Origin of the sequence: Stenotrophomonas sp. 1337 (genome assembly GCF_031455455.1) — a bacterium.
In the GTDB taxonomy this organism is placed as follows: Bacteria; Pseudomonadota; Gammaproteobacteria; order Xanthomonadales; family Xanthomonadaceae; genus Stenotrophomonas; species Stenotrophomonas indicatrix.
This window is the reverse complement of sequence record NZ_JAVDSR010000004.1, coordinates 170,651-282,109: the sequence shown is the minus strand read 5'-3', so window position 1 is coordinate 282,109 and position 111,459 is coordinate 170,651. Positions and strand designations below refer to the sequence as shown.

Here is a 111,459-nt window from a genome sequence, read left to right as displayed (position 1 = left end):
TGCTGCTGTACCGCATCGCCCGCAACCGCCTGGCAGACCGCGGGCGCTCGCCACAATCGCGCAACCACCTGTCGCTGACCGAACGCGACGGCAACGAAGAAGCCGCCAGTGCTTCTCCTGATCCGCTGCGTCAGGCAGAATCCGGGCAGATGCTCGCCCTGCTGCGCCAGGCACTGTTCAAGCTGCCCGAACGTGCCCGCGAGGTGTATCTGCTCAACCGCATCACCGGGATGAGCTATACACAGATCGCCCGGCATTGCGGCATCACCGCCAAGACCGTGGAAAAACACATTGCCCGTGCATTGCAGGGCCTGCGCAAGGAGCTGGGCCCCGATCCTCTCCACAATGATGGAGATGCCGAATGATCCGCAACGACAACAGGGATGACACGTTGCTTTTTGAACACGCAAGCGCCTGGGTGGCCCGGCTGGACGCCCCCGACTGCAGCGCCGAAGAACGGCAGTCCTTCGAGGACTGGTTGGCCGAGGATCCGGCACATGTCAGCGCGTGGGTACAGGCCGAGAAGCTGCACCAGCGCAGCGCCGGCCTGGCCAGCGACCCGTGGCTGCGCACCGCCGCCGCGCGTGCGGCACGCCGGCCGCAGCGGCGTTGGCTGCCCGGTGTCGCCGCCGCTGCAGGCGTGTGCCTGGCCGTTGGCCTGGGCTGGATGCTGTACACCGATGGCAACCCCACACCGCTGACCTACGCCAACGCCAGCCTGCTGCCGCAGCAGCGCACCCTGGCCGATGGCAGCATCGCCACCCTCGACGCCGGCACCACGCTGACCGCACGCTTCGGCTGGCGCAAGCGCGAACTGGCGCTGGAACACGGTCGCATCCAGCTGCAGGTCGAACCGTCATCGCGCTCGCTGCGGGTGCAGGCCGGCGGCAGTTCGATCCGCGATATCGGCACCACCTTCCAGGTTGAACGCCTGGCTGACGGTCGGGTCGAGGTCGCGCTGCTGGAAGGCGTGGTGGAAGTCACCAGTGGCAGCGCGCAGCACACGCTCTCGCCGGGCCAGCAGCTGCAGGTCCTGGCCTCCGGCAAGATCCAACCCGGCCCGCAGCTGTCCTCGACTGCCGCCGCCGAGGCTTGGCCGCAGGGCAAGCTGGTGTTCGACGGTACCCCCCTGGCCACCGTGGTCGAGCGCATGAACCGCTATGGCAGCACGCCACTGGTGGTCGCCGACCCGGATATCGCCGACCTCGCGGTCAGCGGCACCTTCCGTGCAGGCGACGCGCATGAACTGCTTTCCGCCCTGGAACTGGGGTGGTCCATTGCTGGCCAGCCGCGCTCGGATGGCGCGCTGGAACTGCGCCGCACCTACTGAGGCGGCGGCCGATGCCGGCGCCTGGTGTGCTTCGTTGGGACGTGCTTCGGTGGGACGTGCTGCGCTGGGGTCTGCTGCAGGCCCTGTTGTGCGTTGTGCTGGTGCCCGGTGTGGCGACAACGGCGGCGGCGGCGGAAGCGATCTCGCAGGTCGACTACCGGATCGCTCCCGGCGCCCTGCCGCCGGCCCTGCAGCAATGGGCACGCCAGAGTGGCATTGCTCTGGTGTTCGACGCACGTGAACTGACCGGCCTGCGCACCGGCGGCGTCGCCGGTTCGCTGGCGCCGGCCGCCGCGCTCAAGCAGCTGGTCGCCGGCATGCCGGTGAATATCCTGCAGACCCCCAGCGGCGGATTCGTGGTGCGCCGGCACGCTGCCCCTCCCGCAGTGGTCGCGCAGCCGGTACGGCGGCCACCGCCGCCCGCGCCAGCGAAGCCGGTGCAGGTGGAACTGGCGCCGATCCATGTCACCGGCAGCCGCTTGCCGCGCACCTCCGTGCAGACCACGCTGCCGGTAACGGTGATCGATCGCGAGGACATCCTGCGCAGCGGCTACGGCACGCTGTTCGACCTGTTGCGCCACCTGCCCGGCATGAACGGCCATCCGCCATTGAGCACCTCGCGCAGCGGCGACTCGCTGTACCTGCCGGTCGGCGCGGCCGCCACCACCAGCCTGGACGGCATGGGCCCACGCGCCACCCTGTTCCTGGTCAACGGCCGGCGCCTGCCGCGCTATCCGATGGTGTCGCTGGAGGAAGGCGGGCTGACCGATCTGGGAGGCATTCCGCTCAGCTTCGTCGAGCGCATCGAGCTGGTGCGTGGCGGTGCTTCGGCCATCTACGGCGCCGATGCGATGTCCGGCGTGGTCAACATCATTCTGCGTGACCAGGCCGAGGGACCGGAAGCCACGCTGCAATCGGGTGCCAGCAGCCGTGGCGATGGCGATCAGTACCGGCTGCAGGCGGCCACGGGCGGCGTGCGCGAAGGCGGCGACCGCTGGTTCGCCGGCATCGATCTGCATCGTCTGCAGCATGTGGCCGGTGACCAGCGCGACTGGCATGCGGAAACCTCGCTGTACCCGATCGGGCTGATCATGCCCAACGGTGATTACTACCCGGCCACGCAGTGCCATCCGCCATTGCAGAGCGAAGACGACGGCTGCTGGTTCGACAACGCACGCCCGCGCTCGCTGCAACCGGCGTCGGAAACGCTGTCCGGCTACCTGCGTTATCGCCACGAGCGCGGTGACGGACGCTACGCCTACGTGGAAGCACGCGCCAGCCACAACCGCCAGCGTTTCGAGCTGGGCCCGACCGCCGTTGCCCTCAATTTCAGCCGTGGCGCGATCCTCAACGTGGTCCTGCAGGAAGGCGGCGAAGTACGCCCACGCGTGCATGCCACCGAAGGCGACATCAGTTTCGGCATGGGCCGTGAGCGCGCCGGCCGCAGTTGGGATGCTGGCTTCAGCGCGCAGCGCAGCCAGGTGGACCTGCGCACCGAAGGCACCGTGCGCAGCGAACGCCTGCTGGAAGCAGCACGCACGCTGGACTTCCTGCCCGGGTTTTCCACCCTGCCGGCGGGGCTGGCAGAGGAGCTGTTCCCGGCCATCCACAACCGCGGACGTACCGAGCAGTGGCAGGGCTGGTGGGGCATGCAGCGCACCCTGATGACACTGCCCGGCGGAGCAGCACAACTGGCCACCGGTATCGATCTGCGCCGCGAGCGCTGGACCTCGCTGCCCGATCCGCTGCTGGGCAAGGGCGAGCTGGCGCTGGGACTGCCGATGGAGCAACGCCGGCTGTCGCGGCAGAGCAACGCCGCTTACGCCGAAGTGGGCCTGCCGTTGGCGCCGACACTGCGCCTGGACGTGGCCGCGCGACTGGACCGCGATGGCGGTGACACTGCGTTTTCGCCGCGTGCCGGCCTGCGCTGGAGCCCCAGCCCGCACTGGTCGTTCCTGCTGGCCAGTGGCCGCGGCTACCGCGCTCCCAGCATCTTCGAGCGCCGGCGGCCACCGGGCTACTTCGGCCTGTATGGCCTGCCCGCCTCGGAGTCCCTGCCGCCGTGCGCGCGCCCGCTGCGCGATGGCGGCTGCGCGGTGGAAGTGGAGGTGGCGGAGAACGATGGGCTGAAAGCCGAGACCTCGCGCAGCCACTCGCTGGCCGCCAGCTGGACACCCAACGATGCGTTCTCGCTGTCACTGACCCACAACATCGTCGAACTGCGCAACGAGATCCTCGCCCTGCAACCCAGCGATGCCCTGTGGAATCCCGGCACCTGGGAACTGGATGAGCAGGGTCGCCTGCGTGATCTTCGCTTGTCATTCGACAACATCGGCCGCACCACCTCGCGCAACTGGGTACTGCGCGGCGAGTACCGGGTGGATACCGGCCGCAACGGGCAGTGGCTGTTCTCGCTGGATGCGTTGAAACAGCAGGAGCTGCGTCGTGATCGCGGCCATGGCGAATCGGTGGACCTGCGCGGGCATGCCACGCCGGCGAACGCGGGCATCCTCAACGTACAGTGGCAGAACCCGTCCTGGGACATCGCCCTGCGAGGCAACCGCGTCGGCCGCACCCGCGCATGGCTGGCCGGTGAAGCGTGCGCGCAGGAGCAGCATGACCAGGGCCGTTGCATGAACCCGGCGCAGCTGCGCTGGAACCTGCATCTGGCGCGGCGGCTGAGCCCGCGCGTGATTGCCGCACTGGACGTGCACAACCTGCTTGATACGCGGCCGGTGAACCACCTGGTCGGCAGCGGCGGGCAGATGCCCGGGCTGGACGATCCACTCGGGCGCTACTTCCTGCTGACCCTGCAATTCCGCTGAGCGTAGTACCCTACGCCGCCTGTTCCACGGCGTCGAAGGCGAGTCATGAAAGCCTACCTCTGGTTCCTGGGAGCGCTCATGCTGTTCTTCGCGCTGCCCTTCCCCTGCCTGCTCTACTTCGGCACCAGCTGGCCGCTGGAAGCGGGCGACCGCAGCGCGCCCTGGCTGGCACTGACCCTGCTGGCGACGTCGCTGACGCTGTGGCTGGTGCTGCTGTACGCCTTCCTGCATTACCTGCTGCTGGCGCCACCCCGTGCGTTGCAACGTGTGCGCGGCATCCTGGCCGACGGCACACCACGCAACGCACGCATCGAGCAGGCCGAACAGACCGGCGTGCAGGTGCGCGGCTTCGCGCAGTGGCGGCTGCAGCTGGCCTTCGACAATCTGTCCGGCACCCCGATCACCGAAACGCTGGTCGTGGTCGACAGCAAGCCACAGCTGCAGCGCTTCGCCGTGGGCAACCAGCTGGAGGTGCTGCTCAGCCCCACACCCGGCCCCGCGCCCAACCTGATGCTGGCAGGATCGCAACCGGAACTGGACCGGGCCAGCCTGTGGCGCCGCGGCATCGGCGGCCTGATCGGCATTGTCGTGGTCGCTGCCGCGTACGTCATGGCCTATCGCCTGCAGAGCGGTGGACTTGGCTGGACGTTCCTGGGCTTCGGCCATCCGCTGCTGGTCTGCCCGCTGGTGCTGTGCGGCTACCTGATCGGCCTGCGTCTGCTGGCGCGCCTGCTGGCCGGCACACTGCAGATCGACGCGCGCGGCGAAGCGCTCAAGTACCGTGGTATCGGCGCCGAAGCGCAGGTGCTCGACGTGCGCCAGACCGGCACCTACGTCAACGAACAACCGCAGGTCGAGTTCAAGCTGGAATATCTCGACCGCGAGGGCAACGTGCAGCAGGCCAGCGTGCGCCGCTTCGTTGCGCTGCTCGAACTGGCCAACATCCCGCGCGGGCAGGTCGACATCCTCTACGACCCGGATGATCGCCGCAGCGTGCGCATGGAGCACGCGTGAAGCGGCCCGTGTCCACGCCGCTGGTGTTCGCCGGGGTGGTGCTGGCCCTGGCCGGTGCCGCCACGGCGGGCGGCGCATTGCAGACCGTCAACGCGACCCTGCGTGGTGCCGCATCGACCGTGCCTGCGGATGCGATGCAACAAGACCCATGGGAACAACCGTTGCGAACGGCGGCCATCGCAACGCCACGGGCGGCGCCCGAACCGATGCCGCTGTCAAGGCGCGCGCGTCCGAACCTGCTGCTCGACAGCGAGCGCCTGCAGGTGGCACGGCAGGCGCTGGAGGCGATGCCCGGACTGGCCGGCGAACGCCTGGTTGTTTTCCACAGCATCCACTTCCATGACGACGGCCGCATCGACATCGACCTGGTCGATCCACAGCAGCCGGGCCACGTGGATAGTTACCACTACCAACATGGACAATGGCGCAAGGGCGATGCGGTGAATCCGCAGCGGTTCGCGCCGACCATCACCCTGCGCCGCAGCAGCACTGCACTGGCCAACATCGATTTCGATGCCGTACCACGGGTGACGCAGGCCCTGCAGCAACAGCGCAATGCACTGATGCGCACGCCCGCCGACGTCGGCCATGTGTATGTGGTCATCCGCAAGGGCGGCAAGCTGGTGTGGTTGCCGGATGAAGTAGCCGGCGACCGCCAGACCGTGCGCCTGCGCTACGACGCCAAGGGCAACCTGCAGTAGAAAAAGGGCTATCTCACCGAGCGGGCGATGGCGTACTGCGCAGCGTAGTAGGTGGACAGCACCAGCAGGCTGGCCATCGGCAGGCCACCGCCGAAGCGATCCCACGCCAGCAATGAATCACTGGCCACGAACAGCAGTGCGCCAGCGGCAGCCCAACGCGCGCTGCCCGCTTCCAGTGCGTCGACGTGTGGCCGCTTCCAGTAGCGGGCCAGTGCCAGCACTGCCATCAGCGCCAGCACCACGACATAGGCCAGCACCGGAACGCGCATCGGCAGCGGTAGATGCGGCCACAGGCCGGTGACGTTGATCGAAGCGAATGCGGCAAGCAGCACGAAGGCAGCGAGCAATCCGCGGCCCGCGCGCAGGCCGGCACGGAACGCGGCGATGTAGCACAGGTGCGCCAGCAGGAAGGCCACCAGGCCTGGCACGAACGCGTCAATCGGCAGCATCAGCGCGATATCACCTGCACAGGACAACAGCATGCCGGCCAGCACCGCACGCCGGTAGAACGCATCGCCCGCCGGCCTCGCCTGCCAGGCGATGGCGGCGATCAGCAGCGTGGTCGCCGGCTTGGCCAACCAGTGCAGCCAGCGCCCGTCGCCGTCCAGGTAGGCGCCGATGATGGCCAGCACGGCCACCACCACGATCAACCCATCGCGCGTGCGCAGCTTCATCGTGCCTTCCACAGCTCTGCAAGGCGATCCGGGCGGCCGGCGATGCGCTCCAGCACCGGATACTGCAGGCCACCGTGGTAGCCGATCTTCATCGTGTCGATGCGGTCGAACTGCTTGACCAGCAGCGTGACCGGCGCCTTGTCAGTGGCGGCCGCAGCCACCGCATCCTTCAAGCGCTGGCTGCTGTATTCGCGGCCACCAACGGCGATCACCTTCATGCCCGGTGCCAGGCCGGCATTGAACGCAGGGCTGTCCCAGATCACGTCGCCGACCACGCCGCTGTCGAGCACGGTCGCGCCCAGCGAATAGGCGAGCAGCGCCGCCTTGGCGCGCTTTTCCTGCGCCTTGTAGGCGTCGTTCGGAGTATCGCGGTAGGCCAGCTTCCAGCCCGCCAGCTCCAGGCCACCGGTCAACGAACCATGGCCGTCCAGGCGACCGCGCAGGAACGTCGCCCAGTCGTACGGCGCGATGCCGTTCAAGGTCGCGACCACGTCATTGAAGGTGTACGGATTGACGTCCCAGTCGCCGTTGCCGACGCCGAAGAAGGCACGCGCGAAATCATCCAGGCTGCGCCGGTTACCACTCAGTTCGCGCAGCTTGCCCTCCACTTCCAGCCACAGCATCTGGCCGCCGGAGTAGTAGTCCTCGCTCATCTGGTAGTTGCGATAAGGCAGCGTGCGGCGCTGCGCGATGGTCGGGTCGTTGGTGGTGTCCTGCAGCGGCCGCCAGGCCAGGCCCGGGCGACCACGATCATAGGTGGCCGCCACGTTGGCCAGCATGTCGCGCGCCTGCTCGCTGGACCACAGCCCCGAACGTGCGGCCAGCACCTGGCCCCAGAACTGGGTCTGCCCTTCGTACACCCACAACAGGCTGTCGCCCATCGGCGTATTGAAGTTGGCCGTGGCCAGGTCGGCACCACGACGGTACTTGCCGTTCCACGAGTGGGTGTACTCATGCGGCAGCAGGTCGCGCATCCACGCGTTGCTGTCCCACTCGGTGAAGTAGCCCGGGTCGGCGCTGTTCTCGCTGGAACGATGGTGCTCCAGGCCGATGCCGCCGAGGCGATCGGTCAGCGCAAGCAGGAATTCGTAGTGGTCGTAGTGGCGCGCGCCGTACAGCTTGTCCGCCTGCTGCACCAGCGCACGGTGCGCCTTCAGCTGCGCGTCGGTCGGCTTCAGCGATTTGGCATCGTCGGCGAACACGTTCAGATGTACCGGCGCCTTCGCGCCCGGGTCGAGGTCGATGCGCTGGTGATGCTCACCGGCAAACAGCGGCGAATCGACCAGGTGGTCATAGGAAATCGGCTTGAACACCACGGTGTCGCCATCGCGGCGTGCGGTTTCCAGTGCAGTCGCGTAGGCCCAGCCCTTGGGCAGGGTCACGCTGGCCTGCGCCTGCAGGTTGCGCGCGTCCACGCCGGCCGGATACAGCGAGTTGGCGTTCCACTGCAGGTTGAGCATTTCCGGGGTCATCACCACCCGGCCCTGGCTGCCGCCCTGCGAGGACAGGAAGTCGAAGTGGGCGACGATCTCACTCACGCCCGCCGGCACATCCACCTTGAACGCGTACACGTTGTACTGGTCGCGCTGCCAGGCCAGCGGCTTGCCGTTGGCAGTGACGCGCAGGCCGGCCAGCTTGTCGATCGGGCCGGTGGGCGAATGGTTGCCGGGAATCCACTGCGGGTACAGCAGGGTCATCGGGCCAGGCTTGGCCGGTACGGTGGCAGTCACCTTGAAGATGCGCCGGGCCAGGTCGCGTGCATCGACGTCGATGCGCAGCAGGCCGGGGGCGGCGGTATCACCCGGTGGCGGAGTCTGCGCCAGCGCGGGCGTAGCCGCCAGCGCGAACAGCACGGACATCACCAGGGCACGGGTTTTCATCGGCAACTTCCAGCAGCGAAGGATTCCCCGATGCTAGGCCTGTGAGGTGCCGAGCCCCATGGCCGAAGGTCATGGTCAGTGGCGCATCGACCAGATGCGGCAAAGCCTCATCGGAGCGTCGGCGAAGACTGGCAGCATCCACGCATGGCGTGGATCTACTGGAAAGCAGAGCAGTACCGGGTAGATCCACGCCATGCGTGGATGACGTACAGCCGACAATGCGAACCAGGGTTCGCACCCACCGGCAGCGCTGCCGGTCAGTCGACCAGGCGCAGGCGCAGTTCCTTCGGCAGCGCGAACACCATCGATTCCGGCTCGCCGTCCAGCTCACCGATACCGGAAGCCCCCAGCTCGGCCAGACGCGCCAGCACGCCATCGACCAGCACCTGCGGTGCCGAGGCACCAGCGGTCACGCCGATATGCTGCTTGCCCACCACCCAGGCCGGGTCGATCTCGTGTGCACCGTCGATCAGGTAGCTCTCCACGCCTTCACGGCGGGCCAGCTCGCTCAGGCGGTTGGAATTGGAGCTGTTCGGCGAACCGACCACCAGCACCAGGTCACAGCGCTTGGCCAGGTCGCGCACGGCGTCCTGGCGGTTCTGCGTGGCGTAGCAGATGTCGTCGTTCTTCGGCCCCTGCATCGCCGGGTAGCGCTCGCGCAGCGCATCGATGATGCCGCGCGTGTCATCCACCGACAGCGTGGTCTGGGTGGTGTAGGCGAAGTTTTCCGGCTGGTTGATGTGCAAGGTGGCCACCTGCTCCACGTCCTCGACCAGGTAGATCTGGCCGGTACCCGCTTCGCGGTTCCACTGGCCCATGGTGCCTTCCACTTCCGGATGACCGGCGTGGCCGATCAGCACCACGTCACGGCCGGCACGGCAGTGGCGGGCGACTTCGAAGTGGACCTTGGTCACCAGCGGACAGGTGGCGTCGAACACTTTCAGGCCACGCCGCTCGGCTTCCTGGCGCACGGCCTGGGAAACGCCATGGGCGCTGAAGATGACGGTGTTGTTGTCCGGCACTTCGTCGAGCTCCTCGACGAAGATCGCGCCGCGCTGCTTCAGGTCGTCGACCACGAAGCGGTTGTGCACCACTTCATGGCGGACATAGATGGGCGCGCCCAGCGTTTCGATCGCGCGCTTGACGATCTCGATCGCACGATCGACACCGGCACAGAAACCACGCGGGTTGGCGAGCAGCACATCCATCAGTTCAGTCTCCCGGCAGCGGCCGGCTTACGGTTTCGGATTGGCATTATCCGCCTTTTTGGCGGACTTGCCGTCGAACAGGCCGAACAGGGCGATGCCGACGGCACCCACCACGATGGCCGAATCGGCGATGTTGAACGACGGCCAGACATGCTCGCCGACGTACCACTGGATGAAATCGACCACGTGGCCATGCACCTGGCGGTCGATGACGTTGCCGATCGCACCGCCGATGATCAGCGCGTACGGCACGGCGGCCTTCCAGTTGCCACGGGCGGTCGCGCGCAGCCACCAGGCCATCAGGCCGCTGATGGCGATCGCCAGCACTGTGAAGAAGTGCTTCTGCCAGCCACCGGCATCGCTCAGGAAGCTGAACGCTGCCCCGGTGTTGTAGGTGCGGTACCAGTTCCAGAAGCCGTCGATGACCACCACCGGCTGGAACTCCGGCAGGCTCGACAGCACCCAGGCCTTCGACCACTGGTCCAGGCCGATGATGACTGCCGACAGCAGCAGCCAGATCAGCGCATTGGGATGCGGGCGCGCGGCGGCCATCAGAACCAGCTCCGCACTTCGCCGGCACCGGCGACGTTGGTCACGCAGCGGCCGCACAGTTCCGGGTGGTCGGCATTGCTGCCGACGTCGGCACGGTGGTGCCAGCAGCGCACGCACTTGGCTTTCTGCGTCGGCTGCGCGCTGACGAACACCTCGTCGGTGGTCGCCGGACGCACCTGCACGTCACCGCTGATGAACAGGAAGCGCAGTTCATCGGCCAGCGGCTGCCAGCGGGTCGCCTGCTCTTCGCTGGCGGCGATGGTGATCTCCGCTTCCAGCGCGGCGCCGATCGCACCATTGGCGCGCATCGGCTCCAGCACCTTGGCCACCTGCTCGCGCAGGGCCAGCAGCTGGTCGAAGTCGGCCGCGTTGAGCTGTGCGTCGGCCGGCAGCGGAGCCAGGCCCTCGTACCAGGTGGTGAACAGCACGTGGCCGGCACGGTCGCCCGGCAGATACCCCCACAGCTCATCGGCGGTGAAGGTCAGGATCGGCGCCACCCAGCGGGTGAACGCTTCGGCGATGTGGTACATCGCGCTCTGCGCCGAACGACGACCATCCGAATCGGTCGGCATCGTGTACAGGCGGTCCTTGGTCACGTCCAGGTACAGCGAGCCCAGGTCCACGCTGCAGAAGTTCAGCAGCAGCTGCACGATCTCGGCCATGTCGTAGTTGTCATACGCGGCCTTGATCTTCTCCTGCAGTTCCCAGGCGCGATGCACGATCCAGCGGTCCAGCGCGACCATCTCGTCGAGCGGGCGCAGGTGCTGGGCCGGATCGAAACCGTCCAGGTTGCCCAGCAGGAAGCGTGCGGTGTTGCGCAGGCGACGGTAGGCGTCGGCGGTGCGCTTGAGGATTTCCTGCGACAGCGACATCTCGTTGCTGTAGTCGGCCGAGGCGATCCACAGGCGCAGGATGTCCGCGCCCAGCTTGTTCATGATTTCCTGCGGCTCGATGCCGTTGCCCAGCGACTTGGACATCTTGCGGCCGTGCTCGTCCACGGTGAAACCGTGGGTGAGGCACTGCTTGTACGGCGCGCGCTTGTCGATGGCCACGCCGGTCAGCAGCGAGGACTGGAACCAGCCGCGATGCTGGTCCGAACCCTCCAGGTACAGGTCGGCCGGCTTGCCGAAGCCACGGGCAGCCAGCACGGCCTCATGGGTCACGCCCGAGTCGAACCAGACATCAAGGATGTCGGTGACCTTCTCGTAGTCGGCCGCTTCAGCGCCCAGCAGTTCGGCCGCGTCCAGCGAGTACCACACGTCGATGCCCTCGGCCTGGACGCGGTCGGCCACCTGCTGCATCAGCTCCACCGAACGCGGGTGGATCTCGCCGGTCTGGCGATGGGTGAACAGTGCGATCGGCACGCCCCACGTGCGCTGGCGCGAGATGGTCCAGTCCGGGCGGCCGTCGACCATGCTCTGGATGCGCGCCTTGCCCCACGTCGGGAACCAGCCGACGGTGTCGATGGCGGCCAGCGCATCGCTGCGCAGGTTGGCCTTGTCCATCGAGATGAACCACTGCGGGGTGGCGCGGAACACCACCGGCGTCTTGTGCCGCCAGCAGTGCGGGTAGCTGTGGCGGATCTCGACGAAGGCCAGCAGCGCGCCGCTGTCGCGCAGCACCTGCACGATCGCCTCCTGCGCCTTCCACAGGTGCTGGCCCGCCAGCACCACCTCGCCTGCCGGCGGGGTCGATTCCAGGTATACGCCACGGCCGTCAACCGGGGTCACCTGGCCGGCGTTGTACTTGTCCAGCAGGCCGTACTTCTGGCTGACCACGTAGTCTTCCTGGCCGTGGCCAGGGGCGGTATGCACCGCACCGGTACCGTCCTCGTCGGACACGTGTTCGCCGTTGAGCACGAGGATCTCGCGCTCCGGGTAGAACGGATGGATCAGCAGCTGGTTTTCCAGCGCCGAACCTTCGGCCTCACCGTGCAGCACCACCGCGTCCACGCCGTAGCGCTGCAGCGAGCGCTCGGCCAGTGCAGCGGCCAGCACCAGCCAACGGCGCTTGCCGTTGTGCGCCGGGCCTTCGGCCAGCACGTAGCGGATGTCCGCGCCCAGCGATACCGCCAGCGAGGCCGGCAGCGTCCACGGGGTGGTGGTCCAGATTGGCACGGCCACTTCCACGTCGGCCGGCACGCTTACGCCGAACGCCTGCGCCACGGCCTGCGCATCGCGCGCGGTGTAGGCCACGTCGATCGCCGGCGAGGTCTTTTCCTGGTATTCGATCTCGGCTTCGGCCAGCGCCGAGCCGCAGTCGAAGCACCAGTACACCGGCTTGGCGCCGCGCAGCAGGTGGCCGTTGGCGATGACCTTGGACAGCGCGCGGATCTCGTTGGCCTCGAAATCGAAGCTCAGGGTCTTGTACGGGTTGTCCCAGTCGCCGGTGACGCCCAGGCGCTTGAAGTCGGCGCGCTGGATGTCGATCTGCTCCTCGGCGAACTCGCGGCACTTCTGCCGGAACGCGACCGCATCGAGCTTCACCCCGACCTTGCCCCACTTCTTTTCCACCGCGATTTCGATCGGCAGGCCATGGCAGTCCCAGCCCGGTACATAGGGCGCATCGAAGCCGGCCAGGTAGCGCGACTTGACGATGATGTCCTTGAGGATCTTGTTGACCGCATGGCCCAGGTGGATGCGCGCATTGGCGTACGGCGGGCCGTCATGCAGCACGAACAGCGGGCGGCCGGCGGCGTTGTCGCGCAGCTGCTGGTAGAGCCCCTGCTCTTCCCAGCGCGCCAGAATGCCCGGCTCGCGCTTGGGCAGGTCGCCGCGCATCGGGAATTCGGTGGCCGGCAGGTTGAGGGTGGTCTTGTAGTCCTGGCTCACGCAGTGGCTCGCAATCTATGTTCGGAAAGGATGGCACGCGCCTGTTCGGCGTCGCGGTGCATCTGGTCGGTCAGCGCCGCCAGATCGTTGAATTTCTCTTCGTCACGCAGTTTGGCAACGAATTCGACTTCGATGTGGCGCCCGTACAGGTCGCCCTGGAAATCAAACAGGTGCGCTTCCAGCAGCGGCTCCACGCCGTCCACGGTCGGCCGGGTGCCGAAACTGGACACCGACGGCCACGGCTGGTCGAACACCCCGTGCACCCAGGTCGCGTAGATGCCCGACAGTGCCGGGGTCTTCGGGAAACGCAGGTTGGCGGTGGGGAAGCCCAGCGTACGGCCGAGCTGGCGCCCGCGCACGACCCGCCCGCTGATCGAGTACGGGCGACCGAGCAGGTCGCCGACGCGGGCGAAGTCGCCTTCCTGCAGCAGCTGGCGGATACGGGTGCTGGAGATGCGGTCACCATGCAGGTCGACCGCTTCGATCTCGCCGGCGCTGAAACCGAGCTCGGCGCCCAGCGCCTGCAGCAGGGCCAGATCGCCACGGCGACGGTTGCCGAAACAGAACTCCGGCCCGATCCAGACCTCGCGGGCGTTCAGGCGCTGCGCCAGCAGCTGGCGCACGAAGGTTTCGGCGGGCATCGCCGCCATCGCCGCGTCGAAGCGCAGCAGGCCGATCGCATCAACGCCCAGTTCGTGCAGGATCTCGACCTTGCTGCGTGCCAGGGTCAACCGCGGCGGCGGCGTACCCTGGGCGAAGAACTCACGCGGCAAGGGCTCGAAGGCCACCGCCACCGCAGCCACACCCAAGGCGCGCGCACGCGCGACCGCGTGCCGCACCAGCGCACGATGGCCCAGGTGGAGGCCGTCGAATGCACCGATGCAGACCACGCTTCCGTTGGGGAACAGCTCCCCGCCCTCGACGCTTCTGAACAGCCTGCTCATCAACTCTCGTTCCGGCCGGCCGAAGCCCGCCCCTTCAATGGTGTAACCCTGAAGTATAGCCGCCGGGAGCCACGATCAATGCCCACGCAGGTCGCGCGGACGGAAGCCCATCGCCACCATCGCCAGCAGATAGGTCAGCCCGCCACCGCCGACCAGCAGGCCGAGCGCGCCGATCCGTTCCCACACGCCCATCGACGAGAAGCCCGGCAGCCAGTACAGCAGGGCCAGCAGCACGCCGACCATCGCCGTGCACGCCAGCAACAGGCGCAGCAGGTAGCCGCCCCAGCCCGGACGCCGCTGGTAGACATCGGTCTTGCCCAGCCAGTACCAGAGCAGCCCCAGGTTCAGGTAACTGGACAGCGCGCTGGCGATGCCCAGCGCCAGGTGCAGGCCGGGCTGCTTGCCCAGCGCCGCCATCACCCCCTGCGCCTTCAGCTCGTCGGGCACCATCACCTGGTACAGCACCGCCAGCAGGGCGAAGTTGAACACCATGTTGGCCACCAGCGCGGCGACGCCGGCGCGCACCGGCGTCCTGGTGTCCTGGCGCGCGTAGAACGCCGGCAGCACCACCTTCAGCAGCGCGAACGCCGGCAGGCCGAAGCTCAGGCCGTACACCGACAGCGCCGTCATGCGGGTGTCGAAGGCGGTGAACTGGCCGTGCTGGAAGATCGTGGAGATCAGCGGTTCGGCCAGCAGCAGCAGGCCGAGCATGGCCGGCACCGAGATCAGCAGGGTCATGCGCAGGCCCCAGTCCAGCGAGCGCGAGAAGCCTTCGCGGTCGGTGCTGACGTGGTGCCGGGCCAGCGCCGGCAGGATCACCGTGCCCAGGGCCACGCCGAACACGCCCAGCGGCAGTTCCAGGAAGCGATCGGCCAGCGACAGCCAGGACTGCGAACCGTCGGTCAGCTTGGCGGCGATGACGGTGTCCAGCAGCAGGTTGATCTGCGCCACCGACGAGCCGAACAGGGTCGGCACCATCAGCGTCATCACCTTGCGCACGCCCGGATGGTTCCAGCCCCAGCGCGGCAGGGTCAGCAGGTCGATGCCCTTCAACGAAGGCAGCTGGAACAGCAGCTGCAGCAGGCCGGCGGCCAGCACCGCCCAGCCGAGGGCGAGGATCTGCTTTTCCGGTGTGCCACCCAGCCGCGGCGCCAGCCACAGCGCGCCGGCGATCATGCACAGGTTGAGGATGACCGGGGTCAGCGCCGGCATCGCGAAGCGCTGGAAACTGTTCAGCGCACCGCCGGCCAGGGCCGTCAGCGAGACGAACAGCAGGAACGGAAAGGTCAGGCGGAACAGGTCGACCAGCAGGCCCTGCTTGGCCGGGTCGGTGTCCACCCCACTGGAGAAGACCGAGGCCAGCTGCGGGGCGAAGATCAGCGCCAGCGCGGTGACCAGCATCAGCACGCCGCCCAGGGTGCCGGCGGTGCGGGCCATCAGTTCACGCAGCTCGGCGTGGCTGCGGGTTTCCTTCACCTCGGTGAACACCGGCACGAATGCGGTGGCAAAGGAACCCTCGGCGAACAGCCGGCGCAGGAAATTGGGTATCCTGAAGGCGACCCAGAAAGCATCGGTGATGGCGTTGGTGCCGAAGGTCGAGGTCACTACCTGGTCCCGGACCAGGCCGAGAACCCGCGAGACCATGGTCATGCTGCTGAACGACAGCAGGCCCCGCAACATCTTGGGTGAACTCACTCAACGTCCCTCTTGACAATCGACTTGACGTACATTTCTTACGCCATCATACTAGCTAGCCTGCTGTTCCCATAACACCGATTTTTCAGGAAACCACCACCGTGGCCAATATCAAGTCCGCCAAGAAGCGCGCCAAGCAGACCGTCGTGCGCAACGCGCGCAACGTGGCTCAGCGCTCGATGCTGCGCACCGCTGTCAAGAAAGTGATCAAGGCGCTGGACGCCAACGATGCCGCCGGCGCTCAAGCCGCCTTCGCCGTTGCCCAGCCGATCCTGGATCGTTTCAGCGCGCGTGGCCTGATCCACAAGAACAAGGCTGCTCGCCACAAGAGCCGCCTGAACGACCGCATCAAGGCCCTCCAGGCCGCCTGATCCGGTTGGTTGCTGGAGCCCCGGCTCCGGCAGCACGCAAAAGCCCGGCCTCGGCCGGGTTTTTTGTTGCCTGCAATCCGGTAGTGCCGGCCGCCGGCCGGCAACCTCGGTGGATTGCCGGCCAGCGGCCGGCACTACCCACGTAAAAAAAACCCGGCCGAAGCCGGGTTTTTCGCGGGACCCACAACGGCATTACTGCGCGTTGCGTGCCGCCTCGAGCTCGTCTTCCTTCTGGCGATCGAAGAACGCCATGATCCGGCTCATGATCGGGAAGGTGCCTTCGCGACCCAGTGCGGACACCAGGAACCACGGCTCCTTCCAGCCCAGCTCGGCGACGATCTTCTCGGCAGCGGCCTTGGCCTCGTCCTCGAACATCAGGTCGGCCTTGTTCAGCACCAGCCAGCGCGGCTTGGCCAGCAGCTCCGGATCGTGCTTTTCCAGTTCGCGCTCGATGGCACGCACCTGCTCGACCGGCGACACACCTTCCACACCACCCTCCATCGGCGAAATGTCGACGAGATGCAGCAGCAGGCGGGTGCGCTGCAGGTGGCGCAGGAACTGCGCGCCCAGGCCGGCACCGTCGGCAGCACCTTCGATCAGGCCCGGAATATCGGCGATCACGAAGCTGCGGTAGTTTTCCACCTTCACCACACCCAGGTTCGGGTACAGCGTGGTGAACGGGTAATCGGCCACCTTCGGCGTTGCCGCAGAGACGGCGCGGATCAGGGTGCTCTTGCCGGCGTTGGGGAAGCCCAGCAGGCCGACATCGGCCAGCAGCTTCAGCTCCAGCTTCAGCGTGCGCTCCTCACCCGGCTCACCCGGCAGCGCCTGGCGCGGCGAGCGGTTGGTGGAGCTCTTGAAATGCATGTTGCCCAGGCCGCCGCGGCCGCCCTTGGCCACCAGCAGGCGATCACCATGCTGGGTCAGGTCGCCGATGATTTCATCGGTGGCCACGTTGATGATCACGGTGCCGACCGGCACGGTGATGACCATGTCTTCGCCACCCTTGCCATAAGCCTGGCGGCCCATGCCGTTCTCGCCGCGCTGCGCCTTGAAGATGCGGTCATGGCGGAAGTCGACCAGGGTGTTGAGGTTTTCGTCGGCGCGGATCCACACGCTGCCGCCCGCACCGCCGTCGCCGCCGTCCGGGCCGCCGAGCGGAATGAACTTCTCGCGACGGAAGCCAATGCAGCCGTTGCCGCCGTTGCCGGCGAACACTTCGATTTCTGCTTCGTCTACCAGTTTCATTGTTTCGATGCCTGCGATGGGCGCGGCATGCACGCCGCCACCTTGATGTAGTGCCGGCCGCTGGCCGACAACCGGGCGATGCCCGTTTTACCATTGATTCCAACGAAAAGCCCCGCCGAAGCGGGGCTCTTCATGCAGCGAGCTCTTCATCCAGCACGGCCATGCCGAGGCATGGGCGCCGGACGCAGCCTTATCAGGCTTCGACCGAGACGACGCTGACGGTGCGACGCTTCTTCGGGCCCTTCACGGTGAACTCCACCTTGCCGTCCGTCAGGGCGAACAGGGTGTGGTCACGGCCGAGGCCGACGCCGGTACCCGGGTGGAACTGAGTGCCGCGCTGACGCACGATGATGTTGCCTGCTTCGATGGCCTGGCCACCGAAGATCTTGACGCCGAGGTACTTCGGGTTGGAGTCGCGACCGTTGCGCGAAGAGCCTACGCCTTTTTTATGTGCCATGACCTATCTCCTTACTTGCTGCCACCGGCAATGCCGGTGATCTCGATTTCGGTGTAGTACTGACGGTGACCCTGGCGCTTCATGTGGTGCTTACGGCGACGGAACTTGATGATCCGGACCTTGTCGGCACGACCCTGGGACAGGACGGTGGCGGTGACCGCAGCGCCGCTCAGGGCGTCGCCGATCTTGATGCCATCGCTGTCGCCGAGCAGCAGGATGTTGTCGAACTTGATCTCGCTGCCGACTTCGACTTCGAGCTTTTCAATGCGGAGCTTTTCGCCCTGCGCCACGCGGTATTGCTTACCGCCGGTGACCAGTACTGCGTACATGACCAGACTTCCTCTGTAGTTATTGTGGTCTATGGACTGCCGCCGTCGAGGGCGGACAGGAGCGGGATTGTACGTGGACCACCGTGGACGGGTCAAGTCAACCCCTGAACGGCTCTGGAGGCCGGGCCGGAACGGGGTCAGATCCCTTTTCACACGGTGAAAAGGGATCTGACCCCTGCCTGACAGGCGGTCTCACCGGGTGAGACACCGGGCTGGCATTGTCGCCCATTGCCCCCATCTGGTCACCTCGGTAGGCTGACCGATTGCCGCCCTATCGCTGGCCCGGCGGCCCAGCCACGCCCCCACAACCGGATTCCCCATGGCGATGGATTTCATCCGCATCCGCGGCGCGCGGACGCACAACCTCAAGAACATCGACCTCGACCTGCCCCGCGACAAACTGATCGTGATCACCGGCCTGTCCGGCTCGGGCAAGTCGTCGCTGGCGTTCGACACCATCTATGCCGAGGGGCAGCGGCGTTACGTCGAGTCCCTGTCGGCGTACGCGCGGCAGTTCCTGAGCGTGATGGAAAAGCCGGACCTGGACCATATCGAAGGCCTGTCGCCGGCGATCTCTATCGAGCAGAAGTCGACCTCGCACAACCCGCGCTCGACGGTCGGCACCATCACCGAGATCTACGACTACCTGCGCCTGCTGTATGCACGCGTCGGCACGCCGCGTTGCCCCGACCACGGCTATCCGCTGGAAGCGCAGACGGTCAGCCAGATGGTCGACCATATGCTGACGCTGGACCCGGAACAGCGCTACATGCTGCTGGCGCCGGTGATCCGCGACCGCAAGGGCGAGCACGCGCAGGTGTTCGACCAGCTGCGTGCGCAGGGTTTCGTGCGTGTGCGCGTCGATGGCGAACTGTACGAAATCGACGCGGTGCCGCCGCTGGCGCTGCGCCAGAAGCACACCATCGAAGCGGTGATCGATCGCTTCCGCCCGCGCGAAGACATCAAGCAGCGCCTGGCCGAGAGCTTCGAAACCGCCCTGAAGCTGGGTGATGGCATGGCGTCGGTGCAGTCGCTGGACGATGCCGCTGCGACCCCTACCCTGTTCTCGTCCAAGTATTCCTGCCCGGTCTGCGACTACTCGCTGCCGGAACTGGAGCCGCGCCTGTTCTCGTTCAACGCACCGATGGGCGCCTGCCCCGGCTGCGACGGGCTGGGAATGGCCGAGTTCTTCGATCCCTCGCGCGTGGTGGTGCATCCGGAGCTGTCGCTGGCGGCCGGTGCCGTGCGTGGCTGGGATCGCCGCAACGCCTATTACTTCCAGCTGATCGCCTCGCTGGCCAAGCACTACAAGTTCGACACCGACGCGGCGTGGAACTCGCTGCCGGCAAAGGTGCAGCAGGCCGTGCTGTACGGCAGCGGCGAGGACGCGATCACCTTCACCTACTTCACCGAGGCCGGTGGCCGCACCCAGCGCAAGCACCGCTTCGAAGGCATCATTCCCAACCTCGAACGCCGCTACAAGGAAACCGAATCGGCGGCGGTGCAGGAAGAGCTGGGCAAGTACATCAGCGAACATGCCTGCCCCGAGTGCAACGGCGCGCGCCTGAACAAGGCCGCACGCAACGTGTTCGTGGCCGACCGCCCGCTGCCGGAACTGGTGGTGCTGCCGATCGATGAAGCCCTGAAGTTCTTCAGCGAACTCAGCCTGCCGGGCTGGCGTGGCGAGATCGCTGCGAAGATCGTCAAGGAGATCGGCGAACGCCTAGGCTTCCTGGTCGACGTCGGCCTGGATTACCTGACCCTGGAGCGCAAGGCCGACACCCTGTCCGGTGGCGAGGCACAGCGCATCCGTCTGGCCAGCCAGATCGGTGCTGGTCTGGTGGGCGTGATGTACGTGCTCGATGAGCCGTCCATCGGCCTGCACCAGCGCGATAACGAGCGCCTGCTGGGCACCCTCACCCGCCTGCGCGACCTTGGCAACACGGTGATCGTGGTCGAGCACGACGAAGATGCGATCCGCCTGGCCGACTACGTGCTGGACATCGGTCCGGGTGCGGGCGTGCACGGCGGTGAGATCGTCGGCCAGGGCAGCCTGCAGGACCTCCTCGATGCACCGCGTTCGCTGACCGGCCAGTACCTGTCGGGCAAGCGCGCGATCAAGATCCCGGCGCGCCGGCACAAGCCGAACCCGAAGATGACGCTGCATCTGCGTGGCGCCACCGGCAACAACCTGAAAGGCGTGGACCTGGCCATCCCGGCGGGGCTGCTGACCTGCGTGACCGGCGTGTCCGGCTCGGGCAAGTCAACCCTGATCAACGACACCCTGTTCTCGCTGGCTGCCAACGAGATCAACGGCGCCTCGCACCCGATCGCGCCGTACAAGGAGATCGATGGCCTGGACCTGTTCGACAAGGTGGTGGACATCGACCAGTCGCCGATCGGCCGTACCCCGCGCTCGAACCCGGCCACCTACACCGGCTTGTTCACTCCGCTGCGCGAGCTGTTCGCACAGGTGCCCGAATCGCGTGCGCGCGGCTATTCGCCGGGGCGCTTCAGTTTCAACGTGCGTGGCGGCCGCTGCGAGGCCTGCCAGGGCGATGGCCTGATCAAGGTCGAGATGCACTTCCTGCCCGACGTGTACGTGCCCTGCGACGTCTGCCATGGCAAGCGCTACAACCGCGAAACGCTGGAGATCCTGTACAAGGGCTTCAACATCAACGACGTGCTGGAAATGACCGTCGAGGATGCACTGAAGCTGTTCGAACCGGTCCCGTCCATCGCCCGCAAGCTGGAGACCCTGGTCGATGTCGGCCTGAGCTACATCAAGCTGGGGCAGAGCGCGACCACGCTGTCCGGTGGTGAAGCGCAGCGCGTGAAGCTGTCCAAGGAACTGTCGCGCCGCGATACCGGCCGCACCCTGTACATCCTCGACGAGCCGACCACCGGCCTGCACTTCCACGACATCGAGGCGCTGCTCGGCGTGCTGCACAAGCTGCGCGACGAGGGCAACACGGTGGTGGTGATCGAGCACAACCTGGACGTCATCAAGACCGCGGACTGGATCGTTGACCTGGGTCCGGAAGGCGGTCATCGCGGCGGCACCATCCTGGTGACCGGTACGCCGGAAGACGTGGCCGCATGCCCGGATTCGTATACCGGGCAGTTCCTCGCCCGGATGCTGCCGTCCACTACTGCGCGACCGGACCAGCCCGCCGCCGTGGCCAACAAGCCCGATGCGCGCCCGCCGCGCAAGGTGAAGCCCGAGAAGCCGGCGAAGAAGGCAGCTGCCGCCAAGAGCACCGGCAAGGCCAGCAAGACCGCCACGGCCGGCACCAAGAAGAAGAAGGACGCCTGATGAGCAGCGAACACAAGATCCTGGCCCGCATTCCGATCAGCGTGCGCTGGCGTGACATGGACAGCATGGGCCACGTCAACAACGCCAAGTACATCTCCTACCTGGAAGAGGCGCGCGTGCGCTGGATGCTGGGCGTGGAAGGCGTGTCGATGACCGACCGCATCGCACCGGTGGTGGCTGCCACCAACGTCAACTACCGGTTGCCGATCGTGTGGCCCAACGACATCCTGGTCGAGCTGTTCGTCGAACGCCTGGGCAACAGCAGCGTGACCATCGGTCATCGCATCGTCGACCAGCAGGACGAGTCGAAGCTGTATTCGGACGGCAACGTGGTGGTGGTGTGGATGGACACGCAGACCGGCAAGAGCGCGCCGCTGCCGGACGCGATCCGCAGCGCGTCCACCTGAAGGTAGTGCCGGCCGCTGGCCGGCACTCTCCCCGCCGGGCATGGCCCGGCGCTACCGTTCCACATCAAAGGACTGACATGATCCACCAGACCGAACTGCGCGACCTGCTGCCCAGCATGGTCCCCTTCCCCGCCGACGTGTTCCCGGATGACCAGGCCTGGCTTGGCCAGCACCTGTTGCCGCTGCTGAAGATCGACCTGGGCGTGCTGCGCCCGGAACTGGCCGGCAGCGTGGCCACGATGCTGTGCCCGATCGAGCCCTACGACGGCTGCATCGGTGAAACCACCGAAGAACACCACAACGCGTTCACCGGCACCAACTGGATCGCTTTTGAATTGACCGCCGACAACCGTATGCGTTTCCTCGGTGAGGAGGGCTACTTCATCGGCGACCAGGTGCAGGACAAAGACGCGCTGGAGCACATCGCTGAGATGCGTGAGAGCTACAGCAAGGCACGTGCGTACTTCCAGCAGCATGGACGCCTGGCCAGCTATTCGCGCTATGGCGACGGCGAGCCCGGCGAGCAGGCGTACCTCGATGTGCTGGGCGGGCAGATCTCGACCGGCAACTGGATCGAAACCGCGGAGATTCCGGCCGCCTTCGCACTGGCGTTCACCGAGGCTGCCGACGACCGGCATGCGCCGGACGATGCCGAGCGCGCGATCATCACCCGCGATGGCCACAAGTTCTTCGCCGTGGCCGAAGTGGCCGGCTACAACTGGTGTGCAACCGGTGCCGATGCGATCGTGATGCTGTACGAGCCGGAAAGCCGCACGGTGCTGTTCTCTTACGACTGGTCGTAAGCCCCACCGCGCTGCGCGCTCGCCGGGCATGGCCCGGCGCTACCGATGTGGATTCGGCGGTGATGCCTGGGTAGCGCCGGGCCATGCCCGGCGGAACGAGCGCCGCGTTACGGCGCGGCCTTGCGCACTATCAGGGCCGTGCTGACTTCGGTGCCCCCCTCCAGTTGCACCTGCAGCCACACAGGCTGCCCCTCCTCCAATGCGCGCCTGCCGTCCATCAACATCAGGTGCAGGCCGCCGGGCTTGAGCACGGCGCGTTCGCCCGGCGCCAATGGCAAGCGCTCGACGGCACGCATGCGGCTGACCCCGTCGACGATCCGGGTCTCGTGCAACGACACATCACCGAAACTCGCACTGCGCGCACCGATGATGGTCACCGCGGTGGAGCAGCCGTTACGGATCACGCCATAGCCGGCAGTCATGGGCGTCGCCGTCGGGCTGGGCGGCAGACGTACCCAGCCCTGCGAGACGGTGACGCACTCCGGCACCGCGGCCGCCGCCGATGCTGCGCCCCCACACATCATCAACAGTACGCCAACGAATGGTTTGGTTATCATCGGCCAGGTTCCTTCTTCGCAACGAGACCCGCAGCATGACGACGCTCATCGAGGTGATCAACCATGGCCCCATCCGCGAACTGCGGCTGGCGCGGCCGCCGGTCAATGCACTGGACACCGAGCTGTGCCGGCAGTTGATCCATGCCATCGAACTGGCGATGGCCGAGGACGCGCACGGCATCGTGCTGTCCGGCAGCGAGCGCATCTTCACCGGCGGCATGGACGTGCCGCACCTGCTCTCGCATGGCGATGACAAGCACAAGCTGCTGGACACCTGGAACGCGTTCTTCGGCGCGGTACGCACGCTGGCCGAGAGCCGCATCCCGGTGGTTGCGGCGATCACCGGCCATGCACCGGCGGGCGGCTGCGTGCTGGCCCTGTGCTGCGACTACCGGGTGATGGCACGCAGTGCCGATCCGGCGCGCCCGTATGCCATCGGCCTGAACGAAGTGCAGGTCGGCCTGATCGCACCGGAAGGCATCCAGCGCCTGTTGCGCCGTGCGGTGGGCGCGCACCGCTCCAGCGTGCTGCTGGCCACCGGCGCGCTGGTACCGGCCGAACAGGCGCTGCAGATCGGCCTGGTCGACGAACTGGTGGATGGCGAACTGGTGGCGGCCCGTGCGGTGGCCTGGCTGCAGGATCTGCTGAAGCAGCCGCGGCAGCCGATGCTGCTGACCCGTGCCATCGCCCGCGCCGAGCTGCACGACGCCCTGCATCCGGACCTGATCCAGCTCGACCGCTTCGTCGAGGCCTGGTTCGCCCCGGATGCGCAGAACGCACTGCAGGCACTGGCGGCGCGTCTCGGCAAGTAAACGGTAGTGCCGGCCACTGCCGGCAGCCTGGCGATCCTTCCGGGACGCCTGCGGATGCCGGCCAGCGGCCGGCACTACCGAAGATGGGGCATCCGGCCTACACCGGTATAATCGACCCCTCTTTCATCGCTGTGGCCGCCCCCTTGAACGACATGCCCGAACCCGTCGTCTCCGAGCTGATCGATCTGCTCACCCTGGAGCGGCTGGAGGACAACCTGTTCCGCGGCCAGAGCCGCGACATCGGTACCAAGTACGTGTTCGGCGGGCAGGTGCTGGGCCAGGCCCTGGCGGCCGCGCAGGCCACGGTCGACAATGGTCGCCATGTGCACTCGCTGCACGCCTATTTCCTCCGCGCCGGCAACATCGACCATCCGATCGTCTACGACGTCGACCGTACCCGCGACGGCGGCAGCTTCTCGGTGCGCCGGGTGACCGCCATCCAGCATGGCAAGGTGATCTTCTTCTGCGCGGCCTCGTTCCAGCAGGCCGAATCCGGTGCCGAGCACCAGCACAAGATGCCCGAAGTGCCGCAACCGGAAGACATCGAACCGAACCGGCCGTTGCCGGCGGAGGTGCTTGAGCGCCTGCCGATCAAGGTGCAGCGCTGGCTCTCGCGCGGCGGTCCGTTCGAGTTCCGCCATGTGTATCCCCGCGATGAACTGAACCCGCCCAAGCGCCCGCCCTACCACCAGGTCTGGCTGCGCCTGAGCGAGCGCGTGGGCGATGCTCACGAGCTGCACCAGGCACTGCTGGCCTACGCGTCGGACTTCCACCTGCTGGGCACGGCGACCTTCCCGCACGGCATCAGCTACTATCATCCGCACGTGCAGATGGCCTCGCTGGACCACGCGATCTGGTTCCACCGCCCGTTCCGCGCCGACGATTGGCTGCTGTACTCGCTGGACAGCCCCAGTGCGCAGGATTCGCGCGGCCTGGCCCGCGGCCAGTTCTTCACCCGTGATGGCGTGCTGGTTGCCAGCACCGCCCAGGAAGGCTTGATCCGCGTGGTTCCGGACCAGGCAGCAGCGGCCGCCGTGCCGGCCAAGGATTGACCGATGCGTCAGATTTTCAGCAGCCAGCGCGTGGAAACCGTGGAAGGCGTGGCCGAGCTCCTGCGCAGCCACGACATCCAGGTGAAGGTCACCAACGGACGCTCGTACAAGACCCGTCGCCGGGGTCAGTTCAGCTATACCGACCTGGGCAATGCAGGCGCCTACCCGGCGGTGTGGGTCGTGCGCGCCGACGACCAGCCGCGTGCGCGCGAAATCCTGCGCGACGCCCGCCTGCTCGACACCACCCGTCGTGACCACCCGACCGCCGAATTCGCCTTCCGCGATGATGTGCAGGAAAGTGCCGGTGGTCGTGGCTGGGCCTGGCGCATCCGCATTGCCCTGCTGGTGGTGATCGCCGGGGTGGCGCTGGTGATCGGCCTGCGCCATCGCGGTGCCCCTGCCCCAACCGCGCCGGTGCCCGCCCCGCAGGCACAGCCGCAGCAAGCACAGCCGACCGCGCCGGCACCGCCGGAAGAAGAGGAAGTGCGGGTCCGCATCCAGCCGTCCACGTAACGCGCAGGTAGCGCCGGGCCATGCCCGGCGAACGCAGCGGCCTGACAGAAACGCCGCCGGGCATGGCCCGGCGCTACCGGGACGCGAACCGGTCACATTCGGCGCGCGTCTCCGTCATGGGACACAATCCCTGCAGGAGCCCGCCGCCATGACGATCTTCGCCGCAAGCATCGACGAAACCCTGGAACGCGAACTGCCGGCCGCCAGCAGCGGTTGCCAGCATGCCTATGGCCGCATCGTGCTGGCCTGCCAGAACACGGTCACCGCCATCGCCCTGGCCATCACCGGCGACCGCCAGGCCAGCGAGGACATCGCTCAGGAAGCGTTCGTGAAGGGCTGGCAGCAGCTGCACCAGCTGCGCAGCGCGAGCAGCTTCCTGCCCTGGCTGCGGCAGATCACCCGCAACCTCGCCCGCGACTGGCTGCGCGCACAACGTGGCCGACCGCTGAGCGGCGAGGCTGCCGAAGTGGCGCTGACCATGGCTGCGGATCCGACCCCGGGCGTGGCCGATCGCCTGCAGCGGCTGGAAGAGGAAATCGCTGCCGAAGACATCATCTCTGCCCTGCCCGCCGACAGCCGCGAAGTCCTGCTGCTGTATTACCGCGAGGGCCAGCATTCGCAGCAGGTGGCCGACCTGCTCGGGCTGAGCGACGCGGCGGTACGCAAGCGCCTGTCACGTGCCCGTGCGCAGGTGCGCGAGGGCCTGCTGCAGCGCTTCGGCGAATTCGCACGCAGCAGCGCACCGAGTGCAGCGTTCGCAACGGCGGTGGTGTCGATGGTGATGATCGCCGCGCCCGGCACCGCCAGCGCGGCGATCCTGCTGGGAACCGGCGTCGGCGTGGGGGGCAGCAAGCTCGGCCTCGGTGGCGCCAGCGCTGCCGGCGGCACCGCGCTCGGCTCGTTGACTGCCACGCTGGGCCAGCTGCAGATGCTGCCTGCGTCAAGCTGGGCCGCGATCATCGGTGGCGTCGTCGGTGGCGCGCTCGGCAGCTATCTCGGAGGGCGTTTCCTGCTGTCCTACGCAGAGACCGGTGCCGAGCAGGTCCAGGTCCGCCGCTTCGTCAACCTCAGCACCGGCACCAGCCTGGGCTGGTGCCTGGCCATCCTGTTCACCGTGCTGCTGCAGGCGCCGATGTGGGCGCAGCTGCTGGTGCTGGCACTGGGCCTGGTGGTGGTCAACTACCAGTGCCTGGTGACGCTGCGGCGAATCATGGCGCCGCTGCTCGCGCGTGATGCAGCCCGGCGTGGGCGTAACGGGATCAACTGGAAGTACGAATCCATGTACGGCCTGACCGGCATGATGGCGGTGAACCTGATCGTCATCGGTGCCCTGGCCTACACGATGACGCTCAGCGGCCGCCTGTAACGGACAACGCCGGCAGTGCGCCGGCGTTGTCGTCGATCACTGCATTGAAAATCAGCGCTGCGGATTCGGCGCGGCGCCGTCACGCGGGCCGCCGTGGCGCGGGCCACCGTGCATCGGGCCCTTGGCGGCGTCGAACTCCGCCTTGCTCAGCTGGCCATCCTTGTTGGTATCGGCTGCGGCGAACCAGGCGTCACGATGCTGCTTCATGCGCAGCTCGCGGTCGGCCTTGTCCAGGTAGCCATCCTTGTTGAGGTCGAGCTGGTCGAAACGCTCGGCCAGGCGCGGATCGGCCTTGGCTTCGTCACGGCTGATGCGGCCATCCTTGTTCGTGTCCAGCTTGGCCCAGCGCTCGCCGCCGCGACCACCGTGGCGGCCATGCTTCCAGCGCGGCAGCTCATCACGCGAGAGCTTGCCGTCCTTGTTCTTGTCCAGCTCGTCGAACTTTGCGGCCAGGCGCGGGTTGGCCGCCGCTTCGCTGCGGTCGATGACGCCGTCGCCATTGGTATCCAGCTTGGCCGGACGCTGCGCCGGTGCAGCCGGGGTGTCGGCAGCCAAGGCAATACCGGTCGCGGAGGTGCCGAGCAGCAGGGCCAGCAGCAGGGGGGTACGGATCATGGGGTCACTCCTGGGAATGGGATTGGCATCGGGGTGAACACCTCACCCTCGGAGGACAACAACGCCTGACCACGCCCCCGGTTGACGCAGCCGCCCATTCCATTCATCCGGCGGACAGTCGCCGCCATTGCGACAGGCTGGAGCTATGCTGTGCCCATGGCGAGACACGGCGACAGAGACGACGAACTGCGACTGTTCCAGACCGGCGAGCACCCCTGCGGGTACTGGCCGGACCGGGTTGCACGCGACCTGGTGCTGGACCCGCAGGACCGTCGCCTCGGCGGGCTGTACCCGCTGGCCCTGAGCTGGGGCTTCCGACGCAGCGGTGATCTGGTCTATCGCCCGCATTGTGCGAACTGCCACGCCTGCGTCGCTGTGCGCATTCCGGTGGCCCGCTTCGCCCCGGATCGCAGCCAGCGCCGCTGCGCCGCCCGCAATGCCGATCTGGAAGTGCGCATCACCGCGGCCATGCCACGCGAGGATCTGTTCGAGCTGTACCACCGCTACCTGGTGCATCGTCATGCCAAGGGCGGCATGGACGACCACGGCCCGCACGAATTCGAACAGTTCCTGATCGGCAGCTGGTCGCACACGCGCTTCATGGAAATGCGCCTGCCCGGCCACGACGGGCAGCCCAGCCAGCTGCTGGGCGTGGCAGTAACCGATGTGACCGAGCACGGGCTGTCGGCGGTCTATACCTTCTTCGACCCCGCCCATGCCGCGCGCGGGCTGGGCACGTTCGCGATCCTGCAGCAGTTGGAGTGGGCCCGCCGCGAGGGCCTGCCCCACCTGTACCTGGGCTACTGGATACGTGAGCACCAGAAGATGGACTACAAGCGGCGCTATCGCCCGCTGGAGGCCTACGATGGCCGCCGCTGGCATGATTTCGATGACGAACTGGACGGACGCTGACAAACCACTGACACCGGGCCAGGTGCACAATATGGCCCATGAACGCCAAACCCCTGATTCTCGGCCTGGCCCTGCTCTGTGGCGCCGCCGCTCCCGCCTTCGCCACGTCCCCCGCGATGACCGAAAAACCGTCTGCAGCGCTGCGCCTGGCCACCTACAACACCTCGCTGTATTCGGACGAAGCCGGCGGCCTGATCGCCGAGCTGGAAGGCGACAGCGAACATGCGCGCAAGATCGCCGCGGTACTGCAGCAGGCGCGCCCTGACCTGGTGCTGCTGAACGAGTTCGACTTCGATGACGCCCATCGTGCCGCCGACCTGTTCCAGAAGCGCTACCTGGAAGTGGCCCAGCCCGGTGGCGGCAAGCCGCTGCACTTCGCCTACCGCTACCTGGCGCCGGTGAACACCGGCGTGCCCAGCGGCCTGGACCTGGACAACAACGGCGTGGTCGGCGGCGAAGGCCGCGGTCGCGGCAACGACGCCTGGGGCTACGGCCTGCACCCGGGCCAGTACGGCATGCTGGTGCTGTCGCGCTACCCGATCGACGAAGCCAAGGTGCGCAGCTTCCAGCTGCTGAAGTGGAGTGCGATGCCCGGCGCGATCCGCCCGGTCGATCCGCGCACCGGCAAGAGCTTCTACAACGACACCGTCTGGTCGCAGCTGCGGCTGTCGTCGAAGTCGCACTGGGATGTACCGGTGAAGACCCCGGCCGGCGTGGTCCACGCGCTGGTCTCGCACCCGACGCCGCCGGTGTTCGATGGCCCGGAAAAGCGCAACGCCGCGCGCAACCATGACGAACTGCGCCTGTGGCAGGAATACCTGTCCCAGGGTGACAAGCCGTGGCTGTGCGACGACAAGGGCCAGTGCGGCGGCCTGGCCCAGGATGCGCGTTTTGTCATCCTTGGCGACCTCAACAATGATCCGGTCGATGGCGATGGCCGCCACGAGGCGATCGTCGAACTGATCGAGAACGCCCGCGTGCTGCGCTACCCCACCCCACGCAGCATCGGCGCCGAGCAGACCAGCCTGGCCTATGCGGCCAAGGGCATCACCCGCAAGGGTGCACCGTTCCATGCCACCGGCGATTTCGGCCCGAAGTCCGGCACCATGCGCCTGGACTACGTGCTGCCCTCGGTCGGTTTCGAGTACCTCGGCAGCGGCGTGTTCTGGCCGGCCAATGAGAGTGCCGAAGCGAAGATCGCCGATGGCAGCGACCACCACCTGGTATGGGTGGATGTGAAATAAACCGGTAGCGCCGGGCCATGCCCGGCGGCTTTTCCGGCCGCGTCGCGCGCCCTATGGGAAGCCGCCGGGCATGGCCCGGCGCTACCGTTTTACGAGCGCAGCTCGACGCCGATCGCTTCGGCGGCGTCACGCGCGATGGCGCGTGCTTCGTCGATGGATTCCGCGCGCGCCAGGGTCACGCCCACGCGGCGGTGGCCATGCACGCTCGGCTTGCCGAACAGGCGCACGGCGGTGTCCGGCGCCTGCAGTGCGGCGGCCACGTTGTTGAAGTACGGCACGCCTTCGCCATGCGCCAGCAGCGCGCACGAGGCCGATGGGCCACTCTGGCGGATCACCGGGATCGGCAGGCCGAGGATGGCCCGCGCATGCAGCGCGAACTCGCTCAGCTCCTGCGAGACCAGCGTCACCAGGCCGGTGTCGTGCGGGCGCGGCGATACTTCGCTGAACCACACCTCGTCGCCCTTCACGAACAGTTCGACGCCGAACAGCCCCCAGCCACCGAGGTCATCGGTGATCGCGCGCGAGATCTCCTCGGCACGCGCCAGCGCCTTGTCCGACATCGGTTGCGGCTGCCAGCTTTCGCGATAGTCGCCCTCCTTCTGCAGGTGGCCGATCGGCGCGCAGAACGAAGTCCCGGCGGCGTGGCGTACGGTCAGCAGGGTGATCTCGTAATCGAAGTCGATGAAACCCTCGACGATGCAGCGGCCGGCGCCGGCACGGCCACCGGTCTGCGCGTATTCCCATGCCGGGGCGATGTCCGCCTCGCTGCGCAGCGTGCTCTGGCCCTTGCCCGAGGACGACATCACCGGCTTGACCACGCACGGCAGGCCGATCGCCGCCACGGCGGCGCGGTACTCGGCCTCGGTGTCGACAAAGCGGTACGGCGAGGTCGGCAGGCCCAGCGTCTCGGCGGCCAGGCGGCGGATGCCCTCACGGTCCATGGTCAGGCGCGCAGCACGCGCGGTCGGGATCACCCGCAGGCCCTGCTCCTGCTCCAGCTGCACCAGGGTCTCGGTATGGATCGCCTCGATCTCGGGCACCACCAGGTGCGGCTGCTCCTGGGCGATCAACTGGCGCAGGGCCATCGCGTCCAGCATGTCGATCACGTGCGAGCGGTGTGCCACCTGCATGGCCGGGGCATCGGCGTAACGGTCGGCAGCGATCACTTCCACGCCCAGTCGCTGCAGTTCGATGGCCACTTCCTTGCCAAGTTCGCCCGAGCCCAGCAGCAGCACACGGGTGGCGGAGGGGGACAACGGGGTTCCAAGCTTGACCATGGCGGGGTTCCAGCAGCGATGTGAAGGCGGGTGGGCATTCTAGCCGGTCCAGCCGCAGTGCCTGGGCACGCCCAGCCGACGAACGGTAGCCCTAATGTGATATCACTTTGATATCTTAAATTCGAACCCTCAAGGACGTACCGCCATGAAAGAGAAGTCGCTGTCCTCCCTCAACGGCCTGGGCGCGCTCGCCGGGTCCCTGGTCGTAGCCCTCGCCGGCGGCGCCCTGTTCGTGGCCGGGGTCGCGGCGAAGGCCAGCACCGGCTCGCCCAACGTGCTGCTGATCCTGGCCGGCCTGCTGATCGCTGCGCTGGCGCTGGTCGCGCTGGCCGGCCTGTACACCGTGCAGCCCAACCAGGCGGCGGTGGTCAGCCTGTTCGGCAAGTACGTCGGCACCGTCAAGGACAACGGCCTGCGCTGGAACAATCCCTTCTTCAGCAAGCGCCGCGTGAGCCAGCGCGTGCGCAATTTCGAGAGCGGCAAGCTGAAGGTCAACGAGCTGGACGGCAGCCCGATCGAGATCGCTGCGGTGATCGTCTGGCAGGTGGTCGATGCCTCCGAAGCGGTTTACAACGTGGACGACTACGAGAGCTTCGTGCACATCCAGTCCGAATCGGCGCTGCGCGCGATGGCCACCAGCTACCCCTATGACCAGCACGAGGACGGCCAGCTGGCGCTGCGCAGCCATGCCAGCGAGATCTCCCAGCACCTGAAGAACGAACTGGCCGAGCGCCTGGCCGATGCCGGCGTGCAGGTGATCGATGCGCGCATCAGCCACCTCGCCTACGCCGCTGAAATCGCCCAGGCGATGCTGCAGCGGCAGCAGGCCAATGCGGTCATCGCCGCACGCACGCGCATCGTCGCCGGTGCGGTCGGCATGGTCGAGATGGCGCTGGCCGAGCTGCAGAAAAACGGCGTGGTGCAGCTGGACGAGGAGCGCAAGGCGCACATGGTCAGCAACCTGTTGACCGTGCTGTGCTCGGACCGCGGCACGCAGCCGGTCGTCAACACCGGCTCGCTGTACTGAGCCACCCTCGCAACGGGGCGCCCCACCGCCCCGCCAGGAGTCTGCATGAGCGAGAAAAAAGCCTATCCGCTGCGCATCAACGCCGAGGTCCTGGCGGCCGCACAGCGCTGGGCGGACGATGAACTGCGCAGCCTCAACGCACAGATCGAATACGTGCTGCGCGACGCACTGCGCAAGGCAGGCCGCCTGCCGAAACCCAAGCCATCGCCGGAGGACAAGGAATGAGCAAGCGCTGGAGCTACCTGACCGTCGAGGTCAAGACATCCATGATGGGCCTGCAGAAGGCCGATGACATCCAGGCCGAGCTCAGCCGCCAGGGCCAGCTGGGCTGGGAACTGGTCAACATCATCGTCCCGGCGCCAATGCGCCCGGCCTTGCTGGTCTTCAAGAAGGAGCTGTGACCATGAGCGCACGCCGCTCGTTGCTTGCTGTTTCCCTTGCCCTGTTGACCGCCAGTGCATCCGCTGGCGAACCGCAGCAGGTCGCAGCACGCCTGCTCGATCACCTGCAGGCAGGGCGCACCGCCGATGCCGAAGCCATGCTGACCCCGCAGATGGCCGCGGCCGTGCCTGCCGACAAGCTGCAGGGCCTGTGGCAGTCGCTGGGTGAACTGAAGCAGCGCGGCCCGGCGCACAGCAGTGAGCAGCAGGGCCTGCACCTGGTGGAAGTACCGTTGCAGTTCGCCAGTGGCGCGGTGATCGCGCAGGTGGCGGTGAACGGGCAGGACAAAGTAGCGGGCCTGCTGCTGCGCCCGGCCCCGGCCGCCAAGGCAGCGCCACCGCCGGCCGACGCGAACTACAGCGAAGCCGATTTCAGCGTGCCACAGGCACGCGGTGCGCTGCCCGGCACCTTGTCCCTGCCCAAGGGCAAAGGACCGTTCCCGGCCGTAGTGCTGGTGCACGGCTCCGGCCCACAGGATCGCGACGAAACCATCGGTGGCAACCGCCCGTTCCTGGACATCGCCCGCGGCTTGGCCGCCCAGGGCATCGCCGTGCTGCGCTACGACAAGCGCACCCATGCCCGCCCCCAGGACTTCCAGAGCGGCAGCTTCAACGTTGATGACGAGACCACCGACGATGCCATCGCAGCGTTGAGCGCGTTGGCGGCGGACCCACGCATCGACGGCAAGCGGATCTTCGTGCTCGGCCACAGCCAGGGCGGCATGCTCGCCCCGCGCATCGCCAGCCGCTGGCCACAGGCGCGCGGCGCGATCCTGTGGGCCGCGCCGGCGCGCACATTGCTTGAACTGCTGCCGGAGCAGAACCGCTACCTGCTGTCGCTGGACGGCTCGATCAGTGCCCCCGAACAGGCGTTCCTGGACAAGCTCGACGCGCAGATCGCCGCGGCCCGCAGCGAAACTCTTGTGCCAGCCAGCGAACTGCCACTGGGCGTGCCGCAGACGTTCTGGAAAGGCATCGAAGCGGTGAACGCACGCGGCGACGCGGTTGCGCTGAAAAAACCACTGCTGATGCTGCACGGGGGCCGCGACTTCCAGGTACCGGAAACGGATTGGGCACTGTGGAAAAAAGCCCTGGCCGATCGCCGGGACGTGCAATGGAAGGCCTACCCTGCCCTCAACCACATCGGCATCGCCGGCAGTGGCCCCAGTTCATTGAAGGAATACGCGCAGCCGGGCCACGTGGATGGGCAGCTGATCGATGACGTTGCGCGTTGGGTGGAGGCGCAGCGATGAGCGGCAGTGATGCACGCCCGTTCGAGGTTGCCGAGAGTTCTTCGCTGCGGGTGCTGTGGGTGCTGCTGCCACTGCTGGCGGTACTGGGCGTGGGCATGTGGGCACAGCTGCACGACAATCGCAGCGAGGCTCCCTGGATGGAGGTCACCCTGTCGCCGCCGTTCTTCCTGATGGGCGGCAGCGCGGCATGGAGCCTGGCGGTGATCGTGCTGATGGGCATCGGCCTGGGCTGGGCGTTCTTCCGTCGCCGGGTGGAGCTGGCAGGCAACGTGCTGGACGTGCGTTCAACCTTGTACCGTCGCCGCACGCCGGTGGCCGACCTGCTGCTGGACCAGGCCGAGGTGGTCGACCTGAGCCGTGATCGCCGCTATGGCATCCGTTTCAAGACCAACGGCTACAGCATGCCCGGCTTCTATTCCGGGCACTTCCGCCTGCAGGGCGGCGGCAAGGGCTTTGCCCTGGTCACCGACCGCGCACGCACGCTGGTGATTCCGGTGCGCGGCGGCAGCACCCTGCTGCTCAGCCTGGAGCGCCCGCAGGCCCTGCTGGAGGCGCTGCGCAAGGTGGCCGCCACGGCGCCACGGCAGTAAGCTGGATTGATGCACCGTAGCACTCCGCTGTTGATCAATACCGAGACCGTCGAACTGTGGCCTGCGCCGCTGCTGCGCGCGCGCAGCAATCTCGACGCCCGCCTGCTGGCCCGCGCGCAATGGGTACTGCGGCGCAAGCGCGATGGCCGCTACCTGGCGGCAGTACTGGCGCACGGTGTGCACTCGCTGGTGCCGCGCCTGCCACGCGAGCCCGGCGTGGAGGACGCGCTGGCCCTGCTGGATGGCGCACGGTCACGACCGTTCGGCGCTGCACTGGAAGACCAGTGGCTGCCGCTGGTTGGCCTGCAACAGCGCCTGCAGCAGCTGGGCCTGGATGCACAGCGCTATGCGCACGACAGCGGGCTGGCACTGGAAGCCGAGCCGTGCGTGCTGCACTGGGCCGGACGTGATCGCTTTGCCCGCCCGTTGTGGCTGCGCCGCGGTGCCGCGCAGGGCTGGCGACGGATGCGCCTGCATGCCGCCCGGGATGGAATTGCACTGGACGCGATCTCCGGCTTCCGCAGCCATGCGTATCAGCTCGGCATTTTCGAACGCAAGCTGGCGCGCGGGCAGAGCGTGCCGCAGATCCTGAAGGTCAATGCCGCCCCTGGTTTCAGCGAACACCACAGTGGTCACGCGCTGGACATCGGCACACCGGGGGATGCGCCGGCAGAGGAGACCTTCGAGGCGACGGCTGCGTTTGCGTGGCTGCAGGCCAATGCCGCGGCGCACGGGTTCCATCTGAGCTATCCGCGCGACAACCCGCATGGGATCGTCTACGAACCGTGGCACTGGTGCTGGAAACCGGCCAACGGCTGAGCCCTTCGTGGCGGCTGCTCGACTGTGGTCCTCGGGCTGGCCGGGAGGGTGGGCGGCGCGGGGGCCGCTGCAAGTACGCCCATGTAAGCTCGGGCGCGCCATCCATGGCGCTTACGCCCCTGCGCCGCCCATCCTCCCGGCCACGGACAGTTTCCGCGTGCGTCCGCCACGGAATTGAACAAACAAAAAAGCAAAGGCAGACGCGTGTCGCTGCGCTCGACCTCGGGCGTGGCCCGGCGCTACCAGTGCTTGGGCGTTGCGGCTAGCGCCGCAGCGCGTTGATCGCCAGCAGTACCCACCCGGCCATCAGCGTGGTGCCACCTACTGGCGCCAGCCGGGTCGGCCACTGCCACAGCGCACCGCCCACCAGGCTGCCGGAGAACAGCAGCACGCCCAGCAGCAACACGTACAACGCCAGATGCGCGATCGCGCCCTGCGCGCGCGGGCCGAGGGCGGCCAGTACCGCTCCGTGGGCAAAGGCGTACGACGCCGCCATGTTCAGGTGCTGCTGCGCCAGCGGATCGGACACGCCATGCGCGGCATAGGCCGAGAGACCGATCGAGGCCGCTGCCAGCAGCGCCCCCAGGCAGGCCAGCAACGACGGTTTACGCGCGCGTCGTTCGGAATTGAACATGACAGCTCCTTGCGCAATGCCCGACACCGGGCTCGGGATGAAAAAAAAACGCGCCGCAGGAAGCGGCGCGTTTTCGTGTCCAGCATTACATGGGTCAGCCGAGGCTTACTTGACGGCCCAGTAGATGTCGTACGTCGCTTCCGGGGTGAACGACTTGTCCACGCCGTCCTTCCAGGTTTCGTACGGACGGTCGATGACTTCGTTGCCCGAGGTCACGGCCCAGGCGCGCAGGGCGCTGCGGGCAACGTCCAGGCCTGCCATGTGACCGGTGTAGGCCGCATGCGCCGAACGGTGCGGAGCAACGCGGACGTACTTGACCGGAGCGCCACCGTCGATCTTGACGGTCAGCTGTTCGGCCGGCACGCCTTCAGCACCCTTCTTCTTCACCGGCTGGGCAATGTCGAAGGCGTACTTCTCAGCACCGAAATCGGTGGTGATGATACGCAGCGGACCGGCGGCTTCCAGGCCATTGGCCTCGATCACGCGCTTGATCCACTCCTGGTTGTCCTTGATGGACTTGGTGATGGAATCCTGGCCACGGTCGACATTACCGGCGGTGACGACCAGCAGGTCTTCGGCCGGGACATCGACGATGCCCAGATCGGTCAGCGGAGCTTCGGAAGTGCGGTAGTCGACATTCGGCACGGTGGCCAGCATGTTCGCCAGGCGCGACAGACCCATCTTGATGTCATCGCCGATCTGGCGGCTGACATACAGGCCTGCGTAGCGACCGAACAGGTCAAAGCCATACTTCACCGAGTAGTCCTGGGTGATCTTGACGTTGCGACCGCCCTTGCCGGTCGGCTCCAGGGTGAAGGTGCTGACCTTGTCGTGACCCTTGGAGGCGTCGTCGATGGCGATAACAACACGCTTGTTCTCTTCGGCTTCGGTCACCTTCCAGGAACCGGTGCCCAGGTCCTTGGAGGTGTAGTCGAGAGTGGCACCGACGCCGGAGGCCGGGCCGGACAGCTTCAGTTCAACGGCGGGATCGCGCAGTACCAGCGGGTTCCAGTCCTTGAAGCGGCGCAGACTGCTGACCGTGTCGTACACGATCGTCATCTTGCGGTTGGTCTCGATGCTTTCGGTGATGTGACGCTCGCCCGGCAGACAGACGCCAATGATGACGAACAGGCCAGCCACGATCCCCAAGGCGATCAGGAACTCGATAATACGGGTCATTCAGAGAGTCTCCGGGGCCGATCCCACGGCCGGGTTGATTGAAGCGAAGCGCCAATCCTAGCAGGCTTCGCGGGCATTGGTTATCGGGATTGGCGCACCGGTTTCCGTGCCGGCTGCGCATTTGTATGCACAAAGAATTCGAAGGGTAACGCATCCGCGTACTCGGCATGTAGGGGGCAAGTGGGGGGCAACCCTGAATCCGGGCCCAGACTGCGCGCCAAGTCTTTGTCGCTAAAGGATTTTCCTCACACCAACTGGAGTTCAAACGCTTTCAGGACTGCACGCGTACGGTCCCGTACGCCCAGTTTGGAAAGGATGTTGGACACATGGTTCTTGATCGTGCCCTCGGCGACCCCCAGCGAATTGGCGATCTCCTTGTTGGAGAAACCGCTGGCCATCAGCCGCAGGATCTCGGTCTCACGGTCGGTCAGCGGGTCGGGCCGGTCCAGGCTGACGAAGTCGTTGCGCATGTGCTCCAGCCCGGACAGCAGCCGCTGGGTCACCGCCGGCTGCACCAGTGAACCGCCATCGGCCACCGTGCGGATCGCCCCGACCAGCTGCGCCAGGGTCACGTCCTTGAGCAGGTAGCCCTTGGCACCGGCCTTGAGCCCGGCCAGCACCAGCTGGTCATCGTCGAAGGTGGTCAGGATGATGGTCGGCGGCAGCTGTTCCTGCCGTGACAGCACCTGCAGCGCCTCCAGCCCGGACATCACCGGCATGCGCATGTCCATCAGGACCACGTCCGGGCGGATCTGCGGGATCAGCTCGACCGCCTGGCGGCCATCGGCGGCCTCGGCCACCACTTCGATGCCGTCGTCGAGCGCCAGCAGCGAGCGGATCCCCTGCCGCACCAGGGTTTGGTCGTCGACCAGGCAGACGCGAATCATCAACGCACTCCTTCAGGAACCTGGGTAAGGGCCGCCAGCACCGTTGCCGGTACCGTCGCCCGCAGCCGGAAGCCTTCGCCGGGGCGGGTTTCCACCTGCAGCTGGCCTCCACATTGTTGCAGGCGTTCGCGCATGCCGCGCAAACCATTGCCCACATTGACCGTTTCCGCCCCGACACCGTCGTCGCGGGCTTCCACCACGACCTGGTCCGGGACCTCACGGTACACCCGCAGCCACAGGTGGCGGGCGCCGGCATGGCGCACCGTGTTGGTGATGATCTCCTGGGTGCAGCGCAGCAGCACGTGGGCCCGCTGCGGGTCTTCCACGTTCAGCGGCTCCTCGATCTCCAGCTGGATGTCCAGCGACGGCACGTGCTCGGTCAGCGGACGCAGCGCAGCGGCCAGGTCGATGGCGCCGGTCTCGCGCAGCTGGCTGACCACCTCGCGCACGTTGCCCAGCAGCAGCTTGGCCAGGGCATGTGAGCGCTTCACGTGCTCCAGCGCCTGCCCTTCGGCGAGGTGGCCGGCCACTTCCAGATTCAGGGTCAACGCGGTCAGCTGGTGGCCCAGCAGATCATGCAGTTCGCGCGAAATGCGGGTGCGCTCGTTCACCCGCGCGCTTTCGGCCAGCAGCGCACGCGTGGCGCGCAGCTCGGCGTTCAGGCGGCGCTGCTCCTCACGCGCCTCGGCCTGGCGGCGCGCAACCAGCGCGATCACGAACACGAAGCTGGAAAAACCCATGTAGCCGACGGCCTGCAGCACGGCGATGACCGGCGGGAAGCCCAGCGGCTGGATGTAGACCGGCAGCACGGCCAGGTTGCTGGCCACCAGCCACACCACCCCGATGCGCGGGCCCAGCAGCCAGGGCAGCAGGCCGGCCACCACCATCAGCAGGATGCTGCCCAGTGCGGTGCCGGAGAAATAGCTCACGCCGATCGCGCAGGCCGTCAGCAGGATCAGCGCGGCATGGTCGAAGAAGCCGGGCCGGCTTTCGCCCAGCGAGCGCGTCAGCACCCAGTACACGAAGCCGAAGGCCAGGTAGGCCGAGGCCCAGGGAATGATCCGGAAGCCGGCCTCGCCGTCCAGGCTTTCCAGTGTCAGCGACACCGGATCGATCAGGTAGATCGCAAGCCAAAGGCCGACGGTGCCCCAGGTGAACAACCCGGAGTAGCGCAGCATCGCATTGTGGTTGAGTCGGGCCAGCATGGCCCATCGTAGCCTGTGCGCGTCAGGGCCCAAGGGCATAAAGTCATGTTCGGTGCGGTCCCCTGTTCATGCCGCAGCCCACCCCGGGCATGCAATAATCATGCGCAGGGTCCGTACATGGGACCAACCGCGTTACCCCACGGAGTCACAATGTCGATTGTCATCCGCGACGTGCGCGAGCACGAGCTCGATTCCGTCCTGGCTTTGAACAACAATGCTGGCCTGGCCATCCTTCCCCTGGATGCCGAGCGCCTGCGCCTGTTCTATGCAACCGCTGAATATTTCCGCGTCGCCGAGCGCGACGGCAACCTGGCCGGCTTCCTGATCGGCTTCGGCAGCGACAGCCAGCACGACAGCAGCAATTTCGCCTGGTTCAAGCAACACCTGGACACCCCCTTCTTCTATATCGACCGCATCGTGGTCGCCAGCCGCCGTCGCGGTGGTGGCGTCGGCCGTGCGTTCTATGCCGACGCCCAGAGCTTCGCCGAGCTGCGCTACCCGCAGATGACCTGTGAAGTGTTCCTGGACCACGGCGCCGATGCCGCCCTGCTGTTCCACGGCAGCTTCGGCTTCCGCGAGCTGGGCCAGAACACCATGCCGCAGGTGGACGTGCGCGCCAGCATGCTGGCCAAGGAACTGTGCAGCTTCCCGTGGGTGAATGAAACCTATGGCGGCAAGCTGCCTGATGTTGCATGGGCGCGCGACCGGCAGCTGCCGGCGCAGGCACAGCGGTCGACGGGGACCTGAGCGTGGCAGTGAATTTCGATTACGAACAGGCCGGTGAACTGAAGATCGGCCAGGTGGGCATCGCCAACCTGCGCATCCGCACCCTTGATGTTGAACGCCTCGTGCAGGAAATGCAGGAACGGGTAAGCCGTGCACCGAAGCTGTTCGGCCGTGCAGCGGTGATCCTGGACTTCGGCGGCCTCAGCCAGGTGCCCGACGTGGCAACGGCGCAGGCGCTGGTCGATGGCCTGCGCGGTGCCGGCGTACTGCCGGTGGCATTGGCCTATGGCACCAGTGCGGTCGACCTGCTCTCGCAGCAGCTCGGCCTGCCGCTGCTGGCCAAGTTCCGCGCCCAGTACGAGCGCGGCGAGGCAGAACCTGCCCCGCCGCCGGCAGCCGCACCGGAACCGCGCCGTGCCGCACGCGCCGAAGCGAAGGCCGCGCCGGCTCCGGCGCCGGCCACGCCGATGGGCAAGGCTGCCGATGCCGCCGCGCCACAGCCGGGCCGCATGCAGCTGGGCAACGTGCGTTCGGGGCAGCAGCTGTATGCAGAAAACTGCGACCTGACCGTGATGGCCACCGTCGGCGCCGGCGCCGAGGTCATCGCCGATGGCAGCATCCATATCTACGGAACCCTGCGCGGCCGTGCGCTGGCGGGGGCCCAAGGCAACACCGCGGCACGCATTTTCTGCCGTGATTTCCATGCGGAACTGGTCGCCATTGCAGGCCACTACAAGGTACTGGACGATGTACCGGAAACCCTGCGCGGCAAGGCCGTGCAGGTGTGGCTGGAACAGGACCAGATCAAGATCGCTGCGCTGGACTGATGCAGCACCTCAAACAGAATCATCAGGAGAAGTCCTTTGGCTGAAATCATCGTAGTCACCTCCGGCAAGGGCGGCGTCGGCAAGACCACTTCCAGCGCAAGCCTGGCCTGCGGCCTGGCAAGGCGTGGCAAGAAGGTGGCGGTGATCGACTTCGACGTCGGCCTGCGCAACCTCGACCTGATCATGGGCTGCGAACGCCGCGTGGTGTACGACTTCGTGAATGTCGTGCACGGCGAAGCCACCCTCAAGCAGGCCCTGATCAAGGACAAGCGCTTCGACAACCTGTTCGTGCTGGCTGCCTCGCAGACGCGCGACAAGGATGCACTGACCCAGGAAGGCGTGGGCAAGGTCCTGAAGGACCTGGCCGCCGACGGCTTCGACTACATCATCTGCGACTCCCCGGCCGGCATCGAGAAGGGCGCCTTCCTGGCGATGTACTTCGCCGACCGCGCCGTGGTGGTGGTGAACCCGGAAGTGTCCTCGGTACGCGACTCGGACCGCATCATCGGCCTGCTCGATTCGAAGACCCACAAGGCCGAATCCGGCCAGGACGTGCCGGCCTTCCTGCTGCTGACCCGCTACACCCCGGTGCGCGTGGAAAGCGGCGAGATGCTCAGCATCGCCGACGTCGAGGAGGTCCTTGGCCTGAAGGCGATCGGCGTGATCCCCGAATCGGGCGACGTGCTCAATGCCTCCAACAAGGGCGAGCCGGTCATCCTGGATGGCGAATCCGCTGCCGGCCAGGCCTATGACGACGCCGTCGCACGCATCCTCGGCGAAGAACGCCCGATGCGCTTCACCAACGTCGAGAAGAAGGGCTTCTTCAGCAAGCTGTTCGGAGGGTAAGCATGGGCCTGTTTGATTTCCTCAAAGCGAAGAAGACCACCGCCGAAACCGCCAAGAACCGCCTGCAGATCATCATCGCGCAGGAGCGCAGCCACCGTGGCGGTCCCGACTACCTGCCGCTGCTGCAGCGCGAGCTGCTGGAAGTGATCAAGAAGTACGTCAACATCGACGTCGATGCAGTGAAGGTGGACCTGGTCAAGGATGGCCAGCACGACGTGCTGGACATCTCCGTGGCGCTGCCTGAAGGCCCGGACAAACCCTGACCCCCTGCCCCGCCCGTGCCTGCATGGGCGGGGCAGCCTGACCCGCATGACTGATACCACGCCCGAACCGAACGTTACCCGCGTCGGCGACATCGCCTTCGCCGATGCCCAGCGCCTGCTCGCTGCACATGAGCTGCGGCTGCATCACGTTGCGGCCGGCGAGCCGATCCCGGGCAGTTACTGGGGCGAGCCCGAGGCGGGCATCATCGCCAGCGACGTCTACGTGCGCGATGACACGCCGGTGCATTCGATGCTGCACGAAGCCTGCCACCTGATCGTGCTGCCACCGGAGCGGCGCGCGCAGGTGCATACCGACGCCACCGATTCGGTGCCCGAAGAAGATGCCACCTGCTACCTGCAGATCGTGCTGGCAGGGCACCTGCCCGGTGTCGGCAGTGAGCGGCTGATGGCCGACATGGATGCGTGGGGGTATACGTATCGGTTGGGGTCGACGAAGGCGTGGTTTGAACAGGACGCCGAAGACGCAAAGGCCTGGCTGATCGAACGCGGCTTGCCGGTGGCGTAACGCATCGGTAGCGCCGGGCCATGCCCGGCGGCATGCACATCCGCCGCCGCGATGGGGTTCGCCGGGCATGGCCGGGCGCTACCGTGGGTCACGTGGCCAGCGCGCGCAGGGTGATGCCGACCACATACGCCAGATAGGTGCCGGTGGCATAGCCCATCGTGCCCAGCAGCACGCCTACCGGCGCCAACGCCGGATGGAACGCAGCGGCCACCACCGGTGCCGAGGCCGGGCCGCCGATGTTCGACTGCGAACCGATGGCGAAGTAGAAGAACGGCACCTTCAACAGCTTGCCCAGGCACCACAGCAGCGCGATGTGCACGCTGATCCAGATGATGCCGAGCAGGAACAGCCACGGGCGATCCAGCAACGCCAGCAGATCCATCTGCATGCCGATGCAGGCGATCAGGAAGTACAGCAGCAGCGAGCCCAGGCGCGAGGCGCCCGCGCCTTCCAGCGTACGTGCACGGGTGAAGCTGAGGCCCAGGCCGAGCGTAGTCGACAGCACCACCACCCACACGAACGGCGCATCCAGGCTGAACTGCGATGCCCAGCTGACGTGGACCTTGAACCAGGCCGCCAGCGGCGCGCCGATGGCGTGGGCCAGGCCGACGCCACCGAAGGCCACGGCCACGATCAGCATCAGATCGGTCAGGCTGGGAATGCGCTCATGCTCGGCCTGGAAGCGTGCGATGCGCTCCTTCAGCTCGTCGATGGCGGAGGTATCGGCACCGCTGCGTGCATCGATCTTCGCCGCGCGCCCAGCCATGAAGATCAACGCCGCCATCCACACGTAGCCAACACCCACATCGACCACCGCGAACTGGCCGAAGGTAGTCGCATTGACATCGAACACTTCGCGCATGGCCAGCATGTTGGCACCGCCGCCGATCCAGCTGCCGGCCAGCGCCGCCATGCCGGCCCAGGTATCGCCGGCGACGGTATCGGGATGGATCGCACGCATGACCAGGAACGCGACCACGGCACCCAGCATGATGCTGGCCGAGGCGCCCAGGTACATCAGCACCAGCTTGGGCCCCAGCCGCAGGATGCCCTTGATGTCGACCGCCAGAGTCAGCAGGATCAGCGCCGCCGGCAGCAGGATGTCACGCGCGACCGGGTTGTACAGCTTGGTGTTCTGCCCGTCGATCAGGCCGAACGTGTTGTAGATGCCCGGCAGCAGATAGCACAGCAGCAGCGCCGGCACGAAGGTATAGAAGCGCTTCCACAGGCCCTGCTCGCGCGAAGCGGTCCAGAACACGGCGCCAAGGGTGGCGGCGATCAGGCCGAAGACGACGATGTCGTTCTGGATCATGCAGGTGCTCTGGGTAGTGCCGGCCGCTGGCCGGCAATCTCGTTCAGGTGGGAAGCAGCAAGCGGTTGCCGGCCAGCGGCCGGCACTACCAGAAAGCAGAGCGCCGCCCCTGAGGGCGGCGCTGCAGTCATCAGTTGCCGATGTGCTGCTTCAGCCAGGCGTTGACGGTGTCATGCCACAGGATGCTGTTGTTCGGCTTCAGCACCCAGTGGTTCTCGTCCGGGAAGTACAGGAACTTCGACTCGATGCCCTGGCGCTGGGCCGCGGTGAAGGCAGCCAGGCCCTGCTCGACCGGAATGCGGAAGTCCTGCTGGCCATGGATCACCAGGATCGGCTTCTTCCAGTCAGCCACGTGGTTGACCGGGTTGAACTTCTCGTAGTTCGCCGCCTTCTGGTACGGGGTACCGCCCTGCTCCCACTCGGTGAACCACAGTTCTTCGGTGGCATAGCCCATCATGCGCTGGTCGAACACACCGTCATGGTTGACCAGGCACTTGAACGGGCTGTTCCAGTTGCCGGCGATCCAGTTGACCATGAAGCCGCCGTAGCTGGCGCCCAGTGCGCAGGCCTTGTCACCGTTGAGGAAGTCGTACTTCTTCAGCGCCGCGCTCCAGCCCTTCTGCAGGTCTTCCAGCGGACGGTCACCCCAGTGCTGGCTGATCGCATCGGTGAAGGCCTGGCCGTAACCGGTGGAGCCGTGGAAGTCGATCATCACCACAGCGTAGCCCTGGCCTGCGTACGTCTGCGGGTTCCAGCGGTAGCTCCAGCCATTGCCGAAGCTGCCCTGCGGGCCGCCATGGATCAGGAACGCAACCGGGTAGGACTTGCCTTCTTGGTAGTTGTGCGGCTTGACCACATAGCCGTGCACGGTGTCGTTGTTCCAGCCCTTGAACTCGAACTGCTCGTAGTCGCCGAAGCTCACATCCTTCAGCACTTCGCCAGCGGCCGGGGTCAGTGCGCGCAGCGCGCCGATCGGCTCGCCAGCGGCCGGCAGCAGGCCGACCAGCACCTGGTCGTTGCTCTTCAGGCTGTTGCGGGTGATGGCCACGCTGTTGCCGGCCACGTCGACGGCGGTGACGCTGCCATCGCCGATCAGCTTGGTGGCCTTGCCGCTGGCCACGTCGATCTGGAACAGCGGGTGTTCGCCGAGGTCGTCGGCGGTGGTGTAGATGCTGGCGCCGTCGGCGGACAGGGTGATGCCGCCGGCCGAACGGTCCCACTGCGGCGCGATCTCGCGCGTCTTGCCGCTGGCCAGGTCCATCGCCATCAGGCCGAAGCGGTCCGCCTCGAAGCCTGGGCGCTTCATCGCGCGGTAGAACAGGGTCTTGCCGTCGCCGCTGAACACCGGGCCGGCATCCCAGGCCGGGTTGGACGCGGTCAGGTTGACCGGCGCCTGCTTGCCCGCGGCATCGAAGCGGTACAGGTCGAAGTTGGTCGACCACGGCTCCTGCTTGCCGGCCACGCGGATGCTGGCGACCACGCTGCTGCCATCCGGCGACCAGGCGAAATCGTCATTGCCACCGAACGGCTTGGACGGAGCGTCGCCGTCGATGGTCGCGCTCAGCGCCGAAGCGCCCTTGACCGCACCGGCCTTGGCTGACGGCAACGGGGCGACGAACAGGGTGTTGCGGCGGCCGTCGTTCCAGGTATCCCAGTGGCGCACGAACAGCGAATCGAAGACCTTGCCGCTGGCCTTGGCGCCTTCCACGTCCTTCAGCTTCTTTTCGGTGCAGGCCAGGTCCGAGGCACAGGCCTGGAACACGCCGGCGCTGAACAGCACGCGGTCGTCCTGCGGCGACACGTGGTAGCTGTCCACGTCCACCGGGAAGTCGGTCAGCTGGCGCGGGGCGCCGCCACTGATCGGCTGTGCGTACAGCTGCTGGCTGCCGTTCTTGGCGCTGAGGAAGTACACGGTCTGGCCATCGGCCGACAGCGATGCGGAGTTGACGTTCCAGCCAGCCGGCGTGATCTGCTTCGGCGGTGCCGCGTCGCGGGTGCGCAGATTGCGCGCGAACAGTGCGGTGCTGGCCTTGAGGTTGGCATCGGTGCTGCGCTTGGCGAACACCACGGTGCCGCCGTCGGCGGTCAATACCGGCGCGGAGACGCGGTCCATGGCCACCATGTCGCGGACTTCCAGGCCACGGGCAGCGGCGACGCTGGGCAGGGCAGCCAGCAGGCTCAGTGGCAACAGGGCATGACGCAGTTTCATCGGGGTCTCCGCAGGACGGCAAAAAACCGATGGTAGGCCTGCGCGGCCGGGCCTGCCAAGGCCATCGGTCATGGCCGTGGCTGAGCTGCCGCCAGAAAAAGCAAACCGCGCCGTAGCGCGGTTTGTCGGAGGTCGGGGTCGGATCCGATTCCATGGGAATCGGCTCTGACCCCAGACGCTGCCAGCATGGGGTCAGAGCCCTTCCCTGCGGGAAGGGATCCGACCCCGTGGGCGTCATGCCACGGCGCGCTTGCCGGTGCGGTAGATCAGCCAGCCGACCAGGAACAGCACGGCCAGGCCGATCCACTGCGCGGCCGGCAGGTGGAACGGCACGGCCAGCACGTCGGCACGGCTGCTGACCACGATCGGCACGGCGATGGCGATACCCATCAGCGCCTCACCGGTGATCAGGCCGGCAGCGAACAGCACGCCCGGCTTGTGCACGCGGTCGCGGCCCTCTTCGTCATCGGCGCGCACCTTGTGGAAGCGCTCGACCAGGTAGGAGATCAGGCCACCGAGGAAGATCGGCACCATCAGTTCCAGCGGCAGGTAGATGCCGATCGCCGCGGCCAGCACCGGCACGCGGAAACGCGAGTTGCGCGACTTCAGCCAGCTGTCGAACGCGATGATGGCGGCACCGACCACGGCACCGATGCCGATGAAGGTCCACGGCAGCTCGCCACCGAACAGGCCCTTGGCCACCGACGCCATCAGGTTGGCCTGCGGTGCGGCCAGCGCATTCGGGTGCAGCTCGGACTTGACGCCGATGCCGTAGGCGGTGGCCAGCAGGTTCAGCACCGGGGCCATGATCAGCGCGCACGAGAACGCGCCGATGCCCAGCATCAGCTGCTGCTTCCACGGGGTGGCACCGACGATGTAGCCGGCCTTGAGGTCCTGCAGGTTGTCGCCACCGACGGCGGCGGCACAGCACACCACCGCGCCGATCATGATCGCGGCCACCGCACCCAGCGGCGCACCGAAGGCACCGACCGGCTGCAGGCCATCCTTGCCCAGCAGCAGCACCAGCACCGCCGAAGCGAACAGGATGGTGGAGATGGTGATGCCCGAGACCGGGTTGTTGGACGAACCGATCAGGCCGGCCAGGTAGGCCGACACCGAAACGAACAGGAAGCCGGCGACGATCATGATGAGGGTCATCGGGATCGACACGTGCCACTGGCCGACGATGGCCTGGTACAGCGCCAGCAGCGGCAGGGTGAACACCACCAGCGCCACCAGCATCCACTTCATCGGCAGGTCGCGCTCGGTGTGCGCCAGCACCGGGCCACCGCTCTTGCGCGCGGCCGCAAAGCCACTCTTGACGCCGTTGAGCAGCGACTTGCGCAGCGAGATCAGGGTCCAGATGCCACCGATCAGCATCGCGCCGACACCGAGGTAGCGCATCTTCGCGCCCCAGATGGCGAACGCCGCTTCGGTGGACGAGGCGGTGGCGATCGAGGCGGCCAGCGCCGGATCGGTGTTCACGAAGAACGCCTGATAGATCGGGATGGCGATGTGCCAGGTCAGGATCGAGCCGGACACCACCACGATGCCGACGTTGAGGCCGACGATGTAGCCCACGCCCAGCAGTGCGGGCGACAGGTTGGTGCCGATGAAGGCGGTGACCTTGGAGCTGCCGACATAGGCCGAGGTGGCCCAGGCGTCCGGGATCAGGCGCATGCCGCTTTCCGCGGCCAGCTTCACGAACGCACCGATCACCGCCGACAGGCCGAGGATCTTCAGGCCCGGGCCCGGGTTCTCACCGGCCTTGAGCACTTCGGCCGCAGCCTTGCCTTCGGGGAACGGAAGCGGATCTTCGACGATCATCGAACGGCGCAGCGGCACCGAGAACAGCACGCCCAGCAGGCCACCGAGACCGGCGATGCCCAGCACCCACCAGTACTTGAAGTCCGGCCAGTAGCCCATGATCACCAGCGCGGGGATGGTGAAGATCACACCGGCGGCGATCGACGAACCGGCCGAGGCGCCGGTCTGCACGATGTTGTTCTCAAGGATCGAACCGCCACCCAACAGGCGCAGCACGCCCATGGAAATGACCGCGGCGGGAATCGCGGTGGCGATGGTCAGGCCTGCGAACAGACCGAGGTAGGCGTTTGCGGCCGACAGCACCACCGCCAGCACGATGGCCAGGACCACCGCGCGGAAAGTGAGCTGCTTGGGCGCAGCGTCATGGTTCATGAAAGCCCCTGCTGGCAAAAAATCCCTGTCACGCTAGCGTTCAGGGGGCAGCAAGTCCAGTGCGGTTCGGGAGGGGTGCGGTCGGGCGGCCAGTGAGATAGTCGCTTTTGGCCAAACTCGGCCAACGCATCAAGCGCATCAGGCAAATTCCAGGGAGCTAGCGGGTCTCGCGGTTTCCTTGCCCTGCATGGGCCAGGCCAGCCGCCACCGCAGCACTCCAGGCGACACAGTTTGAAGTGTCTCAACTGCCCATGCATCGTGTTCACGATCTGGACGCATGACGCTGAGCCGCCCTATGAACAATGCACTTCGGATCCGCCCGATCACATCGCCAGTCATGGCCATCGCGACCCTGTTCTGCCTGATGCCGCTTTGCGATCACGCATCTGCCTGGAGTCGCGTTGGCGCGATCGAGGTCACCGACCACGCTGGCAAACCCTGTTTCGGGCTTCCCAAGAAAGAGCGCAAGCGTATCGGTGAGACTCCGCAGGTGTTTGGTGTGAAGGTGTATGACGCGATTACTCCACCGCTGCGGCAGCAATGGGCTTTCGAGTTTGCCTATCCCGCGTCACTCCCGCTTCCACCCGGAGCCTGCGTGCTCTACGGGGAAGTACCAGCCAACGCCGTTGCAAGGCAAACGTCCATGCCGCTGCAGCCTGGACGCCTGTACGACGTCTCGATGTCGGCCACCAGGACCGGCGCCACCAAATTCTACAGCGCCCGATTCTGCCTGAAGGCGAACGCCGACGGCAGCCTGCGCGCAATCCAGGTCCGCTACGACGACGCTCTAGGCTGGAGTCCTGCGGTCTGCCTGCCCTGAGCCGACGCGCGCGCTCGCCGACACCGGTCAGCACGTGCTGGAAACAGTTTATTGTTATGTTATATCCTGTCACGCCATTGACCTGAGCGCCCGTGGCCCTTCCCTCCTCCCGGCTGGCCTCCATCGACCAGCTGCGCGGCACCGTGATGCTGCTGATGCTGCTCGACCACGTGCGCGAGACGTTCTTCCTGCAGCATCAGGTCAGCGATCCGATGGACGCGGCGACCGTGTCCCCTGCCCTGTTCGCCTGCCGCCTGCTGGCCCACCTGTGCGCGCCGGTGTTCGTGCTGCTGACCGGCCTGTCGGCCTGGCTGTACGGCCAGCGCCATGCCGATCCGCGCCGTGCCATTGCGGCGTTCCTGCTCAAGCGCGGCCTGTTCCTGGTGGTGCTGGAACTGACCCTGGTCAACCTCGCCTGGACCTTCCAGTGGCCGCCGGAGACGGTGTACCTGCAGGTGATCTGGGCGATCGGCCTGAGCATGATCGCGCTGGCCGGCCTGCTGTGGCTGCCGCGGCCGCTGCTGGCCGTTCTGGCGGTGACGCTGGTGGTCGGCCACAACCTGCTGGACGGCGTACGGGTGCAGGGCGACGGCGCCCTGGCGGTGCTGTGGAAGGTGCTGCACCAGCGCGACTGGATCGAGGCTGGGCCGTTGAGCTTGCGTACCTCCTATCCCGTGCTGCCGTGGATCGGGGTGATCGCGCTGGGCTACCTGATGGCGCCGTGGTTCGCTGCCGGCAGCGACCCGCAGCAGCGCCGGCAGCGGCTGCTGTGGTCCGGGCTGGGCGCACTGGCCGCCTTCGCCCTGCTGCGCTTCGCCAACGGCTATGGCGACACGCCGTGGCAGTACCAGCAGACCACGCTGCGCACGTGGATGAGCGTGTTCAACATCACCAAGTACCCGCCCTCGCTGCAGTTCCTGCTGCTGACCCTGGGCATGGGCCTGCTGCTGTTGCGGCTGTACGAGTGGCCGCCGCTGGCGCGTGCGCTGCGCCCGCTGGCCGATATCGGCGCAGCGCCGATGTTCTTCTATCTGCTGCACCTGTATGTGCTGAAGCTGCTGTACCTGGCGGCCCTGAAGACCTGGGGCCCGACCCACGGTTGCCTGTATGCACTGGACTCGGTGGCCGGCCTGCTGCTGGTGGCCTGTGCATTGGCGGTGGTGCTGTACCCGCCGACGCGGGCGTTCGCGCGGTTCAAGGCACGACGACGCGACCTGGCCTGGCTGCGGTACCTGTGAACGGTAGCGCCGGGCCATGCCCGGCGTTGCGCAGGACCGCCGGGCATGGCCCGGCGCGCGCCTGCAGCGCACGCCTATAATTCCGCGATGAATTCCACTGCTATCGCTTCCGACGACTTCCTGGGCCATCCCAAGGGCGTCTACGTCTGCTTCTTCACCGAAATGTGGGAGCGCTTCTCCTTCTACGGCATGAAGGCGCTGCTGCTGCTGTACCTCACCAAGTACCACCTGTTCGGCGACAAGGCCGGGCTGGACCTGCTCGGCGCCTACGGCGGGCTGGTGTACTGCATCCCGGTGTTCGGCGGCATGTTGGCCGACCGCTGGCTGGGCATGCGCCGGGCGGTGCTGTTCGGCGGCATCCTGCTGGTGCTCGGCCACCTCGGCATGGCCTTCGAGGGCCACGCCGCATACCGGGTCAATGGCGAAGTAGTGCGCGACACCTCGGCATTGGCCGTGACCTACCTGTCGCTGGCGCTGATCATCATGGGCGTCGGCTTCCTCAAGCCGAACATCTCCACCATCGTCGGCAAGCTCTACCCGCAGGACGATCCGCGCCGCGATTCGGGCTTCTCGCTGTTCTATGCCGGCATCAACCTGGGCGCCCTGTTCTCTTCGCTGGTGTGCGGTTTCCTGGGCGAGGTCTACGGTTGGAAGTACGGCTTCGGTGCGGCCGGCATCGGCATGCTGGCCGGCCTGGCGATGTTCCTGTGGGGCCAGAAATACCTGCAGGGCCACGCCGAGCCGCCGCAACCGGCAACCTTGAAGCAGAAGGTGCTGGGCCTGCCGCGCGAATGGCTGATCTACCTGTGCGCGGTGATCGGCGTGCTGCCGGTGGCTTGGCTGATGTGGGCGGCCGGCAACGGTGCCTTCGCGCTTGGCGGTGAAATCAGCCTGGCGCTGATGCTGATGCTGGTGGTGTTGGGCGGCGTGCTGGTCTGGTTCGCGTGGTTCACCGGCACCCAGTGCACGCCGGTGCAGCGCCAGCAGATGGTCGCGCTGATGGTGCTGATCTTCATGGCGCTGGTGTTCTTCACGATGTACGAGCAGTCGTATGGTTCGTGGGTGACCTTCACCGACCGCCTGCTGACCAAGGACATCGTACCGGCGTTGGTGATCCGCGAAGGCTCACCGCTTCCGTGGTCGATCCTCTCGCTGCTGCTGGCACCGCTGGGCTTCGTGGTCAGCGCGCGCCTGTCCGAGCGTCGCCCCGGCTCGTCCGCGCCGCGCACGTTCTTCATCGCCATCGTCGCGTTGATGCTGGTGCTGCTGGTACGCGACTGCCTGGTGATTCCGCAGACCGCCGGTTCGCTGACCTACCTCGGCGGCCTGTTCCTGGTGCTGCTGGCGCCGGCCTTCGCCGCGTTGTGGACCTGGATGGACCGCCGTGGCTGGGAACCGGGCAAGCCGGTGAAGTCGGCCTGGGGCCTGGTGATCGGTGCGTTGTCGTTCGTACCGCTGGCGCTGGCCGCGCAGCACGTTGGTGCCACCGGCGAGATGGCCAGCGTCTGGTGGCTGGTGCTGGCCTACTTCCTGCTGGCCAGCGGCGAGATGTGCCTGTCGCCGGTCGGCCTGTCGGCGGTCACCCAGCTGGCGGTGCCACGGGTGATGAGCCTGATGATGGGCACCTGGTTCCTGGCGACGGCCTTCTCCGAAACACTGGCCGCGCTGTTCGGCAAGCTGGCGGCGATCGACGTACCTGAAGGCGAAACGCTGGACATGGCCGCGGCCGCCGGTGCCTATGCGCACCTGTTCTGGCTGCTGATGTGGATCGGCCTGGGCTGCGCGTTGCTGGCCTTCATCGCTGCGCCGCTGTTGAAGCGGATGATGCATGGGGTGAAATAGGACCAATAGCGTCATCACCCAGCGTCAATCACTATTGCTACGACGGAAGCGACAGCACTTTCGTACAAATTGCATGTGCGGCAGGCGAAGGGGGAGGCAGGATGCGCCCTCCCTCGACTCCCCCTCCTCCCCACATGCGCTCTTCCCCTCTGGCCCGCACCCCGCTGGCCCTGCTGATCTCGACCTGTCTGCTCGCCCCGGTTCCGGCCATGGCGGACAGCACGTCCGACACCTGCAAGGACACCGACCAGGTTCATTGCACTTCCGACACCGGCATTTCCGGCTGGTGGTGGGGCGGCCTGGCGGCCGTGGGCCTGGGTGCTGCGGCAGCCGGTGGCGGTGGCGGTGGCGGCAGTGAGGGTGGCAGCGGTGGCGGGGGCACGGCGCCGCCCGGCCAGGAAGGCGGCCAGTTCGGCAACAACCAGGTGCTGTCGGCTGCAGGCACCCAGGTGAACTGGCATCAGCCGGTCACCACCCGTATCGCCGGGCGCGCCCGCAACGAGGGGCAACTGCAGTTGCTGGCAGGCACGCTGCACCTGGTAGGCGAAGGCGAACTGCGCAATACCGGCAGCCTGACCGTCGGAAACACCAGCGCCCTGCGCATCGATGGCGATGCGGACCTGGACAACCATGGCGCGCTGCGCATCGAGGGCGCCCTCGAGCTCGCCGGCGATGGAAGCCTGGAGAACTTCAGCCGGGCCGACTTCATCGGCGCGCGCGTGCAGGCAGCAGGTGAAGCCGAGATCGACAACAACAGTGTCCTGCACGTACAGGGGGGCCAATGGTCTTTCACACAGGATTCGGACCTGGACAACGGCCGCAATGGCGTGCTCGATATCAGTGGCACCAGCTTCGCCCTGCGCGACCGTGCCGAAGTGGAGAATGAAGGCCGCATCCTGGCGCGCGACCTGGCCGCCGGCAGTGCGCTGTTCGATGCAGTGACCGGTGCGTGGGGTACCGATCGCGATGCGATCGATGTGCTCGACAACCGCGGCTATATCCAGCTCGACGGCGACCATGGCAGCGTGCTTCGCCTGGTGGCGGACAGCCAAGCCAGCCACGCCGTCAACCGCAACGGCGCCAGCATCCAGAGTTCGGCACGCAACAGTGCCCTGCTGCACGCCGAAGGCGCGTACGCCACCTTGTTCAACCAGGGCACATTGACCGTCACCGGCGACGGCGCGGTGGCGATGCGCGGAGCGCGCGGCGCCACCCTTGTCAACGATGGCGTGATCAATCTGGGCACGGCCACCGACAGCCAGGGCCGCGGCATGGTGGCCATGCAGTCCGATGGCAGCGCAACGCTGAACAACCGGCGCGGCGGCGTGATCAACATCCATGCCGCCGATTCGTTCGCCTTCCAGATCGCCGCAGGCGGCAGCGGGCGGCTGATCAACAATGGCGTGGTGAACGTGTACGGCCAGCGCAGTGGCCTGCATGCCGATGCTGATACGGCCGCCGCCGACCGCCCGGGCGATGATCTTGGCTGGCAGGCGCCCCGCGGCATCGGTGGTTACACGGTCGGTACCAACGCCGATGGCAGCACCGGCCGGCTGATGTTGCATGACGGTGGACAGCTGCAGGACGTTGCAGTGGATACCGGCTTCACCCGCGGCACCGATGCCTCGCACATCGTACTGCACGATGTGGTCAGCGGCGCCGAAGGCGGCGAGCAGAACATCCGCAGTGCCAGCGTGGTCTGGCACGCACAGGCCGAGCGTGATGAACAGGGCAACGTGGATGTGACCATGCAGCGCCGCGACTACCGCGAACTGGCCGGCGATGACCAGCAGCAGATCGCCTCGGCGCTGGAGAACGCATACCGCAACGATGCGCTGTTCCACAGCCTGGAAGTGGCCGACCAGCACACCTTCCAGAACGCGCTGCAGCAGCTGTCCGGTGCCAGTCTGGTAGGCAGTGCGCTGCGCGTGGCCAGCAATGCCGATGCACTGTGGTCGCAGTTGGCGGCGCAACCGGCCGGGCAGTCGCGCGCACTGGCCTTCGGTGGCGGGCAGGCCAATGCGGCCGGTGTGCGCGGCGATGGCGGTGCGATGCAGGTGGCGCTGCAGCTGCGCGGCGGCCAGATTCTGCAGTTGGCCACGGCTGCACTGTCGGCTGACCTGTCCGCAGGGAGCGGGCAGGATCGGCTGCACTCGCAGTTCGCCGGCATCGGTCTGGCCCAGCAGTGGGGAGCGCTGCAGCTGCGCCACCAGCTTGGCCATGAGCAACACCAGTTGCAGGGTCAGCGCCAGCTCGACTGGGGCCAGACCCGCGAGACCGCGCACAGCCAGCGCCGCATCGGCAGGACGATGCTGGCCACCACGCTCGACATGATGTCTGCACTGGGCAAGGTGCAGTGGCAACCGCGCATCAAGGCCAGCGCCTTCGACCAGCGTGAAGGCGCCTTCCACGAACAGCACGCCAACGGCTTCGGCTTGGCGGTGGCCGCTGGCCGCCTGCAGGGCGTGCAGCTGGAAGTGGGCAGCGCGTTCCAGCGCTCGCTCGGCGCGCAGTGGCACCTTCAGGCCGACGTGGCAGCCAGCCGACCGATGGCACTGCGCGAGCAGGCGCGCTCTGCGCACCTGCTGGGCGCATCGGGCAATACCTTCACCCTGCCCGGCGTACGCCGCAGCGGCGTCGACCACAGGCTGCAGCTGGGCCTGAACTACCAGGCATCGAACCTGGGCTTCGGCGCGCAGCTGTCCAGCCTGCGCCAGTGGGGTGAAAGCGATGTCCGCGCTGACCTTCAGTTCGGCTACCGCTTCCGCTGAAGTACTGGGCGACGGGCGCCTATGCGCCCGTCGCCGTCAGCTCAAGGCGCCTTGTCCTTGTCGGAAGACGTCGCGGCGGCAGCCGTGCTACCGCCCAGGCTGCGTGACAGGAAGGCAAGCAATCGGCTGTAGTAGTCGCGCTGGTTGGCCTCGGCGTACAGGCCATGGCCCTCGCGCGGGTAATACAGCGCTTCCACGGGCACGCCGGCCTGTTTCAATGCCGCTTCCATGCGTTCGGTGTGCTGCACCGGGGCACGCAGATCTTCGCGACCAGCGGCCAGCAGCACGGACACCTTGATGCTCGCCGCAAGATTCACCGGCGACACCGCCGCCAGCGTGGCCGGATCACCCAGCCACTCCTGCAGATAGGTCACGCCGGAGGCGCGATCCTGGATGTCGCCGCGTTTGAACATCAACGGCAGGTCGTACACCCCCACATAGCCTGCCGCGCAGCGGTACAGCCCCGGCTCGCGCACAGCGCCCATCATGGCCGAGTACGCACCGTAGCTGGCACCGTAGATGCAGATGCGTGCGCTGTCGGCGATGCCTTGGCTGATCGCCCAGCGGGTGGCGTCGGTCACATCGTCCTGCATCGCGCGGCCCCATTGCCGGGCAGCGGCCTGGGTATGTGCACGGCCGTAGTTGCCCGAGCCGCGGAAGTTGACCTGCAGCACCGCGTAGCCGGCGTCGGCCAGCAACTGGTTCTCGCGCTCGAAACCACCGTCATCGAACACGCCGATCGGGCCACCATGCGGGACCACCACCATCGGCAGGTTGTGGCCATCACTGCCCCTGGGCAGGGTCAGGAAGCCATGCAGCGGCAGGCCGTCCCGTGCAGCCAGGGTGACCGGGCGAACGCTGGCACCGCCATCGCGATCGAACCAGCGATGGCGGCTGGTGAGGAACGCGGCGTTGCGGGTGGCGGTGGTGTACAGGAAATAGTCGCCGGGATTGGTCGCAGAGCTCACCTTCACCAGCAGCCGCGCGTTGTCGCGGGTGCCGGTGAGCAGGCTCACGACCTGCCCGGGAAACGCCTTTTCAAGCCTGCGCTGGGTGCTGGCGGTCGGCGACTGCTCATCAAAAAAGGCGGTGCGCGTGACGGCGCCGACGAACTGGATACCCACCGGCACGCGCGTGCCGGGCTGGTAGACCACGCGGGTGGGGTCGACGGTGTCGTCCTGCAGCAGCGTACGCCGTTCTCCGCTGACCGGGTCCCAGCTGACCACCGTATCGGGGCCACGGGCCTGCTCCACCACCAGGTAGGCCAGCCGATTATCGGCGGAGAAGCCGATCGGGCGTTCGATGCGATGGCTGCTGCCTTCGTCGTTGACCAGGGTCCACTGATCGCGGTCCTGGCGATAGTAGAGCTTGTTGACGTTGTCGGCGGCGGCACCGTGGGCGAAGCGCAGTTCACCTTGATTGTCGGTGGTGAACGTTGCGCGCTGCACCGGCGAGCGCGAGACCAGGACGCGGCGCCCGGTGATGACATCCATCCGTTCCAACCGCGTATTGGTGTCGTTGGCAAATGGCCACAGCGAGATCAACACGTTGCGCTCGTCGGCAGCCAGCGGATCGGCCAGGAATGCAGCCACCTGCTCGGCCACCCGTCCGGTCACGAAGCCGGGCTCGTCCGGGCGCGCACGGTAACCGACCAGCAGATCACCGCGCTTGCCATTGGCATCGATGGCATACAGTTCGCCGGTCGGCCGTGGCTGGTCCAGTGGCCCCCATTTCTCGGCCAGGCCGATGAGCAGGCGGGTGTCACTCACCCAGTCGACCTCGGCTGCATGATTGTTGCGTGGCGGCCGGAAATTGCCGACCAGTTCCATCGTGTCGGTACGCAGCACCGCCACGGCAGTTGCGCCGTCCAGTGGCAAGGTCATGGCCAGGTACTCGCCTGTGGGCGAGAGCTGGATGTCATTGAACTCCGCGCGGCGCACGTAGCCGTCCAGCGGAACCTCCGCAGCCTCCGCCCCACCCACGCCGCAGATGGCCATCAATGCAGCCAGCACCGTTGCATGCTTCATAATGTTCTCCTTGAAGCCGGGCATCCCCCTGCCCGGCACCGGGTCCGCAGCGCGCGGCGCGCCTGTCTTACGGTGCCTTGTCGGCGCCTGCGGTCGCGCTGGTGCTGGCGGTGCTGCCGCCCAGGCTGCGTGACAGGAAGGCCAGCAGCCTGCTGTAGTACTCGCGCTGGTGCTCAGGCCGGTGGAAACCGTGCCCTTCGGTGCGGTAGTACAGGCTCTCCACCGGTGAGCCGGCCGCCTTCAGCGCTGCTTCCATGCGCTCGGTGTGCTTGATCGGCGCACGCGTGTCTTCGCCGCCAGCGGCCAGGAACACCGGCACTTTCAGCTGTGCGGCCAGGTTCACCGGCGAACGGGTTCCCAGGGTCTTCGGATCGCCTACCCATTCGCGCTGCCAGGCCATGGCCGAATCGCTCAACTGTGCCTCACCACTGAACATCAGCGGCAGGTCGTACACACCGACGTAGCCTGCCGCGCACTGGTACAGCCCGGGTTCGCGGATCGGCCCCATCATCGCGGCATACGCACCGTAGCTGGCCCCATAGATGCAGATGCGGTTGCTGTCGGCGATGCCCTCTGCGATGGCCCAGCGGGTGGCGTCGGTCACATCGTCCTGCATGGCCGCGCCCCACTGCTTCGCACCCGCCTGGGTGAACGCGCGGCCATAGTTGGCCGAACCACGGAAGTTGACCTGCAACACGGCATACCCTGCCGCCGCCAGCATCTGCGGCTCGTCGCTGTAGCTGCCCTCATCGAATACGCCGATAGGGCCACCGTGCGGCAGCACCACCAACGGCAGATTGCGCCCTTCGCTGCCCGGCGGCAGGGTCAGGAAGCCGTGCAGCGGCAGTCCGTCGCGCGCCTTCAGCGAGAACGGACGCACGGTGGCGGCCAGTTTCGGGTCGATCCATTCGCTGCGGCTGAGCAGATGCTCGGCCGCCTTCGCGCGGGTGTCGAACAGGTAGAAATCCCCGGGGTTGCTGCCCGACCACGTCTGCACCACCACCTTGCCGCCATCGCGGGTACTGGAGGTGATGAACACCGGGCCGCCGAACGCCGCCTCAAGGCTGCGGTACTGACGGGCATCGGCGCCCTTCTCATCGAAGAACCGCGTGCGCGGTGCATCGCCGGCAAACAGCGCGCCCACCGGCACGCGGGTGCCCGGGCGGAAGATGATCGCGTAGGGGTCGACCACGCCATCGCGCAGCACCTCGCGCCGTTGGCCGGTCTGCGGGTTCCAGCTGACGATGGCATCGGGCCCGGTGGGCTGCTCGACCTGCAGATAGGCCAGCGCGCCATCTTCGGAGAAGCCGATTGCGGTTTCTATCCGGTGGCTCAGCGACTCGTCATTGACCAGCGACCACTGCGCATTGGTCCCGGCGCGGTAGTAGAGCTTGTTGACGTTGTCCGACGCTGCGCCGTGGGCGAAGCGCACTTCACCCTGATGATCGGTAGTGAAATCGGCACGCTGCACGGGTGAACCGGAAACGCGCACGCGACGCCCACTGACCACGTCAAGCCGCTCGACCCGGGTGTAGGGGTCCTCGGCGAAGGGCCATACCGCGATCAGCACATTGCGGTCGTCGCCCGCCAGTTCGTCGGTGAGGAAGGCCGCGACGTCCTCCACCTTCTTCGGCTGGATGCGCGTGCCCAACCCGCGCCCCTGCACGCGGTAGCCGACCAGCAGTTCCCCGCCCTTGCCATCGACGTTGACCCCGTACAGTTCACCGGTGGGCCGCGGCGTATCGAGTACTCCGAGCTTCTCGGCCAGGCCGACCAGCAGGCGCTCGTTGCTCACCCATTCAAAGGTGTTGGCGTGGTTCTTGTCCTGCGGGCGGAACACGCCGGCAGGCTTGCGGTCGGACGTGCGCAGGATGACCAGCGCGGTGGAATCGTCCAGCGGTACGGTGCCGGCAACGTAGTCGCCGCCGGGCGAGAGCTTGACGTTCGAAAACGACTCCGGTTTCAGGTACTTCTCCAGCTCCACCCCGCCGGTACCCGCCGACGTCCCGCCCACCACCGCGCACAACAGCGCGGCAAGTACAGTCCTTCGCATCCTTCCCCCTCCCTGCCCGGACACCCTGTCCAGATTCGCCGATTCTAGGCAGGCCCGCGATGGCTCCGCCAGTGGCGAGGCCGCCATCGCCGGACTCAGGGCGCCTTCTCCGCATTGCCAGCGGCCGTCACCTGCGCCGTTGCTCCGCCCAGGCTGCGCGACAGGAACGCCAGCAGGTGGCCGTAGTAGTCGCGCTGGTTGGCCAGGTTGTACAGCCCATGCCCTTCGTTCTTGTAGTACAGGGCCTGCACAGGCGTTCCGGCCTGCTTCAATGCCGCCTCCATCCGCTCGGTATGCACCACCGGTGCGCGCTGGTCTTCGCGGCCGGCGGCCAGCAGCACCGGCACGCCAACCTGCGCGGCCAGGTTGACCGGCGAGCGTTCGACAAGATCCTTGGGCCGTCCCAGCCACTCGCGCAGGTAGATCAACCCGGATTCGTCACTCTGGATATCCCCGCGCGCATACATCAAGGGCAGGTCGTAGATGCCAACGTAACCTGCCGCACAACGGTAAAGACCCGGCTCGCGCACCGTCCCCATCAGCGCCGCATAGGCGCCGTAGCTGGCCCCATAGATGCAGATGCGTTCACGGTCGGCAATTCCCTGCTCGATGGCCCAGCGCGTGGCATCGGTCACATCATCCTGCATCGCCGCGCCCCACTGTTTGCGCGCAGCCTGCGCATGTGCGCGCCCGTAACCGGCCGAGCCACGGAAATTCACCTGCAGCACGGCATAGCCGGCGGCCGCCAGCATCTGCGTCTCGGTGGAGTACGTGCCATCGTCCAGGACCCCGATCGGACCGCCATGCGGCACCACCACCATCGGTAGCGCGCGCATCGGCCCCCCCGGTGGCACGGTAAGGAACCCATGCAGGGGGCGGCCGTCGCGGGCCTGCAAGGTGATGGCGCGTACGTCGGCACTCTGCGCCGGGTCGATCCAGTCGCTGCGGCTGATCAGGTGCCGGGCGCGCTTGCCCAGCGTGTCATACAGGTAGAAATCACCCGGATTACGGCCCGACCAGGATTCCACCAGGACAGTGCTGCCGTTGCGGGTGCTGGAGGTGATGTATACCGGAGCACCCAGCGCGGTTTCCAGGCTGCGATAAAGCCGGGCATCCTCCGAGGTCTCATCGAAGAAGCGCGTGCGTGGGGTAGTGCCCATGAACAGCGCGCCCACCGGCACCTGCGTACCGGGGCGGTGGATGATGCGTGCAGGGTCGGCGATCTCATCACGCAGAACCGTTCGCCGCTCGTTGCTCTGCGGGTCCCAGCTGACGATCACGTCTGGGCCTTCGGCCTGCTCCACCTGCAGATAGGCCAGGCGGCCGTCGGCCGAGAAGCCGATGGCCGCTTCGTTGCGCGGGTTCAAGGCCTCATCGTGCAGCAGTATCCATTCGCTGCTGGCACCGGCGCGGTAATACAGCTTCTTTTTCTGGTCAGGTCCGACGCCGTAAGCGAAGCGCACTTCGCCCCGGGCGTCGGTAGTGAAGGCGGCCTGCGCGATCGGCGCGCGCGCGACCGCGTTGCGGCGACCGGTGCTCACGTCCATGCGTTCGATCTGGGTGGCCGCGTTGTCGGTGAACGGAGTGACCGCCACCAGCACGTTGCGATCGTCGTCCTTCAACTCATCGGTGAGGAAAGCCGCCACCATTCCCGCAGGCTTGACCTTGATGTTGGTGCCCAGTCCGGTTTCAGCGGTGCGGTAGCCGACCAGCAGTTCTCCCCCCTTGCCGTTGGCGTTGATGCCGAACAGCTCGCCGGTGGGCGCCGGTCGATCCAGCACACCCAGCTTCTGCGCCATGCCCACCAGCAGGCGTTCATTGCTTACCCAGTCGAAGGTATGGGCGTGGTTGTTGCGGGGTGGGCGGAAGGTGCCGACCATCTTCATGTCGGCGATCCGGTAGATCGCCAGCGCCGTACCCGCCTCGATCGGAACCGTGGCAGCCACGTACTCGCCGCCCGGCGAAATCTTGATGTCGGCGAATGCTTCCTGCCGCAGGTAGCGGTCCAGGTCCACCCCGCCGGTACCCGCCGACGTCCCGCCCACCACCGCGCACAGCAGCGCGGCAAGCACAATCCTGCGCATCCTTCCCCCTGAGAACGGACTCCCTGCCCGCGGTCTCGATTCTAGGCAGGCAAGCAGCCGCGCCGCCAGTGGGCAGAAAAAACGACGGCACCGTTGCCGGTGCCGTCGTTGCCACTACCTTGGAGAGAGAGTAAGGACGTGGGTTCGGGGGGCGTGCGCCGGGTCAATGGACCCCGCGCACCGCCAGAGTGAGGGCCAGGATGCTGAGGATCACCGCGATGGTGCCGTCCAGCACGCGCCAGGTGCTGGGCTTGGTGAACAGCGGCGCCAGCAGGCGCGCGCCCAGGCCCTGCGCGGTCAGCCACAGGCAGCTGGCGGTGACCACGCCGGCCGCGAAGGCCATGCGCGCATTGCCGAAGTTCTCGGCGATGGAGCCGATCACCATCATGTCCAGCCAGAAGTGCGGATTGATCAGCGAGAAGCCGACTGCCGCCATCAGCACCGCACGACGGCTGCCGTCATCACTGTCGGCTTCGCCCATGCCACCGCCACCGGCGATCGCACGGCGTGCCGACTTCATCGCATACCAGGCCAGGAAGGCCACACCGGTCCAGAGGACGGCGGTGGTCAGCCACGGCAGCGCGGTGGTGAGCGTGCGCAGGCCGGCCACGCTGGCGAAGATGAAGATTGCATCGATGGCCGCGCAGGTGGCGACCACCGGCACGATGTGCTTGCGCAGGATGCCCTGGCGCAGGATGAAGGCGCTCTGGGCGCCGACCACGGCAAACAGGCCGATGCCGGTAGCCGCACCACTGAACCAGGCACCAAGGCCGGTGCTGGCGGAGATGACCGAGAACATGGGATTCACTACCTTGTCTTGCTTGGGGGGAGCGGTGCCTCGCGAAGGCGGACAGCACCGGAACGGGCGCCATTGTCGCGCCGCAACATAGAAAAGACGAGCTAAACTTACTAAACCAACATTAGCGGAGCTTAATCGCCATGCGCATCGACCATGCCCAGCTGCGGGCCCTGGCTGCGGTGATCCGCGAAGGCAGCTTCGACCGTGCCGCGCAGTCGCTCAACGTCACCCCCTCGGCCATCTCGCAGCGGGTCAAGGCACTGGAAGACCGCATCGGCCGCCTGCTGGTCAAGCGCGGCACGCCTGCGACCGCGACTGCCGAGGGCCAGTTGCTGGTGCAGCTGGCCGAGCAGACCGCCCTGCTGGAGCACGACGCGCTGCACCGGATGGGCCTGGCCGACGAGGACCTGCCGCAGGCCAGCATCCCCGTAGCGGTGAACCACGACAGCCTGGAGACCTGGTTCCCACAGGCCGCCCAGCAGTTCGCGCAGGGCACCGGCACCACCCTGGACCTGCGGGTGGAGGACCAGGACCACACCGTCGAACTGCTGCGCCAGGGCACCGTGCTGGGGGCCGTGACCACCCTGGACGAGCCGGTGCAGGGCTGCCAGATCCACGCGCTGGGCAGCATCCGCTACGCCGCCACCTGTACGCCGGAGTTCCGCGAGCAGCACTTCGCCAAGGGCGTGACCGCACAGGCGCTGGCGCAGGCACCGGTGCTGGTGTTCAACCGCAAGGACGACATGCAGTCGCGCTTTGCCCGGCGCATGGCCGGCGCCGACCTGCCCAGCACCGCGCCGACGTGGTGGATTCCCTCCACCCGCGCCTTCGTGCAGGCCAATCTGGGCGGGCTGGGCTGGACGATGAACCCGCTGCCGCTGGTCAAGCGCCATCTGGACGCCGGGCGCCTGGTCTACGTGCGGCAGCGCGCGTGGGAAGACGTGCCGCTGTACTGGCAGCACTGGAAAGGCGACGTGCAGACGATGGCGCTGCTGACCCGGGCAGTGCTGGACGCCGCCTCGGCACTGGTGCAGCGCAGGCGCTGAAGAGGGGACGGAGAGGATCAAGTCGCTTGTGCTACAAACGCCTTGATCCCCTCCGCCCCCTTTTCATGCAAGCATCGGTGCAACCGACGAGGGGGCTGACCGATGGAAACCGAACCGGTATTCCTGCATATCCGCGTGGTGATGGGGATCATCCTCGGCCTGTCCATCACCACCCTGCTGAAGGGGCTGGCGCAGATCATCGAACACCCGCAGCGGCGTGGCTGTTCGGCGCTGCACCTGTGCTGGGTGGTGTGGACGCTGGTATCGCTGGTGACCTTCTGGTGGTGGGAGTTCCGCCTGGTTGAGGTACACCGTTGGACGTTTGAAATCTATCTGTTCGTGATCACCTACTGCGCGACCTGGTTCCTGCTGTGCGCGCTGCTGTTTCCCGAAGACCTGCGCGAGTACGGAAGTTACGGCAACTATCTGATGCAGCGTCGACGCTGGATCTTCGGGGTGGTCGCGATATTGACCCTTCTGGATCTTGTGGATACCGCGATCAAAGGGGGAAGCCGATGGCGGCTGCTGGGCGAGGCCTACCCCCTGCATACGGTGCTGATGCTCATCGTCGCCGCGCTGGGCTGGCATCTGCGCAGTACGCGCGCGCAAGTGGGGCTGGCCGCAGCGACGCTGGCCTATCAACTGGGCTACTTCGCGGCGGAGTACTTCACCATCGGCAGTGAGTGAGGAGCGCCGCCGGTCTCCATCCAATCTCCATAGGCGTCGGCCACAATCGCCCGGATCCATTCGACCGCAGGTTTCCCAGATGACGATCCACTACCGCAATGCCCGTCCCGAGGACGCCGCCGCCTGCATCGACCTGCGCGGGCGTACCCGCGAGAACGCCTTCAGTGCAGCGCAACTGGCCGAGCTGGGCATCACCGAAGAAAGCTGGGCCGCAGGTATCGCCGATGGCGATTCGATTGGCCGCGTCGCCTGGGAGGGCCAACGGATGGCCGGTTACTGCTTTGCCGACCGCGAAAGCGGCGAGGTGCTGGTGCTGGCCCTGCTGCCGGAATTCGAGAACCGTGGCATCGGCCGGCAACTGCTGCAGGACGTGGTCAGCCTGAGCCGCGATGCCGGCCACAGCCGCCTGTTCCTGGCCTGCTCGGCCGACCCGCGCTCGCGTTCCCATGGCTTCTACCGGCACCTGGGCTGGAAGGCGACCGGCGAGATCGATGAGGCCGGTGACGAGATCCTTGAGCTGGCGTGATCGAGGGCATCGCCGGGCGTGGCCCGGCGCTACCGGGTGAGGGTGCCGCGAGCCGTCGGATGCTGCGTTGCATCAAAATCGGACCGGAAGCGGTTAAAATTGCCACAGGAATGCTGCAAGGCGTTGTTTCTTCACGCTCTTTCCCTGTTTCTTGCGCATCCTGACCCCCTTCCCCGCCAACGATCCCGCCCCCATGAAGAAATTTGGCAAGGCCCTGCTCGCCCTGCTCGTGCTGCTGTTGCTGGTGGCCGCGCTGTTCCTGTACTGGCCGCTGACCCAGCGCTCGGTGCCCGCCGCGAACAACGACAAGCCCGTCGATGTCGTGCTGGTCGGCGCCGGCATCATGAGCATCACCCTGGCCACCTACCTGCAGGAACTGCAGCCGGACTGGAACATCCAGGTCTACGAGCGTCTCGACGGCGTCGCCGGTGAAAGCTCGGACGGCTGGAACAACGCCGGCACCGGCCACTCGGCATTCGCCGAACTGAACTACACCCCGGAACTGCCCGATGGCAGCATCGAGACCAAGCGCGCGGTCGGCATCGCCGAATCGTTCGAAGTCTCGCGCCAGTTCTGGTCGCACCAGGTGAAGGAAGGGCGGCTGAGCCAGCCCAGCGACTTCATCAACCCGACCCCGCACATGAGCTTCGTCTGGGGCGATGACAACATCGCCTACCTGCACAAGCGCCAGCAGGCGCTGGTGAAGAACCCGCTGTTCTACGGCATGCAGTACTCCGAGGACCCGGCGCAGATCAAGCAGTGGGCACCGCTGCTGATGGAAGGCCGCGACCCGAAGCAGAAGGTTGCCGCAACGTGGATGCCGCTGGGCACCGACGTCAACTTCGGCGTCATCACCCGCCAGCTGACCGCCGGCCTGCAGCACAGCCCGAACTTCGGCCTGCACCTCAACCACGAGGTCAGCGCACTGCGGCAGAACGCGGACAAGAGCTGGAACGTGACGGTGAAGGATCTCAAGGCCGGCACCGAATCGACCACCCACGCCCGCTTCGTGTTCATCGGTGCCGGTGGCGCGGCGCTGAAGCTGCTGCAGATGTCGGGCATCCCGGAATCGAAGGACTACGCCGGCTTCCCGGTGGGCGGCCAGTTCCTCGCCTTCCAGGGCCAGGACGTGACCTCGCGCCATGGCGTGAAGGCCTATGGCATGGCCGAGACCGGTTCGCCGCCGATGTCGGTGCCGCACCTGGATGCGCGCAAGCTGGATGGCAAGCCGGTGGTCCTGTTCGGGCCGTTCGCGCTGTACAGCACCAAGTTCCTCAAGCACGGCTCGTGGTGGGACCTGTATTCGTCGGTCAACCACAACAACGTCGGTCCGATGCTGGAAGTGGGCAAGGACAACCTGGACCTGGTGCAGTACCTGATGGGCCAGGCGCGCCTGAACGATGCCGATCGCCAGGCCGAACTGGTCAAGTACTTCCCCAATGCCAAGCCGGGCGACTGGAAGCTGGTCACCGCCGGCCAGCGCGTGCAGATCATCAAGCGTGATCCGCTGAAGGGCGCGGTGCTGCAGTTCGGTACCGAGATCGTGACCGACAAGGACCACACCCTCGCTGCGCTGCTGGGTGCCTCGCCGGGCGCTTCGACCTCGCCGCCGATCATGCTGGACCTGATGGCCAAGGCCTTCCCGGAACAGATGAAGGCCGGTTGGGAAGCCCGCCTGCGCGAGATCGTTCCCTCGTACGGCCGCAAGCTCAACGAGAGTGCCGCGCTGACCAACGAGATCCGCACGTTGACCAGCCAGACCCTGCACCTGCCCTACCTGGAGGTTCCGGTGGAAGCAGGTACGACGCCTGCACTGGCACCGACGGCCGCGGCGGCCCCGGCCAAGGAAAAGCGCAACGCCAACGAAGAGCTGCAGGCGCTGTAAGCCTGCGCTTGGCGGATGCCTGCGGACGGCCACCTTCGGGTGGCCGTCTGCGTTTGCGCGCGGCGACGGGGCGGATCCCTCCCGCACGGGAGGGCTCTGACCCATTCCGGGAGACCCCTCGCAGGGTCAGAGCCCAGTGCCTGCGGCAATGGGATCCGACCCCGCCCTGACGCTTGCTGCGCGCCTGAAAGCCCCTGCGCAATGACGCGAATTGTAATGTTGTTAAGAATTATTTACATTTGCATCCTGCGCAGTGACCGCGCCCCTCCAGATGGACCTGATGTGCCCGAAGCCGCCGCCCGGGTGCTGGACGACTGTTGCCACCCCTTCCCCGCCTCCACGCTTCGAGCCCGCCATGACCCAGATTTTCCCCAGCCGCCTGCCCCGCCGTGCGCTGCTGCCCGCTGCCCTGCTGTCCTGCCTCACCTTGGCTGCGCCGTCGGCATTGGCCGAGGTCGCTGCCGACGCCTCCAACGCCAAGACCCTGGACCGGGTGAGCGTGCGCGCCGAGCAGTCCGCGCCACCATCGAGCACCACCCGCCTGCCGATCACCCTGCAGGAAACACCGCAGTCGTCGACGGTGATCGGCCTGCAGCGCCTGCAGGACGAATCGTTGTTCAGCCTCAACGACGTGATGCGCAATGTCACCGGCGTCAGCGTGTCCTTCTATGACACCCAGCGCCCGCTGTACTACGCGCGTGGTTTTGCCATCACCGATTTCCAGGTGGATGGCATTCCGACCTACAGCGGCTCGACCAACCAGGAATACGACACCGCCTTCTATGACCGGGTGGAAGTGATCCGCGGCGCCAACGGCCTGCTCAGCGGCGCGGGTGTGCCGTCGGCCACGGTGAACCTGCTGCGCAAGCGCCCGGGCAAGGAGTTCGACGCTTCGTTCTCGGTCAGTGCCGGCAGCTGGGACTACCGCCGCATGGAAGCGGACGTGACCGCACCACTGACCGCCGACGGCCGCTTCCGCAGCCGCGTGGTCGCCGCCTACACCGATCGCGATTTCTATTACGACCGCTACAAAGAGAACAAGATGGCCGGCATGGCCGTGCTGGAAGGCGATGTGACCGACAGCACCACGGTGACCGTCGGCTACCAGACCCAGGACAACAACCCGGTGGGCTCGACCTGGGGCACCGTGCCGTTCTTCGACAGCCAGGGCAACTTCGCCCATCTGCCGCGCTCGACCAACCTGGCACCGAAGTGGAGCTACTGGCAGCGCGAGACCAGCACGGTGTTCGCCAACCTGGAGCAGCGCTTCGGTGACAACTGGCTGCTGAAGATCAACACCGCCTACACGCGTGGCAACGTGCAGAACATGCGCCTGTACGGCACCGGCAATCCCGACCCGGTGACCGGCGCGGGCATCTACCTGCGCACCGCCGCCGGCGATTCGGAAGACACCCGCCGCAACGTCGACGCCTACCTGACCGGCACCTTCAACCTGTGGGGCCAGCAGCACGACGTGACCGTGGGCGCGCAGTGGGCCGACCTGGAAGGCACCACCAACACCCTTGCGCTGAACTATCCGCGTGACTGGGCTCGTTGCGGCAGCGAGCGCTGCTACTACATTCCCAACGTGCACACCTGGGATGGCGACATCTCCGAAGTGACCTACACCCTCACCGGCGCGCGCCGCGTGGCCAAGACCACGCAGAGCGGCTTCTACCTGGCCACCCGCCTGCGCCTGGCCGATCCGCTGGCGCTGATCGCCGGCGCACGCCTGAGCCGCTGGCAGACACAGACCCGCGCCTACAACGCGGCCGGCGCTTACACCGCCACCAGCGGCGCATACAAGGTGAGCGATGAAATCACCCCGTACGTGGGCCTGGTGTATGACATCACCCCGAACGTGGCGGCCTATGCCAGCTACACCGAGATCTTCAACCCGCAGAACTACAAGGACCGCAACGAGAACCTGCTGGCGCCAGTGCAGGGGTCCAACCTGGAAGCGGGCCTGAAGACGCAGTGGTTCGACGGTCGCCTGACCGCCAACGCGGCGGTGTTCGAAGCCAAGCAGGACAACTACGCGGTGCGTGACATGAGCGTGCCGGAAGGCTCACTCAGCGACGGCAGCTCGGCCTACATCGGCGTCAACGGCACCAAGGCGCGCGGCTGGGAAGTGGACGTCAACGGCGAGATCCTGCCGGGCTGGACGGTCAATGCCGGCTATACCCACGTCAAGGTGACCCGCGCGGCCACCGATCTGCTGTACGCCAATCCGGCCGAAGACCTGCTGCAGCTCAACACCCAGCTGCAGCTGCGCGGCGCGCTGGAACGCCTGAGCATCGGCGGTGGCGTGCAGTGGCAGAGCAAGGTGCAGGGCTACAACATCCCCTACCCGCTCGGCGGCACGGTGACGGTGAACCAGCCGGCGTATGCGCTGGTGCAGTTCAACGCCAACTACCGCATCAGCGACAACTGGACGGCGACGCTGAGCGTGCGCAACGCGCTGGACAAGACCTACTGGGCCAACCTGGACTACAACAACTACGGCGAACCGCGCTTCGTGGCGGCCAGCCTGCGCTGGAAGTTCTGAGCAACCCGGGAACGGTGGGTGCCGACCATTGGGGGGTGCCCACTGTTTGGGATGGGTGTCGACCATTGGGGGGTGCCCACTGTTTGGGATGGGTGCCGACCGTTGGGGGTGGGTGCCGACCGTTGGTCGGCACGCTTCTGACGCTCCGCCACGACCCACGGTCGTGGCCCACCTGAATGGGCCCGCCTTCGCGCGGGCCTTTTCTTTGCTGCACTGCGGGTTGCACACCCCTCCGTAATTATGGCGTAATTATTCCAACGCCATTCGGAAGTCCGTCGATGAACCCGAGTTGGGACACGCTGGAGCGGGGCCGCCAGGCGCGGCTGGAACGCGCCGCGCCATGGGCCAGGGGCCACGAGGTGGCGGCTGGCGATGTCGCCGAGCTGCTGCACGCGCTGCTGGAGCCGGGCGACAAGGTCTGCCTGGAAGGCAACAACCAGAAGCAGGCCGACTTCCTCGCCCAGACGCTGGCCGACCTCGACCCGGCACGGGTGCATGACCTGCACATGGTGCAGTCGGTGCTGTCGCTGCCCTCGCACCTGGATGTGTTCGAACGCGGCATCGCCTCCAGGCTGGACTTCTCCTTCTCCGGGCCGCAGTCGGTGCGGCTGGCCAACCTGGTGGCCGAAGGACGCATCCAGATCGGTGCCATCCACACCTACCTGGAACTGTTCGGCCGCTACTTCATCGACCTCACGCCGCGTGTGGCACTGGTCGCGGCGCAGGCTGCCGACCGCCACGGCAATCTCTACACCGGCCCCAACACCGAAGACACGCCGGTGATCGTGGAGGCCACCGCATTCGGTGGCGGCATCGTCATCGCCCAGGTCAACGAGATCGTCGACACCCTCCCCCGCGTCGATATTCCTGCCGACTGGGTCAACTTCGTGGTGCAGGCGCCGCGCCCGAACCATATCGAACCGCTGTTCACCCGCGATCCGGCACAGATCTCCGAGATCCAGGTGCTGATGGCGATGATGGCGATCAAGGGCATCTACGCCGAGTACGGGGTGAACCGGCTCAACCATGGCATCGGTTTCGATACCGCAGCAATCGAACTGCTGCTGCCGACCTACGCCGAGTCGCTGGGGCTGAAGGGAAAGATCTGCCAGCACTGGGCACTCAATCCGCACCCGGCGCTGATTCCAGCCATCGAATCGGGTTTCGTCAAATCCGTGCACTCGTTCGGGTCGGAACTGGGCATGGAGAAGTACATCGCCGCGCGCGGGGATGTGTTCTTCACCGGCGCCGATGGTTCGATGCGCTCCAACCGTGCGTTCTCGCAGACCGCAGGGCTGTATGCCTGCGACATGTTCATCGGCTCCACCCTGCAGATCGACCTGCAGGGCAACAGCTCCACCGCAACGCGCGACCGCATCGCCGGCTTTGGCGGTGCACCCAACATGGGTTCGGATGCACGCGGCCGCCGCCACGCCAGCGACGCCTGGATCAAGGCCGGCCAGCAGGCCGCGCGGCCCGGCGAGATGCCACGCGGGCGCAAACTGGTGGTGCAGATGGTGGAAACCTTCCGCGAGCACATGGCGCCGGCCTTCGTCGACCGCCTCGATGCCTGGGAACTGGCCGAGCGCGCGAGCATGCCGCTGCCGCCGGTGATGATCTACGGCGACGACGTCAGCCATGTGCTGACCGAGGAAGGCATCGCCAACCTGCTGCTGTGCCGCAGCCCGGAAGAACGCGAGCAGGCGATCCGCGGCGTGGCCGGCTATACCGCCGTGGGCAGGGGACGCGACCGCGCCATGGTGGAAAATCTGCGCGACCGCGGAGTGATCCGCCGCCCGGACGATCTCGGCATCAACGTGCGCGATGCCAGCCGCGATCTTCTTGCCGCGCGTTCGGTGAAAGACCTGGTGCGCTGGTCCGGCGGTCTGTACGACCCGCCCAAGCGCTTCCGCAACTGGTAAGGGCCACGCCATGGAAACCCTCGACTATCGATTCGCCGGCACGACGCCCGTGCGCTTCCCCACCGATGCGGTGCTGGTGGGCGTACTGGCATCGGGCAACCTGGAAATCCTGCTGGAACCGGCCGACCTGGACGGTGCGATGACCGTGCGCATCATCACCGCTGCACGTGGCTTCGGCACGGTCTGGCAGGCGGTGATCGCCGACTTCGCCCAACGTCACCCCCTGCGCGATGTACGCGTGTCGATCAACGATGCTGGCGCTACACCGGCGGTGGTCAGCCTGCGCCTGGACCAGGCCGTCGAGACCCTGCTTGCCGGAGGCCAGCCATGACGCTCGCACAGCGCACCAGCTATTACGAAGCCGATGCCCGCGCGCGCATCGCCGCGCTGCTTGATGCAGGATCGTTCCGCGAATTTCTCGGCCCAGCCCAGCGCGCCATCAGCCCGCATCTGGCGCAGCTGGACCAGCCGGCCGCCTTCGACGATGGCATCGTCGTCGGTGAGGGACACCTGCACGGCAAGCACGTGCTGGTGGCCGCACAGCAGGGTGAATTCATGGGCGGCGGCGTGGGTGAGGTGCATGGCGCCAAGTTGACCGGCCTGCTGCGCCGCGCGGCGGACACCCATCCCGATGGCGTGCTGCTGCTGCTCGATACCGGCGGTGTGCGCCTGCATGAAGCCAATGCGGGATTGATCGCCATTTCCGAAATCATGCGCGCCACGCTCGGCGCGCGGGCCGCCGGGGTACCGGTGGTGGCGCTGATCGGCAGCGGCAACGGCGCCTTCGGCGGCATGGGCATCGTCGCCCGCTGCTGCAGTACGGTGATCATGTCCGAAGAAGGACGGCTGTCGCTGTCCGGCCCCGAAGTGATCGAGACCGTGCGCGGCGTGGAGGAATTCGATTCGCGCGACCGCGCATTGGTGTGGCGGGTGACCGGTGGCAAGCACCGCTACCTGATCGACCAGGCGCAGGTGCTGGTGCCCGATGCGATCAGCGCATTCGCCAAGGCCGCCTCTGATGCGCTGCAGCCAGACACCACCAGTGCCGACCCCGACGCGGCACTGGCCGCGCTGCAGGCACGCCACGCCGCGTTGAAGGCGCGCGTACAGGCGTGGGGCGACTGCAACGATGGCCTGCAGATCTGGGCACGCCAGGGCATTGCCGACCCGGAACGTCTGGCGCTGCTGGAAACCGATGCCTTCCTTGCCGCCACTGCGCACCGGAGCCTGCCATGAGCCTGCCATTGAATTCGCTGCTGGACGCACTGTTCCCGCGTGGCCATACCATCGCGGTGAACGATTCGGTACTGACCGGCACAGCGACCACCGACGACGGTGAGGTGACGGTGATCGGCACCACCGACAGGATCGAAGTCGGTGTGGACCACGCGCTGGTGCTGGCCGACACCGTGCTGGCCAGCACCGCTGCTCATCCGCAGCGTCCCATCGTGATGCTGGTCGATACCGCCGGCCAGCGGCTGGCGCGCCGCGATGAACTGCTGGGCATCAACGGCTACTTCGCCCACCTCGCACAGACCCTGGACCTGGCCCGCCGCCGTGGCGCGCGCCTGGTCACGCTGGTCTACGGCGAATCGGTCAGCGGCGGCTTCCTGTCGTTCGGGCTGATGGCCGACCTCATCCATGCCCTGCCCGATGCGCAGGTGCGGGTGATGGATCTGCGCGCGATGGCACGGGTGACCAAGCAGCCGTTGGAAAAACTGCAGGCGCTCAGCCTGACCTCGCCGGTGTTCGCACCGGGCGTGGAGAACTACGTGGCGATGGGCGCAGTGCAATCGCTGTGGGATGGCGATCTGGCGCATCACCTGCTGGACGCACTGCGTGCAGCCGTCGACGGTGACCATCGCGCTGCACTGGGCGCCGAACGGGGTGGCCGTACGCTGGCTGCGCAGGTAGCCACTGCTGTGAGCCAGGGCAATGCCTGAGCGGCCGGCCCGGCACACGCTGGTCTGGCTGTCGGCCGATGCCGATTGGCGGGCCGACCTGCCCGCGCACGAGCCGCGTCTTGCCGCCTGGTTCGCGCAGGGCTTCCCTGCAGTGGTGGCGCGTCGTGCCGCGGATGATGCCGATACGCGCCTGCGATTGGGCGTTCCGTTGCCACCGGCCGAAGGCAAGCAGCGCGTGTCGTTGCGCGTACCGCTGTGCGACGTCGCGCACATGCGCGCTCCGCCGGCGTTGAGCGAGCTGCTGGCAGCAGGCGACGCAGGTGTTCCACAGCCGTGGCAGGAATCACTCCACGACCTGCAGGCACTGGCCCCGGCCCGTGTGTTCGGCGCCTTCGCCTGGCAATGGCTGACCGCCCTGCCCTATATACATGAGCGTTCGGACATCGACCTGCTGTGGCAGGTGACCGATGCCGCACAGGCCGAGGCGCTGATCGCGCAGTTGCTGGCATGGGAGACCCGCCATCCGCATCGCCTTGATGGCGAGCTGTGCCTGCCAGATGGTGGCGCGGTGAACTGGCGCGAACTTGCCGGCCGCAGTCGCCAGGTGCTGGTGAAACGCCTTGATGGAGCCGCATTGGAAGCGCGTGATGCACTGTTCGCCACGCGCGAGGCGATCGCATGATCGCCGCCCCGAAGCCGTTGTTGGCACGCGACGCGGTGGTCGACAGCGCACGCCTGGGACGGCTGGCCATTGCCAGCCTGCACGCCGAACTGGCGTGCGCCCCGAAGCCGGGCCTGGTCACCCCGTTCGACAGCGGCAGCCATGACGACATGGATGCCGGCACTTTCCTGCGCAGTCTGTTCGCCCTGCGCCACTACTTCACGGCGGTGGCCAGGGCCGGTGCCGCGGGCGCCCCCTTCACAGTGCTGCGCGATCACGGTATTGCCGCTGAAGCGGCCATGCTGGCCGCCACCGGCGGCATCAACACCCATCGCGGTGCGATTTTCAGCCTTGGCCTGCTGGTGGCCGCTGCTGCTGAGCGCAGGCGCGTGCATGGCCATGCCGTGTCGGGCGCGCAGGTGTGCCTGGCGGTTCAGCAGTGGAAAGATGCGCTCATCGCTGCGCCGCTGGACCCGCACAGCCCGGGACAGCGCGCACGTGCGCGTCATGGGGTCTGCGGCGTACGCGAACAGGCTGCCGCCGGCTACCCGGTGCTGCGCGAGCTGGCCCTGCCTGCCCTGCGCCATGCGCTGGACAGCGGCCTGCCGCGCGACGCCGCGTTGTGCCAGACGCTGATGCAGCTGGTGGCACAGGTGGACGATCTGAACCTGCTGCATCGCGGCGGTACCGAGGGCCTGCGCTGGGCCCAACAACAAGCGGCCACATTCCTTTCCGCCGGTGGCGCCTTCGCGCCGGACTGGCGCATGCGCCTGCAGTCCATCGGCGATGCGTTCGTGAGGCGTCGGCTCAGCCCGGGTGGCAGTGCCGATCTGCTGGCCTGCGCATGGTTCCTGCTGCAGCAGGAGGGCGCATGAGCCTGGCCCTGCTCTGCCCCGGACAGGGTGCGCAGCATCCGGCGATGTTCGACCATGTGCGCGGCATGGCCGCTGCACGCGCGGTACTGGATGCGGCGAGCGACGCGCTGGGGCGCGATGTGTTCGCGGCCGCGGCCGACGACGACCGCTTCGACAACGCACAAGCGCAGCCGCTGCTGTGCGCCGCCAGCATCGCGCACTGGCATGCCCTGCGCGGCGCCGTGCCGGACCCGATCGTGGTGGCCGGGTACAGCATCGGCGAACTGGCGGCACATGCCATCGCCGATAGTTTCGACGTGACCACCTGCCTGTCCCTGTCGGCCCAGCGTGCACGATTCATGGACGCCGTCAGCCCGGTCGATGCCGGAATGCAGGCGGTGCTGGGGCTGGACCGACAGAATGTGCAGACATTGTGCGAAATCCACGGCACGCACGTGGCGATCGCCAACGGCACAGATCATTTCATCGTTGGCGGCACGCTGCCGGCACTGCGTGCGCTGGCCGCTGCCGCGCACGCACAGGGTGCCGAGGTGCGCGTGCTGCCGGTACATGTGCCGGCGCATACGCCACTGCTGTCGGCGGCGGTCGCACCGTTTGCCGCCGCACTGCAGGCCACCACGTTGCACGCGCCGCGCCTGCCGTTGCTGGCCGGCATCGACGCACGGCCGGTGCGCGACACCGCAGCGGTGGTGCACACGCTGTCCGCGCAGCTGACACAGACCATCGAATGGGCACAGGTGATGCGCCAGGCCTTCGAGCGCGGCGCACGGGTGTTCCTGCAGCTGGGCCCGGGCAACGCACTGGCACGCATGATCGCACCGGCCTATCCGTGCTGCGAGGTACGCGCGATCGAGGAATTCCAGAGCCTGGACGGCGCGGCGGCGTGGGTCCGCAGCGCGCTGCAGCGGCTTCAATAACGGGTTTGAGCAGTACGTAACGCGCAGTACGTAACAGGCCATACCCCGGGATGGCGGGCTTCCATCCGTGCAACACGCGAATCAGGTGTCTGGGAGGGCGCATGACTCCACAAATTGCAACGATCATCGGTCTGGTGATCATGTTCATCGTCGCCACCGCGATGCCGATCAACATGGGCGCCGTCGCCTTCGCACTGGCCTTCATCGTCGGCGGGCTCTGGGTCGACATGGGGGGCAAGGAGGTTCTCGCCGGCTTCCCGGGCGACCTGTTCCTGACCCTGGTCGGCATCACCTACCTGTTCGCGATCGCGCAGAAGAACGGCACCATCGACCTGCTGGTGCACTGGGCGGTGAAAGCGGTACGCGGCCATATCGTGGCCATCCCGTGGGTGATGTTCGTGATCACCGCCGTGCTGACCGCCTTCGGCGCGCTGGGCCCGGCCGCGGTTGCGATCATCGGCCCGGTCGCGCTGCGCTTTGCCAAGCAGTACAACATCAATCCGTTGATGATGGGCCTGCTGGTGATCCATGGCGCGCAGGCGGGTGGCTTCTCGCCGATCAGCGTGTACGGCAGCATCACCAATGGCGTGGTGCAGAAGGCCGGGCTGGAAGTCACCGAAATGGCGGTGTTCCTGACCAGCCTCGGCTTCAACTTCATGATGGCCACGATCTGCTTCTTCGCCTTCGGAGGCATCGCGCTGCTGCGTCGCGGTTCGATCACAGCTGCGGGCACGGTGGGCAACGCGGAGCTGGCGATGGCCGGTGGTCCGCAGGCTTCGTCGCGGCAGTTCGCCATCGAAGGCCACGGTGCGCTGGTCGCAGCCGGTGGTGGCACCCTGTCCAACGATCCGGTGGCACTGGATGCGGTGGGCCTGACCCGCGAGCGCTTGTTCACCCTGATCGGCCTGCTCGGCCTGGGTGTGGCCGCGTTGATCTACAACCTCAACGTCGGCCTGGTCTCGATCACCGTTGCAGTGGTGCTGGCCCTGCTGTCGCCGCAGAGCCAGAAGGGTGCGGTGGACGGCATCAGCTGGTCCACCGTGCTGCTGATCTGCGGCGTGGTCACCTACATCGGCGTGCTGGAACATGCCGGTGCCGTGGACTTCATCGGCCACGGCGTCTCCAGCATCGGCATTCCGCTGCTGGGCGCGCTGCTGGTCTGCTACGTGGGCGGCATCGTCTCCGCATTCGCCTCGTCGGCGGCGGTGCTGGGTGCCACCATTCCGCTGGCGGTGCCATTCCTGATGCAGGGCCATCTCAGTGCCGCAGGCGTGATCTGCGCGCTGGCGGTGTCCTCCACCATCGTCGATGTCAGTCCGTTCTCGACCAACGGCGCACTGGTGGTGGCCTCGGCCGCGAAGGAAGAACGCGAAACGCTGTTCCGCCGCTTCCTGGTCTACAGCGGCCTGGTGGTGGCATTCGGCCCGCTGCTGGCGTGGCTGGTGTTCGTGGTGCCGGGCTGGATGTAAATGCCTGCGGTAGTGCCGGTCGCTGGCCGGCAACCTCGTGGATCCGTCGAACGATCACGGGTTGCCGGCCAGCGGCCGGCACTACCTGGCGTTACACTTTCCGCATGGCCATCGCTCCCGCTCCGCGTCCTCCGAAGAAGCGCGCCCCTCTGTATGAGGAGGTGGCCGAACACGTGCGCGAGCGGATCTACGACTACCGCCTGCCGCCGGGCGAGTGGATCGACGAACCGGCGCTGTGCGAGGAACTGGCCATCAGCCGTACGCCCCTGCGCGAAGCGCTGAAGCTGCTCGCCGCCGAAGGCCTGGTGCAGATCGATGCCGGCCGCGGCGCACGGGTAACCCGGCTTACCCTGGAAGACCTCAACCAGCTGTTCCCGGTGATGGCGATGCTGGAAGGCCGATGTGCGCATGAAGCGGTCAAGCACATCGACGACGCCGGCGTGCAGCAGCTGGAAGACCTGCACGCGGCGATGGAAGCGGCCGCCGCCGAGGGCAACATCGCCGAGTACTACCGCAACAACTACCTCATCCACGAGACGGTGCAGCATTACGCCGGCAACCCGTGGCTGATCCGCATCACCCACGACCTGCACCGCATCCTGAAGATGCATCGCGGCCGCCAGCTGCTGGCGCCGGGCCGCACCGCACAGTCGCTGGCCGAACACCGCGAACTGATGGACTGCTTCCGCCAGCGCGATGCTGCAGCCGCCGAACGCACGATGGAACGCCACCTGCTCAGCCAGGGCCAGGCCTTGGCTGCGTATGTGGCCAGCGGCGGATTGTTGAACGTGCCTGCGCCGTTGCCGACCGAAGGCGGAAGCTGAGCTCATGGGATTGCCGGCCAGCGGCCGGCACTACCCCGGCGAGGCCCGGTCACGGTAGTGCCGGCCGCTGGCCGGCAACCTGGAATCTCTCCTCAATCGCCGCCGCCGCAGCTGCCGCCGTCTCCGCCCCCACCGCTGTCGCCACTGCTGCAGTCGGAACTGCTGTAGCTGTGGTGGCTGTTGCTGTCTCCGGAATAACCCCCGGAGAAATCGGCCGGTCCACCGCCGCTGCCATCGGCGCGCGCGGGCGAACCATCGGCGGTGGCCATCGCCATGCACACGATCGCGCCGACCAGTGGCAGCAGCCACACCACCAGCAGCTGCCCGGCGCGGCTGCTGGCGGGAAGGTCATCGCGGCCCAGCACCACGAAGCTGGCCACCAGGTTCAGCCCCAGCACCAGGGCAATCAGGACGAGGGTCACAGCCAGCATGGCGCAGCTCCTTGCGACGGGTTCGGGCCCGCAGACGATACCACCGCTGCCGGTTCGCCCTGCCTGTCATGAAGATGGGACAATGTGGGGCGCGCCGGCCTGCCCTCAGGGCCGCCGGCCCCCCTGCACCAGACGGAAGAAGAAGAACAACAACATGCTGAAAGTCATTTTCGATACCGACCCGGGCGTCGACGACGCGCTGGCTCTGCTGTACCTGCACAAGCACCCGCAGATCGACCTGATCGGCGTCACCACCACCTTCGGCAATGCCTCGGTGGAGTCGACCACCCACAACGCGCTGTACCTGAAGCAGGCCTGGGGCCTGTCCGCGCCGGTCGCGCGCGGCGCCGGCGGCCCGCTGCAGCCCGAAGCCAACCCGGAAGCCTGGCCGGTGCACATCCATGGCCACAACGGCCTGGGCAACCACCCGGTGCCGGAAGCGCTGGACGCAACCGCCGACAGCCGTCCCGCGCACCAGCTGATCATCGACCTGGTGCGCGCCCATCCGGGCGAAGTGACCCTGGTGGCGGTCGGCCGCATGACCAACCTGGCGCTGGCCCTGCAGCAGGCCCCGGACATCGCCGGCCTGGTGCGTGGCGTGGTACTGATGGGCGGTGCGTTCCACGTCAACGGCAACATCACCCCGGCGGCCGAGGCCAACATCTGGGGCGACGCGGAAGCGGCCGACATCGTGTTCACCGCCCACTGGCCGGTCACCGCGATCGGCCTGGACGTGACCACCCGCGTCGAGATGAACCGCGACGGCCTGGACAAGCTGGCCGCGATCGGCGGCGCCGATGCCGAACTGGTGCGCGCCCTGTCGCAGGACTACGTCGACTTCTATCTGCAGGCCGGCCACAAGGGCATGGTCGTGCACGACTGCTGCGCCTGCATCGCCCTGACCCGCCCGGAGCTGTTCCAGTTCGAGCGCGCCAGCGTGCGCGTGGCCACCGACGGCGTCGCCCGTGGCATGACCATTCCCAAGCCGGAAGGCATGGGCTTCGGCCCCAGCGTGTGGGACGGCCATGTCCTGCAGTCCATCGCCATCGGCGTGGATGCGGCCGCGGTGCTGGCCGACATCGAGCAGACCCTGAAGGTCTAAGCGCTCACTGCCCGCCCCGGGACACGGGGCGGGTCTTCGGCACGGTCTCCGGCAGCGTCCACAGCACCGGCAGCACCAGCACCGCCACCAGCGCGATCATCGCCCCCGGCGCCGCCGCCCAACCGCTGCGTTCCACCCACCATTGCGCCAACCACGGCGTCGCCCCGCCAAACACTGCGGTGGCCATGGTCACCCCCAGCGCCAGTCCACTGACCCGGCCCTCGCCGGGGAACTGCTCGGCCGTGGCCGGTGCCGCCACCGCACTGATACCGCCGGCCACACAGGCCAGGCTCACCGCTGCCAGCACGATGCCCAACCGCGCAGCAGAGGCCATCCAGCCGAACATCGACAGCGGCAGCAGCGCCGCCAGCACCGTCAGCCCCAGCAGCAGCGGTCGCCGCCCGAAGCGATCGGACAGCGCCCCGCACAGCGGGGTGATCGCGATCACCGCCACCGCTGCAATCGTCGACAGCCACAGCGCATCACCTTCGTCGTGTCCCTGCGCGTGCAGGAACGCCGGCACATACGTAATGCCCACGTAGTAGGTGATCGAACCCAGTGCGGAAATCGCGAACGTGCGCGCCACCGCACCAGGATGGTTGCGCAGCACGTGCCGCAGCGGCGTAGCCGGAATGCTGCCTTCGCGCCGCTGCCGTTCGAACTCGGGCGATTCGTGCATGCCTGAACGCGCGATCAGGATCACCATTGCCAGCGCCGCGCCGAACAAGAACGGGATCCGCCAGCCCCAGCTGTCCAGCTGCGGCGCAGGCAGCAGGGCCACGGTGAGCGCGGAGATGGCCACTGCCAGCAACGCGCCCACTTCGCTGGCCGCCGAGGCCAGCGAGGTGACCAGGCCACGTCGTCGCGCCGGCGCGCTTTCCAGAAGATAGGCGACCACGCCTGTGTATTCGCCGCCCACGGAGAAGGCCATCACGCAGCGCAGGATCAGCAACAGCACGCCAGCAGTCGCACCGGCGGTGGCCGCGGTCGGCAGCAACGCGGTGGCCAGCATGGCCGCGGCCATCAGTGCCATCGAGGCCAGCAGCATCCAGCGCCGACCGAGCCGGTCACCCAGGTGGCCGAAGCACAGCGCACCGAGCGGACGCATCAGGTAGGACACCGCGAACCCGGCCAGGGTGACCAGCATCGCCTCTTCGCCACCGCCGAAGAACACCCGCGACAGCACCGTGGCGAAGTACAGGTACAGGGTGAAGTCGTACCACTCCACCACCGTGGACAGGCCGGCCACCCACATCGAGCGCTGCCGTCCTGCGGTCATTGCGTGCTTTCCTTCATGGCCGCAGCGTGTCATGAAGGCGGTGACGATGCAGTAGATCCACGCCATGCGTGGATGGCCTGCCCCGCCAGACTTCAGGCCGGCAACTGCAACAGCGCCTGCAAACCGCCGCCCTCGCGATTGTGCAGCCGTAGAGAACCACCGAGCGATTGCGCCAGCTGCACGGCGATGGCCAGACCGAGCCCGGTACCGCCGGTATCCCGGTTGCGTGAGCTTTCCAGCCGATGGAAGGGCGCCAATACCGCCTGCAGCTGGTCTTCGGGAATACCGGGGCCACGATCGGAAATCCGAATCCACACCCTGCCCACCTCGTCGCGACCGGCATCAATCTCCGCGCTCCCGGCATAGCGCAAAGCGTTGTCGACCAGATTGCCGACCACCCGCCGCAGCGGTTGCGGCCACGTCTGCACGATCAGGCCGCTCGGGGCGCCACCACTGACTGGCTTGCCCACGTCCTGGTAATCGCCGACCACGCTGGACAGGAATGCCGCCAGATCCATTGCCACCGGCTCACCACTGGCCACATGGCTGCTGCGCGCGTACGCCACGCCTTCGCGTACCAGCTGTCCCAGATGGTCCAGATCGGCCAGCAGCCGTTGCTGGGTGGCGTCTTCAGGCAGCGTTTCCACCCGCAGCTTCATCCGCGTGATCGGCGTCTGCAGATCGTGCGAGATCGCCGCCAGGATCTGCAGGCGTTCACTGACATGACCCCGGATGCGGGCCTGCAGTGCGTTGAGTGCCGTTGCTGCGGTGCCTACCTCCGCGGGACCGTCTTCAGGCAGCGCCGGCCCGTCCTGGCCGGGCTGCAGGTGCTCCATCGCGTGCGACAGCTGTGCCAACGGCCGCATCGCCAGCCGCACCGCCAACCATGCGCACAGCAGCAGCAGCGCCAGCTGCGCCATCAGCACCAGCGGTAACCAGCGTGCCAGTGGCAGGCCGGACGGTGTGACCTCGATGGTCAGCGGCGTGCCGTCGTGCAGGCGCAGCTCCACTTCGAAGCGCTCGGGCATACGCGAGACCTGCCGCGCCTGCAGCGGATATCGATGCCGCAGACTGTCATCGATGATGCTGGTGACCTGCCGCGCACGATCAGTCTCCGGCGCAGGGCCGGCCGCGGCCGGGCGCAACAGATAGCGGTAGGTTCGCCGTTCCAGACGCGGCACCCACGCTTCGCGCTCGCTGGCGGGCAAGCGCTCCAGCAAGGCCACGCTTACGGCCACGTCCTCGTCGAGGTTGCGCAGCATCATGCTGCGGGTGGACTGGTAGCGCTCGTAGAACAGCAGGCCGAACGACAGCGCATGGGCCAGAGTCAGCCCACCCAGCAGCAACAGCAGCAGCCGCGCCGACAGCGTGCGCGGCCACGGCAGGCGGCGCGCCGCGGCGTTCATTCCTCCGGCCCCAGCAACTGCACCGGCACGCTGAACACATAGCCTTCGCTGCGCACGGTCTTGATGTAGGTCGGCTCACGCGCATCGTCGCCCAGGCGCTGGCGCACGCGGCTGACCAGCAGGTCGATCGAGCGGTCGAACAGCTCCGCATCGCGGCCCTGGGTGAGGCTGAGCAGCTGGTCGCGGCTGAGCACACGGTTGGCGTGGTCAAGGAACACGCGCAGCAGCCGGAACTCGGCGCCGCTGAGCGGATAGGCGGTGTCCTGAGCGTCCAGCAGGTGGCGGGCGGTGGTATCCAGGCGCCATTCGCCGAAGGCCAGCTGGCGGCCGGCTTCACTCACCTGCAGGTTCGGCGGCAGCATCTGCGTGCGGCGGATCACCGCGTTGATGCGTGCCAGCAGTTCGCGCGAGGAGAACGGTTTGGTCACGTAATCATCGGCGCCCATTTCCAGGCCGATGATGCGGTCGGTCTCATCATCGCGGGCGGTCAGCAGCACCACCGGCACGGCGCGGTGCTTGCCGGCCCGCAGGTTGCGGCACAGGCTCAAGCCATCCTCGCCGGGCATCATCACATCCAGCACCACCAGGTCCACCGCATGGGTGTCCATCAGCGCGCGCATCGCGCGGCCACCATCGGCCTGGCTGACGCGCAGGCCGTTGCGCTGCAGGTAGTCGGCCAGCATCTGGCGGATGTCGCTGTCATCGTCGACGACAAGGATGTGCGGTACGTGGTTCATCGTATTCTCTATCGAGGCAGGGGCGAAGCCGCGCGGCGCGGCCATGGTAGCGCGGCTCAAGGGCTGGCCAGCAGGCGCTGGATCTCGCTTTCGGTACGCGCATAGTCGCCTTCACCGTAGTGCCGGTAGACCACCCGCCCCTGCCGGTCGATCAGGTACAGCGCGGGCCAGAAACGGTTACCCCACGCGTTCCAGATCCGGTACTGGTTGTCCTGCACCACCGGCCAGGTGATATCCAGCCGGTGGATCGCACGGCGCACGTTCCCCGGCAGCCCTTCGTACGCGAATTCGGGGGTGTGCACGCCGATCACGTGCAGGCCCTGTTCCGCGTATCGGCGATGCCACTGGTGAACGTACGGCGCCACGTTGAGGCAGTTGCTGCAGGTGTAGGTCCAGAATTCGACCAGCACCACCTGCCCGCGCAGCTGCTGCAGGGTCAGCGGCGGGCTGTTGTGCCATGGCCCACCGCCGCTGAATCCCGCAGCGGGTGCGGCCTCGGCAGTCTGTGCACCGGCTTCGGGGCTTGGCCACGCAAGCAGCAGCGCAACGGCGCCGAGCAGGGACAGCAGCAGCGGCACGGTATAGGCACGAAGCGTGGCCATTGCTCAGCCCCCCTGCTCGGCCAGCGGCAGCTCGGCCGGCTTCACACCGGCAGCTTCCAGGATGCTGTCGGCCACCTGCGCGGGGTGCGAGAGCAGCGAGACATGGCTGCTGCCGATCGACTGCAGCTGCGCGCCAATGCGCTGCGCGGTGGCGACCTGCAGCTGCGGCGAGAGCATGCGGTCATCGCGGCTGACCACGTACCAGCTCGGCTTGCTGCGCCATGCCGCCGTGGTCACGGCCTCACCCAGCGCACTGGCCTTCAACGGCACCTGCGTGCTGTACAGCAGGGCGGCGGCCTTCTTCATCACGTCGGGTGCGAAATCCTGGGCGATGGCATCGGCCGGCAGGGTCAGGTAACCGTCTTTCTCCTGCAGGCGGGTCAGCCCGGGGCCGACCGGGAAGCCTTCGCCCTGCTCCGCGGAGGACTGGCCGACATCCGGTGCGAACGCGGCCACGTAGACCAGCGCCTGCACCTTGGGATCGTCGCCCGCTTCGGTGATGACCGTGCCGCCCCAGCTGTGGCCGACCAGCACCACCTTGCCGGGCGCGGCAGCGATCGCGCGACGGGTAGCGGCAACGTCATCGGCCAGCGAGGTGAGCGGATTCTGTACCGCCACCGCCGGCAGCTTCCAGGCATGCAGGGTGCCGATGACCTTGTTCCAGCTCGAGCCATCGGCGAAGGCGCCATGCACCAGGATGATGGTGGGCGGCGCGCCGGCATCGGCCTGCACGGCGAAGGCGGGGGTGGCGGCGCCGGCCAGGGCCAGGGCAGCGGCAAGCAGGGTGGTGCGGATCATGGGTGGCACTCCGGTGTTGGGAGTGGCCATTTCCGCGTGCCGGTGTATCGCTGCTGTTTCGCTGTGATGCCGAGTTGTACCGGACTGTAGGGCGGCGGCGGGTTCCTACAGTGGGATACATTCGGCCGCTGGGCATGCCCCGGCGCCATCGGGTGGATATCGTTCCCCGCACGCGGGCGCGCAACGCGCCGATGCGCCCCCGATGCGGCGTCTTTGTATCCAACTGTACGAAACCCCTGCCGCAGCCACAGTCGCTGACAAAACCCCGGGCATCGGCACACGTTGCCGATACCTGCGTGGCCCGAAATGGCCTCCATCGACCACCGGCCCGCAGGACACACCCATGATCAGCACCGCCTCCTCCCTCTACACCCCACGCCTGGATGCCGTCGGCCGCTGGCTTTCGCCGCTGGCCCTGCGCGCCCTGCTCGCCTGGGAATTCTTTGAATCCGGCCGCGAGAAGCTGGGCGGCCAGAACTGGTTCGCCGATCTGGAAGGCCGGTTCCCGTTCCCCTTCTCCACCCTGCCCGCCTCGCTCAACTGGCAGCTGGCCACCTGGCTGGAACTGGTGGGCGCGGTGATGCTGCTGCTGGGCCTGGCCACGCGCTCGGTGGCGTACATCTTCTGGGTGCTCACCATCGTGGCCATCGCCGCCGTGCACTGGCCCGACCAGTGGAACGGCCTGGATGAACTCTGGCGGGGCTATGCGATCACCGACCAGGGCTACGGCAACTTCAAGCTGCCGCTGCTGTTCCTGGCCATGCTGCTGCCGCTGATCCTCAACGGTGCTGGATCACTCAGCCTGGACCGTCTGCTTGCCAGCCCGCAACACGCCGCCGCAGACGATGACGGCCTCGGCTGGGGCAGCAGCCTGATCGCGCTGCTGCTGCCGATCGCCGCACTACTGCCCGGCGTCGGCTTCGGCGGTGCCCTGCTCGGCGCCGCGCTGTTGCTGGCCCATGTACTGCGCCGTCGCCGCAGCGCCTGATCCGCTTCCGCCCTTTCCCACCCTTCCTCGCATCGCATTCCGTCGCCTTCCAGCGGCGTCCATCCCGCACGCCCTGCGTGCACATCCCAAGGAGTCATCACCATGTCCGTCTCGACCAATAACACCTCTGCTTCCCGTCTGCCGCGCATCGGCGCCATCGGCATCGCCCTGGCCGGCGGCCTGCTGCTGGCCGGCCAGGCTGCCGCGATCCAGCCGCTGGCGATCAGTGCCGTGGCCATGAGCGCCGCCGCCGAAGGCAAGTGCGGTGAAGGCAAGTGCGGCGCCAACAAGGCCACCACCAGCAAGCCCGCCGGAAAGGCCAAGGTAGCCGAGGGCCAGTGCGGCGAAGGCAAGTGCGGCGACGCCTCGTTTGCCCGGACCGACCGTGACCACGACGGAAAGGTGTCGCGTGCCGAGTTCAATGCCGTGGCCGCCAAACGTGCCGCCGAATTCGACCGCATCGACACCGACCACGACGGTTACATCAGCGAGCAGGAAGCGCACGACTACCTGCGCAGCGTCTATACCGCCAATGGCAAGCCGATGCCGAAGGGCCTGTTCTCGCGCGTTGCCGACTGATTGCCCGCACCCGGTGCCGCCCTCGTGGCGGCACCTCATCCCGGAGTACCCACCATGTCCCTGCCTTTGCCTACCGCCAGTGCGGGCCTCGGCCTGCGCCGAGGCCTGATCGATGAACTGCTGGCGATGCCGGCCGATGCCATCGACTTCCTCGAATGCTCGCCGGACAACTGGATCGGCGTCGGCGGTGCACACGGTGCCGCGCTGCGCCAGCTGAGCGAGCGCCACCGCCTGACCTGCCACGGTCTTTCGCTGTCGCTGGGTGGCCCGGACCCACTGGACCGCACGCTGCTGCAACAGACCCGCGCTTTTCTCGACCTGCACCAGGTACAGCTGTACAGCGAACACCTGAGTTACTGCGCCGCCGGGGGCCACCTCTATGACCTGCTGCCGCTGCCGTTCACCGCCGAGGCCGTACGCCACGTTGCCGGTCGCATCGCCCAGGTGCAGGACAGCCTGGGGCGTCGTATCGCGGTGGAAAACATCTCCTACTACGCAGTGCCCGCTGCCGACATGAGCGAGATCGAGTTCATCACTGCCGTGCTTGCCGAAGCCGACTGCGACCTGCTGCTGGACGTCAACAATGTCTTCGTCAACGCTTGCAACAATGGCTACGACGCCTTCGATTTCCTGCGCCGCGTGCCGGCCCACCGCGTGGCCTCCCTGCATGTGGCTGGCCACTTCGACGAGGACGACGGCTTCAAGATCGACACCCACGGCGCGCCGGTGAAGGGTGTGGTCTGGGCCCTGCTACGCCAGGCCTATGCGCACGTAGGCGTGCGCCCCACTCTGCTGGAGCGCGACTTCAATTTCCCGCCGCTGGCCGAACTGCTGGCTGAAGTGCAACAGATCCGCAGGGCGCAGGCCGACGCCGAGTTGCCGGAGGTGGCCCATGGCTGAGTCCCTGGCCACGTTGCAGCGGCGCTGGGCCGACCATGTGCGCGATCCCTCGATGCCAGCACCCGATGGCATCGCGGCATGGCGGCTGGCGATCTACCGCCGCCTGTGCATCGACAGCCTGGACAACCTGCTGGCCGGCAGCCTGCCGCGCCTGCATCAACAACTGGGCGAAGCGCGCTGGCGTGGCCTGGTCGAGCACTACTACGCGTACCACGACTGCCACACCCCGCTGTTCCCGCAGATCGCCAGCGAGTTCGCTGCCTGGCTGGCGGCGCAGGACACGTTCGCGCTGCCCGGCTGGGCGGCGGAACTGGCGCACTACGAGAGCACGCAGCAGGCACTGCACATCGAAGCGCGTGATGCCGGGCATTCGTTGCACTCCATGCCTGCGGGCAGCGACGTGCTGGCGCTGTCGCCGCTGGTGCGGGTACTGGGCTACCAGTGGCCGGTGCATGAGGACGCCGGGCTGGACGATGCGCCCGCCAGCGAGCCGACACTTCTGCTGCTGCGTCGCCTGGCGGACGACCGCCTGCAGGTCGAGGAACTGGCACCGCTTGCATATGCGCTGTTGTCGTCATTTGGCAACGAGGGTGCGCGCGTGGACGACGCCCGGCAGGCGCTGGCTGAGGCGCATGGCGTGGCCACCGATGCACTGCGCGTGGTGACCGCGCCCTTGCTGGGCGAACTGTGCGCGGCCGGCGTGCTGGTCGCGCTGACCGGGTTCTGAAATTGCCGGCCAGCGGCCGGCACTACCTTTATCTGATTCGAGGTCTGACCATGGCTGTTTCCAACACTTCCTTGCTGCATGGCTGGCGCCTGTTCGTGGCCATCGCCGCAGTCCTGATCGCCTTTGCGCTGGCAGCCTTCGCTCTGCAACCGGATCTGGCCGAGGGCAGCCGCGCAGCGATCCGGGTCACTGCCCGCACGTCGTTCCTGCTCTTCCTGGCCGCGTTTACGGCATCGTCATTTGCCACCCTGCTGCCCGGGCCGACCACCCGCTTCCTGATGCGCGAACGCCGCATCATCGGCCTGTCGTTTGCGTTCTCGCATCTGCTGCATGCCTGCGCCATCACCGCGTTCGGCATTCTCAATCCGGCGTTCTGGCCAGCGCGCTCCGCCCTTGCCAATCTTCCCGGAACGATGGGTTACGTGGCCATCCTGGCGCTGGCCATCACCTCGCACCGGAGCATCGCCAGGCGCATGGGTCCAACCGCCTGGCGGCGACTGCACGTCACCGGCATGTGGGTCATCGCGGCGGTGTTCACCTATTCGTACTTCAAACGTGTACCCACGAACTTCTGGTATGCGGTGCCTTCGGCACTGCTGTTCACCGCCTTCGTGGTCCGCTGGATCGCCAAACGTGCTCAATCGCTGCGCCGCAGCGCCCACGCCCGTCCTTCCCTGCCAGCGGCCTGATCATCCCCAACCGGAGTTTGAACATGACAGTCTCTTCCTCTCGCCGCCGTGCACTGGTCATCGGCGGCTCACGCGGCATCGGTGCGGCCATTGCGCAACGCTTGGCCGTTGATGGCCATGACGTCGCCATCACCCACGTCTCGCGCCCCGATGGGGCGCAGGCATCGCTTGATGCCATCCGCGCGCACGGTGGCCGCGCGCTCGCCTTCCAGGCTGACAGCAGCGATGCCGATGCGTTGCGCCGGGCCGTGGCCGCCGCTGCGCAGGCCTTCGGTGGGTTGGATGTGCTGGTGGTCAATGCCGGCCTGTACCGGCATACACCGATCGACAGCGTGGATCTGCCTACGCTGGACCAGCTGCTGGCGGTGAACATACGTGGCGTGGTGCTGGCCATCCAGGCGGCCCTGCCGCATCTGTCCGGCGGTGGCCGCATCATCACCATCGGCAGCAACACTGCCGTGCGCAGTGGTTCGCCCGGCAGCAGCCTGTATGCGATGAGCAAGGCGGCGGTGGCCGCTCTGGTGCGCGAGCTGGCGCTGGAGCTGGCCCCCAGCGGCATCACCATCAACAACCTGCAACCCGGCCCGACTGCGACCGACATCACCGCCGGGCTGGATGAAAAGCTTGCTGCGCGGGTACCCCTGGGCCGCATTGCCCAGCCTGCCGAGATCGCGTCATTGGCCAGTTGGGTAGCGGGGCCGGAAGCGGGCTACATGACAGGCAGCAGCCTGACCATCGATGGAGGCTTCATCCTCTGAGCCGTTGCACGATCCCCCATCCCACACCCCACCGCATCACGGCGCCCGGCGCAGGGTGATCATCGTAATCTCCGACGGTACGCCGATGCGGGCCGGGAACCCGGCCCACAGGCCGGCACCGTTGCTCACGTACAGCGTCATGCCATCCACCGCGTAGCGACCGGAGACGAAGCCGCCGTTGGCGCGCTTCACCAGCTGGTCCATGCCGATGATCTGTCCGCCATGGGTGTGCCCGGACAGCTGCAGCTTCACCCCGCGTGCAGCGGCCTCGCGTGCATTGCGTGGCCGATGGTCGAGCAGGATCACCGGTGCGCTGGGGTCGGCACCGGTCAGGGCGGCCTCCAGGTCGGGCAGCGGCAGGCCATAGCGTGCGGCGACCGGGTCGGTGACGCCGGCGATGGTCAGTGCTGCCCCGCCACGGCGCACCTGGGTGTGGCTGTTTTCCAGCACCTGCATGTGCAGTGCACGGAAGGCCTGCATCCATTCGCTGTACTGCGCGTAGTACTCGTGATTGCCGGTAATGGCGATCACCCCGTCCGGCGCACGCAGGTCCGCCAGTGGGGTGTAATCGTTGCGGCGCGCCTGCACGCTGCCGTCGATCAGGTCGCCGGTGATCACCACCAGATCCGGTTGCAGTGCGTTGCTTGCAGCCACGACCTGGCGCACCCAGTCGCCGGTCAGCAGGCGACTGGCATGGATGTCGGTGAGCTGCAGCACACGGTAGCCATCGAAGGCCTGCGGCAGGCCGCTGATGGCCACCTCGATCTGCCGTGGCTTGGGTACGGCCATGCCCTGGCTGACACCGAAGGCACTGAGCAGCAGCGCCAGCACCGCGGCAGACGGGCGCAGCGCCTTGCTGCGCAGTACGCAAAGGGCGCGCGGTGCGCGCAGCAGGCGCGCGGCCAACAGGCCGGCGTCCAGCACCAGCAACGCCAGGGCCAGCAGCAGCACGGCGGTGGAACCGGTGGCCAGCGTGGCAATGGCCATCTTCGGAATTTCCGGGGAGGCCATCGTGCCCCAGAAGCTGGCGACGATGCGCAGCTGCACGGCAATGCCCACCAGCAGCACCGACAGCACCACCTTCGACCAGACAGGCAGGCGCAGCGGCCAGAACAGGCGCCAGGCCACATACAGGCCCATCAGAAAACCAATCGTACTCAGCACTACGACAATCCAGAACGGCGAACAGGCCCGCCATGGTGACGGCAGAAGATGGCAATGGATAGAGCCGGGCATGGGCCCAGCCCCGACATCGTCACGCTTCCGGCAGGCGTTCCACCCGCAACCGCGTGATGCGCCGCTTCTCCATCGCCAGCACGGTGATGCGGATCCCGGCCACCTCCAGCGTGTCGCCGATGTCGGGCAGGCGCCCCAGTTGCTCCAGCACCAGCCCGGAAATGGTCATGTAGTCCGCGCTGCGCGGCAGCGACACGCCGGCCAGCCGCTGCAGGTCGTCCAGGGTCAGCGCGCCGTCGGCGTCCCAGCAGTCCTCGCCCTGTGCAACCACGCCATAGCGCTCGTCCTGGGTATCGGCCAGATCACCGGCGATCGCCGCCAGCAGGTCGTTGGCCGTCACCAGGCCTTCCACGCTGCCGTACTCGTCCACCGCCACTGCCAACGGCACCGGGTGCTGGCGGATCAGCTCCAGGGCCTGCAACGCACTGGCGCTGGACAGCACGTACTGCGGCTCGCGCAGGTTGCCTTCCAGTTGCAGTGGCTTGCCCTGCAGCAGGTCGGCCAGCAGGTCACGGCTCTGCACCACGCCACGCAGGCTGTCCAGGTCGCCCTCGCCCACCAGCATCCGCGTATGCGGCGACGCCACCAGGCGTGCGACCACATCGTCGTGACCACGCGCCATGTCGATCCACTGCACGTCGGCACGCACCGTCATCACGCTCGATACCGGACGGTCGGCCAGGCCCAGCACACTGCGGATCATCTCGTGCTCGGCGGGCTGCAGGCGTTCTTCGGTGCTGCCGCGCTCATCGGCTTCATCTTCATCGTGGCCATTGGCCTGGCGCGCACCCAGCAGCCGCAGCACGGCATCGGCAGTACGCTGGCGGAACGGCTGGCGCTGCTCGTTGCGCTCGCGGTTGAAACGTATCCACTGGTTGAACGCTTCCACCAGGATCGAGAACGCGATGGCCGCGTACAGGTACCCCTTCGGAATCTTGTAGCCCAGGCCCTCGGCCACCAGGCTGAAACCGATCATCAGCAGGAAGCCCAGGCACAGCACCACCACGGTCGGGTGCTTGTTGACGAAGCGGGTCAGCGGCTTGCTGGCCAGCAGCATCAGCGCCATCGCGATGGTCACCGCCGCATACATCACGCCGAGGTTGTCGACCATGCCGACCGCAGTGATCACCGAATCCAGCGAGAACACCGCATCGAGCACCACGATCTGCGCCACCACCATCGCAAAGCTGGCATAGACCTTCTTGCCGTCCTCGTGATGCTCGCGGCCTTCAAGCCGCTCGTGCAGCTCCATCGTGCCCTTGAACAGCAGGAACAGGCCGCCGCCGAGCAGGATCAGATCGCGGCCGGAGAAGCTGTGCTCCAGCAGCGTGACCAGTGGTTCGGTCAGTTTCATGATCCAGGCCAACGCAGCCAGCAGCACCAGCCGCATCAGCAGCGCCAATGCCAGGCCGATCACACGCGCGCGGTCGCGCTGGTGCGGCGGCAGCTTGTCGGCCAGGATCGCGATGAACACCAGGTTGTCGATGCCGAGAACGATCTCCAGCACGACCAGGGTTGCAAGGCCCATCCATATCGAGGGGTCAGCCAACCATTCCATTTCAGGTCCGTTTCGTCAGTAAGGGAAAAGTGGTGCGGTGCAGGCGTGCGGCGCGGCCAGGCTCAATCCGCATCCTGCGCCTGCGCAGGGTCATGCCCGAGCAGGTCGCCAGGGCTGCATTGCAGTTCGCGGCAGATCGCATCGAGGGTGGAAAAGCGGATCGCGCGTGCCTTGCCGGTCTTCAGGATCGACAGGTTGGCCAGGGTGATGTCGATGCGCCCGGCCAGCTCGGACAAGGTCATGCCGCGCTGCTGCAGCATGCGGTCGAGGGTGATGACGATCGCCATCAGATCATGCTCATCAAATCACACCGTCCAGATCGTCGCGCATCGCTGCGCCAACGGTGAACACCCGCGCCAGCACGAACAGCATCAGTACGGCCACCAGGCCGGTGATCGACATGCCACCGCCAACTTCCATCCACGCAAAGTCCGGCCCCATCCAGCTGGCATACAGACCGATCACGATGGACAGCACCTCCATCGCCAGCATCAGCCAGGCCATGCGTTGCAGGCGTACAGCATTGGCATGGGTGAAGGGGCGTTCGTTGGCCGCAGAACGCAGCAGCCGCGCCAGGTGGCGCAGGAACACCAGGCACAGCACCAGCAGCGCGACGATGGCGACCAGGCCCACGCAGAAATGCAGGAACAGATGCGAACCGTGCACGGCCGCGGCCTGCGCGTCGTGCACGCTGTCCAGCAGCCAGTTGCGGTCGTAGGCCACCAGCGGCACCGCCAGCAGCGCGGCCAGGATGCCCAGCCAGCACATCGCGCGCACCGCCTGCACGGCGGTCTGGGCCAGGGTGAACAAGCCGCGCGCAGGAAGGGCGCGGGCGGGACGAGCGGTCAAGCAGCCTCCGATGTGGAGCGGCCCTGCCGCCCCGGGGTCGATTTATCGATAAACGATATATCACATCCCCGGGCTGTTGGCTGAATCGCGTGTACTCCGGCAGCGCTACCGGGCGGGTGCCGGTGCAGGCGGCGCGGCCTGTTCGCGCATCGCTTCGCCCGGCGTGGCCGAGGCCATCGCCTGCACCCCGGCCTCGGCGGCCTGCCGGGTGACCAGCCGGAAGCGCACGCGCAGCTTGCTTTCGCCCGGCGTTGCCCAACCGTACTGGATCGCCACCTGGTCGCCGGACAATGGACCGCGCGATGGCAGCGAGCGGATCTGCAGCGGCTTCGGTGCGGCCTGCATCAGCCGCGCGAAGCCCTTCTGCACTACCGCCGGGTCGGCCTTCTCGGCATACACGGTGCAGGTGCCATCATCGGCCCAGCTGACCGCGTAGCGGCCACTGGCCAACGGCACCATCCATGCCATGCCCGGCTGGCCCTGCAGCAGCGTAGCGGCCTCGGCCGGCTGCAGCGGCGTCAGGCCATTGGCATCCATCAGCGACTGCAGCCGCGCCGGCGCGCCGATGTGCTGCATGCAGGCAGTGTCGAAGAGTTCGCTGAAGGGATCCTGCGCTGTTGCCTTCGGCGCACGCGCAGGCTGGGCCATCACCACGATCGGCAGCAGCAGGCCAGCGATCAGCCAGGGCGCAGGGCGCATCGGAACTCCACGGAACGGAAAACAGCGGGGAGGATGACAAAGCCGGGAGGCAGTACGCAACGGGCACGCCCGCGCTTGACATCACCTGCCACCAAGGGGAACATCAGTTAACGAATTAGTTAACTGCAACCATGGACCGCATCTTCGAAGCCCTGGCCTCCACCGCACGCCGGCAGATCCTGGCCTACCTCAGCGCCGGCGAGCTCAGCGCCGGCGAGCTGGCCGAGCGCTTCGATTTCAGCAAGCCGGCACTCTCCAGCCACCTGCGCATCCTGGAAGACGCTGGCCTGATCGAACGCGAGAAGCGCGGCCAGTTCGTGTACTTCCGGCAGGTGCCCGACCGCCTGGCCAACACGCTGTTTTCCTGGGCTGCCGAAGTCTGTCCGGTCGGCGGCCCGCTGAAGCGCGAAGCGCGCGCACGCCGCAAGACACCCGCCCGCTGAGGAGCACTGCGATGCCCGGTTCGACCCGCACCAGCCGTTCGTTCCCGAGTATCCAGCTTCCGGCACACGACGGTGGTGGCCCGGTGGAAGTCACCCTCATCGCGCAGCTCGGCATCGGTGCCGGCGATGCGCTGGTAAGCGATGCCAGCCAGCGCCAACGTCACCACCCGGCCTTCATCGATGCGCTGGACGAGCCCTCGGCACGGCTGGGTGGCATGCACCTGCAGCACGGCGATCCGTCATCGCTGTACAGCTTCGTGGTGGGTGCCGGCGGCCATCCCTTCCACCGCCATGCCGGGCCGCGCATGTTCACCGCCATCGCCGGCAGTGCCGGTGCCGAGCTGCGGTTTGCCAGCGCATCCGATCAGCAGCTGGCGGACGATCCCTCGCACTTCCTGCAATCGCTGCGTCGTGTCCGCATCCCGCCCGATTGCCTGTTCACCGTGCGCTTTGGTGGTGGCACCTGGCACCAGTTCGCCTCGAACAGTCCGGCCCACCCTGCCCTGTTCGCGCTCTCGTGCCACAGCAATGAGCTGGCCGGGGCGATGAGCGCGCAGGCGCGCGCACTGGCACAGGCAAACGCCGCGGACATTCCCAGCCTGACCGACGTGCTGCCAGCAGCGCACTGGCCCAGCGCAACCACACTTGCCGCCACGCCGTTGCTGCAACTGTCACTGCAGGCGGCAGCGCCCAGCCTGCGCGCACGCCTGTGCGTGCAGACGCGCACGTTGCTGGGGCCGCTGCGTCGCTTCAGCCTGGAGCCACTGCGCGGATTCGTGGAGCGGGCGACGCCGGCGTACCCGGTCTGCAGCAGCGCGTCGTCGCCTTCAGCGGGAATGCTCGCCAGCGCCCTGCCGCACGGTCACTACAACGACACGACCACGCTGACCCTGCACGGCGGGCAGACCCGCCATCGATCGGCCTCCGCCCTGCTGGCCGACATACTGGACGGGTTCCTGCGCAACCCGCCGGCGGGCGTCGGCCGCTTGATGGCCCTGCGCAATCGTCTGGTTGCACCACTGCGTCTGCGCACCTCGCCGCTGGGCTGCCCGGTGTCGTCGCTGCTGTCCACCGATCGCAGCCGCGTGTTCGGCGGACGTTTCCCGGTGCTGGATGCCCAAGTAGATGCGGAAGACCGGTGTGCCGAAGTGCTGCTCGGCGCAGACGACCGCCATCTCCGCTTCCGCAGCAGCGTGCGCGTGCAGTTCTGCGAGGACGGCCAGGTCCAGATCAGCCTGGGCTCGCGCGTGCAGACGCTCAATGCGTTTGGCCGCTTCTACATGGCCATGATAGACAGCGCCCATCGCCATTACGTGGCCCCGGCACTGCTGCGCCGCGCCGTTGAACATGCGCTGGCACCGGAACTGGCCGCGTGGTCCGGCACGCCTGTACATTCCTGAGCTGCGGCAGCACTGTGCAGGGGCCCTGTGCGGCCCCCGCGATCAGACCACGATCTCGCCTTCGTCCTCGCCATCCCAGTAATGGATGCGGCTGGCGTGTACGTGGATCAGCACCAGACCCGGCGTATCCACGCCCTGCTCGAACCACCGCTCCAGGTCCTTCACCCAATGCTGGGCCATCGTGGCGCGATCGCGGATCAGCGCTGCCCTGCCCTGCACGTGCACGAACAGCGGTGGCTTGCCCAGCAGCGACTTGCTGCCGGTCAGGCCCAGCGCCACGTTCGGGTCGGCGCTGATCTCGCGCACCATGTCGGTGTTTTCCATGGTGAAGAACCAGCTGTCGCCGTCGTAGTCCACATCGCCGTTGTTGCTCATCGGGCGGCCAGCAATCTGGCCACCGGCATGGGTCTGCAGCATGGTGAAATCGATGCCGGCCATTTTCTTGGCCAGTTCGGGAAGGGTGAGCGTGGTCATGGGCAGTTCCTTCAACAGATGGGTGTCCAGCGTCTGCCCGACGCGGTGACCGATACGTGGATGGCTGCTGGCGCCTTCTTCACGCAGTGGCCGCAGTTGGCATTCCCGCGTGCAGCGCCCCCGCGCCGCGGTGACCGTCACTCATCAGCGCGGATAGCGGAACACCAGGTCATCCGGATCGCTGCGCACCGCCTGCGCATCCAACACGCCGCCGAGGCGGACCGCCACTGCCTGCGAGGCGTGGTTGTTCGCTGCCATGTAGCTCACCAGCGTCGGCAATCCGCGCACCACGAACGCCCAATCACGCAGCGCCGCCGCCGCTTCGCTGGCGAAACCCTGCCCTTCCTGCCCGGCATACAGCAACCAGCCCAGTTCCTGTTCCGGAAACAGCGGGCCATGGTTGATGCCGACCTGGCCGATGCACTCGCCCGTGTCGCGGCGCTCGATCATCAACGCGCCGTGGCCGAACAGATGCCAGCTGGCCAGGTCGTGGCAGAACTGCCCCCACGCGGCGACCTCAGCGAACGGCCCGCCCATGCCGCGCGCTCGGGGCGACGCCAGGAACGCGGCATACACCGGGAAGTCATCCAGGCATTGCGCGCGCAGGCGCAGGCGCGGTGTCTCCAGCACAGGGATGTGGATCATGCGTGTGCCAGTCAGTACACGGCCAGGAAGCCGCAGCCGCGGCGTTGTGGTTGGCCCTCGACAGTCACCTGCACGCTGGCCGACGTATCCACGCCTTCGGCGTTGCGGCAGGGCTCGCGCTTGATCTCGACGATGGTGGGCTGCTTGCCCAGCTCACCGTTGAGTACCGTCAACGAACTGGGCGCACCGGCCGGCTGGCCGAGGTAGCGCAGCATTCCAGCGCTGCTGCGGCCAGCAACGGTGAGCGTGGCATCGTGGTTGCCCTTGCCGGTGGAGGCGATCTCGATGGACCAGCCGGCGCCCCCGCCGGTGAAGGCAGGCACCGGGCTGGCATCAGCGGCGATCGACGGATGACGTGGCGCATCGGCGCCCGGATCGGGCCGCGGTGTGCTGCTGGCGCAGCCAGCGAACAGGCCCGCCAGCAGCGTGGCAGTCACAACGGAACGCAGGGTCATGGCGTACTCCTGGGACGGGCGAGTGGCCAGTCTAGGCAGCAGCGCGTGCGCTGCCGATGAACGAGGCTGCCCTCAGCGTGCCGCACGTCCAGCAGGGGACACCTGCACCCGGTCGCGGCCCAGCGCCTTGGCCTCGTACATGGCGGCGTCGGCGGCACGCACCAGCGCGTGCCAGCCGATCGGATCAAGCGCGCCCTGGGCAACACCGAAGCTGGCCGTGACCCGCAGGATGTCACGGCTGCCCAGCACGATGTCGTGCGCACGCAATGCCACCCGCAGCGACTCGGCCAACCGCCGGCCACTGGCCAGATCACCATCGGCCAGCAGCACCAGGAATTCCTCGCCGCCGTAACGGGCGATGCTGTCGTTGCGGCGCAGATGGCTGCGCAGCAACTGCGCCACCTGCACCAGCACGTCATCGCCGGCCGCATGCCCCTGGCCATCGTTGATCGCCTTGAAATGGTCCACGTCCAGCAGAATCACCACCGCCTGCGTGCTTCCCTCGGCACGCCGCTGTCGTACCCGTTCCTCCAGCGAGCGCCGGTTCAACAGGCCGGTCAGCTGATCGGTATCGGCCAGCTCGCGCAGCTCACGGGTCAATGCCGAGCGCTGGTGCGACTTCGCCCGCAGTACCTCGATGGCATCGAACAGGCGCTGCATTTCCGCCATCGGGTGGGTGGCATGCTGCTCTGCACCCGGCGTGTCCGAGGCGATCTGGATCACCTGCGCCTGCGCCTGCAGCAACGGCCGCAGGATCTGCACGTGGGCGATGCGCAGTGCCAGCGCAAGCAGCAGCAGCGTACCCAGCACGGTGGCGCCCAGCACGGCCAGGCGTACCGCTTCCTTGTTGCGGGTGTGCTGGAAGCGCGCGATCGAAACGCCGAGGTAGCCATCACGCAGCGCTTCCAGCGATTGCAGGGTGGGCACGTAGCGCGCGGTGAACTCGGCCGCCGTCCAGGGTGGCGGTACGCCGCGCCGGCCATCGTCGATCAGCTGTTCCACCATCGGCAGCGACTGGCCGAAGAACTGCCGGCGCGCCATGTCCCAGTGCAGGGACAGCGCCGGCTCGCTGCGGAACACCGATTCGTGGCTGGCCGCCAATCGCCACAGCTCCAACAGGCGGCCCTCGGTCTGCTGCGCGGCGCGTACCTGCGACTCGCGCCACGCGCCGGGCACGGCCAGCGGCGCCATCACGTTGGATGCCAAGCGGCCACCGTGCTCGCGCAGGTCGATCAGGATCTGCCCCTGCATGGCAGGAATCGCGGCTTCGCGATCAGCCGCGACCAGATCGCTGATCTGCACCGAGGTCAGCGCCTGCAGCCGGTCGTACACCGCGAACATGTTGTTGATCGCGTGCTCCACCTCCTCTGCCGAGCGCTCGCCTCTTGGCAGCGCGGCCACCCGGTCGACCGCGGCGCGCGCAGTCTGCAACCGGCGCCGCGCTTCGTGCAGGCGCGGTGTTTCGTCCACCACCCGCGGGTCGTTCTGGAACACGCTCTGCAGGTGCTGCGTCGCTGCGTCCACCCGCTGCCGTGCGACCGCCAGCTGCGCGGCCAGTCGGCGCTGCTCCTGCACATCGGTGCTGTCGGCGCCGAGCAGGCTGTTGGCCGGTCCACGCTCGGCCGACACCAGATTGGCCAGTTCGAAGGTCTGCTGCAGTTGCTGCAGGCTGACCAGGTTGGCCTCGGCTTCGGTGTAACGCTGCGTGCCCTGCACCAGCGCGATGGCCATCAGCGGCAGCGTGCACAGCACGAACAGGCCACCGAGCATCCAGAGCCAGGTCTGCAGTCCGTTTGGCGATGCCCTGCGGCCCATCGATGTGTCCCCTGGCGTGCGGATCAGTGTAGCGCTCTGCCCGGGTGAAGGCGGGTCAGATCCAGCGCTGGTCCACCAGTTCGCGCTTCACGTAGGCGTAGAACACCGGCGCGGCTACCAGCCCGGGCAGGCCGAAGGCCGCCTCCATCACCAGCATGGCCAGCAGCAGCTCCCAGGCGCGCGCCTGGATCTCGCCGCCGACGATGCGCGCGTTGAGGAAGTACTCCAGCTTGTGGATCACCACCAGGTACAGCAGCGCAGCCACGGCCACGTAGAACGACACCGACAGCGCGACGATGGCGATGATGGTGTTGGAGATGATGTTGCCCACCACCGGCAGCAGGCCCGCCAGGAAGGTGATCAGCACCAGCGTCTTCGACAACGGCAGGTGCACGCCGAACAGCGGCAGCACGCCCAGCAGGAAGATGGCGGTGAACACGGTGTTGAGCAGCGAGATCTTCACCTGCGCGAACACCACCTGGCGGAACGCGGTGGCCAGGCGGCTGGTGCGGCCGATCAGTTCCTGCGCCAGCGGGCCCATCTTCGGCAGCGGCAGTTCGTCATACAGCGCGATCATCGCGCCCAGCACCATGCCGATCAGCACCCGCACGCCCACCTGCACCACCGATGTGCCGGCCACGCCCAGCTGGCGCTGGTGCTCGGCGGCCCATTCGTTCACGGCGGCGCGCAGCGCCGTCAGATCCTCGGGAATGTAGGGCTGCAGCAGGGCCGGCACCTGGTGGCGCGAGGTGTTGAGGATGTCCATCAACCGCGCCAACAGCACGTCCGGGCCACCGGTCTCGTTGCGGAAGAACGAGGCCACGCCGATACCGGCCAGCACCAGCACGCTGATGATCACCGCCGACAGCACGATCACCGCGATCGCCCGCGCCCGGCCGGGACGCAGCTTGCCTTCCACGGTGGAGGCCAGCACATGGGTCAGCTGGAACACCAGCAGGCCCGACAGCAGGGTCACCACCAGGCCAAGCTTCAGTGCCAGCCACATGCCCAGCAGCATCATCAGCCAGGCGGCGATGCGTGCGGCGGGAGGCCTGGGCAGGGTCGGGATGACGAGGGACATCGGGGCACATCCTGGTGGGGTGGCCCATGGTAGTGGATTGAGGTGATGCGCCCGCGCATGCGCGTCCCTGTGGCGGTCGCGTGCCGTCAGCGTGCGGCCACCGCGCCTGCCGCACGCGCCAATGCGACCGCCTCCTGATCACCCTTGCGTTCGCTGTAGCGATCGACCAGGTAGTCCGCACGATCCCGCGTGAGCAGGGTGAACTTGACCAGTTCCTCCATCACATCCACCACCCGGTCGTAGTACGCCGAGGGTTTCATCCGCCCGTTCTCGTCGAACTCCTGCCATGCCTTGGCCACCGAAGACTGGTTGGGGATGGTCAGCATGCGCATCCACCGCCCCAGCACGCGCAGCGTGTTGACCGTGTTGAACGACTGCGAACCGCCACTGACCTGCATCACCGCCAGCGCCCTGCCCTGCGTCGGGCGCACGCTGCCGTCTTCCAGCGGCAGCCAGTCGATCTGGTTCTTGAACACGCCGGTGACCGTGCCGTGGCGCTCCGGGCTGATCCAGACCTGGCCTTCGGACCAGTGCGACCACGCGCGCAGGCGCTGCACTTCAGGGTGATCTGCGCCGACGCTGTCGAGCATGGGCAACCCATGCGGATCGAACACCCGGGTCTCGCAGCCGAGGTGGCGCAGCAGGCGCTCGGCCTCCAGCGCCAGCTTGCGGCTGAACGACTGCGGGCGCAGCGAGCCATACAGCAGCAGGATCCGCGGCGGGTGTGCGCGGCCGGCGCCCAGCAGGGTCGGGTCGGGCTGGGGAAGCGAGGCTTCGACCAGATTCGGAAGGGTGGCGCTTGCGATGGATTCATTCATTCGACTATTCTAGAAATATGGAAACGAAGAATGCAATCACCGCCCTTACCGCCCTCGGCCATGCCACCCGCCTGGCCGCGTTCCGGCTGCTGGTCGAAGCCGGCCCGGCCGGACGCATGGCCGGTGACATCGCCGCCGCCCTGCAGGTGCCGCCGGCCACGCTCAGCTTCCACCTGAAGGAGCTGCTGCAGGCCGGGCTGGTCGAGAGCGAGAGCCAGGGCCGCAATGTCTGCTACCGCGCCAACTTCAGCGCGATGACCGGCCTGATCGACTACCTCACCCACAACTGCTGCGCAGGCTCGCCCGATCCGGCCTGCAGCCCCACCTCCCCTGATTGCGCCTGCTGACCGGAGATCTGCTTCGTGACCACCCAACGCGTCCTGTTCCTGTGCACGGGCAATTCCGCCCGCAGCGTCCTTGCCGAAGCCACGCTGCGGGCGTGGGGCGGTCATCGCTTCGAGGTCTTCAGCGCCGGCAGCCAGCCCACCGGCGAGGTCAATCCGTTCGCACTTGCGCAATTGCAGGCCGAGGGCATTGCAACGGCAGGCCTGCGCAGCAAATCGTGGGACGAGTTCGCCGACGGCGCGCCGATGGACCTGGTGATCACGGTCTGCGATGCCGCGGCCGCCGAGGCATGCCCGGTGGTGTTCGGCGATTTCGTGCGCGCGCACTGGGGCCTGCCTGATCCGGCCGCCGTGGATGGCAGCACGGAAGACAAGGCGGCTGCGTTCGCGCAGGCCCACGCCATCGTCAAGGCACGGTTGCTGGCCCTGCTCGCATTGCCCGCAGCTACATGGTCCGACCGCGGGCCGTTGAAAGACGCGCTGGATCGCATTGGCTTCGTGCAGCCCGGGGACGGCCAGGCGTGAGCGCACCAGCACCGATGGGATTGTTCGAGCGTTACCTGACCCTGTGGGTGGCGCTGTGCATCGTGGCCGGCACCCTGCTTGGCCACGCGCTGCCGCAGCCTTTCGCTGCACTGGCGTCGGCAGAGGTGGCCAAGGTCAACCTGCCCATCGCGGTGCTGATCTGGCTGATGATCATCCCGATGCTGCTGCGGGTCGATTTCAGTGCGATGCGCCAGCTCGGCCAGCACTGGAAAGGCATCGGCGTAACGCTGTTCATCAACTGGGCAGTCAAGCCTTTCTCGATGGCGTTGCTGGGTTGGTTCTTCCTGCGCCACGTGTTCGCCGACGCGCTGCCTGCCGCGCAGATCGACAGCTACATCGCCGGGCTGATCCTGCTGGCAGCAGCGCCCTGCACTGCGATGGTCTTCGTGTGGAGCAACCTGTGCCGCGGCGATGCCAATTTCACCCTCAGCCAGGTGGCGTTGAACGACGCGATCATGGTGGTGGCCTATGCACCGGTGGTGGCGCTGCTGCTGGGCCTGTCGGCGATCAGCGTGCCATGGGACACGCTGCTGCTGTCGGTGTCGCTGTACATCATCGCGCCGGTGCTGGTGGCCGCACTGCTGCGGCGCTGGATGCTGGCCCGTCGCGGCCAGGCTGGCCTGCAGTCCGCGCTGCGCACGCTGGGCCCGGTCTCGCTGCTGGCCCTGCTGCTGACGCTGGTGCTGTTGTTCGGTTTCCAGGGCGAGCAGATCGTTCGGCAGCCGCTGGTCATCGCCATCCTGGCGGTGCCGATCCTGATCCAGGTCTACTTCAACTCCGGGCTGGCCTACCTGCTCAACCGGCGCCTGGGTGTTGCCCACTGCGTGGCCGGTCCCTCGGCGCTGATCGGCGCCAGCAACTTCTTCGAACTGGCCGTGGCCACCGCCGTGGGCCTGTTCGGCGTACATTCCGGCGCGGCGCTGGCGACCGTGGTCGGCGTGCTGATCGAAGTACCGGTGATGCTCTCGGTGGTGCGCCTCGTCAATGCATCGCGCGGCTGGTACGAGCGGCGCTGAGGCAAGGACGCACCGCGCAGGTCGCCCAGGCTGCCGGCGCCATCGCTCTCAACATCCACTTCACCCGTGATGGGATTCGATGGCCGGACAGGAGCTCCTGCTGCAGCGCCCGGTCGGTTGGGCAAGGGCATACCGCCCTGCATGGTTGTTGATCATCCCCTGCCCTGCCCACCCTGAGGACGTTGCCGTGGACACATCACTTCACTCCCTTGCGAAGCTGGCCGCCCGCGTGTTGCTGATGCTGCTGTTCCTGGTATCGGGCCTGGGCAAGCTGTCCGACCCGGCGGCAACACAGGGCTACATGGCCGCGATGGGTCTTCCCGGCATCCTGTTGTGGCCGACCATCCTGTTCGAGATCGGCACGGCCCTGTGCATCCTGCTCGGTTTCCAGACCCGGGCAGTGGCAGCGGTGCTCGCCGCCTTCAGCCTGGTCACGGCCTTCATCTTCCACCACCAGCTCGCCGACCCGGTGCAGCAGATCATGTTCCTGAAAAATCTGGCCATCGCCGGCGGCTTCCTGCTGCTGGCCTGCAGCGGGCCTGGCCGCTTCAGCGTGGACGCCAGGCGCGGCAAGCCCTGAGCCGGGCAAAGCGCGGCATCCCGCCGCCCTGCCCTTGCCTCAGCGACCCTTGGGCGGGGCCGTCGAACCCCGCAGCATCACGCTGAAATCCAGCGTCTGCTGAAGCGGTACATCGACCTGTTCGATGATGGCGAGCAGCAGGTTGACCGCGCGCTCACCGATCTCCCGCATCGGTTGCCTGATGGTCGTCAACGGAGGCGTGAGGTAACGCGATGACGCCAGGTCGTCGAAGCCGACGATGGAGACGTCATCTGGCACGCGGATGCCAAGATCCCGGCAGGCTGCCAACGCACCCAGCGCCATCTGGTCGCTGAAGCAGAAGATCGCGGTGGTTGCGGTTGCGGGCGGCAGCAGCGCCATCGCGGCCGCATGGCCGGACTCCACGGAAAAGTCACCCGGCACGACGCTGAGGTGGCGCAGGCGGCCACGCGCCCTGCCGGCGGCGCGCACGCCTTCCAGCCGTTGCGTGTGCAGGGGATTGTCGGGCGGTCCGCCCACCACAGCGATCCGCTCGTGCCCCAGTCCGTACAGGTGCTCCATCACAGCGCGCGCGGCGGCCGCGTTGTCGATGTGGACGCTGGGGATGCCCAGCGCGGGATCGAACTCGCAGCCATTGACCACCGGTGCAGCGGTACCTCGTTGCTGGACAATCTCGCGCGCCGTCGGCGGCAGGCGATGCCCCAGCACGATCAGACCATCGGCCTCGTTGCGCCGGAGCATCTGCGCGTAGCGCTCCTCGCGCTCGGGCAGGTTCTGGGTGTCGCCCAGCAGGACGGCGTAGCCAACGGCCTGCGCCGCATCCTCCGCACCCTGCAGGATCTGCGCGAAGAACGGGTTGGCGATGTCCGGCACGGTGACCAGGATCTTGCCGCTGCGCTGGGTCTTGAGGGTCCTGGCCACCGTGTTGGGCACGTAGCCCAGCGCAGCAGCGGCCTGCTCGATGCGCGCGCGAGTAGCCGGCAGCACTTTGTCCGGCCGGGAAAGCGCTCGCGACACCGTGCCTGCGGAGACGCCGACGTGCCTTGCGATGTCGTAGATGGTGGCCATGGCGCTACCTCTTCCTTTCGCTGTGCAGTGCACAACGGGTCTTTCGAATGCCCCTGCTAGGATAATGCAATCGATTGCATCGAGGGCGAATCAACGTGAAGACGCTCAAGGGTCCAGCGCTGTTCCTGGCGCAGTTCATCGGCGACACACCTCCCTTTGATCGGCTGGACACGCTGGCCGGATGGGCCGCGGGGCTGGGCTATTCTGGCGTACAAGTGCCGACCAGCGCGCCCCACCTGTTCGATCTGGCCGAGGCGGCGCGCAGCCAGGCGTACTGCGACGATGTCAGCGGCATGCTGGGCGGACATGGCCTGCAGATCACCGAGCTGTCCACCCACCTGCAGGGGCAGCTGGTTGCCGTCCATCCGGCCTATGACAGCCTGTTCGACGGATTCGCGCCGCCGGACAAGCGTGGCGATCCGGCCGCCCGCCAGGCCTGGGCGGTGGAGCAGCTGCTGCTGGCCGCCAAGGCCAGCCAACGCCTGGGGCTGACCGCGCATGCCACATTCTCCGGCGCACTGGCCTGGCCTTACTTCTATCCCTGGCCGCAGCGGCCACCCGGGCTGGTGGACGAAGCCTTCGCCGAACTCGGCCGACGCTGGCGCCCGATCCTGGATGCCTTTGACGCCTGCGGCGTGGACCTGTGCTTCGAGATCCATCCCGGCGAGGACCTGCATGACGGCGCGACCTTCGAGCGCTTCCTCGACGTGGTGGACCACCATCCCCGCGCGAAAATCCTGTACGACCCCAGCCACCTGCTGCTGCAGCAGATGGACTACCTCGGCTTCATCGACCGTTACCACGATCGCATCGGCATCTTCCACGTCAAGGACGCGGAATATCACCCCAGTGCCAGCAGTGGCGTGTATGGCGGCTACCAGGACTGGATCGATCGTCCGGGCCGATTCCGATCACTCGGCGATGGGCAGATCGACTTCAAGGCGATCTTCTCGAAATTCGCCCAGTACGACTTTCCCGGCTGGGCAGTGCTGGAATGGGAGTGCTGCCTGAAGCACCCGGAAGACGGTGCACGGGAAGGAGCCGCCTTCATCCGCGACCACATCATCCGCGTGACCGAACGCGCCTTCGACGACTTTGCCGACAGCGGCACCGATCCCGGATCACTGCGCCGCATGCTCGGGATCTGAGACATCACTGCCTGGGAGGGCAAGCCATGACGCACACCATGTCGCGCTTGGGCGCGATGATGTTTCTGCAGTTCTTCATCTGGGGGGCATGGTTCGTCACCCTGGGAACCTATCTGGTGCAGGGCCCGCTGCAGGCCAGCGCAAGCCAGGTGGCGACGGCCTTCCTCAGCCAGTCCATCGGTGCCATCGTCGCGCCTTTCCTGGTCGGTTTGATCGCTGACCGCTACTTCGCGGCGCAGCGCATCCTTGCGGTCCTGCACCTGGCTGGCGCAGTGCTGATGTGGCTGGCGTCCACCGCAACCAGCTTCAGCATGTTCTCCGCCTGCGTCATGGGCTACATGCTGCTGTTCATGCCGACGCTGGCACTGGCCAACAGCGTGGCGATGCGGCACATGCAGTCGCCCGAGAAACAGTTCCCGCTGGTGCGGGTGGCCGGCAGCGTCGGCTGGATCGTGGCAGGCGTGCTGATCGGCTGGCTGGGCTGGGAACAGGCGCATCGGCTCGAGCTGACCTTCCGGATGGCGGCGATGGCGTCGCTGGCGCTGGGCCTGTATGCGTTCACCCTGCCGCACACCCCGCCGCTGGCACGGCAGCGCGACGCCGGCCTGGGACAGATCCTGGGGCTGGATTCGCTGCGCCTGCTGAAGTCACGCTCCTACCTGGTGTTCTTCCTGGCGTCCATCGCGATCTGCATCCCGCTGGCGTTCTACTACAACTTCACCAACCCGTATCTCAACGATCTGGGCGTGCGCGGCGCGGCGGGCCTGCAGTCGCTGGGACAGGTCTCCGAAGTCCTGCTGATGCTGGCCATGCCGTTCCTGTTCGTGCGCCTGGGGGTGAAGACGATGCTGGCGGTGGGCATGGCCGCATGGGTCGTGCGTTACGTCATGTTCGCCTTTGGCGATGCGGGCGGCGGCTTCTCGCTGCTGGTGATCGGCATCGTGCTGCACGGCATCTGCTACGACTTCTTCTTCGTCACCGGCCAGATCTACACCGATGCGCACGCCGGCCCGGCCGCGCGCAGCAGCGCGCAGGGATTCATCACCCTGGCCACGTATGGCGTGGGCATGCTGATCGGTACGTTCCTGTCCGGCGCGGTGGTGGAGCACTTCACCACTGCAGCCGGTCCGGACTGGCAGCAGATCTGGCTGTTCCCGGCAGGGGTCGCGCTGCTTGTGCTGATCGCCTTCCTGCTGCTTTTCCGCGACCGGCCCGTGGTTGCGGCCGCACCTTCCACGCCCTGAGGACCCTACCTGATGCCAAAGCCTGGAATCGCCATCGTCGGCACAGGAATGATCGGTGCCGTGCACCGTCGCGCGGCGCTGCTGGCGGGTGCCGACATCCGTGGCGTGGCCGCCTCTTCTCCGCAGCGCGCACGCGATGTGGCGCAGGCGTGGGGTGTCCCGCGTGCCTATCGGGACATCGAGGAGGTGGTCGCCGATCCACAGGTGCAGGTCGTGCACGTATGCACGCCCAACCACCTGCACCGCCCCATGGCACAGGCCGCACTGGAAGCCGGCAAGCACGTGGTCTGCGAGAAGCCGCTGGCCACCACGCTGGAGGACGCCCGCGCGCTGGCGGCGTTGGCTACCGCCAACGCGCTGGTCGCCACGGTGCCCTTCATCTACCGCTACCACCCGGTGGTCCGCGAGGCGCGCGCACGCATCGCCCATGGCGAACTGGGGCCGTTGCACCTCATCCACGGCAGCTACCTGCAGGACTGGCTGCTGGACCCGGCCAGCAACAACTGGCGCGTGGACCCGGCGCTGGGCGGCGCCTCGCGCGTGTTCGCCGACATCGGCTCGCACTGGTGTGACCTGGTGGAATGGGTCAGCGGCGAGCGCTTCACCGAGGTCAGCGCGGCGTTCGACACGGTGATCGCCGAACGCAGCACCGACACCGGGCAGAGCTTCACCACAGCAGCGGCCGGTGGCGCGATGCAGGCGGTCACCAGCGAGGACGTGGCCGCGGCGATGTTCCGTACTGGCGCCGGGACGCTGGCATCGTTGACGGTCAGCCAGGTATCGGCCGGACGCCACAACCGTCTCTGGTTCGAGATTGATGGTGCCAGGGCCAGTGTGGCGTTCAACCAGGAAGATGCCGAGCGCCTGTGGATCGGCAAGCCCGACCAGCGCGAGGAAGTCTTCGTGCGCGGGCCGGGCGCCGGCAGTGCCGAACAGCGCCGGCTATCGCTGTTGCCGGCCGGGCACGCGCAGGGCTACGGCCACTGCTTCGAGGCATTCGTCGCCGACACCTACCGCGCCATCGAAGGCGAGCGACCGGATGGCCTGCCCACCTTCGAAGACGGCGTGCGCTCGGCGCTGATCGTCGACCGCGTCATCACCTCGGCCAGGACCCGTGCCTGGACCGCCATCGGTTGAACCCCGGGAGCATCTCATGATGAACACGCCTGCCCGCAGAACTGCCACCCTCGCCCTGTTGCTGTTCGCTGCCCTGCCCGTCCTGGCACACGAAGCCGTCAGCCCGCACAGGCCCATCGCCGTGCAGATGTACACACTGCGCAACGCCGGCCCGCTCGACCAGCAGTTGAAGATCGTCCACGACGCCGGCGTGGATGCAGTGGAAACGGTGGGCACGCAGGGCGTCAGCGCGGCCGAACTCAAGCAGTTGCTGGACCGCTATTCGATCAGGGCGATTTCCTCCCACGTGCAACTGGCCGAGCTGCGCAAGGACCTGGACGGCGTGGTGGCCTTCAACCGGTTGATCGGCAACACCACCTTGGTGGTGCCTTACCTGGACGCGAAGGATCGGCCGACCGATGCCGCAGGCTGGACCGCGCTGGGCAAGGAACTGGGCGCGATCGCCAAGCAGGTACGGGCCAAGGGCATGCGCCTGGCCTACCACAACCATGACTTCGAACTGGTCGACTTCAATGGCCGGACCGGCCTGGAACTGCTGTTCGCAGCGGCCGGGCCGGACCTGCAGACCGAGCTGGACCTGGCCTGGGTCGCGCGTGCAGGCCTGGACCCGGCGGTGATGCTCGGCAAGTTCCGCGGCCGCCTGTTCGCGGTGCACGCCAAGGACAATGCAGCCAAGGGCCAGGCCGAAGACGAGGGCGGCTTCGCGGCCGTCGGCCAGGGTGTGCTGGACTGGCGCGCGATCCTGCCAGCCGCCGCAGCGGCCGGCGTGCACTGGTACATCCTCGAGCACGACCAGCCACGCGATCCGGCCAAGGTCATCCAGACCGGCGCGGACTACCTGCGTGAACACCTGTCCCCCCGCCTGCCAGCCAGCGCGCAGCGCTAGTACGCGAAGGAGTCCTGATTGAAAACGATGCTGAAAGTGGCTGTGATTCTCTGTGCGGCGATGCTGGCAACCACGGCATGGTCCAAGGACGACCCTGCAGCCGGCGCAAAGCTCTACACAGCGAACTGCACGGCCTGCCATGGTGCCGATCGCGCCGGCATGCCGGGCGCATTCCCCGCGCTCACCGACATCGGCAAGCGCCTGGATGCCGCGCAGATCAAGGACAAGATCAGGAAGGGCGGCGGACTGATGCCGCCGTTCTCCCAGCTGTCGCAACAGGAGATCGACGACATCACCAGCTATCTGGCGAAATAGGCCGCCAGCGTTACAGCTCGCGCACCCAGATGTTGCGGTAGCTGACCTTGGAATCATGTTCCTGCAGGTAGAGCGGCGCGCACGCATGCGGTGAATACGAGGGCGGGCCGATGTACTCGGTCCTGCCCGCCAGCACGGTGTCGTCCTGCACCAGCACGCCGTTGTGCAGCACGGTGATGCGCGCGGGCGAGATGAGCCCGCCGCCCGGCGAGAAGCGCGGTGCCTTCCAGAGGATGTCGTAGGCCTGCCACTGCCCCGGTGCGCGCGAGGCGTTCACCAGCGGCATGGCCTGCTTGTAGATGGAGCCGGCCTGGCCGTTGGCATAGGTCGGGTTGTTGTAGCTGTCCAGCACCTGCAGCTCATAGAGTTCCTGCAGGAAGATGCCGCTGTTGCCCCGGTTCTGGCCGTCGAAACCCTTGGTCTCGACAGGTGTGCGCCACTCGACATGCAGCTGGATGTCGCAGAAGCGCTGCTTGGTGCGGATGCCCTTGCTGCCCGGCACGATGGTCATGGCGCCGTCGGCGACGGTCCAGGGCACACGCCCACCCTGCTCCGACTCCCAGGCGGAGGCATCCTTGCCATCGAACAGCACGATGGCGTCGGACGGCGCCTTGCCCGGCGGCGTGGCCACGGTTGCAGGCACGGGCGTCCACACCTCGGTCTTTGCCGGGTCGCGCGCGGGCTCGGTGTTGGCCTGCGCGAACGCCGGTGCCGCGGCCAGCACGCCGGCGGCGATCAATAGCGGCGCGATCTTCAAGGCGTGATCCATCAGCTGGTCCCCCATGCGGGCGTGCCGGGAACATAGGCCAGGTCGCCGTCGTAGCGGCCCGGCACGGCGACGTAACGCAGCACTTCGGTCGCGCCAACCTTGGAGGTGAAGAAACCGAAGATGGTGAGCTGCTTGAACATCGTGAAGTAATGCGGCATCGGCTCTCCTGCTTCGGCGGTGCCGGTTTCGGTCACCTCGACCGCGTGCTTCCTGGCCTCTGCATCCAGCGCGCGCAGCAGTTCAGTGCGGGCCTGCGGCGCAAGTGAAACGAAGCGGCCGCCGGCGCGTTTGTCGATATCGGCGAGGCCAGCGCGGAATGTCGCCTGCTGCCGGGCGGTGTAGCAGTCGCTGACGAACGTCGCCATGAACGCACCGGCGCCTGCGTCTTTCGCCCCCGGCGTTTTCGTCCGCGGCAGGATGGTCTCGGCGATCTCGTCCAGCGTGCCGACCTCCGCGTCGGAGAAGCGCGTCATCGCCCCTGCGGCGGGAGCCTGTGCCTGACCGAGCGCAGGCAGGCCGATCATCGCCGCGCCGGTGGCGGCGACGATCATCTTCAGCAGTTCGCGGCGGTCCATCAGAGGTTCCCCGCTTTCAGTTCGCGCACGGCATGGTCAGCAGCCCGCGCGGTCAGTGCCATGTAGGTCAACGAAGGATTCACGCACGCGCTGGAGGTCATGCAGGCACCGTCGGTGACATAGACGTTGGGCGCATCCCAGACCTGGTTGTGCTGGTTCAGCACGGACGTCCTGCGGTCACGGCCCATGCGCGCGGTCCCCATCTCATGGATGCCCTTGCCCGGGGCGTAGTCGTTGTCGTGCATCTCCACGTCCTTGACGCCGGCGGCCTCGAGCATCTCGGCGGCATCGGCGGCCATGTCCTTGCGCATGGCCAGTTCGTTGGCGCGCATCGCTACGTCCATCGCCAGCACCGGCAGTCCCCACTTGTCCTTGCGGTCCCGGTCCAGGCGGATCGTGTTGTCGTGGTGCGGCAGCATTTCGCCAAAGCCGGTCATGCCGATGCGCCAGTCACCAGGAACGGTCAGCGCCTCCTTCAGGTCGGCGCCGATGTTCAGCTCGGCGATCTCGCGCGACCACCCCGTGCGGCTGGCACCGCCCTGGTAGCCGAAACCGCGCAGGTAGCCGCGCTTGTCAGCGGCCACGTTGCGGAAGCGGGGAATGTAGAAGCCGCAGGGACGACGGCCGAAGTAGTACTTGTCCTCGAAGCCTTCGACCCGGCCGGAGGCACCCGCGCCGAAATGATGGTCCATCACGTTGTGTCCCAACTCACCGGACGAAGAGCCCAGCCCACCCTCCCACACATCGGTGGCCGAGTTCATCAGCAGCCAGGTCGAATTGAAGGACGATGCGTTGAGGAAGATGACCTTGGCCGTGTACTGGTAGGTCTGGCCGGTCTCTGCGTCGATGATCTCCACGCCCCGCGCCCGCTTGCGATCCTTGTCGTAGAGCACTTCCTTGACGATGGAGAACGGCCGCAAGGTCAGGTTGCCGGTCTTCATCGCCGCCGGCAGTGTCGCCGCCTGGGTGGAGAAATAGGCACCGAAGGGACAGCCGAGGATGCACTTGTTGCGGTACTGGCAGTTGACGCGGCCCTGCTCGGGCATCGGCTTGGTGATGTTCGCCGTGCGCGAGTGGATCATGTGCCGGGTTCCGCCGAAGGCCTTCCTGATCCGCGCGGCCACGTCCTTTTCGACGATGTTCAACGGGATCGGCGGCAGGAACTCACCGTCCGGCAGCACGTCCAGCCCTTCGCGCGTACCGGCAATGCCGGCGAATTTCTCCACATGGTCGTACCAGGGCGCGATGTCGGCGTAGCGGATCGGCCAGTCGGTGGCGATGCCGTCCTTCAGGTTCGCCTCAAAATCCAGGTCGGAGAAGCGATAGCTCTGACGGCCCCACATCAGCGAACGGCCACCCACGTGGTAGCCGCGGAACCAGTCGAATCGTTTGGTCTCGATGTACGGCGATTCCTGTTCGTCGGCCCACATGCCCTGCAGGTTCTCGGCCAGCGCGTAGTCGCGCATCAGCACCGGGAAGGCGGCCTTCATCGCCTGTGTAGGCCGGTTGCGATGCGGGAAATCCCACGGCTCCTTCATCGCGTTGACGTAGTCCTTGACGTGCTCGATGTTGCGTCCGCGTTCCAGCATCAGGACCTTCAGGCCCTTCTCGGTCAGTTCCTTCGCCGCCCAACCGCCACTGATTCCCGAGCCAACAACAATGGCGTCGTAATGATTGTCTGCCATGGATCTCTCACCTGGTGGATATCGTTTCAGACGTCGCAGAGGCGGATGGCCTCGCGCAGCGAACCGACGGGATCCGGTGCCGCAGGCATGAATTCCTGCGCCAGATACCCATCGAAACCGGTGTCGCGGATCGCGCGACAGATGGCGGGGTAATTGAGTTCCTGCTGGTCCCCGATCTCGTGCCGCCCCGGCACGCCCGCGGTGTGGTAATGCTTGAAACAGGCGTGATGCCTGCCGATGGTGGCGATGATGTCGCCCTCCATGATCTGCATGTGATAGATGTCGTACAGCAGGCCGAAGTTGTCCGAGCCGAGCCGCTGGCACAGCTCCACGCCCCAGGCGGAGTGGTCGCACAGGTAGTCGCGATGATCGACCCTGGAGTTCAGCAGCTCCATCACCAGCACCACGCCACGTTTCTCGGCATGCCCGAGGATGCGCTTGAGGCCGGCCTCGGCATTGGCCATGCCCTCCTGCGGGTCCATCCCGTTGCGGTTGCCGGAAAAGCAGATGAGGTTGCGGTAACCGGCATCGGCCACCAGGTCGATATGCCGCGTGTAGCGCTCCACCAGCTGATCGTGGAACTCACGGCCGGCAAAGCCTTTGGTAAGGCCCAGCTCCGCGCCGTTGCACATCGAGCTGTATACGCCATGGGCCTTCAGGGTGGGCCAGTCTTCCGGGCCGACCAGGTCGATCGCGGCAAAACCGATGTCCTTCACCGTCGCGCAGAGCTGGGCGACCGACAGCTGCGGGAAGGTCCAGCGGGCAACGGCGTGCTTCAGGTTGCCCTTGAGCGGCGCAGTGGCGGCAAACGCAGGCAGAACGCCCGCCGCCCCCAAGCCAAGGCTCGCAGCGGCCGCCATGCGCAGCGCATCGCGCCGCGTGAGGCCCGGAGCCGGTCTGATCGAATGGATGGACATCCACCTGC

General features: G+C 67.1%; 109 protein-coding genes (1 of these 109 running past the window's edge). 62 read left to right on the top strand and 47 right to left on the bottom strand.

Annotation, left to right across the window (positions count from 1 at the left end; translation table 11 throughout):
* The 5 genes in view from J2X70_RS08780 to J2X70_RS08760 are tightly spaced (at most 45 nt apart) and all read left to right on the top strand, a layout consistent with a single transcriptional unit that may run on beyond the window.
* Positions 1-365: the 3' portion of a sigma-70 family RNA polymerase sigma factor gene (locus J2X70_RS08780; RefSeq protein ID WP_080149532.1), read on the top strand. The gene continues 136 nt to the left of window position 1, outside the view; 365 of the gene's 501 nt are visible here — the last part of the coding sequence; the start codon falls outside the window, past its left edge; its stop codon occupies positions 363-365.
* Positions 362-1,330, top strand: coding sequence for a FecR domain-containing protein (locus tag J2X70_RS08775; protein WP_033830634.1), 969 nt, complete (start codon positions 362-364; stop codon positions 1,328-1,330). Before J2X70_RS08780 ends, J2X70_RS08775 begins: the two co-directional genes overlap by 4 nt.
* 41 nt (positions 1,331-1,371) lie before the next feature.
* A complete protein-coding gene (locus J2X70_RS08770; protein WP_309909937.1) occupies positions 1,372-4,155 on the top strand; it encodes a TonB-dependent receptor in 2,784 nt (927 codons plus the stop codon).
* A gap of 45 nt (positions 4,156-4,200) precedes the next feature.
* On the top strand, positions 4,201-5,169 hold the full coding sequence (locus tag J2X70_RS08765; RefSeq protein WP_309909935.1) for a hypothetical protein: 969 nt from the start codon (positions 4,201-4,203) through the stop codon (positions 5,167-5,169).
* Positions 5,166-5,870 (top strand): hypothetical protein, encoded by a 705-nt coding sequence (locus J2X70_RS08760; RefSeq protein ID WP_309909933.1) that lies wholly within the window; start codon positions 5,166-5,168, stop codon positions 5,868-5,870. Before J2X70_RS08765 ends, J2X70_RS08760 begins: the two co-directional genes overlap by 4 nt.
* A gap of 8 nt (positions 5,871-5,878) precedes the next feature.
* Here J2X70_RS08760 and J2X70_RS08755 read toward each other — a convergent pair whose 3' ends face one another.
* The 7 genes from J2X70_RS08755 to murJ form a co-directional block, all read right to left on the bottom strand.
* A complete protein-coding gene (locus J2X70_RS08755; RefSeq protein ID WP_309909931.1) occupies positions 5,879-6,544 on the bottom strand; it encodes a lysoplasmalogenase in 666 nt (221 codons plus the stop codon).
* A complete protein-coding gene (locus J2X70_RS08750; protein WP_309909930.1) occupies positions 6,541-8,424 on the bottom strand; it encodes a peptidase M61 in 1,884 nt (627 codons plus the stop codon). Before J2X70_RS08750 ends, J2X70_RS08755 begins: the two co-directional genes overlap by 4 nt.
* A 257-nt stretch (positions 8,425-8,681) precedes the next feature.
* On the bottom strand, positions 8,682-9,632 hold the full coding sequence (ispH, locus tag J2X70_RS08745; protein WP_059063475.1) for a 4-hydroxy-3-methylbut-2-enyl diphosphate reductase: 951 nt from the start codon (positions 9,630-9,632) through the stop codon (positions 8,682-8,684).
* 27 nt (positions 9,633-9,659) lie between these two features.
* A complete protein-coding gene (lspA, locus tag J2X70_RS08740; RefSeq protein ID WP_032975973.1) occupies positions 9,660-10,184 on the bottom strand; it encodes a signal peptidase II in 525 nt (174 codons plus the stop codon).
* Positions 10,184-13,015 (bottom strand): isoleucine--tRNA ligase, encoded by a 2,832-nt coding sequence (gene ileS / locus J2X70_RS08735; RefSeq protein ID WP_080149412.1) that lies wholly within the window; start codon positions 13,013-13,015, stop codon positions 10,184-10,186. Before ileS ends, lspA begins: the two co-directional genes overlap by 1 nt.
* Entirely contained in the window at positions 13,012-13,959 is a 948-nt protein-coding gene (locus tag J2X70_RS08730; protein WP_025873849.1) for a bifunctional riboflavin kinase/FAD synthetase, read from the bottom strand. Before J2X70_RS08730 ends, ileS begins: the two co-directional genes overlap by 4 nt.
* 75 nt (positions 13,960-14,034) lie before the next feature.
* The gene (gene murJ / locus J2X70_RS08725) at positions 14,035-15,639 is read right to left on the bottom strand and encodes a murein biosynthesis integral membrane protein MurJ (RefSeq protein WP_059063471.1); all 1,605 of its coding nucleotides are present in this window, start codon (positions 15,637-15,639) and stop codon (positions 14,035-14,037) included.
* Positions 15,640-15,755: 116 nt separating this feature from the next.
* Here murJ and rpsT point away from each other — a divergent pair, with 116 nt between their 5' ends.
* Positions 15,756-16,025: a 30S ribosomal protein S20 gene (gene rpsT, locus J2X70_RS08720; RefSeq protein WP_025873851.1), complete on the top strand. Its 270-nt coding sequence runs from the start codon at positions 15,756-15,758 to the stop codon at positions 16,023-16,025.
* Positions 16,026-16,217: 192 nt separating this feature from the next.
* On the opposite strand, the gene obgE is transcribed toward rpsT, so the two are convergent.
* The 4 genes from obgE to rplU are packed head-to-tail and all read right to left on the bottom strand — an operon-like array spanning position 16,218 to position 18,059.
* Positions 16,218-17,273 carry a GTPase ObgE gene (gene obgE, locus J2X70_RS08715; RefSeq protein ID WP_025873852.1) on the bottom strand — a complete coding sequence of 352 codons (1,056 nt, stop codon included), beginning with the start codon at positions 17,271-17,273 and terminating at the stop codon, positions 16,218-16,220.
* Complete coding sequence (locus J2X70_RS08710) at positions 17,270-17,407, bottom strand: hypothetical protein (protein ID WP_157804331.1); 138 nt, start codon at positions 17,405-17,407, stop codon at positions 17,270-17,272. Before J2X70_RS08710 ends, obgE begins: the two co-directional genes overlap by 4 nt.
* Positions 17,408-17,466: 59 nt before the next feature.
* Positions 17,467-17,730 (bottom strand): 50S ribosomal protein L27, encoded by a 264-nt coding sequence (rpmA, locus tag J2X70_RS08705; protein WP_025873853.1) that lies wholly within the window; start codon positions 17,728-17,730, stop codon positions 17,467-17,469.
* An 11-nt stretch (positions 17,731-17,741) separates the two neighbouring features.
* A complete protein-coding gene (gene rplU / locus J2X70_RS08700) occupies positions 17,742-18,059 on the bottom strand; it encodes a 50S ribosomal protein L21 (protein WP_004148331.1) in 318 nt (105 codons plus the stop codon).
* 319 nt (positions 18,060-18,378) lie between these two features.
* On the opposite strand from rplU, the gene uvrA reads away from it, so the two are divergent.
* From uvrA to J2X70_RS08685, 3 genes are all read left to right on the top strand, one after another.
* Positions 18,379-21,375 carry an excinuclease ABC subunit UvrA gene (uvrA, locus tag J2X70_RS08695; RefSeq protein WP_032975969.1) on the top strand — a complete coding sequence of 999 codons (2,997 nt, stop codon included), beginning with the start codon at positions 18,379-18,381 and terminating at the stop codon, positions 21,373-21,375.
* Positions 21,375-21,782: a thioesterase family protein gene (locus J2X70_RS08690; protein WP_025873855.1), complete on the top strand. Its 408-nt coding sequence runs from the start codon at positions 21,375-21,377 to the stop codon at positions 21,780-21,782. Before uvrA ends, J2X70_RS08690 begins: the two co-directional genes overlap by 1 nt.
* Before the next feature lie 77 nt (positions 21,783-21,859).
* Positions 21,860-22,585, top strand: a complete 726-nt coding sequence (locus J2X70_RS08685) for an enolase (protein WP_301867549.1) — start codon at positions 21,860-21,862, stop codon at positions 22,583-22,585.
* Positions 22,586-22,692: 107 nt separating this feature from the next.
* Here J2X70_RS08685 and J2X70_RS08680 read toward each other — a convergent pair whose 3' ends face one another.
* Positions 22,693-23,142, bottom strand: a complete 450-nt coding sequence (locus J2X70_RS08680) for a copper chaperone PCu(A)C (protein ID WP_309909924.1) — start codon at positions 23,140-23,142, stop codon at positions 22,693-22,695.
* A gap of 35 nt (positions 23,143-23,177) precedes the next feature.
* On the opposite strand from J2X70_RS08680, the gene J2X70_RS08675 reads away from it, so the two are divergent.
* The 4 genes from J2X70_RS08675 to J2X70_RS08660 all read left to right on the top strand — a co-directional run bounded on the left by J2X70_RS08675 (position 23,178) and on the right by J2X70_RS08660 (position 26,885).
* Positions 23,178-23,954: an enoyl-CoA hydratase/isomerase family protein gene (locus tag J2X70_RS08675; protein WP_025873858.1), complete on the top strand. Its 777-nt coding sequence runs from the start codon at positions 23,178-23,180 to the stop codon at positions 23,952-23,954.
* A 152-nt stretch (positions 23,955-24,106) separates the two neighbouring features.
* On the top strand, positions 24,107-25,006 hold the full coding sequence (tesB, locus tag J2X70_RS08670; protein WP_309909922.1) for an acyl-CoA thioesterase II: 900 nt from the start codon (positions 24,107-24,109) through the stop codon (positions 25,004-25,006).
* Positions 25,007-25,009: 3 nt separating this feature from the next.
* Positions 25,010-25,519 (top strand): pathogenicity-like protein, encoded by a 510-nt coding sequence (locus J2X70_RS08665; RefSeq protein WP_032975965.1) that lies wholly within the window; start codon positions 25,010-25,012, stop codon positions 25,517-25,519.
* 154 nt (positions 25,520-25,673) lie between these two features.
* A complete protein-coding gene (locus J2X70_RS08660; RefSeq protein WP_170919603.1) occupies positions 25,674-26,885 on the top strand; it encodes an RNA polymerase sigma factor in 1,212 nt (403 codons plus the stop codon).
* Between the two features lie 51 nt (positions 26,886-26,936).
* Here J2X70_RS08660 and J2X70_RS08655 read toward each other — a convergent pair whose 3' ends face one another.
* Positions 26,937-27,500: an EF-hand domain-containing protein gene (locus J2X70_RS08655; RefSeq protein WP_080149418.1), complete on the bottom strand. Its 564-nt coding sequence runs from the start codon at positions 27,498-27,500 to the stop codon at positions 26,937-26,939.
* 156 nt (positions 27,501-27,656) lie between these two features.
* On the opposite strand from J2X70_RS08655, the gene J2X70_RS08650 reads away from it, so the two are divergent.
* Both J2X70_RS08650 and J2X70_RS08645 read left to right on the top strand, forming a co-directional pair.
* Entirely contained in the window at positions 27,657-28,412 is a 756-nt protein-coding gene (locus J2X70_RS08650) for an arginyltransferase (protein WP_032975961.1), read from the top strand.
* A 38-nt stretch (positions 28,413-28,450) separates the two neighbouring features.
* On the top strand, positions 28,451-29,656 hold the full coding sequence (locus tag J2X70_RS08645) for an endonuclease/exonuclease/phosphatase family protein (protein ID WP_105163634.1): 1,206 nt from the start codon (positions 28,451-28,453) through the stop codon (positions 29,654-29,656).
* An 89-nt stretch (positions 29,657-29,745) separates the two neighbouring features.
* Here the strand turns inward: J2X70_RS08645 and purT are convergent, their stop codons facing one another.
* Complete coding sequence (gene purT, locus J2X70_RS08640) at positions 29,746-30,933, bottom strand: formate-dependent phosphoribosylglycinamide formyltransferase (protein ID WP_309909918.1); 1,188 nt, start codon at positions 30,931-30,933, stop codon at positions 29,746-29,748.
* A gap of 145 nt (positions 30,934-31,078) precedes the next feature.
* On the opposite strand from purT, the gene J2X70_RS08635 reads away from it, so the two are divergent.
* The 6 genes from J2X70_RS08635 to J2X70_RS08610 are packed head-to-tail and all read left to right on the top strand — an operon-like array spanning position 31,079 to position 35,062.
* Positions 31,079-31,960, top strand: coding sequence for an SPFH domain-containing protein (locus tag J2X70_RS08635; RefSeq protein ID WP_025873866.1), 882 nt, complete (start codon positions 31,079-31,081; stop codon positions 31,958-31,960).
* 45 nt (positions 31,961-32,005) lie between these two features.
* Positions 32,006-32,185, top strand: coding sequence for a hypothetical protein (locus tag J2X70_RS08630; RefSeq protein ID WP_005412615.1), 180 nt, complete (start codon positions 32,006-32,008; stop codon positions 32,183-32,185).
* A complete protein-coding gene (locus J2X70_RS08625) occupies positions 32,182-32,361 on the top strand; it encodes a DUF4177 domain-containing protein (protein WP_025873867.1) in 180 nt (59 codons plus the stop codon). The genes J2X70_RS08630 and J2X70_RS08625 overlap by 4 nt, the downstream gene beginning before the upstream one ends.
* A gap of 2 nt (positions 32,362-32,363) precedes the next feature.
* A complete protein-coding gene (locus J2X70_RS08620) occupies positions 32,364-33,653 on the top strand; it encodes an alpha/beta fold hydrolase (RefSeq protein WP_309909915.1) in 1,290 nt (429 codons plus the stop codon).
* The gene (locus J2X70_RS08615; protein WP_025873869.1) at positions 33,650-34,243 is read left to right on the top strand and encodes a PH domain-containing protein; all 594 of its coding nucleotides are present in this window, start codon (positions 33,650-33,652) and stop codon (positions 34,241-34,243) included. The genes J2X70_RS08620 and J2X70_RS08615 overlap by 4 nt, the downstream gene beginning before the upstream one ends.
* Positions 34,244-34,252: 9 nt before the next feature.
* Entirely contained in the window at positions 34,253-35,062 is an 810-nt protein-coding gene (locus J2X70_RS08610; RefSeq protein ID WP_025873870.1) for a M15 family metallopeptidase, read from the top strand.
* 262 nt (positions 35,063-35,324) lie between these two features.
* Here J2X70_RS08610 and J2X70_RS08605 read toward each other — a convergent pair whose 3' ends face one another.
* The 4 genes from J2X70_RS08605 to J2X70_RS08590 form a co-directional block, all read right to left on the bottom strand.
* Positions 35,325-35,696, bottom strand: coding sequence for a DUF423 domain-containing protein (locus J2X70_RS08605; RefSeq protein WP_218788926.1), 372 nt, complete (start codon positions 35,694-35,696; stop codon positions 35,325-35,327).
* Positions 35,697-35,801: 105 nt separating this feature from the next.
* The gene (locus J2X70_RS08600; RefSeq protein ID WP_032975952.1) at positions 35,802-36,875 is read right to left on the bottom strand and encodes an SRPBCC family protein; all 1,074 of its coding nucleotides are present in this window, start codon (positions 36,873-36,875) and stop codon (positions 35,802-35,804) included.
* A 245-nt stretch (positions 36,876-37,120) separates the two neighbouring features.
* Positions 37,121-37,762 (bottom strand): response regulator transcription factor, encoded by a 642-nt coding sequence (locus J2X70_RS08595; RefSeq protein WP_025873873.1) that lies wholly within the window; start codon positions 37,760-37,762, stop codon positions 37,121-37,123.
* Positions 37,762-38,967, bottom strand: coding sequence for a sensor histidine kinase (locus J2X70_RS08590; RefSeq protein WP_025873874.1), 1,206 nt, complete (start codon positions 38,965-38,967; stop codon positions 37,762-37,764). Before J2X70_RS08590 ends, J2X70_RS08595 begins: the two co-directional genes overlap by 1 nt.
* 150 nt (positions 38,968-39,117) lie before the next feature.
* Here J2X70_RS08590 and J2X70_RS08585 point away from each other — a divergent pair, with 150 nt between their 5' ends.
* The 5 genes from J2X70_RS08585 to J2X70_RS08565 are packed head-to-tail and all read left to right on the top strand — an operon-like array spanning position 39,118 to position 42,155.
* Positions 39,118-39,714, top strand: a complete 597-nt coding sequence (locus tag J2X70_RS08585; RefSeq protein WP_025873875.1) for a GNAT family N-acetyltransferase — start codon at positions 39,118-39,120, stop codon at positions 39,712-39,714.
* Positions 39,660-40,520: a septum site-determining protein MinC gene (gene minC / locus J2X70_RS08580; protein ID WP_218788924.1), complete on the top strand. Its 861-nt coding sequence runs from the start codon at positions 39,660-39,662 to the stop codon at positions 40,518-40,520. Before J2X70_RS08585 ends, minC begins: the two co-directional genes overlap by 55 nt.
* 36 nt (positions 40,521-40,556) lie before the next feature.
* Complete coding sequence (gene minD / locus J2X70_RS08575) at positions 40,557-41,366, top strand: septum site-determining protein MinD (protein WP_025873877.1); 810 nt, start codon at positions 40,557-40,559, stop codon at positions 41,364-41,366.
* A 2-nt stretch (positions 41,367-41,368) separates the two neighbouring features.
* A complete protein-coding gene (minE, locus tag J2X70_RS08570) occupies positions 41,369-41,629 on the top strand; it encodes a cell division topological specificity factor MinE (RefSeq protein ID WP_005408532.1) in 261 nt (86 codons plus the stop codon).
* 46 nt (positions 41,630-41,675) lie between these two features.
* Positions 41,676-42,155 carry a hypothetical protein gene (locus tag J2X70_RS08565; protein WP_032975950.1) on the top strand — a complete coding sequence of 160 codons (480 nt, stop codon included), beginning with the start codon at positions 41,676-41,678 and terminating at the stop codon, positions 42,153-42,155.
* Positions 42,156-42,243: 88 nt separating this feature from the next.
* On the opposite strand, the gene J2X70_RS08560 is transcribed toward J2X70_RS08565, so the two are convergent.
* The 3 genes from J2X70_RS08560 to J2X70_RS08550 form a co-directional block, all read right to left on the bottom strand.
* Positions 42,244-43,467, bottom strand: coding sequence for a DUF819 family protein (locus J2X70_RS08560; protein WP_099783228.1), 1,224 nt, complete (start codon positions 43,465-43,467; stop codon positions 42,244-42,246).
* A 130-nt stretch (positions 43,468-43,597) separates the two neighbouring features.
* A complete protein-coding gene (locus J2X70_RS08555; RefSeq protein ID WP_309909909.1) occupies positions 43,598-45,676 on the bottom strand; it encodes a S9 family peptidase in 2,079 nt (692 codons plus the stop codon).
* Between the two features lie 234 nt (positions 45,677-45,910).
* On the bottom strand, positions 45,911-47,875 hold the full coding sequence (locus J2X70_RS08550; RefSeq protein WP_309909907.1) for an oligopeptide transporter, OPT family: 1,965 nt from the start codon (positions 47,873-47,875) through the stop codon (positions 45,911-45,913).
* A gap of 277 nt (positions 47,876-48,152) precedes the next feature.
* On the opposite strand from J2X70_RS08550, the gene J2X70_RS08545 reads away from it, so the two are divergent.
* From J2X70_RS08545 to J2X70_RS08530, 4 genes are all read left to right on the top strand, one after another.
* Complete coding sequence (locus J2X70_RS08545) at positions 48,153-48,695, top strand: hypothetical protein (protein ID WP_309909905.1); 543 nt, start codon at positions 48,153-48,155, stop codon at positions 48,693-48,695.
* Positions 48,696-48,787: 92 nt separating this feature from the next.
* The gene (locus tag J2X70_RS08540) at positions 48,788-49,933 is read left to right on the top strand and encodes a heparan-alpha-glucosaminide N-acetyltransferase domain-containing protein (RefSeq protein WP_309909903.1); all 1,146 of its coding nucleotides are present in this window, start codon (positions 48,788-48,790) and stop codon (positions 49,931-49,933) included.
* Between the two features lie 87 nt (positions 49,934-50,020).
* Entirely contained in the window at positions 50,021-51,775 is a 1,755-nt protein-coding gene (locus J2X70_RS08535) for an oligopeptide:H+ symporter (RefSeq protein WP_033830614.1), read from the top strand.
* A 134-nt stretch (positions 51,776-51,909) separates the two neighbouring features.
* Positions 51,910-54,546, top strand: a complete 2,637-nt coding sequence (locus J2X70_RS08530; RefSeq protein ID WP_309909901.1) for a hypothetical protein — start codon at positions 51,910-51,912, stop codon at positions 54,544-54,546.
* A gap of 41 nt (positions 54,547-54,587) precedes the next feature.
* On the opposite strand, the gene J2X70_RS08525 is transcribed toward J2X70_RS08530, so the two are convergent.
* The 4 genes from J2X70_RS08525 to J2X70_RS08510 all read right to left on the bottom strand — a co-directional run bounded on the left by J2X70_RS08525 (position 54,588) and on the right by J2X70_RS08510 (position 61,509).
* Entirely contained in the window at positions 54,588-56,573 is a 1,986-nt protein-coding gene (locus tag J2X70_RS08525; protein WP_309909899.1) for a prolyl oligopeptidase family serine peptidase, read from the bottom strand.
* Positions 56,574-56,640: 67 nt separating this feature from the next.
* A complete protein-coding gene (locus tag J2X70_RS08520) occupies positions 56,641-58,626 on the bottom strand; it encodes a S9 family peptidase (protein WP_309909897.1) in 1,986 nt (661 codons plus the stop codon).
* A 95-nt stretch (positions 58,627-58,721) separates the two neighbouring features.
* Positions 58,722-60,710: a S9 family peptidase gene (locus J2X70_RS08515; protein WP_309909895.1), complete on the bottom strand. Its 1,989-nt coding sequence runs from the start codon at positions 60,708-60,710 to the stop codon at positions 58,722-58,724.
* Between the two features lie 163 nt (positions 60,711-60,873).
* Complete coding sequence (locus J2X70_RS08510) at positions 60,874-61,509, bottom strand: LysE family transporter (RefSeq protein ID WP_025873889.1); 636 nt, start codon at positions 61,507-61,509, stop codon at positions 60,874-60,876.
* A 140-nt stretch (positions 61,510-61,649) separates the two neighbouring features.
* On the opposite strand from J2X70_RS08510, the gene J2X70_RS08505 reads away from it, so the two are divergent.
* The 14 genes from J2X70_RS08505 to J2X70_RS08440 all read left to right on the top strand — a co-directional run bounded on the left by J2X70_RS08505 (position 61,650) and on the right by J2X70_RS08440 (position 76,773).
* Positions 61,650-62,555 carry a LysR family transcriptional regulator ArgP gene (locus J2X70_RS08505; protein ID WP_025873890.1) on the top strand — a complete coding sequence of 302 codons (906 nt, stop codon included), beginning with the start codon at positions 61,650-61,652 and terminating at the stop codon, positions 62,553-62,555.
* A gap of 102 nt (positions 62,556-62,657) precedes the next feature.
* The gene (locus J2X70_RS08500) at positions 62,658-63,242 is read left to right on the top strand and encodes a hypothetical protein (RefSeq protein ID WP_309909893.1); all 585 of its coding nucleotides are present in this window, start codon (positions 62,658-62,660) and stop codon (positions 63,240-63,242) included.
* 79 nt (positions 63,243-63,321) lie between these two features.
* Positions 63,322-63,768, top strand: a complete 447-nt coding sequence (locus tag J2X70_RS08495) for a GNAT family N-acetyltransferase (protein ID WP_134832150.1) — start codon at positions 63,322-63,324, stop codon at positions 63,766-63,768.
* A 193-nt stretch (positions 63,769-63,961) separates the two neighbouring features.
* Positions 63,962-65,653, top strand: a complete 1,692-nt coding sequence (gene mqo / locus J2X70_RS08490; RefSeq protein WP_309909891.1) for a malate dehydrogenase (quinone) — start codon at positions 63,962-63,964, stop codon at positions 65,651-65,653.
* Between the two features lie 355 nt (positions 65,654-66,008).
* Complete coding sequence (locus tag J2X70_RS08485) at positions 66,009-68,201, top strand: TonB-dependent siderophore receptor (protein ID WP_301867020.1); 2,193 nt, start codon at positions 66,009-66,011, stop codon at positions 68,199-68,201.
* 278 nt (positions 68,202-68,479) lie between these two features.
* Complete coding sequence (gene mdcA, locus J2X70_RS08480) at positions 68,480-70,123, top strand: malonate decarboxylase subunit alpha (protein WP_033830608.1); 1,644 nt, start codon at positions 68,480-68,482, stop codon at positions 70,121-70,123.
* A 10-nt stretch (positions 70,124-70,133) separates the two neighbouring features.
* Positions 70,134-70,454 (top strand): malonate decarboxylase acyl carrier protein, encoded by a 321-nt coding sequence (mdcC, locus tag J2X70_RS08475; RefSeq protein ID WP_032975933.1) that lies wholly within the window; start codon positions 70,134-70,136, stop codon positions 70,452-70,454.
* A complete protein-coding gene (locus J2X70_RS08470) occupies positions 70,451-71,359 on the top strand; it encodes a biotin-independent malonate decarboxylase subunit beta (RefSeq protein WP_309909887.1) in 909 nt (302 codons plus the stop codon). The genes mdcC and J2X70_RS08470 overlap by 4 nt, the downstream gene beginning before the upstream one ends.
* Before the next feature lie 2 nt (positions 71,360-71,361).
* A complete protein-coding gene (gene mdcE / locus J2X70_RS08465; RefSeq protein ID WP_088101600.1) occupies positions 71,362-72,066 on the top strand; it encodes a biotin-independent malonate decarboxylase subunit gamma in 705 nt (234 codons plus the stop codon).
* Positions 72,059-72,709: a malonate decarboxylase holo-[acyl-carrier-protein] synthase gene (gene mdcG, locus J2X70_RS08460; RefSeq protein ID WP_105163623.1), complete on the top strand. Its 651-nt coding sequence runs from the start codon at positions 72,059-72,061 to the stop codon at positions 72,707-72,709. Before mdcE ends, mdcG begins: the two co-directional genes overlap by 8 nt.
* Positions 72,706-73,563, top strand: a complete 858-nt coding sequence (gene mdcB, locus J2X70_RS08455) for a triphosphoribosyl-dephospho-CoA synthase MdcB (protein ID WP_263929546.1) — start codon at positions 72,706-72,708, stop codon at positions 73,561-73,563. The genes mdcG and mdcB overlap by 4 nt, the downstream gene beginning before the upstream one ends.
* On the top strand, positions 73,560-74,480 hold the full coding sequence (gene mdcH / locus J2X70_RS08450) for a malonate decarboxylase subunit epsilon (protein ID WP_059063421.1): 921 nt from the start codon (positions 73,560-73,562) through the stop codon (positions 74,478-74,480). The genes mdcB and mdcH overlap by 4 nt, the downstream gene beginning before the upstream one ends.
* Positions 74,481-74,581: 101 nt before the next feature.
* Positions 74,582-75,949 (top strand): SLC13 family permease, encoded by a 1,368-nt coding sequence (locus tag J2X70_RS08445; RefSeq protein WP_032975926.1) that lies wholly within the window; start codon positions 74,582-74,584, stop codon positions 75,947-75,949.
* Positions 75,950-76,053: 104 nt separating this feature from the next.
* The gene (locus tag J2X70_RS08440) at positions 76,054-76,773 is read left to right on the top strand and encodes a GntR family transcriptional regulator (RefSeq protein WP_032975925.1); all 720 of its coding nucleotides are present in this window, start codon (positions 76,054-76,056) and stop codon (positions 76,771-76,773) included.
* Positions 76,774-76,865: 92 nt separating this feature from the next.
* Here J2X70_RS08440 and J2X70_RS08435 read toward each other — a convergent pair whose 3' ends face one another.
* Entirely contained in the window at positions 76,866-77,204 is a 339-nt protein-coding gene (locus tag J2X70_RS08435) for a hypothetical protein (protein ID WP_088101548.1), read from the bottom strand.
* 154 nt (positions 77,205-77,358) lie between these two features.
* On the opposite strand from J2X70_RS08435, the gene J2X70_RS08430 reads away from it, so the two are divergent.
* Positions 77,359-78,306, top strand: a complete 948-nt coding sequence (locus tag J2X70_RS08430; RefSeq protein ID WP_223484862.1) for a nucleoside hydrolase — start codon at positions 77,359-77,361, stop codon at positions 78,304-78,306.
* A gap of 4 nt (positions 78,307-78,310) precedes the next feature.
* Here the strand turns inward: J2X70_RS08430 and J2X70_RS08425 are convergent, their stop codons facing one another.
* From J2X70_RS08425 to J2X70_RS08405, 5 genes are all read right to left on the bottom strand, one after another.
* Positions 78,311-79,585 (bottom strand): MFS transporter, encoded by a 1,275-nt coding sequence (locus J2X70_RS08425; protein ID WP_309909882.1) that lies wholly within the window; start codon positions 79,583-79,585, stop codon positions 78,311-78,313.
* Between the two features lie 92 nt (positions 79,586-79,677).
* Complete coding sequence (locus J2X70_RS08420) at positions 79,678-80,991, bottom strand: HAMP domain-containing sensor histidine kinase (protein ID WP_099842097.1); 1,314 nt, start codon at positions 80,989-80,991, stop codon at positions 79,678-79,680.
* Complete coding sequence (locus J2X70_RS08415) at positions 80,988-81,728, bottom strand: response regulator (RefSeq protein WP_025873908.1); 741 nt, start codon at positions 81,726-81,728, stop codon at positions 80,988-80,990. The genes J2X70_RS08420 and J2X70_RS08415 overlap by 4 nt, the downstream gene beginning before the upstream one ends.
* 56 nt (positions 81,729-81,784) lie before the next feature.
* Positions 81,785-82,330: a redoxin family protein gene (locus J2X70_RS08410; protein WP_025873909.1), complete on the bottom strand. Its 546-nt coding sequence runs from the start codon at positions 82,328-82,330 to the stop codon at positions 81,785-81,787.
* A gap of 3 nt (positions 82,331-82,333) precedes the next feature.
* A complete protein-coding gene (locus tag J2X70_RS08405; RefSeq protein WP_309909878.1) occupies positions 82,334-83,128 on the bottom strand; it encodes an alpha/beta hydrolase in 795 nt (264 codons plus the stop codon).
* A 343-nt stretch (positions 83,129-83,471) separates the two neighbouring features.
* On the opposite strand from J2X70_RS08405, the gene J2X70_RS08400 reads away from it, so the two are divergent.
* The 6 genes from J2X70_RS08400 (at position 83,472) to J2X70_RS08375 (ending at position 87,769) form a co-directional block, all read left to right on the top strand.
* Positions 83,472-84,116, top strand: a complete 645-nt coding sequence (locus J2X70_RS08400; protein WP_301864242.1) for a DoxX family protein — start codon at positions 83,472-83,474, stop codon at positions 84,114-84,116.
* Between the two features lie 102 nt (positions 84,117-84,218).
* Entirely contained in the window at positions 84,219-84,695 is a 477-nt protein-coding gene (locus tag J2X70_RS08395) for an EF-hand domain-containing protein (RefSeq protein WP_025873912.1), read from the top strand.
* Between the two features lie 54 nt (positions 84,696-84,749).
* A complete protein-coding gene (locus J2X70_RS08390; RefSeq protein WP_033830593.1) occupies positions 84,750-85,595 on the top strand; it encodes a DUF692 domain-containing protein in 846 nt (281 codons plus the stop codon).
* Complete coding sequence (locus tag J2X70_RS08385) at positions 85,588-86,322, top strand: putative DNA-binding domain-containing protein (protein WP_218788899.1); 735 nt, start codon at positions 85,588-85,590, stop codon at positions 86,320-86,322. Before J2X70_RS08390 ends, J2X70_RS08385 begins: the two co-directional genes overlap by 8 nt.
* A gap of 50 nt (positions 86,323-86,372) precedes the next feature.
* Positions 86,373-87,011 (top strand): ferric reductase-like transmembrane domain-containing protein, encoded by a 639-nt coding sequence (locus J2X70_RS08380; RefSeq protein ID WP_309909963.1) that lies wholly within the window; start codon positions 86,373-86,375, stop codon positions 87,009-87,011.
* Between the two features lie 23 nt (positions 87,012-87,034).
* Entirely contained in the window at positions 87,035-87,769 is a 735-nt protein-coding gene (locus J2X70_RS08375; protein ID WP_025873916.1) for an SDR family oxidoreductase, read from the top strand.
* Between the two features lie 36 nt (positions 87,770-87,805).
* Here J2X70_RS08375 and J2X70_RS08370 read toward each other — a convergent pair whose 3' ends face one another.
* The 5 genes from J2X70_RS08370 to J2X70_RS08350 all read right to left on the bottom strand — a co-directional run bounded on the left by J2X70_RS08370 (position 87,806) and on the right by J2X70_RS08350 (position 92,111).
* A complete protein-coding gene (locus J2X70_RS08370; RefSeq protein WP_218789457.1) occupies positions 87,806-88,942 on the bottom strand; it encodes a metallophosphoesterase in 1,137 nt (378 codons plus the stop codon).
* A gap of 82 nt (positions 88,943-89,024) precedes the next feature.
* Positions 89,025-90,563: a TerC family protein gene (locus J2X70_RS08365; RefSeq protein ID WP_025873918.1), complete on the bottom strand. Its 1,539-nt coding sequence runs from the start codon at positions 90,561-90,563 to the stop codon at positions 89,025-89,027.
* Positions 90,564-90,625: 62 nt separating this feature from the next.
* Complete coding sequence (locus tag J2X70_RS08360) at positions 90,626-90,850, bottom strand: helix-turn-helix transcriptional regulator (RefSeq protein WP_025873919.1); 225 nt, start codon at positions 90,848-90,850, stop codon at positions 90,626-90,628.
* A 13-nt stretch (positions 90,851-90,863) separates the two neighbouring features.
* The gene (locus J2X70_RS08355) at positions 90,864-91,331 is read right to left on the bottom strand and encodes a DUF2975 domain-containing protein (protein WP_309909961.1); all 468 of its coding nucleotides are present in this window, start codon (positions 91,329-91,331) and stop codon (positions 90,864-90,866) included.
* A 186-nt stretch (positions 91,332-91,517) separates the two neighbouring features.
* Positions 91,518-92,111, bottom strand: a complete 594-nt coding sequence (locus J2X70_RS08350) for a hypothetical protein (protein ID WP_099842091.1) — start codon at positions 92,109-92,111, stop codon at positions 91,518-91,520.
* 131 nt (positions 92,112-92,242) lie between these two features.
* Here J2X70_RS08350 and J2X70_RS08345 point away from each other — a divergent pair, with 131 nt between their 5' ends.
* On the top strand, positions 92,243-92,554 hold the full coding sequence (locus J2X70_RS08345) for a metalloregulator ArsR/SmtB family transcription factor (RefSeq protein WP_025873922.1): 312 nt from the start codon (positions 92,243-92,245) through the stop codon (positions 92,552-92,554).
* An 11-nt stretch (positions 92,555-92,565) separates the two neighbouring features.
* Positions 92,566-93,954 (top strand): DUF2867 domain-containing protein, encoded by a 1,389-nt coding sequence (locus tag J2X70_RS08340; RefSeq protein ID WP_309909871.1) that lies wholly within the window; start codon positions 92,566-92,568, stop codon positions 93,952-93,954.
* A 42-nt stretch (positions 93,955-93,996) separates the two neighbouring features.
* On the opposite strand, the gene J2X70_RS08335 is transcribed toward J2X70_RS08340, so the two are convergent.
* The 6 genes from J2X70_RS08335 to arsH all read right to left on the bottom strand — a co-directional run bounded on the left by J2X70_RS08335 (position 93,997) and on the right by arsH (position 99,242).
* Positions 93,997-94,428 carry a pyridoxamine 5'-phosphate oxidase family protein gene (locus tag J2X70_RS08335; RefSeq protein WP_025873924.1) on the bottom strand — a complete coding sequence of 144 codons (432 nt, stop codon included), beginning with the start codon at positions 94,426-94,428 and terminating at the stop codon, positions 93,997-93,999.
* A gap of 144 nt (positions 94,429-94,572) precedes the next feature.
* Positions 94,573-95,073, bottom strand: a complete 501-nt coding sequence (locus J2X70_RS08330; protein ID WP_059063390.1) for a GNAT family N-acetyltransferase — start codon at positions 95,071-95,073, stop codon at positions 94,573-94,575.
* Between the two features lie 11 nt (positions 95,074-95,084).
* Entirely contained in the window at positions 95,085-95,528 is a 444-nt protein-coding gene (locus tag J2X70_RS08325) for a hypothetical protein (protein ID WP_248150573.1), read from the bottom strand.
* A 72-nt stretch (positions 95,529-95,600) separates the two neighbouring features.
* Positions 95,601-97,343: a GGDEF domain-containing protein gene (locus tag J2X70_RS08320; RefSeq protein ID WP_309909868.1), complete on the bottom strand. Its 1,743-nt coding sequence runs from the start codon at positions 97,341-97,343 to the stop codon at positions 95,601-95,603.
* A 55-nt stretch (positions 97,344-97,398) separates the two neighbouring features.
* Positions 97,399-98,424, bottom strand: coding sequence for an AI-2E family transporter (locus J2X70_RS08315; RefSeq protein ID WP_032975895.1), 1,026 nt, complete (start codon positions 98,422-98,424; stop codon positions 97,399-97,401).
* Between the two features lie 86 nt (positions 98,425-98,510).
* A complete protein-coding gene (gene arsH, locus J2X70_RS08310) occupies positions 98,511-99,242 on the bottom strand; it encodes an arsenical resistance protein ArsH (RefSeq protein ID WP_032975894.1) in 732 nt (243 codons plus the stop codon).
* Between the two features lie 17 nt (positions 99,243-99,259).
* On the opposite strand from arsH, the gene J2X70_RS08305 reads away from it, so the two are divergent.
* From J2X70_RS08305 to J2X70_RS08290, 4 genes are all read left to right on the top strand, one after another.
* Complete coding sequence (locus J2X70_RS08305) at positions 99,260-99,589, top strand: metalloregulator ArsR/SmtB family transcription factor (RefSeq protein ID WP_032975893.1); 330 nt, start codon at positions 99,260-99,262, stop codon at positions 99,587-99,589.
* Positions 99,590-99,604: 15 nt separating this feature from the next.
* The gene (locus J2X70_RS08300) at positions 99,605-100,111 is read left to right on the top strand and encodes an arsenate reductase ArsC (protein ID WP_309909864.1); all 507 of its coding nucleotides are present in this window, start codon (positions 99,605-99,607) and stop codon (positions 100,109-100,111) included.
* Between the two features lie 14 nt (positions 100,112-100,125).
* The gene (gene arsB, locus J2X70_RS08295) at positions 100,126-101,148 is read left to right on the top strand and encodes an ACR3 family arsenite efflux transporter (RefSeq protein ID WP_309909959.1); all 1,023 of its coding nucleotides are present in this window, start codon (positions 100,126-100,128) and stop codon (positions 101,146-101,148) included.
* A 187-nt stretch (positions 101,149-101,335) separates the two neighbouring features.
* The gene (locus J2X70_RS08290; RefSeq protein WP_025873933.1) at positions 101,336-101,728 is read left to right on the top strand and encodes a DoxX family protein; all 393 of its coding nucleotides are present in this window, start codon (positions 101,336-101,338) and stop codon (positions 101,726-101,728) included.
* 39 nt (positions 101,729-101,767) lie between these two features.
* Here J2X70_RS08290 and J2X70_RS08285 read toward each other — a convergent pair whose 3' ends face one another.
* Complete coding sequence (locus J2X70_RS08285) at positions 101,768-102,775, bottom strand: LacI family DNA-binding transcriptional regulator (RefSeq protein ID WP_309909861.1); 1,008 nt, start codon at positions 102,773-102,775, stop codon at positions 101,768-101,770.
* 95 nt (positions 102,776-102,870) lie between these two features.
* On the opposite strand from J2X70_RS08285, the gene J2X70_RS08280 reads away from it, so the two are divergent.
* From J2X70_RS08280 to J2X70_RS08260, 5 genes are read left to right on the top strand one after another with little or no spacing between them, the layout of a single operon-like run.
* Positions 102,871-103,923, top strand: coding sequence for a sugar phosphate isomerase/epimerase family protein (locus J2X70_RS08280; protein WP_301864214.1), 1,053 nt, complete (start codon positions 102,871-102,873; stop codon positions 103,921-103,923).
* A 26-nt stretch (positions 103,924-103,949) separates the two neighbouring features.
* On the top strand, positions 103,950-105,167 hold the full coding sequence (locus J2X70_RS08275) for a nucleoside permease (protein ID WP_032975891.1): 1,218 nt from the start codon (positions 103,950-103,952) through the stop codon (positions 105,165-105,167).
* Positions 105,168-105,179: 12 nt separating this feature from the next.
* On the top strand, positions 105,180-106,304 hold the full coding sequence (locus J2X70_RS08270; RefSeq protein WP_223482083.1) for a Gfo/Idh/MocA family oxidoreductase: 1,125 nt from the start codon (positions 105,180-105,182) through the stop codon (positions 106,302-106,304).
* 19 nt (positions 106,305-106,323) lie between these two features.
* Positions 106,324-107,190, top strand: a complete 867-nt coding sequence (locus J2X70_RS08265) for a sugar phosphate isomerase/epimerase (protein WP_309909858.1) — start codon at positions 106,324-106,326, stop codon at positions 107,188-107,190.
* An 18-nt stretch (positions 107,191-107,208) separates the two neighbouring features.
* Positions 107,209-107,505, top strand: a complete 297-nt coding sequence (locus tag J2X70_RS08260) for a cytochrome c (protein WP_025873939.1) — start codon at positions 107,209-107,211, stop codon at positions 107,503-107,505.
* A gap of 10 nt (positions 107,506-107,515) precedes the next feature.
* Here the strand turns inward: J2X70_RS08260 and J2X70_RS08255 are convergent, their stop codons facing one another.
* The 4 genes from J2X70_RS08255 to J2X70_RS08240 are packed head-to-tail and all read right to left on the bottom strand — an operon-like array spanning position 107,516 to position 111,451.
* Complete coding sequence (locus J2X70_RS08255; RefSeq protein ID WP_309909856.1) at positions 107,516-108,274, bottom strand: DUF1080 domain-containing protein; 759 nt, start codon at positions 108,272-108,274, stop codon at positions 107,516-107,518.
* Positions 108,274-108,849 (bottom strand): gluconate 2-dehydrogenase subunit 3 family protein, encoded by a 576-nt coding sequence (locus J2X70_RS08250; RefSeq protein WP_218788880.1) that lies wholly within the window; start codon positions 108,847-108,849, stop codon positions 108,274-108,276. Before J2X70_RS08250 ends, J2X70_RS08255 begins: the two co-directional genes overlap by 1 nt.
* Complete coding sequence (locus J2X70_RS08245) at positions 108,849-110,534, bottom strand: GMC family oxidoreductase (protein WP_140227585.1); 1,686 nt, start codon at positions 110,532-110,534, stop codon at positions 108,849-108,851. Before J2X70_RS08245 ends, J2X70_RS08250 begins: the two co-directional genes overlap by 1 nt.
* Before the next feature lie 26 nt (positions 110,535-110,560).
* Positions 110,561-111,451: a TIM barrel protein gene (locus tag J2X70_RS08240; RefSeq protein ID WP_199776077.1), complete on the bottom strand. Its 891-nt coding sequence runs from the start codon at positions 111,449-111,451 to the stop codon at positions 110,561-110,563.
* Positions 111,452-111,459 lie beyond the last annotated feature (8 nt).

What these genes read in the sequence shown, in the direction of transcription:
- J2X70_RS08775 (WP_033830634.1), top strand. Translation starts at nt 362, where the DNA reads ATGATCCGCAACGACAACAGGGATGACACGTTGCTTTTTGAACACGCA.
- J2X70_RS08765 (WP_309909935.1), top strand. Translation starts at nt 4,201, where the DNA reads ATGAAAGCCTACCTCTGGTTCCTGGGAGCGCTCATGCTGTTCTTCGCG.
- J2X70_RS08755 (WP_309909931.1), bottom strand. Translation starts at nt 6,544, where the DNA reads ATGAAGCTGCGCACGCGCGATGGGTTGATCGTGGTGGTGGCCGTGCTG.
- J2X70_RS08750 (WP_309909930.1), bottom strand. Translation starts at nt 8,424, where the DNA reads ATGAAAACCCGTGCCCTGGTGATGTCCGTGCTGTTCGCGCTGGCGGCT.
- ispH (WP_059063475.1), bottom strand. Translation starts at nt 9,632, where the DNA reads ATGGATGTGCTGCTCGCCAACCCGCGTGGTTTCTGTGCCGGTGTCGAT.
- lspA (WP_032975973.1), bottom strand. Translation starts at nt 10,184, where the DNA reads ATGGCCGCCGCGCGCCCGCATCCCAATGCGCTGATCTGGCTGCTGCTG.
- J2X70_RS08730 (WP_025873849.1), bottom strand. Translation starts at nt 13,959, where the DNA reads ATGAGCAGGCTGTTCAGAAGCGTCGAGGGCGGGGAGCTGTTCCCCAAC.
- murJ (WP_059063471.1), bottom strand. Translation starts at nt 15,639, where the DNA reads ATGTTGCGGGGCCTGCTGTCGTTCAGCAGCATGACCATGGTCTCGCGG.
- obgE (WP_025873852.1), bottom strand. Translation starts at nt 17,273, where the DNA reads ATGAAACTGGTAGACGAAGCAGAAATCGAAGTGTTCGCCGGCAACGGC.
- J2X70_RS08710 (WP_157804331.1), bottom strand. Translation starts at nt 17,407, where the DNA reads ATGAAGAGCCCCGCTTCGGCGGGGCTTTTCGTTGGAATCAATGGTAAA.
- rpmA (WP_025873853.1), bottom strand. Translation starts at nt 17,730, where the DNA reads ATGGCACATAAAAAAGGCGTAGGCTCTTCGCGCAACGGTCGCGACTCC.
- rplU (WP_004148331.1), bottom strand. Translation starts at nt 18,059, where the DNA reads ATGTACGCAGTACTGGTCACCGGCGGTAAGCAATACCGCGTGGCGCAG.
- uvrA (WP_032975969.1), top strand. Translation starts at nt 18,379, where the DNA reads ATGGCGATGGATTTCATCCGCATCCGCGGCGCGCGGACGCACAACCTC.
- J2X70_RS08690 (WP_025873855.1), top strand. Translation starts at nt 21,375, where the DNA reads ATGAGCAGCGAACACAAGATCCTGGCCCGCATTCCGATCAGCGTGCGC.
- J2X70_RS08685 (WP_301867549.1), top strand. Translation starts at nt 21,860, where the DNA reads ATGATCCACCAGACCGAACTGCGCGACCTGCTGCCCAGCATGGTCCCC.
- J2X70_RS08680 (WP_309909924.1), bottom strand. Translation starts at nt 23,142, where the DNA reads ATGATAACCAAACCATTCGTTGGCGTACTGTTGATGATGTGTGGGGGC.
- J2X70_RS08675 (WP_025873858.1), top strand. Translation starts at nt 23,178, where the DNA reads ATGACGACGCTCATCGAGGTGATCAACCATGGCCCCATCCGCGAACTG.
- tesB (WP_309909922.1), top strand. Translation starts at nt 24,107, where the DNA reads ATGCCCGAACCCGTCGTCTCCGAGCTGATCGATCTGCTCACCCTGGAG.
- J2X70_RS08665 (WP_032975965.1), top strand. Translation starts at nt 25,010, where the DNA reads ATGCGTCAGATTTTCAGCAGCCAGCGCGTGGAAACCGTGGAAGGCGTG.
- J2X70_RS08655 (WP_080149418.1), bottom strand. Translation starts at nt 27,500, where the DNA reads ATGATCCGTACCCCCCTGCTGCTGGCCCTGCTGCTCGGCACCTCCGCG.
- J2X70_RS08650 (WP_032975961.1), top strand. Translation starts at nt 27,657, where the DNA reads ATGGCGAGACACGGCGACAGAGACGACGAACTGCGACTGTTCCAGACC.
- J2X70_RS08645 (WP_105163634.1), top strand. Translation starts at nt 28,451, where the DNA reads ATGAACGCCAAACCCCTGATTCTCGGCCTGGCCCTGCTCTGTGGCGCC.
- purT (WP_309909918.1), bottom strand. Translation starts at nt 30,933, where the DNA reads ATGGTCAAGCTTGGAACCCCGTTGTCCCCCTCCGCCACCCGTGTGCTG.
- J2X70_RS08635 (WP_025873866.1), top strand. Translation starts at nt 31,079, where the DNA reads ATGAAAGAGAAGTCGCTGTCCTCCCTCAACGGCCTGGGCGCGCTCGCC.
- J2X70_RS08630 (WP_005412615.1), top strand. Translation starts at nt 32,006, where the DNA reads ATGAGCGAGAAAAAAGCCTATCCGCTGCGCATCAACGCCGAGGTCCTG.
- J2X70_RS08625 (WP_025873867.1), top strand. Translation starts at nt 32,182, where the DNA reads ATGAGCAAGCGCTGGAGCTACCTGACCGTCGAGGTCAAGACATCCATG.
- J2X70_RS08620 (WP_309909915.1), top strand. Translation starts at nt 32,364, where the DNA reads ATGAGCGCACGCCGCTCGTTGCTTGCTGTTTCCCTTGCCCTGTTGACC.
- J2X70_RS08615 (WP_025873869.1), top strand. Translation starts at nt 33,650, where the DNA reads ATGAGCGGCAGTGATGCACGCCCGTTCGAGGTTGCCGAGAGTTCTTCG.
- J2X70_RS08610 (WP_025873870.1), top strand. Translation starts at nt 34,253, where the DNA reads ATGCACCGTAGCACTCCGCTGTTGATCAATACCGAGACCGTCGAACTG.
- J2X70_RS08605 (WP_218788926.1), bottom strand. Translation starts at nt 35,696, where the DNA reads ATGTTCAATTCCGAACGACGCGCGCGTAAACCGTCGTTGCTGGCCTGC.
- J2X70_RS08600 (WP_032975952.1), bottom strand. Translation starts at nt 36,875, where the DNA reads ATGACCCGTATTATCGAGTTCCTGATCGCCTTGGGGATCGTGGCTGGC.
- J2X70_RS08595 (WP_025873873.1), bottom strand. Translation starts at nt 37,762, where the DNA reads ATGATTCGCGTCTGCCTGGTCGACGACCAAACCCTGGTGCGGCAGGGG.
- J2X70_RS08590 (WP_025873874.1), bottom strand. Translation starts at nt 38,967, where the DNA reads ATGCTGGCCCGACTCAACCACAATGCGATGCTGCGCTACTCCGGGTTG.
- J2X70_RS08585 (WP_025873875.1), top strand. Translation starts at nt 39,118, where the DNA reads ATGTCGATTGTCATCCGCGACGTGCGCGAGCACGAGCTCGATTCCGTC.
- minC (WP_218788924.1), top strand. Translation starts at nt 39,660, where the DNA reads ATGGGCGCGCGACCGGCAGCTGCCGGCGCAGGCACAGCGGTCGACGGG.
- minE (WP_005408532.1), top strand. Translation starts at nt 41,369, where the DNA reads ATGGGCCTGTTTGATTTCCTCAAAGCGAAGAAGACCACCGCCGAAACC.
- J2X70_RS08565 (WP_032975950.1), top strand. Translation starts at nt 41,676, where the DNA reads ATGACTGATACCACGCCCGAACCGAACGTTACCCGCGTCGGCGACATC.
- J2X70_RS08560 (WP_099783228.1), bottom strand. Translation starts at nt 43,467, where the DNA reads ATGATCCAGAACGACATCGTCGTCTTCGGCCTGATCGCCGCCACCCTT.
- J2X70_RS08555 (WP_309909909.1), bottom strand. Translation starts at nt 45,676, where the DNA reads ATGAAACTGCGTCATGCCCTGTTGCCACTGAGCCTGCTGGCTGCCCTG.
- J2X70_RS08550 (WP_309909907.1), bottom strand. Translation starts at nt 47,875, where the DNA reads ATGAACCATGACGCTGCGCCCAAGCAGCTCACTTTCCGCGCGGTGGTC.
- J2X70_RS08545 (WP_309909905.1), top strand. Translation starts at nt 48,153, where the DNA reads ATGACGCTGAGCCGCCCTATGAACAATGCACTTCGGATCCGCCCGATC.
- J2X70_RS08535 (WP_033830614.1), top strand. Translation starts at nt 50,021, where the DNA reads ATGAATTCCACTGCTATCGCTTCCGACGACTTCCTGGGCCATCCCAAG.
- J2X70_RS08530 (WP_309909901.1), top strand. Translation starts at nt 51,910, where the DNA reads ATGCGCTCTTCCCCTCTGGCCCGCACCCCGCTGGCCCTGCTGATCTCG.
- J2X70_RS08525 (WP_309909899.1), bottom strand. Translation starts at nt 56,573, where the DNA reads ATGAAGCATGCAACGGTGCTGGCTGCATTGATGGCCATCTGCGGCGTG.
- J2X70_RS08520 (WP_309909897.1), bottom strand. Translation starts at nt 58,626, where the DNA reads ATGCGAAGGACTGTACTTGCCGCGCTGTTGTGCGCGGTGGTGGGCGGG.
- J2X70_RS08515 (WP_309909895.1), bottom strand. Translation starts at nt 60,710, where the DNA reads ATGCGCAGGATTGTGCTTGCCGCGCTGCTGTGCGCGGTGGTGGGCGGG.
- J2X70_RS08510 (WP_025873889.1), bottom strand. Translation starts at nt 61,509, where the DNA reads ATGTTCTCGGTCATCTCCGCCAGCACCGGCCTTGGTGCCTGGTTCAGT.
- J2X70_RS08505 (WP_025873890.1), top strand. Translation starts at nt 61,650, where the DNA reads ATGCGCATCGACCATGCCCAGCTGCGGGCCCTGGCTGCGGTGATCCGC.
- J2X70_RS08500 (WP_309909893.1), top strand. Translation starts at nt 62,658, where the DNA reads ATGGAAACCGAACCGGTATTCCTGCATATCCGCGTGGTGATGGGGATC.
- J2X70_RS08495 (WP_134832150.1), top strand. Translation starts at nt 63,322, where the DNA reads ATGACGATCCACTACCGCAATGCCCGTCCCGAGGACGCCGCCGCCTGC.
- mqo (WP_309909891.1), top strand. Translation starts at nt 63,962, where the DNA reads ATGAAGAAATTTGGCAAGGCCCTGCTCGCCCTGCTCGTGCTGCTGTTG.
- J2X70_RS08485 (WP_301867020.1), top strand. Translation starts at nt 66,009, where the DNA reads ATGACCCAGATTTTCCCCAGCCGCCTGCCCCGCCGTGCGCTGCTGCCC.
- mdcA (WP_033830608.1), top strand. Translation starts at nt 68,480, where the DNA reads ATGAACCCGAGTTGGGACACGCTGGAGCGGGGCCGCCAGGCGCGGCTG.
- mdcC (WP_032975933.1), top strand. Translation starts at nt 70,134, where the DNA reads ATGGAAACCCTCGACTATCGATTCGCCGGCACGACGCCCGTGCGCTTC.
- J2X70_RS08470 (WP_309909887.1), top strand. Translation starts at nt 70,451, where the DNA reads ATGACGCTCGCACAGCGCACCAGCTATTACGAAGCCGATGCCCGCGCG.
- mdcG (WP_105163623.1), top strand. Translation starts at nt 72,059, where the DNA reads ATGCCTGAGCGGCCGGCCCGGCACACGCTGGTCTGGCTGTCGGCCGAT.
- mdcB (WP_263929546.1), top strand. Translation starts at nt 72,706, where the DNA reads ATGATCGCCGCCCCGAAGCCGTTGTTGGCACGCGACGCGGTGGTCGAC.
- mdcH (WP_059063421.1), top strand. Translation starts at nt 73,560, where the DNA reads ATGAGCCTGGCCCTGCTCTGCCCCGGACAGGGTGCGCAGCATCCGGCG.
- J2X70_RS08445 (WP_032975926.1), top strand. Translation starts at nt 74,582, where the DNA reads ATGACTCCACAAATTGCAACGATCATCGGTCTGGTGATCATGTTCATC.
- J2X70_RS08440 (WP_032975925.1), top strand. Translation starts at nt 76,054, where the DNA reads ATGGCCATCGCTCCCGCTCCGCGTCCTCCGAAGAAGCGCGCCCCTCTG.
- J2X70_RS08435 (WP_088101548.1), bottom strand. Translation starts at nt 77,204, where the DNA reads ATGCTGGCTGTGACCCTCGTCCTGATTGCCCTGGTGCTGGGGCTGAAC.
- J2X70_RS08430 (WP_223484862.1), top strand. Translation starts at nt 77,359, where the DNA reads ATGCTGAAAGTCATTTTCGATACCGACCCGGGCGTCGACGACGCGCTG.
- J2X70_RS08425 (WP_309909882.1), bottom strand. Translation starts at nt 79,585, where the DNA reads ATGACCGCAGGACGGCAGCGCTCGATGTGGGTGGCCGGCCTGTCCACG.
- J2X70_RS08420 (WP_099842097.1), bottom strand. Translation starts at nt 80,991, where the DNA reads ATGAACGCCGCGGCGCGCCGCCTGCCGTGGCCGCGCACGCTGTCGGCG.
- J2X70_RS08415 (WP_025873908.1), bottom strand. Translation starts at nt 81,728, where the DNA reads ATGAACCACGTACCGCACATCCTTGTCGTCGACGATGACAGCGACATC.
- J2X70_RS08410 (WP_025873909.1), bottom strand. Translation starts at nt 82,330, where the DNA reads ATGGCCACGCTTCGTGCCTATACCGTGCCGCTGCTGCTGTCCCTGCTC.
- J2X70_RS08405 (WP_309909878.1), bottom strand. Translation starts at nt 83,128, where the DNA reads ATGATCCGCACCACCCTGCTTGCCGCTGCCCTGGCCCTGGCCGGCGCC.
- J2X70_RS08400 (WP_301864242.1), top strand. Translation starts at nt 83,472, where the DNA reads ATGATCAGCACCGCCTCCTCCCTCTACACCCCACGCCTGGATGCCGTC.
- J2X70_RS08395 (WP_025873912.1), top strand. Translation starts at nt 84,219, where the DNA reads ATGTCCGTCTCGACCAATAACACCTCTGCTTCCCGTCTGCCGCGCATC.
- J2X70_RS08390 (WP_033830593.1), top strand. Translation starts at nt 84,750, where the DNA reads ATGTCCCTGCCTTTGCCTACCGCCAGTGCGGGCCTCGGCCTGCGCCGA.
- J2X70_RS08385 (WP_218788899.1), top strand. Translation starts at nt 85,588, where the DNA reads ATGGCTGAGTCCCTGGCCACGTTGCAGCGGCGCTGGGCCGACCATGTG.
- J2X70_RS08380 (WP_309909963.1), top strand. Translation starts at nt 86,373, where the DNA reads ATGGCTGTTTCCAACACTTCCTTGCTGCATGGCTGGCGCCTGTTCGTG.
- J2X70_RS08375 (WP_025873916.1), top strand. Translation starts at nt 87,035, where the DNA reads ATGACAGTCTCTTCCTCTCGCCGCCGTGCACTGGTCATCGGCGGCTCA.
- J2X70_RS08365 (WP_025873918.1), bottom strand. Translation starts at nt 90,563, where the DNA reads ATGGAATGGTTGGCTGACCCCTCGATATGGATGGGCCTTGCAACCCTG.
- J2X70_RS08360 (WP_025873919.1), bottom strand. Translation starts at nt 90,850, where the DNA reads ATGGCGATCGTCATCACCCTCGACCGCATGCTGCAGCAGCGCGGCATG.
- J2X70_RS08355 (WP_309909961.1), bottom strand. Translation starts at nt 91,331, where the DNA reads ATGTGCTGGCTGGGCATCCTGGCCGCGCTGCTGGCGGTGCCGCTGGTG.
- J2X70_RS08350 (WP_099842091.1), bottom strand. Translation starts at nt 92,111, where the DNA reads ATGCGCCCTGCGCCCTGGCTGATCGCTGGCCTGCTGCTGCCGATCGTG.
- J2X70_RS08345 (WP_025873922.1), top strand. Translation starts at nt 92,243, where the DNA reads ATGGACCGCATCTTCGAAGCCCTGGCCTCCACCGCACGCCGGCAGATC.
- J2X70_RS08340 (WP_309909871.1), top strand. Translation starts at nt 92,566, where the DNA reads ATGCCCGGTTCGACCCGCACCAGCCGTTCGTTCCCGAGTATCCAGCTT.
- J2X70_RS08335 (WP_025873924.1), bottom strand. Translation starts at nt 94,428, where the DNA reads ATGACCACGCTCACCCTTCCCGAACTGGCCAAGAAAATGGCCGGCATC.
- J2X70_RS08330 (WP_059063390.1), bottom strand. Translation starts at nt 95,073, where the DNA reads ATGATCCACATCCCTGTGCTGGAGACACCGCGCCTGCGCCTGCGCGCG.
- J2X70_RS08325 (WP_248150573.1), bottom strand. Translation starts at nt 95,528, where the DNA reads ATGACCCTGCGTTCCGTTGTGACTGCCACGCTGCTGGCGGGCCTGTTC.
- J2X70_RS08320 (WP_309909868.1), bottom strand. Translation starts at nt 97,343, where the DNA reads ATGGGCCGCAGGGCATCGCCAAACGGACTGCAGACCTGGCTCTGGATG.
- J2X70_RS08315 (WP_032975895.1), bottom strand. Translation starts at nt 98,424, where the DNA reads ATGTCCCTCGTCATCCCGACCCTGCCCAGGCCTCCCGCCGCACGCATC.
- arsH (WP_032975894.1), bottom strand. Translation starts at nt 99,242, where the DNA reads ATGAATGAATCCATCGCAAGCGCCACCCTTCCGAATCTGGTCGAAGCC.
- J2X70_RS08305 (WP_032975893.1), top strand. Translation starts at nt 99,260, where the DNA reads ATGGAAACGAAGAATGCAATCACCGCCCTTACCGCCCTCGGCCATGCC.
- arsB (WP_309909959.1), top strand. Translation starts at nt 100,126, where the DNA reads ATGGGATTGTTCGAGCGTTACCTGACCCTGTGGGTGGCGCTGTGCATC.
- J2X70_RS08285 (WP_309909861.1), bottom strand. Translation starts at nt 102,775, where the DNA reads ATGGCCACCATCTACGACATCGCAAGGCACGTCGGCGTCTCCGCAGGC.
- J2X70_RS08275 (WP_032975891.1), top strand. Translation starts at nt 103,950, where the DNA reads ATGACGCACACCATGTCGCGCTTGGGCGCGATGATGTTTCTGCAGTTC.
- J2X70_RS08270 (WP_223482083.1), top strand. Translation starts at nt 105,180, where the DNA reads ATGCCAAAGCCTGGAATCGCCATCGTCGGCACAGGAATGATCGGTGCC.
- J2X70_RS08265 (WP_309909858.1), top strand. Translation starts at nt 106,324, where the DNA reads ATGAACACGCCTGCCCGCAGAACTGCCACCCTCGCCCTGTTGCTGTTC.
- J2X70_RS08255 (WP_309909856.1), bottom strand. Translation starts at nt 108,274, where the DNA reads ATGGATCACGCCTTGAAGATCGCGCCGCTATTGATCGCCGCCGGCGTG.
- J2X70_RS08250 (WP_218788880.1), bottom strand. Translation starts at nt 108,849, where the DNA reads ATGGACCGCCGCGAACTGCTGAAGATGATCGTCGCCGCCACCGGCGCG.
- J2X70_RS08245 (WP_140227585.1), bottom strand. Translation starts at nt 110,534, where the DNA reads ATGGCAGACAATCATTACGACGCCATTGTTGTTGGCTCGGGAATCAGT.
- J2X70_RS08240 (WP_199776077.1), bottom strand. Translation starts at nt 111,451, where the DNA reads ATGTCCATCCATTCGATCAGACCGGCTCCGGGCCTCACGCGGCGCGAT.